Here is an 85,269-nt window from a genome sequence, read left to right on the forward strand (position 1 = left end):
TCCCATCCCCTTGGCCAAGCACCGAACGATTTCCGGAGTAGACACGCCCACTCCATCGGAGACAACGAATTTTTCATTCGCTGCTGATGGGTGTGTAATGCAAAGACTTATGAAATCAATCAAGTTTTCTCGAGCAATCATACTACGCAAGTTATGCACGTTCGCGAATGGAAGCGGCACACCTTTAGAAATGACTGACATTAAGCGATGAAAGTTTCCTGGCGCATCTCCTGCATAAACCAAAGGAGGGCGAATGATAACGAGCTCCATGTCACTCGCTTCGACCAGCTCCAAAAGTTTGATCTCAGCATCCAGCTTAGTCACACCGTAAAGTTGTGAAGGCGCACAAGCACTAGCTTCCGAGATCTTATCCCCCCCCTCACTCTCGGCTGCATGAACACCTATCGAACTTAAAAATATGAACCTCCTAACTTTCTGCCTAATTGCGGCCTGAGCAAGATTAACTGAGACATCAACGTTTGCTCGGCTAAACGCCAACACAGGATTATCGGAGGTTTCTTTTAGGACGTGAGCTCTGCCTGCCAAGTGAATAACCGTATCCACCCCGCTACAGAGTTGATCGAGCTCACCCCCGTGCTCCAAATCACAGCTCACATAATTCGTCAGATCCGGGATATGAACCTGGCTACGCCCGGCTCCTCGCACCTTATAGTTATCACCCGTTAGTCGGGCGCATAGCGCGCGGCCAATAAAACCGGATGCACCTGTCACCAAAATCATGCCACCCCCTCAGCACTTGCAACTATTGTTTTTGCGATAGCAGCATATTCGAAATTGGTTGCTAAGTAGGCACGGCCTCTTTGCCCCATCGCGCGCAGGACATCTTTATCGGATAGTGAGAGAGTAGCAAATGCAACTGCAAGCTCTTTAGGGCAATCTGGCGCGACAGAAACGCCACAGTTACCCTCCACCAACGGGTCATTAAATGCCCTATAAGCCCCCACAACTGGAACACCGAGCGCCATGTAATCATATAGCTTATTAAGGCTGACACCGAATCTGTAGATGGGCAAATCATGCATAACAAAAAAACCAGCATCCACGAATTTCAGAGCCTCAAGAATAACTGCCTTGTCAACCTGCTGATAAAAACTTACGAAATCAAAAGATCGCTCAACGCAACGACGCTGTAGTGCTTCGGCCTGTTCGCCTTTACCAACGATTACAAAGCGCAATTTACGTTCTTGAGATACTGGCAGATACTCAAGCGCATCTACAAATTTATGCATCGCATTTGGTTCACCCAACGCACCGGCATAGAAATATACAAAATCACCATTCTTCTGAAATGACTGGATATCAGAGATAAGTGGATGAGTAATGCATTCCGAAGAAGTGACCTCAAGGGAGAAACCATTTGGCGCGTATATAAATTTATCTACTGACAATCCGCGCGCCGCCATATGTTCCAAGGCACCAGGCAGAAGGGATATAATCTTATCCGAGCACCTATAAGCCAAATATTCTATTTTGCTCAACATCCAGACTATAGGATGCCGCGCACTAATACCTGCAACTTCCACAAGGCTTAAGGGCCACAGATCCCGAACCTCAAAATAGATCTTTGAGCGGAATATCCTGGCAGCAATTAATGCACTTGGGTAAGCAAATGGATGCGCAGATGAGTATACAATGAGATCCGGACGTTCGGAGCGAGGAAGCCTAAGCAAGAACCACAGCAAAGTAATTGCAAAAAACAGCATTGCCAGTAGGCGCTTAATACCATTTCCAGAATATTTGATGGCTGGCAAAAAAATGTAGTCTACACCACTATGTCGTGAGGCCCCGGCTGGCATCGGCTCTCCATCCATAAGATGATGATAAGCCGGCAACACGACCTTAACGTCGTGCCCTTTATTTTTCCATTCACGAGATAAATGGAAAGCACGCCAGTATCGCCCTACCCCTGGACCTCCTGCATAAGGATTAACATACATGATCTTCATAGCTATTTTATCCGACAGCCACTGAATACTTGCTCAAGTGTTGAGCAATTCGATGGGAAGCCTGCCCTCCGCCATAAAGATTATCCGTATCGTTAACCAGACGGCCATAATTGTTTCGGACACCTTCAACAATGCTGTCTGTATCTGCCCCCACAAGTATGTTCGCCCCACAAGAGATCAACTCAACCCACTCAGTCTGATCACGCATCGTGACGCAAGCCTTACCAAAGAAGAACGCCTCCTTCTGGACACCACCACTATCTGTAAGAACAACGGCACAACGCTGAAGTAGCCATATCATTTCTAGGTAACCCACTGGATCAATAGTGTTCACCTTGAGCTCAATACCCAGTTTTGAGATTACTCCCCTAGTGCGGGGGTGCAGTGGCAGCAATACAGGGGCAACGGTTGTGTGAATATCATTCAAAGCATTAACTATTGAAGCTAACCGTGCGGGATCATCTGTATTTTCAGCGCGATGCAATGTCGCGAGAATAAAACCCTCTTTCGACTTCACATCAGCAGGAGGCACAGCAAGCTGAGAGAACAGCAGCGCACTGTCTTGCATGACGTCGCCTACCTGCAGAATCTCTACAGGCTTGCTATCAAAGCCCTCACGCCGAAGATTCTCAGTCGCGGTTTGAGTAGGGCAGTACAAGACGTCACTGACTTGATCCGTGAGGATTCTATTAATCTCCTCAGGCATCAGCATATTGAAACTGCGCAGACCTGCTTCAATGTGCGCAACAGGTACATGTAGTTTCGCAGCCGCTAAAGCACCAGCAAGTGTCGAGTTTGTATCGCCATATACGAGCAGTCGATCCGGGCGTTCTTTTTCAATCACCTTCTCAATCTCAATGAGCATACGTCCGGTCATTGAGCCATGCGAACCACCGCTAATACTGAGCTGATAATTTGGCCGAGGAATTTCCAACTGCTCAAAGAACACGTCGGACATATTTGCGTCAAAGTGCTGCCCAGTGTGCACAATAACTTCATTCAACTGGCTGCATTGGCCGATCGCACGCGAGACAACACTGGCCTTGATAAACTGTGGTCGAGCACCAATAATAGTAAGTATCTTCACTTCAAACTCTCTATTGCGCTAAACGTTCGTATACGCCAAGGAGGACCTGCTCCTCAATGGACCAGTTATATTTTTGCTGAACCGCTAGTTGACCACGACGCCCCATCGCTTCAGCATCCTCTGGGTGCGTAATCAGATAATCGACAGCGTCCGCGATTTGCTTTGGATCCATGGGATCTACGCACAAACCACAACCATTCCCCTCAATAATATCACGCCATAGAGGGAAATTTGATGCAATAACAGGTACGCCAGCGCTCATATATTCGAACATCTTATTAGGCTGGGCATCAATGTGATTAGGCGCAGGCAAGAACGTAACTACCCCCCCTACTGAACGGGCCAAGGCATCACGGACTCCTTCGCGCCCTACAAAGCCGAGCTCATCAACCTTTGACCAACCCAAATGAGACTTCGCTTCATTCTCTACTGTCTTTTCAGAGAAACGCCCACCTAACTGCAGGCGAGCACCACTGCTCGTGTGAGACATTGCAGTGATAACCTGCAAAATGCCACGGATAGAAGCGATTCCACCAATGTAGCTGACTTCATTTTTCTTCTTCGCCCAGTCGATCTCGCCACAGGCGAGCTCCCCTATCAATGGATAGTTATTGACAGTAAAACTGGCAGAATTGATCGATTTAAACTTATCAGTGATAAATGGAGTCGCCGTCACGATAGCATCGAAGCGCCTACAGACGACTCTCTCAACCAAACCAAAAAAGTTCGAAAGCAGAAACTTCGAAACACTATTTAAATAAGGCTTCCCCATAAGCTGCTTCGGCAAATCTTCATGGGCATCAAAAATTACTTTCTTCCCACGCCACTTCAGTCTCAGCCCAATAGGCAGAAGTTCTGGATCATGGAAATGGTATACATCTGCGTCGACGGTTAAAGCTTTATCGTAAACCCTCTGGGTCGTGCGTAACATTCGATTTAGCCTACCTAGCGACGCGCCGACATCATAGATAGTTACCTGGTCGCAAATCTCATCGCCCTTTCCATCGGCAACGATCAAATGAACATCGTGCCCTGCCTGAGCAAGGCTGCGACACTCTTTCAAAAAAATTCGCGTGTCATACCTAGGATGAGCTGAAGTGAGGTGTGCGATCTTCATGGTAAACCTTTCAAAATATTAAATTCTCAAAGCATGGCTGCTTGTACAGGCGAAGGCTTTTTGCGTGAGAGATACATGATCACGATCGCAACAGCGAAACCGTGCGTAAGCATAACTGTAAATAGATCTGATGACATCAAAAGACTTCGCAAGGGAACAATGGAAATAGCAATTGCTACCCAGACGGGCATCCGTTCATTAGAGAGATCATTTACCAGTTTAAGGAGAAGACCTACTAGCGCCGCGTAAAAAAATACGCCGAAAAGGCCAGCATGCGCAAAACCACTTGAAATGAATCCATTATTGGCTCCCATTTCAGGCTTCCCTAAATAATCGCCAATAACGTATGGTATAGCTACGCTTCCGTAGGGGTAAGCCTGCAAGGATGAAAGCACTGAGTTAGACCAATAAACATGTGCATGCGTGGAGAAAAAATCAAAATATACAAAACATAGATCCGCAGGAACATAAAATGCACGACGCGACAAAAGAGAGGTCAGCCAAAGATCATCAAGGAATATATAACTCGCAATCGTCAACACCAAAACCCCCACACATGCCAGAGGCAGAATAATTAGAGAGTCAGAGCGTCTAAGGTAAATCCAGACACTAAAAACTAACAAAGGGAGAAACAAAATAGACTTATGAGAGGCTACAGAGAAAAAATAAACCTGCACCCCAAGCAATAGTATCACGAGCAAAAATCGTCGCGCATAAAGTGCAAAGCAAATGAGATAGACGCTAAAAACCTGAAACGTCCAATTATTTGTGTATGCGAGAATACCTTGCGCCGTGAGCTCTGCATTCAGCTCTCGATATTCATAAACCTCTGAAAAATTCAAATTTGACTTAGCACCGGAAAGCTTAAACCAAATCACCAGACCCACAACAAATGCCAAGGACACCATCAGCGCTATTGGTCTGCCACCCAAAACTACCGGAAGCCCTTTAAAACTCAGTAAGCTCTGTTTTGAGACAAAATAGGATGTAAAAATAGCTCCGAGAGAAACCAGAACAGGGAATAAGGGGCGAGTTGCATCGAGCCCATATAGTGATGTCAACGGTGCTACCAAGCAAAGAATGGCAGTAACAAAAAAATATTGACTGACATTTTTCACTCTATCAGAAACAATAAGCAAAGAAATTAAATACAAAAACCATGAAACCATATAGTTAAAGGGTTCCACATTCAAAATAAACCCTTCAGACGCAAAATCTTTGGCAATAATTGTCGAATATGACGTATCCAGCAGGACGCGAAACAAAATCACAAATGATAAAAATATCAACCTATGCACACTAATGCTCAGCGATAAGGACCGCATGACCCCTCCGGCATCCAATACCTGACTTACAAAGGCTTAACTCAAAGCCGGCCAAAAAAAAGACGTTAATTCATAAACAATTGATGCCAACGATAAAAATTCACCCAACGCCAAACCTGGGATGAATGCTTTTTTCTTCCGGAAATGACCGAGTCAAATTCGGCAAGTACACGCGTAGACGACAGGAAAGGAAGGTTAAGATCTTCTTGAAGCCAAGCTCTGAGCTTACCGGCGTTTTGTATTAGGAAATCACGCTCGGGTGTCTCGAAACCGACCTTATCTCGCCTATTTAAAACGTCGTCGGGCACGATGCCACGCATAGCGGCTCTGAAAATGTGCTTCGTTTCCCCCTTATCAGAAATTAAATAATTTTCTGGCAAAGCGAGAAGAAATTGAGAAAGCTCTGTCGTTAAAAAGGGAACTCTGCTTTCAATCGAGAAACGCATAGAATTCCGATCACCGTGACGAAGCAAATGCTGAAGGCCGCGCCGATGCAACGATGCCGCAAGCTCTGCAGTCAATCGACGTCCACGTAAGTCAATTGGACAATGGCGCCGTGAGTTCTCACAATTAACCTGAGCATCTCGCAAACTCCCTTCATGCATCCAGACTGGCACATTGGCTCGACCATCCATTCTACGAAGAACATCATTGATCGTTCCCGAAGTCAGCTGACCTAGAGTAGTACCCACCCCCCACTTCACACTACGCCCAGGCCATTTAGACCAGTTGTTGAGAAAGCTAATTGCACGAGCATACTGGCCTCTCTCAATAAGGCTACGTATCCGCTGACCTGGATACCCAAGGTAACCTGCCAACATTTCATCCGCACCTTGCCCATCCAGCGTTACAGTAATCCCGCGCTCTTTAGCAAGTTGGTAGACTCGATATTGCGCATAAATACTAGTACTACCAAAAGGCTCACCTTGAACACGGATCATATCATCCAGATCACGCACCAATTCAGATGGAGATACCACTACCTTATTGGCATGTGCTCCAACATACTCATTGACTTGGTCCGCCCAATGTTCTTCAGACAAAGAGCTACCCTTAGCAATATAGCTAAAGGTATGGATCGGCATGTCTGGCTCTACGTACCTCATCGCGCAAACCACTGCAGAGGAGTCAAGCCCCCCCGACAAGGCCGCACCAACAGGCACATCACTCCGAAGGTGTAGGCGAATACTGCTCAGAAAGCGTTCACGTAGTTCCTCCGCGGCATCCGCAAAACTCAGGTCCGTACGTTCTTCCAATCGAGGGGTATACCAGGCCTCTGGTGCAGGCATCTCCGATGCTGCAATGTTGTAGCGGATAATATGGCCTGGGGGAAGATGGAAGACGTCTTCAAAGAATGTCTGCTCATTGGTATCGTAGTCGCCGTGAGCCAGATAATCATACGCACGCTGCCAATTCAGCCCAACCTTACTCTTCTTCAGCGCCTTGATGGCCGGCACCTCAGAGGCAAAAATAAGGTTACCTTGCTCATATGTATAAAAGAACGGCTTGATACCGAAAGCATCTCGAACACAGAAGATATTCCCACGCTCGTGATCAAAGAGCACAAATGCAAACATGCCCACAAACCGCAGTAAGCTTGCCTCTTTCCAATGCTGCCACGCCGTCAGCAGCACCTCGGTATCTGAATCAGATCTAAACTCGTAACCCAGAGCACTAAGTTCAGCACGCAGCTCTCTGTAGTTATAAATTTCACCATTAAACACCACGGAGTATTTTCGATCATGCGAATACATCGGCTGATGCCCTGCACTCGACAAGTCAATGATTGACAGCCTAGTATGACCAAGAACCAAGCAACTGCCGTTTACTGACGTAATTTCGTACCCCGAATCATTCGGGCCACGATGCTGAATGGTCAGCAGTGCGGATTTCACCCTGGCTTCGAGCGAATTATCTGCCTGTTTCCATACACCGCCTAATATTCCGCACATATCGCTTATCCAAACCTGTGTCTTTTCGCGCCAAAGATAATAAAGCCTAGATATAGGCTGTACAGGGCAACTTCATGCAGGGTGAACGCCAGTAAAAACGTTTCCATTCCTGCATTTCTGAAAATATAAAGTGTCGAGGTGATGGTCACGAAGTAGATCATCTGCCACAGCGTACCTATCTTGATGTTGTGGTCCATCGCCAAGACGGTACTCAATGGGCTTACCGCAAACCGTATGGCCACCGCAAAAATAAGCACGGTGGCGTACTCGCCCGCCTGTCGCCAGGTCTCACCAAATACGAGGGCAAAGAGTTCTGGACCAACCACCCATACAAAACCCACCAGAGGCACCATCAAACTCAACAAGCCGAAAAAGAGCTTGAGGACAAAAGGCGCCAGGCGGTCGGGATTCTCTCGCTGCAGCACCACGAAGCGCTGAAACAACACTTGTGAGAACGAGGTCGCGATCAAGCTCATGGGCAAGTTCAGCGCTCTGAATGTGAGGCTGAACACGCCAACGATGTGGGTATCGTAGAACTTGCTGAGCATAAGGACTGGCATCTGGACCGCTGCATTGTCCAGCAAAGCTCCGAAAGTCGAGTACTTAGGGAATTTGCTATAACGACGAGCGTTCACGAGCATCGTCGCAAGGCTGATCCGTGAAAGCACAGCTCGATCTTCGCGCCATGTTCTAGTCAGAAACACCATCAAGCCGCCGACTTGCCCGACCAGGTAGCCAAGCACAAGGCCACCCGTCGATAACCCGGTCAGCAGAAACTGGGCAAGCGTCATGCCTCCACCCTGCGTAACGCGGCTGACAGCCAGGCGCTTGAATTTCTTGGACCGGTTGTTCCAATAGTTCAATGCCTGCCACATGCCCGTCACGAAAACCGTTATCGGCAGTAGGTAAAGCCAGGGACCGATTGCCTTGTTGTTGAGCAGTGCCTGGATGTCCTCATTGAACAGGGAGACTATTACCAGAAGCACAAGACTGATAGCGCTCGCTATACAAATCGACAACGTAACCAAGCTGGCTGCGTCCTCGTCTCGCTCGGGCAACATCACTGCGACTTCATACCTGGCGGTGATGATGACTGAAATCATCCCCGCCAAGGACATATAAAGCGCCAACACGCCGAAATCCTCCGGCGTGTACAGGCGCGTCAACAAAGGCATTGCCGCAATCGGAATCGCCTGCGCAAGTGTGGTGCCGGTCATCAGCGTCAACACATTACGCAGGAAATCATTCTTTCCGTTCTTCACGGCACGCAATGCTTTCAGCACGCTTTTAGCGCCGCGACAATGATTTTTTGGTCCGCCAGCGTCAGATACGGATGCATCGGCAGGCTCATCACTTGGCCAGCGATTTCGTCACCGACTGGCAACTGAGCGGCGTCATCAGCCACTGCGGGCTGCTTGTTCAGCGGGATCGGATAGTGCACGGCTGTAGGTACGCCAGCCTCCTTCAGCCTGGCCTGTACAGCATCCCTGTTCTGGACACGAACGGTGTACTGCGCATAGGCACAGATATTGTGTGGTTCGATATACGGGGTCGTTTCAATGCCTGCTTCGGCGAGAAGACGATCATAGTTATCGGCAACCTGTTGGCGCAGGGCTATCTCTTCTTCGAAGATCTCGAGCTTGGGCAGCAGAATGGCTGCTTGCATGGTATCCAGCCGGCTATTCACACCGACACGAATATGGTGATAACGGCGATCCTGACCATGGCGCGCGATTTGACGAAGCACGGTCGCAAGCTGCTCGTCATTTGTGAAAATGGCACCACCATCGCCGTAGCAGCCCAGCGGCTTACTTGGGAAGAAGCTGGTGCAGGATATCGTCGAGAGATTGCAGGAGCGCTTCCCTTTATAGGATGCGCCAAAGCTCTGTGCTGCATCCTCGATGACCGGAATACCGTACTTGGCAGCAATAGCATTGATTGCATCGAAATCAGCGCATTGTCCATACAGGGAGACTGGAATGATCGCCTTGGTACGGGGAGTGATCGCAGCCTCGAGCAATGCGGGATCAAGGTTGTAGGTACGCGGGTCAACATCCACATACACAGGCTTCGCCCCTAGCAATGCTACTGTTTCAGCAGTTGCGATATAGGTGAAGCCTGGGGTGATGACCTCATCGCCCGGACCGATATTCAGCGCCATCTGAGCAATCTGCAGAGCATCAGTACCATTTGCGCAAGTGATGCAATATTTCGCACCGACAAACTCAGCAAGGCGCTGTTCAAGCTCCGCCACTTCCGGGCCGAGGATGTACTGCCCATGGTCCAGCACGCGCTGGATACCTGCGTCAATCTTGTCTTTGATGCGCGCTTGCTGGCTTTTCAGGTCAATGAATTCGATCATGTTAGACATCCACCTTGTTCAGGATCCCTTCACTCAAAACGTAACGTGCGCCAGTATGCGAGCAAACCGCCTCGCCCTTCTCGCCCAGCTCCAGTTGCTCACCAAACTCGCTCATCCAGCCAATTTGCCGCGCCGGAACGCCAACCATAAGGGCGTACGCTGGCACATCCTTATTGATCACTGCGCCTGCCCCGACGAAAGCGTATTCCCCAATGGTAACCCCGCAGACGATGGTGCAGTTGGCACCCAGCGTTGCGCCTTTCTTGACCAAAGTGTCACGGTACTGGTCCTTACGTTCGATCAACGAACGGGGATTGTAGACATTGGTGAATACCATGCTCGGGCCACAGAACACGCCTTCTTCCAGGGTCACGTTGTCATATACCGACACGTTGTTCTGGACCTTGCAACGGTCGCCTATCACGACCTTGTTGCCTACGAAGACGTTCTGCCCCAAGGAAACGCCCTCCCCAATCCGAGCACCGGCACACACATGAACAAAGTGCCAGACCCGGGAGCCGTTACCGATCTGCGCGCCCTCATCGACGATGGCACTCGGATGCTGAGAGTAATTCATGTTTGAGACTCACACTTGATTGAGGTTGATCGAACGCATGCCGCATCGCTGCTGACGCGTATTGCCAATATCGACGAGCACCGAACCATTGAGAGGGTGCCTATGCGGATAGTTGAGTTAGCGTTCATGATCGGGACGATGGAAAAAACGCTACCGGAGAAAGCCACGAGTTGAGCCCAAGGACTCTCGGTGACCATGCCTTTTAAATTGCGATCCCGCCAAGGCTGGCCACGGGTAACGCTCAGGCGCTACCCGCTTGTTTCCCGTCAGCGCGAAAGCGCCATAACGAACGGGTGCCCCTCGTTATCCGCCGCTGCAACAACAGGAGCGCTACGAATGGTATTCACGGTTTCGACACAGTGACGCGCATCCTCGATACCGTAACCACGGCCAGCAAGAATTTCTTCATAGCTGGTGGTGTGCAGATCGGTGAAGCCTTCGGAGAATTCCATTTCCTCACCATTGACGGTGATCGAACGGTAGGTTGGCTTCTTGCCCTTCACCGACTCAGGTAGGTCGTTGGCGTCTACAGACAGGAACCAGCGTACGCGTGCTTTCTCGTACTCCAGGTAACCGGCGGCCTTGTGCTCGGAAGTGAAGTGCACAACGTTGCGCTGCAGCTTGCCGAAGATGAAGTGCAGCATGTCGTAGAAGTGCACGCCGATGTTGGTGGCCACACCGAACGACTTGCGTGGGTCACCCTTCCAGCTTTGCAGGTACCACTTGCCGCGCGAGGTGATGTAAGTCAGGTCGACTTCATACTTGTGCGGGTTGTTCTCGCGGGCGACCTTCTCCTTCAGAGCGAGGATTGCCTGGTGATGGCGCAACTGCAGGATGTTGTACAGGCGCTTGCCGGTTTCCTGCTCGACCAATGCCAACTCGTCCAATTGCTGCGGGGTCGGCACCAGCGGCTTTTCGCAAATGACGTCACAGCCCAGGCGCAGGCCCGCGGCAATGTGCGGGTGGTGCAGGTAGTTGGGCGAGCAGATCGCAACGTAATCCAGGGCAGTGGCCGGGTTGCGCTTCAAGCCATGGGCGTGGTCGAGGAAGAACTCGAACTCGGTGAAGAACTCGCTCTGCGGCGAGATACTGTCGATGATACCTACCGAGTCATTGATATCGTACGCGGAGACCAGACGGTTGCCGGTGTCCTTGATGGCGCGCATGTGGCGAGGGGCGATGTAGCCTGCAGCACCGATGAGAGCAAAGTTTTTCATGAGGCTTCCTTTGAAGACGAATGAATCCGCCTGCCCTTGAGGGCCAGGCGGATCAATTTGCTAGCGACGCCGATCAGGCCTTGATGATGTGCGCGGTCGGCGTGCGGTACTTGCCGCGGCTGTCGACAATGAGCTTGGCCTTGGCTTCGATCAGGGCATAGTCGAACTTGTCGTGATCGGTGGCCAGAACCACGGCGTCGAAGCTTGCCAGGTTCTCGGCGGTCAGCGGCTCGCTGCTCAGCTCGAAGTGGTGCTCGCGCATCTTCGGGAACACCGGGACGTGTGGGTCGCTGTACGCAACCACGCCACCCTTGGCCTCGATCAGTTCCATGATTTCGACAGATGGCGACTCGCGCATGTCGTCGACGTTCTTCTTGTAGGCGATACCCAGCACCAGTACACGGCTGCCCTTCAGTGCCTTGCCGGCGTCGTTCAGGCCATCCATCAGCTTGCCCAGCACGTACTCAGGCATGGCCTGGTTGACTTCACCGGAAAGCTCGATGAAACGGGTGTGCAGGCCGTATTCGCGCGCCTTCCAGGTCAGGTAGAAGGGGTCGATCGGAATGCAGTGGCCACCCAGGCCCGGGCCCGGGTAGTAAGGGGTGAAGCCGAAAGGCTTGGTCGCTGCAGCATCGACCACTTCGAAAATGTCGATACCCATGCGGTCGGCGACGATTTTCATTTCGTTGACCAGGCCGATGTTCACCGCACGGTGAATGTTCTCCAGCAACTTGGTCATTTCGGCAGCTTTGGTGGAGCTTACCGGTACGACCTGGTCGATGGCCTGCTCGTACAGTGCAATACCCACTTCCAGGCAATTTGGGGTGTGACCGCCAATAACCTTGGGAATGGTACGGGTCTCGAAGTTCGGGTTGCCCGGGTCTTCACGCTCTGGCGAATAGACCAGGTAGATGTTCTCACCTACCACCAGGCCGCCTTCCTGCACACGTGGCAGCAACTCTTCTTCGGTGGTACCTGGGTAGGTGGTGCTTTCCAGCGAAACCACCTGGCCTGCACGCAGGTATGGCTTGATGGCATCGGTGGTGTTGATCACGAAGCTCATGTCGGGCTCGCGATATTTGTTCAGTGGGGTGGGCACGCACAGGATCAGTGCATCACACTCGCTGGCACGCTTGAAGTCGACGGTAGCCTCAAAGCCGGTTTCGCGCGCCTTGCTGATGTTGGCAGCCGGGATGTGCTCGATGTAGCTCTGACCAGCATTGAGTTTATCGACTTTCGATTGATCGATATCAATACCCAGCACATTAAAACCAATGGCGTTATAACGCAGCATCAGCGGCAACCCGACATAACCAAGGCCCACGATACCAATCAAGGCCTGCCGGCTTTTGAACTTTTCTACCACCGCATTCATATCTGTCATGCTTCCCAACTCACCTTGAATATACCTGCCCGTTTCCACGGCTGAACAACGGGTTATTTGAACCTTCTTCGATTCATTCGTCAGTCGAGTGAATCCATTCGGCGCCAGCATGCACTGTGCATGCTGTCGAGCAAAAAACGCCCACTTACATTTGCCCGGGGAGCGGCCCGGTGGCTGCCATCAATGAGATGCGCCACAATCATATGCGGTTAGGCTGCGGCAATCCATCGGAGTTTTCCTGGGACCTAGAACCACCAAATGCCACTAAAACAACATCATAGAATTGGGCGCTCAAGCTTGCGCATCTGCCAGCCTGGCAGGGTTCTGCCCTGCCAATTCATCAGGTATGACGCGATGTGCCGAACCCTCGATTTCAAGTACGCGTTGCAGCCTCGCGTGGTCTTTGAACGCACCTCGCAGCAGAGCAATAACCGTTCCGAGCAACAGACCGCCGATAAATGCGATGAGTACGATGAGTGCTTTACGCGGCTTCAAAGGCTTGCTCGAAGGCACCGCGCGCTGGTCAATATTCACCAGGTGCAGGCCCTCCAGCTGGGTATCGATGGCTTGCAAGCGCGCACGCTCCACGCGAAGCGCTTCAACCCCCTCCAAAAACGCAGCTTCGCTCGCACGGGCCTTGATTGCCTGGACCTTACGGTTGGTCGAAAGCAGGATGAGCTCTTTGCGGATCTGGCCGATTCTCGGCTCGACGAAGTCATCTGACGTACGCTTTCGCAATGCAGCACGCTCAGCCTCAAGCACCTCAGTACCCATAAAGTACAGCGGCACCGGCCTACCGTTTACTTCGGTACGAATGATATTGCCAGTTGCTGCACCATCATCAGCCATCAGCGAGGGTGTCGAAGGCTTCTTCAAACCGAGGCTTCGCGCAACACTGATAGCCTCATCAAGTTCGGCCAGGCGCGCTTCGCGGCGCAATTTCAACTGAACACGCAAAGCCTTGAGCTCATCATTCAGCTGCGCACGCTTGATTGCATCGGCCTCTTCAAGGCGGGCAATACGGCTCTCGTTTCCAGCCTTGTACTCCGACACCGCAGAGTTCAGCTGCTTGTCCACCTCTGCCAAGCGGTTGGCCAAGATAATCTGCATATCCTTGGACAACTGGCTACGCTCACGCTCAACGGCATAATCAACGAAATCGTTGAGGATGGCAGCGCCATTCACGCCTTTTTCATAGCGCATCTTCAACCCGACAAAATCGCTTAGCGAATCGCTCTTTTTCGGGTCTGCCAACACTACGCTGAGGCCGTCGCGGTTGAAGTCTTCAAATGCCTGATCGACACTTTGCCCTTCATCCTTGAAAGCATCGATGAGATCTGGCCTGGACCGAAAGAAGTCCAACCGGGTGGTATAGGAATCCAGCGATGCCCCCACTCTCTTGAGCGCTTCAGCCGGAGGCAATGAGTAGATTTTTGACCGATTCAAAGCATCCAACTGGTTCAAGGCGACCGGCCTTAAACTTGTGGACGCTTCATAGACAGGCGTAATGTTGTAGGCGACTGCGGCGCCGAAAAGTGCACAGACGCCACCCACAGCAGCGATGAGGAACCGCCTACGCCAGATAGTGCGCAGTACGTTGAAAAGATCGATTTCGCCAGAGCCGGCCATGGAGGGGGGACGCACAACGCTATTCACAAAATTTCCCTGTCTGAAACGGGGTTAACCAAGACAGGCAGGGCAGATCAGCGTGTCGTGCTCGCTCTTCCAGCTTTCCATGTCATCGGCGACGAAAGGCTATTGTTACACCTTCCGCAACCGACAACAACGCTTAACGACGCCTTGCAATCAGGTAAGTTCCCCTCCGTTCGTCGCTTTGCGCCTGCACCAGATATCCCGCCCCAAGGCAACCAACACACCAAGCCCTACTCCCACCAGCGCCGATAGCAACATGATCACGGCTTTTCGCGGCTTGATAGGCTTGTCAGGCTGGGATACGGCGCCATCTTGTTGATACATGGCAACAAGGGAAGGGTCGACCTTCAACGCCCGCAAGAAACTGAGTTTCTCCTGCTTTTCACGCAAATTCCGGATGAATGGATCGTCCGATGAGCGCGCCTCCAGGTTGGCGATTTCTGCCTCCAGCGCCTTGGTGCCGCGCATGTAGGTGAGAGCCCCATTCATGCCAGCGGACACTTCACTGGACAGGGTTTCGGAAATGATCGGCGGCTTTTCCAGGCCAATCGACTGCGCTACGCGCAACGCCTCCTTCAGTTTGGCAATCTGGTCCACGCGCTGATTGCTGGCAGCGGCTCGCGCAGCCTTGATTTGCTGGTCAAGGTTATCAGCCATGATCGATATGTCACTGCGGGTACCGCTCAACAACTCGTTCTTCGCTCGCTCAGCAGCCAACTCTGCGTAATTCGACACCCAGGTCGCCGCAAGACGCGGGTCTTCAAGATTCGCGGTCAGCACGTAGCGATCAGGCATGTCTTTGCTAGCGAGTGCCACTTTCAGCATACCGTTGAACTGAGCATACAGGGCATCACGAGAACCGCCCCGCTCCTCTTCGGTCAGCATGGGCAGGAAGGCGCTGCGAAAGAATTTGTCTCGTACTGCTTCAGACTGAAGGGACTTGAGGTAGATGCTGTACACATCCTTGGCACTCAGTGGCGCCAGGCCCGTTCCCTCACCACGACCGTAGTTCAGTTGGGCAATCTCGCTCTGGGAAGGAGGCTGTATATACAGCTTCGCTTCATACACCGGCGAAACCATCATCACATACGCCAAACCCAAAGCAATTACCGGTACTGCAACCAGCCCTACCCAGATTTTTTGGCGCCAAACACCCTGCACAAGCTCAATCAGGTCAATCTCGTCGCTACCACTCAGGCGCTCGCGTTCATTGCGCATTTAGTCTTTTTTTCCTTGGGTCTGTCTTATTGCATCATCTCGGGGGCAGGCTTCCAACCTAAGCAACTCAACACCCTTCGAATCAAGCGTAGCGGCTATTCGCCACTCTTTCTGCCACGCTTCTAACTTTACTTCAAGCAGTAGTAGAAAGACCCGCCCCGCAAAAGTTCCTCACTATCTGACAGACCTCAACCTTCCCGCCAGAAGGTCATGTTGCGACTGTGACGCACACCTCATGCCCAGGCTGCGTAAAACTTACGCGCAGCGCGTTCGCAAGCGTTTGCTTCGCCCTTTTCTCGCCATGCACCAACATTATCCGCCGTGCATTGCAGCCGCGCGCGAACGCCACCAACTGCGCCTGATCCGCATGGCCCGAGTAGCCGCCCAAGGTCATCACCTTCGCTCGCACCTCATACATCTGCCCATCCAGATCAATCTGCACAAACCCTTCCGCCCCTTCGCTGGCCTGAATCACCGCCCCCGGAGTGCCCTTGGCCTGATACCACACAAACATCACCTCATGCCGGGGATCACCGAGCATGGCCTTCAGGTAATTGACGATGCGCCCACCGGAACACATGCCATTGCCTGCAATCACGATCGCGGGGCGCTCGGTACTCTTGAGGTAATTGACTACCTGCTGGTGGCGGGCATGGGTGTCGATACTGATCAGCTGGTCGAACCCGAGCGGATCACGCCCCTCGGCAAGCCGCGCCCTGGCCTCTGCGTTCCAGTACTCGTGCAAGTCGCGGTACACACCGGTGATGCGCTGGGCCAAGGGTGAATCAAGGATGATGGGCAGCTGCGACCAGTCGAGTGAATCGCCTTCAGGGGCCGAGGCGGTCGTGCTGAGCAGCGCCTTGCGGTGGAGGATGGCTTCGAGTTCGTACAACAGCTCCTGGGTGCGACCGAGGCTGAACGCCGGAATGAGGAGAGTGCCCTGGTCAGCCAGGGCGCGATCAATCGCGGCTTCCAGCCGCTGCTGACGGTCGCTGACCGGAGGATGCAGGCGGTCACCGTAAGTGCTTTCCAGCACCAGCACATCTGCACGCTCAGGGGGCTGCACGGGGCGCAGCAACGGGTTGCCACAGGCACCCAGGTCGCCGGAGAACACGTAGCGTGTATTGGCCTCCTCATGCTGCATGTCGCATTCGACATAGGCCGATCCCAGCAGGTGGCCAGCGCGCTGCAAGCGAATGCGACAGGTCAGGCCCGGGCGCTCGACCAGGGTGTGCCACTGCTCGAAAGGCAGCGGCACGATAAGGCCACGGATGAAATCCAGGTACCGCGCCACTTGGACGGGGTCGCTGCTGATGCTGAGCTTGTAGGCGTCTTCCAGCACCAGCGGCAGCAGCCGGGCCGAGGGCTCGCTGCACAGGATGGGGCCGCGGTAGCCGGCTGCCAGCAGCGCCGGGATACGCCCGACATGGTCAAGGTGCACATGGGTGATGACCAGAGCCTGGATGCCCTGCACGTCGAAGCCGAGCGGCGCAGTTTCGGTGCCCGGTGCTGCATCGGCACCCTGCTCCAGGCCGCAGTCCACCAGCAGGCTGACAGAGGGGGCGAGGTGCAGCTGGTGGCAGGAGCCGGTGACGCCGCGGGCGCCACCGTGATGGGAAAGGACGGGATATTCCATGCTGCGCACACTCACCTGGGCCGAAAATGAAGTGCGCTATTACTCCATGAGGGCCGGTGCAGGCATAGGCGAGACTTTCCCAAATGGGCGTAGGAAGATTCCTTAATTGCCGCTCAGTGCCGCCTGGCGGGCTGAAGCCCTGATCTTGCGCTTACTGCGCTGCACGCCGTAGGCACCCAGCAATGGCCCGACGGCGAGGCCGATGACCAAGGCGGCCAGCACCAGCAAAGCTACTGGCACCTCAGGCGCGACCCAGCCAAACAGCACCAGAGACACGGCTTGCTGATTCTCCAGCACGAAGAACAGCACCACAGCCGCCAACAGCAGCACGAACACCGCCGCCAGGGCGCGCTTGAGGTTACGCATCAGATTGCTCCTTGATTGATCAGGCTTCGGCCTCGTCTTCTTCATTGACGCGGTCGCGCAGTTCCTTGCCGGGTTTGAAGTGCGGCACGAACTTGCCTTCGAGGCTGACCGACTGGCCGGTCTTGGGGTTACGGCCTACGCGTGGGGCGCGATAGTGCAGCGAGAAGCTGCCAAAACCGCGAATCTCGATGCGATCGCCGGTAGCCAGGCATTGTGACATCTGTTCAAGCATGGTCTTGATGGCCAGCTCAACGTCCTTGGACGATAGCAGCCCCTGATGGGTGACAATACGTTCGATCAGCTCCGACTTCGTCATATTTTTCCCTTCGTTATCAAGCAGCTAGATCATTGCTTAACCAGTTTGTAGCACGCTGGGAAGGATTTGAACAGGGTGGTTCTTGACTTAATAAAAAAATTCAAGATTGAAGTTTTACGGGAATGGTCTACATGCCGTGCGCTGACAGGCTTGGCATGATGGGTGGCGGGCCGCCAACCACAGGGGTCTGAGGGTACGGCGATAGGGATGCGTCGCCCGTGAGACCGAGCGCCGCCCGCGCGGCGCATCGCGAGCTGCGCTCGCTCCTACGGTTGTTTCGGGCCAATTATTTCTGGGGGATTTGCGCGCGAACGCCTTGGCGCATGTCGCGATATTGCGTCGTACGAACAAGGCGGTCGCGCGCGCCTGTCACAGGCGTGACTGGCCCGAAATAAATGTAGGAGCGAGCGCAGCTCGCGATGCGCCGCGCGGGCGGCGCTCGATTTCTGCCACACCCTAAAACCCACGCCAAACACACCCGGCCATTGCGCAACCTCATGCCATGCGCTGTGGCTTCAAGGGTATGGCGGTAGAAGTACGTCGCCTGTGAGACCGAGCGCCGCCCGCGCGGCGCATCGCGAGCTGCGCTCGCTCCTACGGTTGTTTCGGGCCAGTTATTTCTGGGGGATTTGCGCGCGTACGCCTTGGCGCATCTCGCGATATTGCGTCGTACAAACAAGGCGGTCGCATTGGTGCGCGTTTACATACTGCAAATTTCTATCGAATCGACTCCTGCATGGGCTGGCTACGCTAATCGAGCACATACTCGCCCAAGGATGAACGCAATGCCCAACCCTCATGGCTGCAGGCTTCGCCGCGCAAGATGCTCAGTGCCAGGCAGGCTCTACATGCTGACTACCGTCACTCACCTACGCAGGCCTTTGTTTCAGGACCTTCGCTTTGCACGACTGGTCATTCAGAACCTCCGTTACGCGGAAGAACAACACCATTGCCGATCACTGACCTGGGTCGTAATGCCAGACCATGTGCACTGGCTGATTGAGCTGAAAGAAGTGACGCTTGGCACATTGATGCAACGTTTCAAATGCCAGTCCAGCAATGCGCTGCACAAGGCCGGAGCGAAGGGGAAGCCGGTGTGGCAGGCAGGTTATTACGACCGGACCTTGCGCAAGGACGAGGATGTTTTCAAGGTCGCGAGATATATCGTTGCCAATCCGGTAAGGGCAGGATTGGTGGCCACGGTTGGTGATTATCCACATTGGGATGCGGTGTGGCTTTAAGGGTATGGCGGTAGAGATGCCTGGCCCGGGCGGCGCTCGATCTCACTGGCGACATAACCCTTACGGCAAACACTCCCCCACCACCCCACTACCCCACCAATAAAAACGCAAAAAAAAGGGCGACCCGAGGGTCGCCCTTTTTACCGATCAAACAGAACTCAGTTCTGCTTGGCCATTGCTTCGCGCAGCAGCGCAGCCATGGTGGTGTCGGCAGCAGCTTCCGGAGCGTTTTTCAGGCTCTGGATAGCTTCGCGCTCTTCAGCGTCGTCTTTCGATTTGATCGACAGGCTGATAACGCGGGACTTGCGGTCAACGCTGATGATCTTGGCTTCGATCTCTTCGCCTTCCTTCAGAACGTTACGCGCGTCTTCAACGCGGTCACGGCTGATTTCGGAAGCCTTCAGAGTAGCTTCGATGTCGTCGGCCAGGGTGACGATGGCGCCTTTGGCGTCAACTTCTTTCACGATGCCCTTGACGATAGCGCCCTTGTCATTGACAGCAACGAAGTTGGAGAACGGATCGTCTTCCAGCTGCTTGATGCCCAGGGAGATGCGCTCGCGCTCTGGGTCGACCGACAGGATGACGGTTTCCAGCTCGTCGCCCTTCTTGAAACGACGTACGGCTTCTTCGCCGGTTTCGTTCCAGGAGATGTCGGACAGGTGAACCAGACCGTCGATGCCGCCGTCCAGGCCAATGAAGATACCGAAGTCGGTGATCGACTTGATGGTACCGGTGATCTTGTCACCCTTGTTGAACTGGCCGGAGAAGTCTTCCCATGGGTTGGACTTGCACTGCTTGATGCCCAGGGAGATACGACGACGCTCTTCGTCGATGTCCAGAACCATGACTTCCACTTCGTCGCCAACCTGAACGACTTTCGACGGGTGGATGTTCTTGTTGGTCCAGTCCATTTCGGAAACGTGTACCAGACCTTCAACGCCTTCTTCCAGCTCAGCGAAGCAGCCGTAGTCGGTCAGGTTGGTAACGCGAGCCTGTACGCGAGTACCTTCTGGGTAACGGGCAGTGATAGCGACCCACGGATCTTCGCCCATCTGCTTCAGACCCAGCGAAACGCGGTTGCGCTCGCGGTCGAACTTCAGAACGCGTACGTCGACTTCGTCGCCAACGTTAACGATTTCCGATGGGTGCTTGATGCGCTTCCAGGCCATGTCGGTGATGTGCAGCAGGCCGTCGATACCGCCCAGGTCCACGAATGCGCCGTAGTCGGTGAGGTTCTTGACGATACCTTTGACTTGCTGGCCTTCCTGCAGGGTTTCCAGCAGGGCTTCGCGCTCGGCGGAGTTCTCGGCTTCCAGCACGCTGCGACGGGAAACGACAACGTTGTTGCGCTTCTGGTCCAGCTTGATGACCTTGAATTCCAGCTCTTTGCCTTCCAGGTGGGTGGTGTCGCGCACTGGGCGGACATCAACCAGGGAGCCCGGCAGGAACGCACGGATGCCGTTAACGTCGACAGTGAAGCCGCCCTTAACCTTACCGTTGATAACGCCCTTGACCACTTCTTCGGCGGCGAAAGCTGCTTCCAGAACAATCCAGCACTCGGCGCGCTTGGCTTTTTCACGGGACAGTTTGGTTTCGCCAAAGCCGTCTTCGACCGCGTCCAGCGCAACGTGAACTTCGTCACCGACCTTGATGGTCAGTTCGCCAGCTTCGTTGTAGAACTGCTCGAGCGGGATGACACCCTCGGACTTCAGGCCAGCGTGTACGGTAACCCAGTCGCCGTCGATGTCGACAACGATACCGGTGATGATGGCACCCGGCTGAAGATTGAGGGTTTTCAGGCTTTCTTCAAAGAGTTCTGCAAAGCTTTCGCTCATTTTAATTCCTGTAGATTCGGGCGAAACAAACGCCCCTCGCCACATTCCAGACAATGTGGGTCTGTTTTAAGTAAAGGAGGGCCGGCAAGACGTTGACTGGTGAACCTGCCTGCTCTCCTGGTGATCAGAGAAGGTCGCGCTGGGCGATCTCGCTCCTGATACGTTGCAACACCTGCTCGATGGACAACTCGGTAGAGTCCAACTGAATGGCATCTGCCGCTGGCTTCAGCGGGGCCACTGCACGTTGGGTGTCACGCTCATCACGCGCACGAATCTCATCCAGCAGACTCGACAGACTAACATCTTCACCCTTGCCCTTCAACTGCAGGTAGCGCCGACGTGCGCGCTCCTCCGCACTGGCGGTAAGGAAGACCTTCAACGGCGCGTCCGGAAACACCACGGTACCCATGTCGCGGCCGTCGGCGATCAGCCCAGGCAGCTCACGGAACTCGCGCTGGCGAAACAGCAGCGCATCACGCACGGCCGGCAGCGAAGCCACCATTGACGCACCGGCACCGACGGTCTCGGTACGGATGACGTTGCTGACGTCCTCGCCCTCCAGGATGATCTGTTGCAGCTTACCGGGCTCGGCAGCGATGAACTGCACATCCAGATGGGCGGCAAGCCTGGTCAGCAGTTCTTCGTTGGTCAGGTCGACGCCATGGTTGCTGGCGTTGAACGCCAGCAAACGGTACAGCGCGCCGGAGTCCAGCAGCTTCCAGCCCAGCTCGCGGGCCAGCAGGCCGGCGACCGTGCCTTTGCCCGAGCCGCTCGGCCCGTCAATGGTGATGACCGGTGCCTGCGAATTCACGACTTGCCCTCTTCCGCCACGCGGATGCCGACTTCGGCGCACAGTGCCAGGAAGTTCGGGAACGAGGTGGCGACGTTGGCACAGTCATGAATGCGAATCGGCGCGCTGGCGCGCAGCGAGGCCACGCTGAAGGCCATGGCGATGCGGTGGTCACCGTGACCATGCACTTCGCCGCCACCCAACTGGCCGCCGTCGATGATGATGCCGTCCGGGGTCGGCTCGCACTTGATACCCAGGGTGATCAGGCCATCGGCCATGACCTGGATGCGGTCGGATTCCTTCACCCGCAGCTCTTCGGCGCCACGCAGCACGGTACGCCCTTCGGCGCAGGCAGCGGCCACGAACAGTACCGGGAATTCATCGATGGCCAGCGGCACCAGCTCTTCCGGGATATCGATACCTTTCAGCTTGGCACCGCGCACGCGCAGGTCAGCCACCGGCTCGCCACCGACTTCACGCTGGTTTTCCAGGGTGATGTCGCCGCCCATCAGGCGCAGGATGTCGATCACGCCGGTACGGGTCGGGTTGATGCCCACATGTTCCAGCACCAGCTCGGAGCCTTCGGCGATGGACGCGGCCACCAGGAAAAACGCCGCCGAGGAAATGTCGGCCGGCACTTCGATGCGGGTCGCGGTCAGCTTGCCGCCAGATTGCAGCGACGCTACCGGGCCATTGCTCTCGACCGAGTAACCGAAGCCGCGCAGCATGCGCTCGGTATGGTCACGGGTCGGCGCCGGCTCGGTCACGGTGGTCTTGCCTTCGGCATACAGGCCAGCCAGCAACAGGCAGGACTTGACCTGGGCGCTAGCCATCGGCAGCGTGTAGGTCAGCCCCTTGAGCTTGTGGCCACCGCGAATGGTCAATGGCGGGCGGCCTTCCGGGCCGGTCTCGACCACCGCGCCCATTTCGCGCAGCGGGTTGGCCACGCGGTTCATCGGCCGCTTGGACAGCGAGGCGTCACCGGTCATGGTCACGTCGAACGGCTGGCCGGCCAGCAGGCCCGACAACAGGCGCATCGAGGTGCCGGAGTTGCCGACGTACAGCGGCCCGGGTGGCGGCTTGAGGCCGTGCAGGCCAACGCCATGAATGGTCACGCGGCCGTGGTTGGGGCCTTCGATGACCACACCCATGTCACGGAAGGCCTGCAGGGTCGCCAGCGCGTCCTCACCTTCGAGAAAACCTTCGACCTCGGTAGTGCCTTCGGCCAGCGAGCCGAGCATGATCGAGCGGTGGGAAATCGACTTGTCGCCCGGTACACGGATCCGCCCGTTCAGGCGGCCACCCGGCTGGGCCAGGAAAATCAGATCGTTGGCGTTCATAGCGTCCACATAGGCCCGACGGGCCAGGATTTTACTGAAATGCTCGCGGGCAACCCGTGCGCGGGTGAACACACCCAGCAGCTGGTGCCCGTCCCCTTCAGCGATCGCGTCGCGCAGGGCGTCGAGATCGCTGCGATATGTATCAAGTGTGCGCAGGACAGCGTCGCGGTTGGCGAGGAAGATGTCGTGCCACATGGTCGGGTCGCTGCCGGCGATTCTTGTGAAATCGCGGAAGCCTCCCGCAGCGTACCGGAAGATCTCGAGGTTTTCATTGCGCTTGGCCAACGAATCGACCAAGCCGAAGGCCAGCAAGTGCGGCAGGTGGCTGGTGGCGGCCAGCACTTCGTCGTGGCGCTCGACCGACATGTGCTCCACATCGGCGTCCAGCGCTCGCCACAGGCGGTCGACCAGAGCCAGTGCGGCAGGGTCGGTTTCGGCCAGCGGCGTAAGGATGACCTTGTGCCGACGGAACAAGGCGGCGTTGGAAGCCTCTACTCCGCTCTGCTCGGAGCCGGCGATGGGGTGGCCGGGAACGAAGCGCGGCAGGCGTTCGCCGAAGACCGAACGCGCCTCACGGACGACGTTGCCTTTGGCACTGCCGACGTCGGTGATGATGGCGGCACCCAGGTCGAGCACGGCCAGGCGCGCAAGCACCTTTTCCATGGCCAGGATCGGCACGGCCAGCTGGATGACATCGGCCCCCACGCACGCGGCCGCGAGGTCTTCTTCGCAGCGGTCGACCACGCCCAGGGCCACGGCCTGCTTGCGCGAGGGGGCGTCCAGGTCGACACCGACCACTTCACGGCACAGGCCGCTTTCACGCAGGCCCTTGGCGAACGAGCCACCGATCAGGCCGAGGCCGACCACGACCAGGCGGTTGATGATGGGTGCGGGTTTGGTTTTTGCTGCTTTTACCACTGGTGCGAACCCTGTTCAGAAATCTAGACAGCCTGTGAGGGCCATTGGGGCCGCGGCGCGGCCCTTCGCGGGCTCGCCCGCTCCCACAGAGATCGGCATCACATGCTCACTGAGGGAGCGGGCATGCCCGCGAAGGGCTGCAAGGCAGCCCCAAGGGCCTTGTATCAAAGCACTGCCTTCGGATAAGAGCCCAGCACCTTCAGCGCCACAGCTTCCTGGCTGATCTGCTCGAGTACTGCCTTGATCAGCGGGTCACGGTGGTGACCAACGAAGTCGATGAAGAACACGTAGGTCCACTTGCCGCTGCGCGACGGGCGGGTCTCAATGCGGGTCAGGTCGATGCCGTTCTGGTGGAACGGTACCAGCAGCTCGTGCAGGGCACCGGGCTTGTTGCTCATCGAAACGATGATCGAGGTCTTGTCGTCGCCGGTCGGCGGCACTTCCTGGTTGCCGATCATCAGGAAGCGCGTGGAGTTGTCCGGGCGGTCCTCGATCTTTTCAGCCAGGCGGGTCAACCCGTACAGGTTAGCCGCCATATCGCCGGCGATCGCCGCGGAATTCCACTCGCCTTTGACCCGCTTGGCCGCTTCGGCGTTGCTCGAAACGGCCACGCGCTCAACGTTCGGGTAGTGCGCATCCAGCCACTTGCGGCACTGGGCCAGCGACTGGGCGTGGGAGTAGATGCGGGTGATGCTGTCGGTCTTGGTGCTCTCGCCCACCAGCAGGTGGTGGTGGATACGCAACTCGACTTCGCCGCAGATCACCATGTCGTGCTCGAGGAAGCTGTCCAGGGTGTGGCTTACCGCGCCTTCGGTGGAGTTTTCCACCGGCACCACGCCGAAGTTGACGGCACCGGCCGCCACTTCGCGGAACACTTCGTCGATGGCCGCCATCGGCCGGCTGATCACCGCGTGGCCGAAGTGCTTCATGGCCGCGGCCTGGGTGAAGGTACCCTCAGGGCCGAGGTAGGCGATTTTCAGCGGCTCTTCCAGGGCCAGGCACGACGACATGATCTCGCGGAACAGCCGCGCCATCTCTTCGTTGCCCAAAGGCCCCTTGTTACGCTCCATCACGCGCTTGAGCACCGCAGCTTCACGCTCGGGGCGGTAGAACACCGGCTTCTCGCCTTCTTTCAGCGAGGCGGTCTTGACCCGGGCGACTTCTTCGGCGCAGCGGGCGCGGTCGCTGATCAGCTCGAGAATTTTCTCGTCGAGGCTGTCGATGCGTACGCGCAGCGCCTTGAGTTCCTGTTCGGACATCAGCCGTGCTCCTTCTCGAATTCAGCCATGTAGCCTACCAGCGCTTCAACCGCTTCCAGGCCCAGGGCGTTGTAGATAGAGGCGCGCATGCCGCCCACCGACCGGTGGCCCTTGAGGTTGAGCAGGCCACGGGCGTCGGCGCCGGCGAGGAAGGCCTTGTCCAGGCGCTCGTCAGCCAGGCGGAACGGCACGTTCATCCACGAACGGGCGTTGACGCTGATCGGGTTGGAGTAGAACTCGCTGCTGTCGATAAAGCCGTACAGGCGGTCTTTCTTGGCGCGGTTGCGCTGCTCCATGGCAGCGACGCCACCCTGCTCTTTCAGCCACTCGAAGACCAGGCCCGAGAGGTACCAGGAATAGGTGGCCGGAGTGTTGTACATCGAGCCGTTGTCAGCCGAAACCTTGTAGTCGAGCATGGTCGGGCAGCTGCTGCGGGCATGCCCCAGCAGGTCTTCACGCACAATCACCACCACCAGGCCACTTGGGCCGATGTTCTTCTGCGCGCCGGCGTAGATCAGGCCGAACTGCGACACGTCGATCGGGCGCGAGAGGATGTCAGACGACATGTCGACCACCAGCGGAACGTCACCGGTCTGTGGCACCCAGTCGAACTGCAGACCACCGATGGTCTCGTTGGACGCGTAGTGCACGTAGGCGGCGCCCTTGGTCAGGTTCCAGTCGTTCTGGCCCGGGATGGCCAGGTAGTCGTAGGGCTTGGCGCTGGCAGCGACGTTGACGTTGCCGAAGCGGCGCGCTTCCTCGATGGCCTTTTTCGACCAGATGCCGGTCTCGATGTAGTCGGCGGTGCCGTTTTCCGGCAGCAGGTTCAGCGGGATTTCGGCGAATTGCTGGCTGGCACCGCCCTGCAGGAAGAGCACCTTGTAGTTGGAGGGGACGGACAGCAGGTCACGCAGGTCCTGCTCGGCCTTTTCGGCGATGGCCACGTAATCGTCGCTGCGATGGCTCATTTCCATCACCGACAAGCCCTTGCCGTTCCAGTCCAGCATTTCAGCCTGGGCGCGCTGCAATACAGCATCAGGAAGCGCGGCAGGGCCTGCGCAGAAGTTAAAGGCTCGTTTGCTCACATCCACTCTCGCTCTGCCAAATAGAACTTGTGGGAGCGGGTTCACCCGCGAACAAGGGCAGCCCTTGCCAAGCACCGCGGTGCCTTCTTCGCGGGTGAACCCGCTCCCACAGGGTTTTGCATTGCCCTCTGGGGCTTTGCCATCGCTAGTCAGTCAAACGGGGCGACCTTGGTCGCCCCGTTCGGGTTTTACGCTTGTTTACTCCTGCGGGGCCTCTTCGGCGCCTGCAGCTTCATCATTGTCTGGCGCTTCGGCCTCGACGCCCTCCTCGTCCGCCTCGATGACCTCATCGAGTTCGTCCTCGGACGGTTCCTGGATCCGCTCCAGGCCCACCAGCGTTTCGTCAGCGGCCAGCTTGATCAGGGTCACACCCTGGGTGTTACGGCTCAGGCTGGACACCTCGCCAACCCGGGTACGCACCAGCGTGCCCTGGTCGGAGATCAGCATGATCTCTTCGCCTTCCTGCACCTGGATAGCACCGATCAGCAGGCCATTGCGCCCCTTGGTACCCATGGCGATCACGCCCTGGCCACCGCGCCCACGACGCGGGAACTTGGACAGCGGGGTGCGCTTGCCAAAGCCACGTTCGGAGGCAGTGAGGATCTGCGAACCGGATTCCGGGATCAGCATCGAAATGATCTGCTGGCCTTTGCCCAGCTTCATGCCGCGCACACCACGGGCATTACGGCCCATTTCGCGCACCACGCTCTCGGCGAAGCGGATGACCTTGCCGGCGTCGGAGAACATCATGACTTCCTTGGCGCCGTCGGTGATGGCCGCGGCGATCAGGGTGTCGCCTTCCTTCAGCTTCAAGGCGATCAGGCCATTGGAGCGCGGACGGGCAAACTGCACCAGCGGGGTCTTCTTGACGGTACCCGAAGCGGTTGCCATGAAGATATACGCGCCGGTCGGCTCTGCCACCCACTCTGGGGTATCGCCGTCTTCTTCGTCGACTTCTTCCGCCTCTACCAGCTCACCTTCAAGCACGGTGTCATCGGCGTCTTCCAGCTCTTCTTCAAGGTCGGCGTTCTGCTGCAGCGCCTCGAGGTCGATCTGCAGCATGGCGGTGATACGCTCACCTTCTTCCAGCGGCAGCAGGTTGACCAGCGGGCGACCACGCGCAGCACGGGACGCTTCAGGGATTTCGTAGGTTTTCTTCCAGTACACCTTGCCCTTGCTGGAGAACAGCAGCAGCGTGGCATGGCTGTTGGCGACCAGCAGGTGCTCGATGTAGTCCTCGTCCTTCACGCCAGTCGCCGACTTGCCTTTGCCGCCACGGCGCTGGGCCTGGTAAGCGGACAATGGCTGGGTCTTGGCGTAACCGCCGTGGGAGATGGTCACCACACGCTCTTCTTCCGGGATCATGTCGCCGTAGTTGAGGTCGTGGCTGGCATTGAGGATTTCGGTGCGGCGGGCATCGCCGTACTCGGCACGAATGGCTTCCAGCTCTTCGCGGATCACTTCCATCAGGCGCTCTGCGCTGCTGAGGATGCGGATCAGCTCACCGATCTGCTCGAGGATTTCCTGGTACTCGGCCAGCAGCTTCTCGTGCTCCAGGCCAGTCAGACGGTGCAGGCGCAGGTCAAGGATGGCCTGGGCCTGTTCCGGCGACAGGAAGTACTTGCCTTCGTGCAGGCCGTACTGCTCCGGCAGGTCCTGAGGGCGGCAGGAGTCGGCACCGGCGCGCTCGACCATGACCTGCACCGCGCTGGATTCCCACGGCGTGGAAACCAGGGCTTCCTTGGCTTCGGACGGGGTTGGCGAGGCCTTGATCAGGGCAATGACCGGGTCGATGTTGGACAGCGCGACTGCCTGGCCTTCAAGGATGTGGCCGCGTTCGCGGGCCTTGCGCAGCTCGAATACGGTGCGGCGGGTCACCACTTCACGGCGGTGACGGACGAACGCTTCAAGCAGGTCCTTGAGGTTGAGCAGGCGCGGCCGGCCGTCGACCAGGGCCACCACGTTGATGCCGAACACGCTCTGCAGCTGGGTTTGCTGGTAGAGGTTATTGAGCACCACCTCCGGCACCTCGCCGCGACGCAGCTCGATGACGATGCGCATGCCGTCCTTGTCAGACTCGTCGCGCAGCTCGGTGATGCCTTCGATCTTCTTCTCTTTGACCAGCTCGGCGATCTTCTCGATCAGGCGGGCCTTGTTCAGCTGGTACGGCAGCTCGGTGATGACGATCTGCTGGCGACCGCCGACCTTGTCGATGTCCTCGATCTCGGAGCGTGCGCGCATGTAGATGCGGCCACGGCCGGTACGATAGGCCTCGATGATGCCCTGGCGGCCGTTGATGATGCCGGCAGTGGGGAAGTCCGGCCCAGGGATGAACTGCATCAGCTCATCGATGGTGACTTCCGGGTTGTCGATCAGCGCCAGGCAGCCATCGATGACTTCACCGAGGTTGTGCGGCGGAATGTTGGTTGCCATGCCCACGGCGATACCGCTGGAACCGTTGACCAGCAGGTTGGGGATGCGCGTCGGCATGACCGCCGGGATCTGCTCGGTGCCGTCGTAGTTGGGCACCCAGTCGACAGTTTCCTTGTGCAGATCGGCCAACAGCTCGTGGGCCAGCTTGGTCATGCGCACTTCGGTGTATCGCATGGCCGCGGCGTTGTCGCCGTCCACCGAACCGAAGTTGCCCTGGCCGTCGACCAGCAGGTAACGCAGCGAGAACGGCTGGGCCATACGCACGATGGTGTCGTAGACCGCAGTGTCGCCGTGCGGGTGGTACTTACCGATCACGTCACCGACCACACGGGCGGATTTCTTGTACGGCTTGTTCCAGTCGTTGCCCAGTTCGCTCATCGCATAGAGAACGCGACGATGCACGGGCTTCAAGCCGTCACGCGCATCGGGCAGCGCTCGCCCGACAATCACGCTCATCGCGTAGTCGAGGTAAGACTGTCTCAGTTCGTCTTCGATATTGACCGGGAGGATTTCTTTGGCCAGTTCGCCCATGAGAAGCCTGATTCCTTTTTCTGGTGAAACTTCGCAGCTCCATCAAGGGCCGAACGAAGCTCGCCGCCGCAGCGCATAGGGTGCGACGACTTACGACAAATCAATGAGTTGTGCCATGGATCTGCGCAATGAAGGCCGCCGTGATGGGCGGTCTTGGAAACTGCCGGATGTTATCACAAAGGCGGGGGCGGTGGGGAGATCTGTACGGCAGTGCACGGTCATTGTGGGAGCGGCCTTGTGTCGCGATGGGGCTGCGCAGCAGCCCCGGCAATTTTTGCTTCTTCGCCAGGATCCGGGGGCCGCCTGGCGGCCCTTTCGCGACACAAGGCCGCTCCCACACGGATCGCGCCAGCTTTTAGAAATTGAGCAAGACAGTTGCCCCCACGAGGTGCTTGTTCTATCAGGCTGTCAATGCAACCGCTTGCGGCACATCAACTGGGCCAGCTTGGCGGTATCCGGGCGTTCGACAATGCCGCGCTCGGTCACGATCACGTCGATCAGGTCGGCCGGGGTCACATCGAATACCGGGTTGAACACCTCGACATCGGGCGCCACCCGGGTACCGGCGTAATCCAGCAGCTCATCGGCCTCGCGCACTTCCAGCGGGATATCTTCGCCCGTGGCCAGGTTCAGGTCGATGCTGGTACTCGGCGCCACCACCATGAAGCGCACGCCATGGTGCATGGCGCTGACCGCCAGCTGATAGGTGCCGATCTTGCCGGCCATATCGCCATTGGCGGCAATGCAGTCCGCCCCCACCACCACCCAGGTGATGCCCTTGGTTTTCATCAGGTGAGCCAGCGCCGAATCGGCGCACAGGGTCACCGGAATGCCTTCATTGGCCAGCTCCCAGGCGGTCAGGCGCGAGCCTTGCAGCCAGGGGCGGGTCTCGCCGGCATACACCCGCTCGACCATGCCCTCCAGGTAACCGGCGCGGATCACCCCCAGCGCCGTGCCAAAGCCACCACTGGCCAGCGCACCGGCATTGCCATAGGTGAGCAGCGTCTGGGCGTTGCCCTGGTGGCGGCGAATCAGCTCGATGCCGTGCTGGGCCATGGTCAGGTTGGCTTCACGGTCGCTTTCGTGGATGGCCACCGCTTCGGCTTCCAGCGCTGCCAATACGTCTTCGTCCGGGCGCAGGCGCTGCAGGCGCTCGCGCATGCGGTTCAGCGCCCAGAACAGGTTGGCGGCAGTGGGGCGCGCCTCGGCCAAGCTGAGGAAGTCGTCTTCCAGGTCCATTTCCCAGTCGCCGCCTTCGGCCAGCCGCTCTTCCAGGGCCAGCACCAGGCCATAGGCGGCAGCAATACCGATCGCCGAGGCACCGCGCACGGCCATGTCGCGGATCGCTGCAGCGACCTGCGCGACATTGTCGCAGGCCAGCCAACGCTCCTCCGACGGCAACAGGCGCTGGTCGAGCAGGTGCAAGATGCCGCCCTGCCAGCGGATCCCGGTCACCTTCTCCGCCGCCAAAAGTCGCTCGCGCATCGCCTCTCCCCGTCGTTCGGATATCAAAAGCCGGCGATTATAGCGACCCTGGGGCCCGAGCGCTCGGGTATACTCCGACGCAATTTTGCGAAGTTTCAGAGGACTGTTCAATGAGCAACGTCGACCGCGCCGAAATCGCCAAGTTCGAAGCGCTGGCCCACCGCTGGTGGGACCGCGAAAGCGAGTTCAAGCCGCTGCACGAAATCAACCCGCTGCGCGTCAACTGGATCGACGAACGCGCCAGCCTGGCCGGCAAGAAAGTGCTGGACGTAGGCTGCGGCGGCGGCATCCTCAGCGAAGCCATGGCCCTGCGCGGCGCCACGGTCACCGGTATCGACATGGGTGAGGCGCCACTGGCGGTGGCTCAGCTGCACCAGCTGGAGTCCGGCGTGCAGGTAGAGTACCGGCAGATCACTGCCGAAGCCCTGGCCGAAGAAATGCCCGAACAGTTCGACGTGGTCACCTGCCTGGAAATGCTCGAGCACGTGCCCGACCCGTCTTCGGTGATACGCGCCTGCTACCGCATGGTCAAGCCGGGCGGCCAGGTGTTCTTCTCCACCATCAACCGCAACCCCAAGGCTTACCTGCTGGCCATCGTCGGCGCCGAATACATTCTGAAAATGCTGCCGCGCGGCACCCATGACTTCAAGAAGTTCATCCGCCCGTCCGAGCTGGGTGCCTGGAGCCGCGATGCCGGCCTGCAGGTGAAGGACATCATCGGCCTTACCTACAACCCGCTGACCAAGCACTACAAGCTCAACAGCGACGTCGACGTCAACTACATGATCCAGACACTGCGCGAGGAATGAGCATGCGTTTGCGAGCAGTACTCTTCGACATGGACGGCACCTTGCTCGACACGGCGCCGGACTTCATCGCCATCTGCCAGGCCATGCTCGCCGAGCGCGGCCTGCCGGCCGTCGATGACAAGCTTATCCGCGACGTGATTTCCGGCGGCGCACGCGCCATGGTCGCCGCCACGTTTGCCATGGACCCGGACGCCGAGGGCTTCGAGCCCCTGCGCCTGGAGTTTCTCGAGCGTTACCAGCGCGACTGCGCGGTGCACAGCAAGCTGTTCGACGGCATGGGCGAGCTGCTGGCGGACATCGAGAAAGGCAACCTGCTGTGGGGCGTGGTCACCAACAAGCCGGTGCGCTTCGCCGAGCCGATCATGCAGCAGCTGGGCCTGGCCGAGCGCTCGGCACTGCTGATCTGCCCGGACCACGTGAAGAACAGCAAGCCCGACCCCGAGCCGCTGATCCTGGCCTGCAAGACCCTGGGCCTGGACCCGGCCACGGTGCTGTTCGTCGGCGACGACCTGCGCGACATCGAGTCGGGCCGCGACGCAGGCACCCGTACGGCGGCCGTGCGCTACGGCTATATTCATCCAGAGGACAACCCCAACAATTGGGGTGCCGACGTGGTGGTGGACCACCCGCTGGAATTGCGCAAGGTGATCGACAGCGCGCTGTGCGGCTGCTGATTTGCCATGGCTGGAGCCCGGTTCCACAGGGATCGGCGCCACCCCAATGAACAAGGGAAAATGCTGATGTTCGACTACACCGCCCGCCCCGACCTGCTGCAAGGCCGGGTCATCCTGGTTACCGGTGCCGGCCGCGGCATCGGCGCTGCGGCAGCCAAGGCGTATGCCGCGCTGGGCGCCACCGTGCTGTTGCTGGGCAAGACCGAGGCCAACCTGAACGAGGTCTACGACCAGATCGAAGCTGCCGGGTACCCGCAGCCTGTGGTCATCCCGTTCAACCTGGAAACCGCCCTGCCCCACCAGTACGACGAGCTGGCCGTAATGATCGAGGACCAGTTCGGCCGCCTGGACGGCCTGCTGAACAACGCCTCGATCATCGGCCCGCGCACGCCGCTGGAGCAGCTGTCGGGTGACAACTTCATGCGTGTGATGCACATCAACGTCGACGCCACCTTCATGCTCACCAGCACTCTGCTACCGCTGCTGAAGCTGTCGGAGGATGCCTCGGTGGTGTTCACCAGCAGCAGCGTCGGGCGCAAGGGCCGGGCTTACTGGGGCGCCTATGGCGTGTCGAAGTTCGCCACCGAGGGCTTGATGCAGACCCTGGCCGACGAGCTGGAAGGCGTGGCGCCGGTACGCTCCAACAGCATCAACCCGGGCGCCACGCGCACGGCGATGCGGGCGCAGGCGTACCCGAGCGAGAACCCGCAGAACAACCCGCTGCCGGAGGACATCATGCCGGTGTACCTGTACCTGATGGGGCCGGACAGCAAAGGGGTGAATGGGCAGGCGTTCAACGCCCAATGATGTTTTGCCTGTACCGGCCCTTTCGCGGGTGAACCCGCTCCCACAGGTAGTGCCCTGCCCTCGTGGGCATTGAAGTCCTGTGGGGGGCGGGCAAGCCCGCGAAGGGGCCGGCACAGGAAAGCGATCAACCCGCAGCCAACGCGGGTCGGATACGGCCTTGCTGGCGCCCTTCCAGCTGCATGCACCGCTCCAGGAACAGGTACATGCAGTCGTAACTCTTGCAGATCGCCCTGCGCAACTCGGTGCGCAGCCCCAGGGTCGGATTCTCACCGGCCAGGGTACAGATGATCTCCAGCGCCTCCCACGGGTGCGCATCGTCATACTGGGCGTGCATCTTCAACCACTTCATCGCCCGTTTGCGGCCTTCCTCGGGGAAACCCTGCGCATAGGTATCGGTCGAGCACACCACCGCCGACCATTCGCCGGTCGCGCCTTCGATGGCGTAGTTGGTCGCGGCCATTGAAATGGCCAGGTTCTCGGTGGCACACACCCGCCAGCACCAGTCGTTCAGGCCATTCAGCTCGGGTGGCACTTCCTGCGCCTGCAGTTCGTGCAGGTGCACGCCATGCGCCTGGCACCAGTTTACCCAGTAGTCCGCATGGTTGAGCTCCACCCGGATGTTGCGCATCAGCCAGCGCCGGGCCATGTCTTCGCCCTGATGGCGGCCATAGCGGGTCTTGGTCAGGTTATGCGCCATGTACAGCGAAAACTGCTCGACCACCGGCCAACCACCGATCAGGTACTGACGAATGGTCGATTGCTTCAGCTGGCCATCGCGCAGGCGTGCATAGAACTCATGCTCGACCACCCGGCGCTTGCTCTCGCGGCAGTCCTCAATCAGTTGCTGGGCCCATTGGGGGTAGCTGGCGGGGTCCATCAGTGGCCCGATACGAATGAATGCATCAATCACTTTCAGCTCCTTGATCCATGTGATTTCTAGCTAGCGAAACGTGCCAGGTGCCCGCTGCAACAGAGGCCGGGTGGCGATCCGTTGGCGCTGCAGACTGTCACAGGTGAACACCTGGGGGCGTTCGATCAGGTAGCCCTGGGCGTAGTCCACGCCGATTTCCTGCAGGGCTTGCTCGATCAAGGGTGTTTCGACGAACTCGGCAATGGTGCGCTTACCCATCACATGGCCGATGTGGTTGATGACCTCGACCATGGCCCGGTTGACCGGGTCGTCGAGCATGTCCTTGACGAAACTGCCGTCGATCTTCAGGTAATCCACGGGCAAATGCTTGAGGTAGGCGAACGAGGACATGCCGGCGCAGAAATCATCCAGCGAGAAGCGACAACCCAGCCCTTTCAGCTCGTTGATGAAGCGAATGGCGCTGCCAAGGTTGGCGATGGCGCTGGTTTCGGTGATTTCGAAGCAGATCATCCGCGGCGGAATGGCGTATTCGACGAACAGGCGCTGCAGGTACTCGAGGAACTTGTCATCACCGATGCTTGAACCAGACAGGTTGATCGCGCAGATCGATAACGGCCCTTCGCGCCCTTCGTCCAGGCACTGGCGGATGACCAGGAACACATTGCGCACCACCCAGCGGTCCAGCGCAGTCATCAGGCCATAGCGCTCGGCCGCCGGGATGAAACTGTTGGGCAGAATGGTGCGGCCGCTCTCGTCATGCAGGCGCAGCAGGATTTCGATATGGCCTGGGCCTTCGAAGCTTTTCAGCGGGGCAATTTCCTGGGCGTACAGGCAGAAGCGGTTTTCTTCCAGGGCCACATGCAAGCGCTGGATCCAGGCCATTTCGCCGAAGCGCATGGACAGTTCGCTGTCGTCGGCATGGTACACCTGCACGCGGTTGCGGCCCTTCTCCTTGGCCATGTAGCAGGCCATGTCGGCGGCCCGCAGCGAGGTTTCGAGGGTGCCGGGGGCCTGGGCGATGTGCACCAGGCCGACGCTGACGGTGGTGACGAACGGCCGCCCCTTCCACACGAAATGCAGGCTCTGCACCAGCTGGCGCAACTGCTCGGCGATACGCTCGGCCTGGTCCGGCGGGCAGTTTTCCAGCAACACGCCAAACTCGTCCCCGCCCAGCCGGGCCAGGGTATCGCCTTCGCGCAGGCCGGATTGCAGCACGGCGCAGATATGTCGCAGCAGCTCGTCGCCGGCGGCGTGGCCGCAGGTGTCGTTGACCAGCTTGAACTGGTCGAGGTCGAGGAACATCAGCGAGTGGCGCCCAGCCTGGCGCGCCAGGCCATTGAGCGCCTGCTCCAGGCGGTACTCGAACTCGCGGCGGTTGGCCAGCCCGGTCAGGGCGTCGTGGGTGGCCTGCCAGGACAAGTTGGCGATGTACTGGCGCTCCTGGGTCATGTCGTGCAGCACCAGCACGATACCGTTGACCTGGCCGTCGTTGACGATCGGTGAGCCCACCAGGTTGATCGACACCGTGCTGCCGTCCAGGCGCTGGATCAGCCGGGCATGCTCGGCGCCGCCCTTGAGGCTGCCGCTGAGCACCTGCTCGACCAGGCTGCGGCCGTCTTCCTCGGCCTGCTCGTCAACCAGGCTGAACAGCGCCGACAGCGGCAGGCCCTGGGCCTGGGCGGCCTGCCAGTGGGTCAACTGCTCGGCGGCCGGGTTCATGTAGCCGATGCAGCCCTCTACATCGGCGGTGATCACCGCATCGCCGATGGCCCGCAGGGTAATCTGTGCCCGCTCTTTTTCTTCCTGCAGGGCGCTGGCAAAGGCTTGGCGCTGGGCCAACAGCTTGCTGGAACGGCGCCAGGCAATCGCAATCAGGAACATCGCAGTCAGCAGGTTGGTGACCAGCAGCACCCGCAGCAACATGCGTGAGCCTTCGCCCAAGGCATCGCTGAAGGCCTTGGCGGCCGGCGTGACGCCTTCGTTGATGGTGACGATGCGGGCCTTCCAGCCGTTGATCGTCTGCGCATCGACTGGGCCGGCGTCGTACCGCTGGCGCATCTCGACGGCCAGCACATCCAGCTTGGCCAGGTAGTCGTCACCGATGCTCCAGTAGTCGATGGCCGTCTGCATGTAGCTGATGCTGCGGAAGTTGCGGTAGAACCAGATGATCCCGTCGACATCGTCGGGGTGGTTGCCCCCCTGCAGGACCGCCTGGCGCGCGGCGTCCAGGTCGGGGCCGGGCTGGTCCAGCACTTCACGTACCCGTTGGTCGCCCAAGGGTACGGTTATGGCCTGGCGATAATGCTGGTAGGTACTTGGGTCGTTGGTTTCGGCGTAAAGGGTGAGGTAATAGATGGCATCTTTCTGGGCCTTGGACCAAAGACTTTCGCCCGCCACATAGGCACGCACGGCCGAGAGCGTATAAAGGCTGAGGCTACCCAGCGCCACCTGGAAGACCACAACGGCGATGAAGGGCCATGTGATGCCAAGCAGCTTCGGCGCTTCGAGTGTGCGATGTCCCTTCATGGAGTCCCTGTCACAGAGCAGATAAGGCGAAGATCGACCCAGACAAGCACAGCGTAGGCCATTTGCCATCGTTGTGGAGGGGATTTTTATGACAAGGAATCGGGGAATTTGTACAGCGTTTGCGCTGGCCATAGCGGGAGCGGGCTTGCCCCAAAACTGACACCGCGGGTGATGGCACGGGCTTCGCCCGTGTTCGCGGGGCAAGCCCGCTCCCACAGGGATTGCGCTAGATTTCAGAAATTGTGCAAGACAGTTGTTTCCCCCAGGTACTGCATCAGCCTCAAGCCCACAGGGATCGCGGTAGATTCCAGAAATTGAGCAAGCCAGTTGTTTCCCCAAGTACTGCATCAGCCTCAGCCTGCGGGGTACCTGTGGGAGACAGTTGTTTCCCCGGTACTGCATCAGCCTCAAGCCTGCGGGCTACCTGTGGGAGCGGGCTTGCCCGCGAAGAATCCAGCATGGTGGATGGCACCGGCTCCGCCGGTGTTCGCGGGGCAAGCCCGCTCCCACAGGGGATCGCGCTAGATTCTAGAAATTGAGCAAAGCAGTTGTTTCCCCAGGCACTGCATCAGCCTCAAGCCCACAGGGATTGCGGTAGATTCTAGAAATTGAGCAAGCCAGTTGTTTCCCCAGGTACTGCATCAGCCTCAAGCCCACAGGGGTTGCGCTAGATTCTAGAAACTGAGCAAGCCAGTTATTTCCCCAGGTCCTGCATCAGCCTCAAACCTGCGGGGTAACCTGTGGGAGCGGGCTTGTCCCGCGAAGCATCCAACACGGTGCATGGCACCGGCTCCGCCGGTGTTCGCGGCTAAAGCCGCTCCCACAGGGATCGCGCTGCAGCCCGCTGATCAGCTCTGCTGCAGGTGCCCATACAGCTTGGCGTATAACCCACCCTCGGCGATCAGCTGCTGATGCCCGCCATCTTCGGCCACGTGCCCGCCATCGAACACCAGCACCCGATCGGCCTGTTTCACCGCCGACAGGCGGTGGGCGATGATCAACGTGGTACGGCCACTGAGGAAGCGCGCCAGGGCCTGGTGCAAGTTGTACTCGGTGGCGGCATCCAGGGCCGAGGTCGCCTCATCGAGGATCACCACCTTGGGCTCCGCCAACACCATGCGGGCAATGGCCAGGCGCTGGCGCTGGCCGCCGGACAAGCGTACCCCAGAGCGCCCGACGATGCTGTCCAGGCCCTGCGGCAAGGCCGTAATGGTGGCATCCAGCTGGGCGATACGCAGCGCCTGCCAGCAAGCCTCGTCACTGCAATCGCGGCCCATGGTCAGGTTGGCGCGCACCGTGTCGTTGAACAGCGACGGGTGCTGCAGCACCACTGCAACGTTCTCGCGCAGGGTTTCCAGGCCGATTTCCTGCAAGCTGGCACCGCCAAAGCGGATGGTCCCGGCCTGGGCGCTGTACAAGCCCAGCAACAGTTGCACCAACGTGCTCTTGCCACCGCCGCTGGCACCGACGATCGCCACCTTCTCGCCCGGGGCGATCGACAGGTCGAGGTGTTCGAGCACCGGCTCGTCGGCGTAGGCAAAGCGCAGGTCGCGAACCTCGATGCCGACCGTCTCGCGACCGGCGAACGGGTCGCTGGCCGCCGGGTACTGGGGTTCGTCGGCACGCGCCAGCAGTTCATTGAGGCGGCTCAGCGCGCCGCCGGCGGCATAGTAGGCATATTGCAGGTTGAGCAACTGCTCGACCGGGCCGATCATGAACCACAGGTAGCTGAACACCGCCAGCATCTGGCCGATCGACAGGTCGGAAAACAGCACTGTAAGCATGGCCGCAGCACGGAAGATGTCGATCCCGAACTGGAACAACAGGCCGCTGGCACGGCCACTGGCATCGCTTTTCCATTGCGAGTCCACGGCGTAGTCGCGCACTTCGCGGGCGCGCAGGCCCAGGCGGCCGAGGAAGTAGCCCTGGCGGTTGCCGGCGCGGATTTCCTGGATGGCATCGAGGGTTTCCGTCAGCGCCTGGGTGAAGCGTGAGGTGCTATCGTTCTCGAGCTTTTTCAGGTGTTTGACACGTTTGCCCAGCTGCACGGTGAAGTAGATCACCAGCGGGTTGAACAGCAGGATCAGCAAGGCCAGCTGCCAGTGCATCCAGATCAGGATGGCCGCCGTGCCGGTCAGGGTCAGCATGGCCACCAGGAAACGGCTGAGGGTTTCGCCAACGAACTTGTCGAGCGTGTCCAGGTCGGTGACCAGGTGGGTGGTTACCGTACCACTGCCCAGGCTTTCGTACTCCTTCAGCGAAATACGCTTGAGCCGCTCGATCAGGCGGATGCGCAGGCGGTAGACGATGTCTTTGGCGAGACCAGCGAACAGCTTGGCCTGGACCACGTTGAACGCCAGCGCAGCCAGCCGTAGGCACAGGGTCAATGCCAGCATCAGGCCGATATAGCCGGCGGCCACCTGCCAGCCAGACGGCAGCAAGTGGTTCATCCATTTCAGCGCAGCATCACCATGGCCGAGCAGCACTTCGTCCACCAGCAGCGGCAGCAACAGCGGAATGGGCACGCTGCAGCAGGCCGCCAGCACGGCGATGAGGTTGGCGGACCAGAGGTTCTTCTTGTGATGCAGGGCCAGGCGGCGGATTTCCGCCCAGCTCAATCGATCGGCCGCAGTGCTGGGCTTGCCCGGCACCGGGTCGGGTGACCCAGGCACATCAAGCACAAGCGGCCTGCTGCAGCCAGCGGCCGAGCAAGGGTTGCAGGCGCTCCAGTGGCTGGTAGCCATTGGTCAGCAGGGCCAGTTGGCCATTGCGCTCGGCCAGCAGCGTCGGGAAGCCGGCAATACCGAGGTCCTGGGCCCACCCGAAATCGGCGGCGGTAGCTGCACGGATATCGGCACGGGCGAAGGTGTCGGCGAACAGCACACGGTCGAAGCCTGCCTGTTCAGCCAGGTCGACCAGATGCGGCGCGGTTGTCACATCCACACCCTGCTCGTAGAACGCGCGCTGGATCAATGCCAGCAGCGGCCAGACGCCCTCGACGCCCAGTTCGCGGGCGGTGACCAGGGCGCGGCAGGCCGGTTCTGTGTCGTAGACGAAACCGTCGGGCATGGCCCCCTCGAAGCGGAACGGCTGGCCGGTAGCGTCGGCCACCGCCTGCCAGTGTTCGAGGATGTACTTGCGGGTGGCGCTGTCAAGCGCGCTGCCGCCAGTGCGCAGCCCGCCCGGCACCAGGTGGGTAGGCACGCCTGCGTCACGCGCCTGGGCGATCAGGGCCTCGGCCACCGGCGCGAAACCCCAGCACCAGGAGCACATCGGGTCCATCACATAGATCAGGCGTGCAGACATGCATCAAGCCTCGGCTTTGTAGTTGTAACCGATCGGGTGCGGCAGGTTGCGGGCCTTGGCCAGCTCGATCTGCTTCTGCCGGTCGATGGCGCTGCGCCGGGTCTTCTCGCTCAGGCTGTCCCAGCAATGCGGGCAGCTGACACCTGGCGAATAGTGCTCGGACGCGCGCTCCTCTGCATTGATCGGGTGGCGGCAGGCGTGGCACTGGTCGTACTCGCCTTCGCTAAGGTCATGGCGCACCGTGACGCGGTTGTCGAAGACGAAGCAGTCGCCGTCCCACAGGCTGTCTTCCTGAGGCACTTCCTCGAAGTATTTCAGGATGCCGCCTTTAAGATGATAGACCGCCTCGAAGCCTTCACCGAGCATGTAGCTCGAAGCTTTTTCGCAGCGAATGCCGCCGGTGCAGAACATGGCCACCTTCTTGTGCTTGCTGGGGTCGAAGTTGGCCTTGATGTACTCCGGGAACTCGCGGAAGGTTTCGGTCTTCGGGTCGATGGCGCCCTTGAAGGTGCCGATGGCCACTTCGTAATCGTTGCGGGTGTCGATAAGCAACACTTCCGGGTCGCTGATCAGGGCGTTCCAGTCCTGGGGCTCGACGTAGGTGCCGACTGCCTGGTTGGGGTCTACGCCCGGCACGCCGAGGGTGACGATTTCTTTCTTCAGCTTGACCTTGGTGCGGTAGAACGGCTGTTCGTCGCAATACGACTCTTTATGGTCGACATCGACCAGGCGCGGGTCGTTGCGCAACCAGGCCAGCAGGCCATCGATGCCTTCGCGGGTGGCCGATACGGTGCCGTTGATGCCCTCGTGGGCCAGCAGCAGGGTGCCTTTGACGTTGTTGTCGAGCATGGCCTTGAGCAGTGGCTCACGCAGCTCGACGTAGTCTTCCAGGGTGACGAATTTGTACAGCGCCGCGACGACGATGGCTTGGGACATGAAGCAGGTTCTCCAGGTGGTTGCCCTCGTAAGGGGCGGACCGGGTTACACAATGAACAAAGGGCCGCTGCGCGCCCCATCGCCGGCAAGCCGGCGCCCACGGGTGGAGTACCTGTGGAAGCTGGCTTGCCAGTGATGGGCTGCACAGCAGCCCCCTTTGGGATGAAGCGGATTCTACCAGAACAACAAAAAGGTTTCAGTGCCCGCCGCCGGCGCACACTGGGGAGGCCGGTGCAACGCCGACCTTGGCCCACTCTTCGGCGGTGTAGGTATGAATGGCCAGGGCATGGATCTGGCCCATCAGCTCACCCATGGTGGCGTACACCTTCTGGTGGCGCTTGACGCTGTTCAACCCGGCAAACTGCTCGCAGACGATCACTGCCTTGTAGTGGGTCTCCTGACCACGACTGTGCATGTGGCTTTCGTTGAGCACTTGCAGGTGTTGCGGCGCCAGCGTCGCCAGCTGCTGTTCGATACGCTGTTGCATGGTCATTGCGGCGTACTCACTTCTTCGCCGGTGCGGCGGCCTTGCCGGCGTTAGGGTCCAGCTCCTTGGTCATGTCTTCCAGCAGCTTGTTCACCACCGGTACTGCGGGCTCCAGGCTCTGCTGGGTCAGCTGCGCCGACTGCTGGGTGACCTTGGGCATTTCACGCAGCACTTTCTTGCCCAGCGGCGACTCGTAGAACTTGACCAGGTCCTTCAGCTCCTGCTCGGTGAAGGTCTGGGTGTACAGGTCGACCATCTTCGGCTTCAGCTTGTTCCAGCCGATGGCGTTGTCCAGGGCGGCATTGGCCTTGGCCTGGTAGCTTTCCAGCACCGGCTGCTTGGTGGCCGGGGCCTTGGTCTGGGCGAAGCGTTGGGCGAACATCTGCTGCACTTGCATGTACACCGGGGTGCCCAGCTTGTCGGCGTTGGCCAGGGTCAGGAATTTCTCGGCAGCAGCATTGTGGCTGGCAGTGGCAGCGAGTACCTGGCCGCTGGCGCAAACCAGTGCAACGGCGGCACAAAGGACACGGAGACGGGTCATTGCATTTCCTTCAACAAGAGGGAGGCGGGTACCTCAGAGTAGAGCATTCTGCGCCGTGGTGGCGATGTGCTCAAGTGGCACGACGAGCGATGGAACCGCTCCGTCGAATGAGGGCCTAAACTGCGATTTCGAACTACACAGGAGTGCGTACAGAATGAGCCGTATCGAGACAGACAGCCTGGGCCCGGTCGAAGTTCCTGAGGACGCCTACTGGGGTGCGCAGACCCAGCGTTCGTTGATCAACTTCGCCATTGGCAAGGAACGCATGCCCCTTGCGGTGCTGCACGCCCTGGCGCTGATCAAGAAGGCCGCGGCACGCGTCAACGACCGCAATGGCGACCTGCCGGCCGACATCGCCCGGCTGATCGAACAGGCCGCCGACGAAGTGCTGGCTGGCCGGCACGATGACCAGTTCCCGTTGGTCGTCTGGCAGACCGGCAGCGGCACCCAGAGCAACATGAACGTCAACGAAGTGATCGCCGGGCGCGCCAACGAACTGGCCGGCAAGGGGCGTGGCGGCAAGGCGCCAGTGCACCCGAACGACCACGTCAACCGCTCGCAGAGCTCCAACGACTGTTTCCCCACTGCCATGCACATTGCTGCTGCACAGGCGGTGCATGAAAAATTGCTGCCGGCGATTGCCGAGCTGTCCTCGGGGCTGGCCGAACTGTCGGCACGTCACAACAAACTGGTCAAAACCGGCCGCACGCACATGATGGACGCCACGCCGATCACCTTCGGCCAGGAAGTGTCGGCCTTCGTCGCCCAGCTCGACTACGCCCAGCGCGCCATCCGTGCCACCCTGCCAGCGGTGTGCGAACTGGCCCAGGGTGGCACCGCCGTAGGTACTGGGCTGAACGCCCCGCATGGTTTCGCCGAGGCCATCGCCGCCGAGCTGGCGGCAGAGTCAGGTTTGCCGTTCGTCACCGCGCCCAACAAGTTTGCAGCGCTGGCCGGCCACGAACCGCTCACCAGCCTGGCGGGCGCCCTGAAAACCCTGGCCGTGGCCTTGATGAAAATTGCCAACGACCTGCGCCTGCTGGGTTCCGGCCCGCGCGCCGGCCTGGCCGAGGTGCGCCTGCCGGCCAACGAGCCCGGCAGCTCGATCATGCCGGGCAAGGTCAACCCCACCCAGTGCGAAGCGCTGTCGATGCTGGCCTGCCAGGTGCTGGGCAATGACGCGGCCATTGGCTTTGCCGCCAGCCAAGGGCATTTGCAGCTGAACGTGTTCAAGCCGGTGATCATTCACAACCTGTTGCAGTCGGTCGAGTTGCTGGCTGATGGTTGCCGCAACTTCCAGCAGCATTGTGTGGCGGGCATCGAGCCGGATGCCGAGCAGATGGCCGCGCACCTGGAGCGGGGTTTGATGCTGGTGACGGCGTTGAACCCGCATATCGGCTATGACAAGGCGGCGGAAATTGCCAAGAAGGCGTATAGCGAGGGCAAGACCTTGCGCGAGGCCGCATTGGAGCTGAAGTACCTGACCAATGAACAGTTCGATCAGTGGGTACGGCCGGAGAACATGCTGGCGCCTGGGGGCAAAGGCTAGATTCCCCCATGAGCCGCCCAGGTTGCCTCATCGCCTCGGCACCGCACCACGGGCGGCTCACAGTTTATCGGGTAGAGGTGCCTATCGCTCTGGCACTCAAGAGATCGGGTCATCCCCGGTACGAGGATAAGCATGGGTCAGACTTTCCCACATGTAATGAAAATCGCCTTGCGTCGGCCGATGTCTTTGCACAAATGCGCGAGTTTCCGGCAAAGCGTGCCCCAAACGGACCGCATAGTGGGTATAACCAATTTCAAATGTCCATTGAGCACTCAACTGGATGCCGTGGTATCGCTCACAAATGTCTGGCATCAATGCAATGTTTTCATACCGAGAATGAAACTCCATCGTCTGCATCATTCGCGCCATGGCTTGCGTTTCTTCATCCCTGTACAGATCGATCCCCTGCAATAACGCCGTTTCAGCCACATTGATAGTAGCCGCCAGACCATAAGCGGTGTGGGCGAAGTCCCGACAGCTCTCAACGTTCATCCCCTCGATGTATCGGTATGGACTACCCCACTGTTGATTGACCTCTTCGTCAGTCGGCACCCGGGTCCAATTGGGCAGTAGTCTGGGACGCGCCCCATCGCTTTCCAGATAAATGGACGCCACGATATGGTCTTTCCATAACTGGATACTCCTGGCGAAGATTTCGTGATTGTCGGTAAAAATCGCTATATATAAAAGTGCCTCAATACCTGTGGAGCGCCAATTGCCAGGCACGGTATCCCACTTCCACCCGTCACCATAGAAGAGCTCCTCTATGATCGGTTGAAACTGCGTTTCCAACATCCCTCTGAATCGCGCCTTACCTTCAGTCGTCCAGCCAGACGCAGTATGAGCAAGGATTTCCGCAGCACTGATGAATAAGCACGCTGCCCACGATGCCTGAAGGCGTGCATTTTCGCCGATATGTCCTCCGGTAAATTCTCGAGACCATGCGTCAAGGATTTTGATGGCAGTAGCTGCATATTCCTTGTCATCCTTGATCACCCAGAGCAATGCCTGCGCATAAGCAGCCTGACCATCTCGGGTTTGATCAGTACACCCACAATCCGGCTGGCTATAAGCTCCGCAATCTACTACATCGCGCGGCTTCGGAACCCAGTTTTTATCTGCTCTTTTCAAGTAATCATTCAGTACTTTTTCACTGGCACTCTTCCAAGGCTCACGGTGTAGATTATGACGAACGAATTGCTCAAGGTAATTCACATTGACCTTTATACCGGGATGCACAAAATTATGTACCTTCATATTGTTTACCCTGCTTGACCTTTAGGCACATTGGATTCAAATGGCAAAAGACTCGCAACTGGTAAAAATACTAGGCAATTCCTCGGATGATCAGGCGCGCTGATGTTTCCCGAGGTACTGCATCAGCCTCAAGCCTGCGGGTTACCTGTGGGAGCGGGCTTGTCCCGCGAAGCATCCAACACGGTGTATGGCACGGGCTTCGCCCGTGTTCGCGGGACAAGCCCGCTCCCACAGTGACCGAGCTAGATTCTAGATAATGAGCAAGGCAGTTCTCCCACAGGCTTAGTGAACCTGAGCCAATCGCGCCTTGCGCGTGCGCCAACTGGCCAGCAGCGATGGCCCCAGCGCCACCAGCGCCGAACCGAACACCACTGTGACCGCCCCCACATAGCCAAGGGCATTGATGTCCTCGGCATGCACATACTCAGGCCACACCAGTGACGCCACTGCCACCGCAACGAAGGTCACCAGCGGGGTCAGCGCCAGCGTGGCACTCACCCGCGACGCCTCCCAATGCGCCAGCGCTTCGGCAAACGCGCCATAGGCCACCAGAGTGTTCAGGCAGCAGGCCAGCAGCAACCAGCCCTGCACCGGGGTCAGTTGCAATGCCTCCAGTGGGTGCACCCAAGGCGTGAGCAGCGCAGCGCAACTGAGGTAGATCACCATCATCACCTGCTGTGAGTGCCACACGGTCAGCAGTTGCTTCTGGCTGAGGGCGTAAAACACCCAGATGCTGGTGGCCAGCAGAATGGTTAGCACGCCGGTGGTGTAGGCACTCAGTGAAGTCAGCAGCTCTTCGAGGCGCTGGTTGAAGAACAGGCCAAAACCCGCCAGCAAAATCAGCAGGCCTACGCCCTGCCCCAGGCTGAAGCGCTCGCGGAACACGAACACGCTGGCCACCAGCAACAGCACCGGGCCGACCTGTACCACCAGTTGCGCGGTACCGGGGCTAAGCAGGTTGAGGCCGATCAGGTACAGCACGTAGTTGCCCATCAGGCCAAGTACGGCCACCACGACCAGGCCCTTGCCCTTGGGTGCCAGCTGGGTGAACGACGGCAAGCGTCGCTTGGCTGCCAGCCAGGCGAACAGCAGGCCACCGGAAACCAGCAGGCGGTACCAGGTGACGGTAATGGGGTCGACCACTTGCAGCACCTGCTTGAGCTTGATCGGCAAGATCCCCCACAGCAATGCAGTGAGAAGTGCCAGGAACAGGCCATAGGTCCAGCGGCCGGAAGTGGTGTGCATAGTTTCCTCGATCAAGCCCGTGGTGGGAATGATTGAATTCTACGGGCTTGGGGGACTGTTACGGGGAACCGTACCGAGAAAAGAATTCATCCAATCATTCTTGTAGGGCATGGGCTGAGATTCTTTGCGCCTGTGAGATCGTGCGCCGCGCGGGCGGCGCTGGATCTCACAGGCGCAAAAGATCCCGAGCCAAGCACTCAGCCTATTTCCTGTCCTTGGCAAACGCTGCCTCCAGCGCTTCATTGATGGTGCGCAGCACCTTCACCCGCGCCCAGCGCTTGTCATTGGCCTCCACCAGCGTCCATGGCGCAATCTCGCTGCTGGTGCGGTCGACCATGTCACCCACGGCCTGGGTGTAGTCATCCCACTTGTCGCGGTTGCGCCAGTCATCCTCGGTGATCTTGTAGCGCTTGAACGGGATCTGCTCACGCTCCTGAAAACGCTCGAGCTGGGTCTGCTGGTCGATCGCCAGCCAGAACTTCACCACCACAACACCCGCATTCACCAACTGCTCTTCAAAGTCGTTGATCTCGCTGTAGGCGCGCATCCAGTCGGCCGGGGTGCAGAAGCCTTCCACCCGCTCCACCAGCACCCGGCCATACCAGGAACGGTCGAAGATAGTGAACTTGCCGCGCGCCGGAATGTGCCGCCAGAACCGCCACAGGTATGGCTGCGCGCGTTCTTCTTCAGTCGGTGCGGCAATCGGCACGATGCGGTACTGGCGCGGGTCCAGCGCTGCGGCCACGCGGCGGATGGCACCGCCCTTGCCGGCGGCATCGTTGCCTTCGAACACCGCCACCAGCGCATGCCGGCGCATGCGTTTGTCACGCAGCAGCCCTGCCAGGCGCGCCTGTTCGGTTACCAGTTGCTCCTGGTAATCGGCCTTGTCCAGACGCAGGGTCATGTCCAGGGCCCCGAGCAGGCTGCGGTCGTCGATACTGCGGCCCAGCGGGGCCACGTTACCTTGGTGCTTGCCCTTGGGGTTGTTGGCCAGCGCGGCCTGCAGGCTTTCCAGCAGGATGCGACCCACCGCCAGGCTGCGGTAGTTCGGGTCGACCCCCTCAATGATATGCCATGGCGCATAATCGCGGCTGGTGCGGCGCAGCACACGCTCGCCAAAGCGTACGAAGCGGTCGTAGGTTTCTGACTGCTGCCAGTCTAGCGGGCTGATCTTCCAGCTGTGCAGCGGGTCGTCCTTGAGCGATTTCAGGCGGGCCTTCATCTGCTTCTTGGACAAGTGGAACCAGAACTTGATGATCAGCGCGCCTTCGTCGCACAACATCTGCTCCAGGCGTTCAGCGCCGGTGATGGCCTGGTCGAGTACGGCATCCTTGAACAGCCTGTGCACCCGCCCCTGCAGCATCTGGCTGTACCAGTTGCCGAAGAACACGCCCATCCGCCCCTTCGGTGGCAACGCCCGCCAATAGCGCCAGGCCGGCGGCCGGGCCAGTTCTTCGTCGGTCTGCTGGTCGAAGGTGAGCACGTCGATCATGCGCGGGTCCATCCACTCGTTGAGCAGCTTGACCGTCTCACCCTTGCCGGCGCCTTCGACGCCGTTGATCAGCACGATTACCGGAAAACGCGCCTGCTGTTTAAGTTCGTACTGGGCTTCGAGCAGGGCCTCGCGCAAAGCGGGTACCTCGGCGTCGTAAGCCTCCTTGTCGATGCTGTGGCCGATTTCGGCGGATTCGAACATGCACTGGCTCCTTCAATGGATAAGCAAGACTAGCGGATTTCATTTCTGTCTGTACCGACCTCTTCGTGGGAAAACCCGCTCCCACAGGGGGTGCGGATGGCATAAAATCGCGCCATCCGCTGCAATCGAGCCCACCATGTCCACCCTCCTCCAGCACGCCCAGATCGACTGGGACGACCAGGGCCGCCCCCACTCGCGGCAGTACGACGACGTCTATTTCGCAGTCAATGAAGGCATCGAAGAAACCAAGCATGTGTTTCTTGGCCAGACCCGTCTGGCCGAGCGCTTTGCCGACCTGGCAGCGCACGCCAGCCTGGTGATCGGTGAAACCGGTTTTGGCACCGGGATGAACTTTTTCTGTGCCTGGCAGCTTTTTGAACAGCACGCACACAGCGATGCCCGCCTGCACTTCGTCAGTGTCGAGAAGTACCCCCTTGGCCACGCCGACATGGCCCGTGCCGTGCGCCTGTGGCCTGAGCTTGCCGCCTACAGCGAGCCCCTGCTGGCGCAGTACGTGGCAGTGCATCCGGGCTTCCAGCAATTCACCTTTGCTGAGGGGCGGGTCACACTTACCCTGCTGATTGGCGATGTCCTGGAGCAGTTACCGCAACTGGATGCACAGGTTGACGTGTGGTTCCTCGACGGCTTCGCCCCGGCCAAGAACCCCGACATGTGGACCCCGGAGCTGTTCGCGCAGCTGGCGCGGCTGTCACACCCGGGCACGGTGCTGGGCACCTTCACCACCACCGGCTGGGTCCGTCGCAGTTTGGTAGAAGCCGGTTTTGCCATGAAAAAAGTGCCAGGCATCGGCAAGAAGTGGGAGGTGATGAGTGGTGCCTACATCGGCCCCCAGCCCGACCCTGGCGCCCCTTGGTACGCGCGCCCGCCTGCTGCACAGCACCGGCGAGAGGCACTGGTGATCGGTGCCGGGCTTGCCGGTAGCGCCAGCGCCGCCAGCCTGGCCCGGCGCGGTTGGCAGGTGACCGTGCTCGAGCGTCACGGCGCGCCAGCACAGGAAGCGTCGGGCAACCCGCAAGGGGTGCTGTACCTCAAGCTGTCGGCCCATGGCACCGCGCTGTCGCAGATGATTCTGTCCGGCTTCGGCTACACCCGGCGCCAACTGCAGCACTTGCAGCGCGGCCGCGACTGGGATGCCTGCGGGGTGCTGCAACTGGCCTTCGACAGCAAGGAGGCCGAGCGCCAGGGCAAACTGGCTGCCGCTTTCGACCACGACTTGCTGCATGCGCTGACGCGCGCCGAGGCCGAAGCCATCGCCGGGGTGGCATTACCTGGCGGCGGGCTGTTCTACCCCGAAGGTGGCTGGGTGCACCCGCCGGCGCTGTGCCAGCAACAGTTGCAGCACTCAGGTATCCGCCTGGTGACCCATCAGGAAGTCATCGAGCTGCGCAAGGTCGAGGAACGCTGGCAGGCCTGGGCGGGCGGGCAGCTGTTGGCCAGCGCACCTGTGGTGATCCTCGCCGGGGCTGCCGAGGTGCGGCGCTTCGAGCCCTGTGCAGGGTTGCCGCTCAAGCGCATACGTGGACAGATCACCCGCTTGCCGGCCACCGCCAGCAGCCGGGCGCTGCGCACCGTGGTGTGCGCGGAGGGCTACGTGGCACCGCCGCGGGGTGATGAACATACCTTGGGGGCGAGCTTTGATTTCCACAGCCAAGACCTGGCGCCGACGGTGGCCGAGCACCAGGGCAACCTGGCGTTGCTGGATGAGATTTCCACTGACCTGGCCCAGCGCCTGGGCGTGGCGGAGCTGAGCCCTGAGCAATTGCAAGGGCGCGCGGCGTTCCGTTGTACCAGCCCGGATTATCTGCCGATCGTCGGGCCGGTGGCTGATGCGCAGGCGTTTGCCGAAGCTTATGCCGTTTTGGGCCGGGATGCCCGGCAGGTGCCGGATGTGCCCTGCCCTTGGCTGGATGGGTTGTATGTGAACAGCGGACACGGGTCGCGCGGGTTGATCACGGCGCCTTTGAGCGGGGAGCTGATGGCCGCCTGGGTCTGCGGCGAGCCGCTGCCGGTGCCGCGGGAGGTGGCGCAGGCGTGTCATCCGAACCGGTTTGCCTTGCGCCGGTTGATTCGGGGGAAGTGATTGCTTCGGGCGTATGTCATTGGATTTATTGCGCCCGGAAGATCGAGCGCCGCGCGGGCGGCGCTCGATTTCTGCAACACCACAAAACCCCAGACAATAACCTGCCACCTCACCTCCATATAACAGATTGTTCTAAAACTCTCACAAAGCACACAGGTCAGTTCCTTAAGGTGCCCTAATCCGGGGCATCACCTCCCCAACGGAAAAACCGGTAAGGACTTATGTGCGGATTAGCAGGAGAGTTGCGTTTCACCCCCATCGACCAAGCCCCTCGCCCAGCCGACCTGGCTGCGGTAGAGCGCATCACCCATCACCTGGCCCCGCGTGGCCCGGATGCCTGGGGCTTCCATAGCCAGGGGCCGATTGCCCTTGGCCACCGGCGATTGAAGATCATGGACCTGTCCGACGGCTCGGCGCAGCCGATGGTCGACAACACCCTGGGCCTGTCGCTGGCCTTCAACGGCGCCATCTACAACTTCCCCGAGCTGCGCCAGGAGCTGCAAGACCTGGGCTACCAGTTTTGGTCCGATGGCGACACCGAGGTGCTGCTCAAGGGCTACCACGCCTGGGGCGCGGCGCTGCTGCCCAAACTCAACGGCATGTTTGCCCTGGCCATCTGGGAGCGCGATAACCAGCGCCTGTTCCTGGCACGCGACCGCCTCGGCGTCAAACCCTTGTACCTGTCGCGCAACGGCGAGCGCTTGCGTTTCGCCTCGACCTTGCCAGCGCTGCTGAAGGGCGGGGACATCGACCCGATGCTCGACCCCGTGGCACTCAACCACTACCTGAACTTCCACGCCGTGGTACCGGCACCACGCACCCTGCTGGCCAATGTGCAGAAGCTGGAGCCCGGCACCTGGATGCGCATCGACCGCCATGGCGAAGTGGAACGCCAGACCTGGTGGCAGCTGAAGTACGGCCCCAACCCGGACGAGCGTGAACTTGACCTGGAAGGCTGGACCACCCGCGTACTCGATGCCACCCGCGACGCCGTGGCCATCCGCCAACGGGCAGCCGTCGATGTGGGTGTGTTGCTGTCCGGCGGCGTCGATTCCAGCCTGCTGGTCGGTTTGCTGCGCGAAGTGGGTGTTGACGACCTGTCGACCTTCTCCATCGGCTTCGAAGATGCCGGCGGCGAGCGTGGCGACGAGTTCCAGTATTCGGACCTGATCGCCAAACACTACGGCACCCGTCACCACCAGTTGCGCATTGCCGAACACGAAATCATCGACCAGCTGCCGGCCGCCTTCCGTGCCATGAGCGAACCGATGGTCAGCCACGACTGCATCGCCTTCTACCTGCTGTCGCGGGAAGTGGCCAAGCACTGCAAGGGCGTGCAGAGCGGCCAGGGTGCCGACGAGCTGTTCGCCGGCTACCACTGGTACCCGCAGGTGGACGGCGCCGACGATGCGTTTGCCGCCTACCGCGATGCCTTCTTCGACCGCAGCCACGCCGAGTACCGGGACACCGTACAGGCGCCGTGGCTGCTGGAGTCCGACGCTGCCGGCGATTTCGTCCGTGAGCACTTCGCCCGCCCCGGCGCGCCGGATGCGGTGGACAAGGCCCTGCGCCTGGACAGCACGGTGATGTTGGTCGACGACCCGGTCAAGCGAGTGGACAACATGACCATGGCTTGGGGCCTGGAGGCACGTACGCCCTTCCTCGACTACCGCCTGGTGGAGCTGTCGGCGCGCATCCCGGCGCGCTTCAAGCTGCCGGATGGGGGCAAACAGGTGCTCAAGCAGGCGGCGCGACGGGTGATCCCGCATGAGGTGATCGACCGCAAGAAAGGCTACTTCCCGGTGCCGGGCCTGAAGCACCTGGAGGGCGCTACCCTGGGTTGGGTGCGCGAGCTGCTGACCGACCCCAGCCAGGACCGTGGGCTGTTCAACCCAGCCATGATCGACCGCCTGCTGAGCAACCCGCACGGCCAGCTGACGCCGCTGCGCGGGTCCAAGCTGTGGCAACTGGCCGCGCTCAACCTGTGGCTGAGCGAACAAGGAATCTGACCCATGAAAGCCCACGAAATCGCTTACGGTCAGCGCCTGCTGCGCGGCCAGACGCCGTCCTACGAGCGCCTGCAGGCGCGCCTGGCCGGCGATGGCAGCCAGCCACACGATCAGCCGCGGGCCGTACACTGCGGCTGGGGCCGGTTGCTGATCGGCCACACCTACCCCGACCCGGCCAGCCTGGCGACCGACTTGCTCGACGAATGCCCCGGGGAACGCGACATCGCCCTGTATGTGGCAGCTCCGCAGCAGGTGCTGGCCCAGGCCCCGCAGCAACTGTTCCTCGACCCCTCCGACACCCTGCGCCTGTGGTTCACCGACTACCGCCCGGCGCAGCGGGTATTTCGCGGCTTTCGCGTGCGGCGGGCGCAGAACCCCGCCGACTGGCAGGCGATCAACACCCTGTACCAGGCGCGCGGCATGCTGCCGGTCGATGCCGAGCTGCTCACCCCGCGCCACCAGGGCGGCCCGGTGTATTGGCTGGCGGAAGACGAAGACAGCGGCGCGGTTATCGGCAGCGTCATGGGCCTGAACCATGCCAAGGCATTCGACGACCCGGAACATGGCAGTAGCCTGTGGTGCCTGGCAGTGGACCCGCACTGCACCCGCCCCGGTGTGGGTGAAGTGCTGGTGCGCCACCTGATCGAGCACTTCATGAGCCGCGGCCTGGCCTACCTCGACCTGTCGGTGCTGCACGACAACCGCCAGGCCAAGCGCCTGTACCAGAAGCTGGGCTTTCGCAACCTGCCCACCTTTGCGGTCAAGCGCAAGAACGGCATCAATGAGCAGTTGTTTCTTGGCCCCGGGCCGCAAGCTGATCTCAACCCTTACGCACGCATCATCGTCGACGAGGCGCTGCGCCGCGGCATCGAGGTTCACGTGGATGATGCCGCTGGCGGCCTGTTTACGCTAAGCCTGGGTGGTCGGCGCATTCGCTGCCGCGAATCGCTCAGCGACCTGACCAGTGCCGTGACCATGACCCTGTGCCAGGACAAGCGCCTCACCCAGCATGCCCTGCACAACGCTGGGCTGCAGGTGCCGGCACAGCAGCTGGCGGGCAATGCCGACGACAACCTGGCGTTTCTCGACGAGCATGGCGCAGTGGTGGTGAAGCCGGTCGATGGCGAGCAAGGCCAGGGGGTGGCGGTGAACCTGACCTGCATCGACGAAATTACCCAGGCGGTTGCCCACGCCCGTCAGTTCGACAGCCGTGTGCTGCTGGAAAGCTTCCATGCCGGGTTCGACCTGCGCGTTGTGGTGATCGGTTATGAAGTGGTAGCCGCCGCCATCCGCCACCCGGCGCAGGTAGTGGGTGACGGCAAGCACAGCGTGCGCCAGTTGATCGAAGCACAGAGCCGCCGACGCCAGGCTGCCACAGGCGGCGAAAGCCGTATTCCGCTGGATGATGAAACCGAGCGCACCCTGCGTGCGGCGGGCTTTGGCTATGACGACGTGTTGCCGACCGGGCAACGCCTGGCGGTAAGGCGCACAGCCAACCTGCACACCGGTGGCACCTTGGAAGACGTGACCGAACGCCTGCACCCGGTGCTGGCCGACGCGGCCGTGCGGGCTGCGCGGGCGCTGGAAATTCCGGTGGTGGGGCTGGACTTCATGGTGCGCGATGCCCAGCAGCCGGAGTACGTGATCATCGAAGCGAACGAGCGTGCCGGGTTGGCCAACCACGAACCGCAGCCCACGGCCGAGCGTTTTATCGACCTGCTGTTTCCCCATAGCCGGCCGTTGGCCTGACAACTGCTCGGCTTTTTGTGGGAGCGGCCTTGTGTCGCGAATGGGGTGCGAAGCGCCCCTAGGATCTCAGCTTCGCTGCCGATATTGCCGGGGCCGCTTTGCGGCCCTTTCGCGACACAAGGCCGCTCCCACAAGGACTGCGAAATTTTAACCCGACCGGAGGCCTGGACATGTCCGAACGACTCCCCGAACCCGATCTCGACTACCTCAAACGCGTGCTGCTGGAAATGCTCGCCATCCCCAGCCCCACCGGCTTCACCGACACCATCGTGCGCTACGTGGCCGAACGCCTGGATGAGTTGGGCATCCCCTTCGAGCTGACCCGCCGCGGCACCATCCGCGCCACGCTGAAGGGCCGGCAGACCTCGCCCGACCGCGCCGTGTCGGCCCACCTCGACACCATCGGCGCCAGCGTGCGCCAGTTGCAGGACAACGGCCGCCTGGCGCTGGCACCGGTGGGTTGCTGGTCCAGCCGCTTTGCCGAAGGTAGCCGGGTCAGCGTATTCACCGATACCGGCGTGTTCCGAGGCAGCGTGCTGCCGCTGATGGCCAGCGGGCATGCCTTCAATACCGCCATCGATCAGATGCCGGTGAGCTGGGAGCATGTGGAAGTGCGCCTGGATGCCTACTGCGCCACCCGCGCCGACTGTGAGGCACTGGGTATCAGCATTGGTGACTTTGTCGCCTTCGACCCGTTGCCAGAGTTTACCGAAAGCGGCCATATCAGCGCCCGCCACCTGGACGACAAGGCCGGGGTTGCGGCATTGCTGGCGGCGCTGAAGGCTGTAGTGGAAAGCGGCCGCCAGCCGCTGATCGACTGCCACCCGCTGTTCACCATCACCGAGGAAACCGGCTCGGGCGCAGCCGGCGCGCTGCCTTGGGATGTCAGCGAGTTCGTCGGCATCGACATTGCCCCGGTGGCACCCGGCCAGGCGTCCAGCGAGCATGCGGTGAGCGTGGCCATGCAGGACTCGTCCGGGCCTTACGACTACCACCTGTCCCGGCATTTGCTGAAGCTGGCCGGCGACCACGATTTACCGGTGCGCCGTGACCTGTTTCGCTATTACTTCAGCGATGCCCATTCGGCAGTGACTGCGGGGCATGATATTCGGACTGCGCTGGTCGCGTTCGGGTGCGATGCCACGCACGGTTACGAACGCACGCATATCGACAGCCTGGCGGCGCTGAGCCGGTTGTTGTCGGCGTACCTGCTAAGCCCGCCTGTGTTTGCCAGTGATTCGCAGCCGGCCAATGCATCGTTGGAACGCTTCAGCCACCAGCTGGAGCACGATGCGCAGATGGAGAGCGACACGCGGGTGCCAGCAGTGGACAGCCTGGTGGGTAACAAGGGCTGAGGGCTTCGGGGCCGCCCATGCGGCCCCAAATTCCCCAAGGTTTCGCGTAGCATGCCTGCACCCATACCCAAGACGCCGCCCACCATGCTGATCCCCTACGACCAACTGCAAGCAGAAACCCTGACCCGCCTGATCGAGGACTTCGTTACCCGCGACGGCACCGACAATGGGGACGACACCCCGCTGGAAACCCGCGTGCTGCGGGTACGCCAGGCATTGGCCAAGGGGCAGGCGTTCATTTTGTTCGACCCAGAGAGCCAGCAGTGCCAGTTGCTGGCCAAGCACGATGTGCCCCGCGAACTGCTCGACTAGCCGGCCCGGCCCCATCGCGGACAAGACTGCGTAGGGAGGCTGCAGGCAACATCAGGCCTCGCCTCGCTTGGCCTCCTTGATACGCTTGTACACCTCCGCCCGGTGCACCGGCACCGTGCGCGGGGCGTCTACGCCAAAACGCACCACACCGTCCCGGACATCCGCCACCATGATGCGGATGTTATCGCCAATCACGATGATTTCCCCCACTTCGCGCCCGATTACCAACATGTTCCGATCCTCCTGCCAAAGGGAAAACCGGAGACTGCCTGCCAGGCATTCGGCTACTCAATAGCTCCCCTGCAATTCAGAAGGGCCCTACATTTCAGGGTAACTTGCCCTACAGACTATTCCTCGTGAATGGGGCTGAGCGCGCATTTTCCCCAGCACATCGGCCTTGCGCTGCGAAGAGGCCGGTACCCGCGATACACCAATGGAATCTTTCGCAAGCGGCGCCGGTCCGATTTATCAAGAGGCCTGCAATTCGAGGCCCTTGCCCCTCAACCACGCAAGGACTCCACCATGACCACGATCCTTATCATCATCCTGATTCTGCTGCTGATCGGTGGCTTACCGGTCTTCCCCCACTCGCGTAGCTGGGGCTATGGCCCATCCGGCATTATTGGCGTGGTATTGGTGATTCTGCTGGTCTTGCTGTTGCTCGGGATGATATGACCCGATGCGGACAGCCACTTCAGGCAACTGCTGAAGGTGCATGGCAAGCGGGTAGCAACACCCGCTTGTCATGCTAAAGGTCCGCATCGAACACGATCGTCACCACGGCCTGATACTCGGTACCGGGCAACATATCCTGATCCGGGGTGTGGCCGCGAGGGTACACATGAAAATGCAACTGCCCTTGGCTACCGGTCACACCTTCAGGCGGGACTTCCAGGCTCATGGCGTTCCCAGCCCCGCCAAAGGCCATTGCCTGCCGGTTGAGCGAGCGACCATGGTAGGTAACACCCGGCAAGGTCATTGCCATCGACAGCGGTAGGTCATGGCCTTTGGCCGACCGTAGATTGCACGTGCTTCCCAACCCGGTGCTGCACAGGGCCCAAACCCGGAATGGCCCGCTGGCAGTCAGGCTGAACGCCACGTCCTTTTCCAGTTTGTCTGCCCTGCCCTGCCCTCGGCTAACTTGCCCACGAGCCTGAGGCGGCGCCAGCGCCACCTGCTCGGAACCCGGCTCAAAACGCACCTCAAGGTCATGCACCACTTCAAGTGTAACGTTGATCGCGACTGAATCTGCGGTGAGCGCGGCGACCGTTCGGCTCGAGCCAAGGCCTATCTCCCTGTCAGGGCCTACCGAATAGACCACCCGCCCACGGTATACGCCCGACTTCAAGCTCGCCGGCAAAGGCGTCTTCAGCCGGTAACCCAGCGTAAGGTGGCTGACATGGTGAATGCGTGCACTCGCAGCGTTGAGGTTGGCCCAACAGCCACTGCTGGCCACCGACCACAGGAACAACCGATGCGCCGCGCTCGCCAACGCAACCTGGCAACCACTCGAGTCCAGGCCCGTGCGCGCCGCAAGCGTGGGCGCCCCATCTTCCGAACTCACTGTGCCGCCCAGGTGGGTAATGGCAAAGTCCATGCTGACCTGCTCACCGGTCTGATCACGGACCATCAGCAGCGGCGTCGGCTGAACAGGTGCCGAGAGGTAGAAACCATCGGCGCCTTCGCCATCGACTGTTTTGGAATATTCAACATTCACATCCAGCAGGCTCTGCAGTGGATCAGCACAAAGCTGCGGCAGCTGGGTGCAAACAGGGGACGACCGGGGTGTCAGGTTTTCGAACTGCCGGGTGTCGCCGCGGTAACGCAGGTCAAGGGTGATCTCACCAGCCTGCGCCCACGATGCACCAAAGCCGCCGACCAGCAGCGCCAGCATTGCACATTTACCAACCATGCCTGGACCTCTCACCCTGCCTTCAAATCGATGGCTTTGCGCGCATCGCCTTCCACCAGCTCGAAGCGGTATTCGACACCGGTTTTTTCGATGAACTCGCGCGTGCGCCCAGGGCGAAGATGGTGCTTGGCCGGGTGATCACATTCGTCGTCGCCCCGCACACAGGTCTGGACATTGTCGAGCAGCACCGTGGCATTGCCCGCGTTGCGCACGGTCCACTTTCCACCCGCTCGCTCGATCGAGGTCTGATACTGCGTGGCAGCAGGCTTGGCGATCAGGATGGTGCCGTAGCCGGCCAGAAACTGCACACCGGCATTGAGTTCATTGCGGTAAGCCTCAAGTTCCGCATCGTCCAGTGCAAAGCTGTCATCCTGCTCCGGTAGCACTGGCACGAAACGCAGCCGGTAGTAACGCTCTTGAGCCCGCTCACCGCGATACAGCAACCGGACTGCCTGCATGCCACGTGCCGGGATGATCATCCGCGCAGGGCTGGCAACAACGCTGCGCTGGTCGAACGGCAACTCATCGACGTCTACTTCACGCGGCTCGCCTTCGCCGTCGTACACCAGCTCCAGCACGCTGACCTTGACGAACGCGGTACTGTCCCCACGGTTGTAGATGCGTTTGGCATAGGTGCCCTTGCCCGGCTCGAGGTAGTCATACAAGGCCCCGACATCCAGCTGTGGCCCGGCCTTGGCAAACCCTGGCAGCAGCAGCACAACGAACAACAAACGTGATAAGTAAAATGTGAACCTATGCATCTTCAACCTCTGTTTGCACAACATCCAATCCTGGCCCGGGATCAGGCCCTCTAAAGCGACAGGCTGAAAGCCGGTTCAGCCCATACGCGGTACACAGCGCTGATCACCGACGATCAGCAAGTCATCGTCGCGGTCAAAGTTGTCCGGCGGTAATGTCAGAAGGCAGCTGCCTGCCGTGCCATGGCGAATTTCCAGGGTGGGCCGTGCCTCACTCATTTCGACGCTGAAATAGCCGTCCACTTCGACCACCGTGCGGCCGGCGTCATTGATCACATGTGCGCCTTGCAGCGGCTGGCCTTGGCCGTCGAGCAGCCGGCCAAACACTGTGACCGTTCGCATGACTTTCACCGCGTGATAGCCCACCCCACCGCGATTGAGGTGATAGTCGACAGCAAGGGGCTGGATCTGCGCTGGCGGCATGTCCTTCGCGTCGAAGTCGAAGCGCACATGACCAGACTTGAATGCCGTCACCGGCACGATATTGCGCCCGGGGCGGAGCAATGCACTCATGCCCTGGCCATCGTTGGCGCGTAGCTTCACACCTTGTAGGTCGGTTTCGACATCGATGATCAGGCCGGCATCGAGCGGCAGGTTTTGGCCCCCCATGGCCAGCTTCCCGGCGCCCAGCGCCAAGGTGCTTTCCAGGTTGAGGCCACCGCTGAGGTTATCGTTGAACGATGAAGTCTGGGCATAGGCATCGCCCTGCAATGCCTGGCTGCGAAAGCGCCCATTGGCGGCCAGGCTGGTGCCATAGCCGTCGAGCGTTGCGCTGCCCCCCAGGCTATGCACTGGGCCCAGGTCGACGTCCTGCCTGTACCACAGCGAAGCGTACGGGTCGTTACCCCCCTCACGCGAGGCGCGGCTACCGACATCGACCCCAAGCTGCTTGCCGTCGCGCTCGAGCTTCATGCTGACAGCGAGGTTAATGCCGCGGCTGCGGACACCGGCACTGCTGCGCGTGCCGGGCCTGTCGAACAGTGACAGGCGAACACTGCTCTGATGCCCCCGCAGTTTTCCGTAGAACGCCCAGCTGAGGTCGGCTCCCAGCCCGCTGGCCGAGCCCGCACTGTGTTCCAGGCGCAGTGTCGCTGAACTGCGCGAGGTTACCCGCTGGTTGATCGAAAACGCGGTGCGGCTGCGCACCTGCCGCTGTGAACGATCGTCGCGTTCCTGACCGCTGGGCTCAAGCCAGGTCTGGTTATGACTCAGCAACAACGAGCCCGTGGGGTGGGTATAGGTCAACTGCAGATCACCGCCATTGCCCAGACCTTGGGTTTGATTGAGGCTGGCGTACAGCTTGAAGCGCTCATGGACATCCCAGTCCAGCGAGGTACCCAATTGCAGGTCAGCGCCGACCTGTTGCATCGACAACCCCAGCACCGCAGCCGGGTGCAGCAGATAATTGGTAAGGGCCCCGAGCGCCAGGCCCTGTTCGCGATGGCTATCCCAGTTACTCAGCAACTCGAGCTGCTGGCCCAGGTACAGGTTGTAGCGCCAGCGGCTATCGAGGTTCTGCCAGCGGCTGGGCTTGTAGATGGACACTTCGCTACGCGAGGTCTCCAGGCCGTCTTCGAGCAAGCGCAGCTCCACATCGTAGATGCCGCCGGGCAACACCCGCGTGTCGAGTGCCTGTAAACCGGGCTGTACCGGCTGACTGTTGATCAGCGAGCCATTGCGATAGATTTCGACGATACCCGGGCGGTTCGGCGTGACGTAGACTGGGATGGCGCTGGCTTGGCCATTGTCGACCAGCAGGCTGTCACTGCTGCCCAGCATCAAGCCAAGCGTGCTGTCAGGGCGACGCCCCAGGAGCGTTGGCTGGCGCACCAGGCCTTCTGCGCCAGTAGAGAAGTAGCCCAGCCGAAAGAAGTGCTCTTCGTGCATGCGCTCTGCGTAAAGCTGGTTCATGCGGTAACGCACATCGCCTTGCTCAGCTGGACTGCGATCAACGCGTGCCTCGGCCAGCGTGGTCCAGTCATGCAGATTGCCCTGGCCGAGCAGGCCGATTCTGCCCGAGGTCTGTTCAACATCATTCACCAGATTCAGTTGATTACGCAGCAGCAACCCGGTGCTGCCCTGCTCTGGGAGACGGTGATAGCGCGCGTCCTGCTCCAGTTTCTCGGCATTGGAGGTGAGCAGCGACAGCTGCGAATTGGCCAGGCTGTAATGGATAGCCTGCAACCCGTCCGGGCAGTTTTGCAGGCAGTCGCCCAGCATGCGCCCGCCCTCCAGCCGTTGAAGCCATAACTGGCGCACTGTGGCGGGCTCTGTGCTCTGCTCGGTGTCGGTAAATGCCAGTAATTGCACACGGTTATCACGGCTCAGCACGACCATGGCATCACCCAGGTAGCGCTGATCCAGCTCGACTCGCACTGCAAGTGGCACCTCGAAAAAGTGCGCCTCGAAGTCGTCGGGCAAACGCCCGAACGTGTTCAGGCCGTTAGCATCAGGCTCGCGTTCAGCCAACACTTCGAAAGGGAAGAGGCAAGCAGCACCCAGCAACCAAGCAGCGAGTGCACGGCCGGGTGCAGCAAACTGGAACATGATTCAATCCACATCAACACCTGCCCCACCGCGGGACAACATCCGACGGGGTGGAGGCAGGCGGCACTGCATCGATCAAAGGCTGGTGGAGGACGTCTCAAACAACACTTTCACGACCCCGTTATAATCACCCTTCACAAAACCGCCCTCAGGCTTTACAGCTTCAAAGGCAATAGGCAGTTCTTTCCCGCCTTTGGCATCTTCGGCGTCCATGACCTCCTGAGGCGCGAGCGACAACGGCTTATCCCCTACCGTAATGACCAGCGCAATCTTCTGGTCAACGTTACTCTGCTCTTGCAACTCTGCGGTTTGCAGCAACTTCGCCTGAATGGCGCCGACATCACTCTGGGCCATGAAATTTTCAGTCACTTTCGTGAATTGCTCGGCCTGCGGCTGATACTCAAGCGTCACGCCGTCTCGAACCCAATCACCGACAGGTTCCACGGAAAAGTCATTGCCGGGAATGACGGCCGTTACAGAAATGTCATGGCTGATCGGTTCAGGGGCGGAGGCGACAGCGGCACCGGCAAACATCGCAAAGAATGGAATAGCCAATACAGAGGATTTCATATCAAATTTCCTTCAACGGTTGCACATTATCAATAACAGGCGCGCGGGAGCGCCCGCACAAAACGACTATCAGGGCGCACCCGTTTCGAACATCAGAGTGGCGTGGGTTGTGTAAGTACCTGGCAGGCGAACCGTGGATGCCTCTGCCATGGGATAAAACCTGAATTCAATGGTTTTTCCTTCAGCGGCTTCAGCAGCACTGACGATTTCAACCGGCGTGGTACCCATGACAAGGCGATTCAGCGAGATATAGTAACGGCGCTGAAATTCAGCACCGCCGACCCGTTTAAACCGGTAGAAGGGACTGTCCGTTTTCGCGTAAATAGGCCCGTAGGTACTTTTTACAAACACATCTTTCTTGATTTGTTTGAAGACGAGCCGGCTCGGGTCATATTCCGCCCGAAGTTCGTCGTGCCACCAATTATCCACCGAGGTCACTTGAAATTCAGGTGTCGAAACGACAGCCTGAACACTGACGTCCTGAGGTATTTCCTTGGCCCCTGCGGCCCCCGCCGTCAGCAGCAGGGCGCAGGCGGTAAAACAACGTAACTTCATTGAGCAGTCCCCAAATGTGCCGGCATTTATCGATGCCCGTATGACAGGCGGGAACTTTACGAGTAGGGCATCAATGCGTATGTAGGTGTTTTCTGAGTGACTGCGGAAATGAAAACGCCCCGACGATCGGGGCGTTCTTGGATGCTGCGGCTTGATGCATCAGCTGGCTTGGTCTTGTCGGGAGCAGGCCTTCCCCCCCTGCCCCGGGTCAGTGCTTCTGCAGAACATTCATCGCGAAGGGGCCTTCGCGCGCATTTTTACCGCCATCTCGGCCATCTCGTCGTACAGCCGCTCAGGCGCCTGACGTTTCAGCTGCCAAGCCTGGCGCCCGGCCTCATGGGGCAGAATCAGGAACTCGCCCGCGGCGACCTGCTGGTGGATGTACCCGGCAATGTCGGCGGCGCTGATCGGCGAACCTTCCAGCAGCTTGCCTACCTGCGCCTTCATCGCCGGGTTCGGTCCGCGGAACGAGTCCAGCAGGTTGGTCTGGAAGAATGACGGGCACACCACGTGCACCGACACCTCCTGCTGGCGTAACTCCACCAGCAGGCTTTCCGAAAGCGCCAGCACGCCAGCCTTGGCGACGTTGTAGTTGCTCATGCCAGGGCCCTGCATCAGAGCGGCCATCGATGCGACGTTGATGATCCGGCCCTTGCTGCGCTCCAGCAGCGGCAAAAAGGCCTTGCAGCCCTTGACCACGCCCATCAGGTTGACCGCGATCTGCCAGTCCCAGTCTTCCAGGGACAGTTCGGCGAAAAAACCGCCAGACGCAACGCCAGCGTTGTTGACGATCACGTCGATGCCACCGAACTGCTCGGTGCATGCCTGGGCCAGGGCGGTGAGCTGGCTGTAATCGCGCACATCGCAGCGCTGGATGAAGCCATCGCCGCCGGCGGCACGGGCCAGTTCCAGGGTTTCGCGCAGGGCGTTTTCGTTGACATCGGCCAGCGCCAGGCGCCAGCCCTCGCGCGCCCAGCGCAGGGCGATCTCGCGACCGAGGCCGGACCCGGCGCCGGTGATCATGATGCGGTTATGCATGGTGGCTGGCCTTGTTCTGGCAGGTAGTGCAGCGAGTCTAATCAAGGCCAGGGGGGCGGGGAGGATTCATCAAGGTAGTGAATGGGCAGACATGACTGTGTGGTCAGTACCGCCCGGGCGGCGGGGAGCATGCTCCGCGAGGTAGCGGGCAAGCCAGCGGTCCAGGCGCCGCATGGTCTCCTCCAGCGCTCTGGCTGCCTGGCGCACCTGTGACGCATCCGCTGGCCGTTGCGTACATTGCGCTTCAAGCCGTTCACATGACGCCACCAACGCTTGTGCCCGCACAATGCGTGCGCCGCCTTTCACCCTGTGCGCCACTTCAACGAGCGCCGAGGGGTTGTCGCTCGAGTATCTGAGCTGTGCCAGATCCGCCAGGTTACTGCTGGCCAGATCGGCCAGCAGGGCCACCAACACAGCCTGGTCATCGCAAACCAGCTTACGCAAATGGGCCAGATCAACGGCAGGCAGTTGCTCGCCTGGCTCGCGGCTGACGTACTGGAAAGCTTGCAACGTTTGCATGAGGGTATCCAGGTTCAGCGGCTTGAACAGGCAGTGGTCCATACCCGCAAGCCTCGCGCGACGGCGCTCCTCTTGCAGGGCACTGGCGGTGAGCCCCACCACCCGACAGCGCGGCCTGGCCCGGCGCCGTTCGTGTTCGCGGATCGCCCGGGCCAAGGCAAAACCGCCAAGCCTGGGCATGTTGCAATCGCTGATGACGACGTCGAACGTTTGCTGCAACCACAGGCGCAAGGCCTGGTCGCCGTCTTCGGCAACCTGCACCTGGTGACCGAGAAACGCCAATTGGTGCGCGAGTAGCAAGCGGTTGGCCGGGTAGTCATCGACCACCAGCACGCGCAGGGCAGCCAGCCTGGCAGGGTCGCCCGGCGGTGTTGGCGGCTTGGCCAGCACCGGCCGGGCTGCCAGCGCCAGGTCCAGGCGGATTTCAATCCGCGTACCTTGGCCCAGCACGCTGTGCAAACGTAATTGCCCGCCAAGCATTTCACACAAGCTGCGGCTGATGCCCAGCCCCAGCCCGGCACTGCTGCGTGGTGACTGGCGCTGATTGCTGGCCTGGCGAAAAGGCTGCCCGAGGCTTTCCAGCTCGGCCTGGGCAATGCCTATGCCGGTGTCTGCGACTTCGAGCAATACACTTGCCCGCCCGGCTGCAGCCTGCATATTCAGGCTGACCAGGACCTTGCCCTGCGCGGTGAACTTGACTGCATTGCTGACCAGGTTGGCCAGCACCTGCTTGAAACGCACCGGGTCAAGCATCACCCAGTTTTCCACCGCCCCCTTGCACACCATGTCCAGGGCCAGCCCCTTGCCGCGTGCCTGTTGCTCGAACAGCTGAACCACCCGGGCGACTTGCTCGCGCAGGCTCACCGGCACCAGTGCCAGCTGCAAATGGCCGGTTTCGATGCGTGTGATGTCGAGCACATCGCCGATCAACTCCTGCAGCCCGATAGCAGCATCCGCCGCCACTTCGATGGCCAGATGGTCCAGTTCGCCCTGCCCTGCCTTGCGTCGGGCAAGCTCCAACATGCCCAGCACGGCATGCAGCGGCGTGCGGATTTCATGGCTCATGGCCGCGAGAAACTGCGTCTTGGCCTGGTTGGCCGCCTCGGCCTCGCGCTTAGCACGATGCAGTTGCACCTGCATCCGCCGCAGGTAGCGAACCCACAGCAGGGCCAGCAACAGCAGGCTGCATGCCAAGGCGATGCCCGCCAGCATGCGCCCGCCATAACGGCGCCATAACCCGTCGCCAACGATCATCGGGTTACGCCAGCGTCGCAGCATGGTCTCCATTTCTGCCGGGGGCAGCGCAAGCAAGGCTTTGTCGAGAATACCCAGCAGCTCTTCGTCGGCATGGCTACTGGCAAAGGCGAAGTGCATCGGGGGCAGCGCCAGGCTGGCAGCGATACGCAGCCTGCCGGGAAAGTGACGTGCAACCAGCGAGCACGCCTGGTCCAGTGGCAGCACTGCGGCGCCCGCCTTGCCTTGCTCCAGCGCCTGCAGGGCAGCCAATGGATGAGGCACGAGCCGCTGACGGATCCCCGGGTAAGACTTGGCCAGCGTCTGCGCCTGGGCGCTGCCACGCACCAGCGCCAGCGGCCGCCTGCCCAGCTGCGCCAAGCTGCTGGGGGCCACCGTCTCGTTGCGCGTTACCAGGACCAGCGGCAAGCTCAGAAAACTGCGGCTGAAACGCAGTTGCCTGGCGTGTGCCGGGCTGTACACCAGCCCGGCAATCAGATCGGCCTGGCCCTGGCGCACTTGCTCGATCATGTGCTGTATGTCTGTGCCCCCCTGCACTTCGAAGTGCAAGCCGGTGAGGCGGCTGATGCGTTGCAGCAAGTCCATGCTCAAGCCGCGCACCTGGCCATGCTCATCGCGGTAGCTCAACGGGAGCTGGTGCTCACCGAGCAACACCTTGACCACGGGGTTTTCCGCTATCCAGCGCTGCTGGGCTTCGCTGAGTTCAACCAGGCCGGGTTTGACGGGGCTGGCAGGCTGTGGGCTCCAGTGCCCGCGAATGCGGGCATGTTGCTGTTCGGTCAGGCCTTGCAACACGGCATCGACCAACCTGGGTAATGGGCCGCCGCCCCCGAGCATGGCAAAGCCCAGGGGCTGGGCTGCAAAATCGGGCTGGTCGACCCATTCCAGGCCTGGCAGTTGCCCTCGGGCCAACAGATAGCGGCTGCTCAGGGCATTGCCTAGAAACAACTCGGCTTCGCCAAGCTGTAACGCCGCCAAGGCGCTGTAGGGGGTGGGGTGCAGCTGGATCCGTGCGTTGGGATAGTTGTGCTGAAGCAGGGCCAACGGCCGATACCCCTCGACCGCCAGCAGCCGAGGGCTTGCGCTGTTGCCACTGACGAACCGCTCACTGGCCAGCAGCAGTGGCTGGTCAACGATGTACGGGCTGGACAGGCGCAGCTTGGCGTCCTGCGCCTGCTGTGCTGTTACCGAGCTGACCAGGTCGATAGTCCCCTTGCGCAAGGCCGCGAAAGCAGCGTCGTAGCCCTCGAACAGCCGCAGGCGTACTTCCAGGCCCAGCTTCTCGGCCAGCACACTGGCGTACTCGGCGCTGATGCCTTCATAGGCCTGGCCGGTGCCGAGCATGTCGAAGGGCGGGTTGTCGCGGCCGATTACCCCCAGGTTCAAATGGCGCTTCTCCCACAGCCAGCGCAGGTCGGCGGGGGCCAGCGCCAGCGCAGGCCCCGTTTCCACCCCCCGGGTGTAGAGCTGCGGTGCGGCCAAAACGGGTAGCGGGTTCAGGCAATACAGCAGCCACAGCAGCAGGACGCGGATTGGCACGGGTAGCGACTAGATAAGCGCATTGCGACGGGCGAAGTCCGCCAGGTCGATCAACGAGTTGACCCGCAGTTTTTCCATGAGCCGGGTTTTGTAGGTGCTGATGGTCTTGTTGCTTAGCAGCATGGCCTCGCCGATCGCCTTGTTGCTCAGCCCGCGGGCGAGCTGCTGCAGGATCATCAGCTCACGGTCGGTCAGTGAGGCGATGCATTGCGCGTCGGTGAACTTCAGGTCCTGCTTGTGCACCGAACTCAGCGCCACTTCAGGGAAGTACGTATAACCCGACAACGTTGCGCGCACCGCCTTGCCAAGCTCGTCCAGCTCATCGGTCTTGGCCACGAAGCCCATTGCACCGGCCTGCATGCAGCGTAGCGAATACGCCTCAGGCAATTGCGACGTCAGCACCAGAACCTTGGGCGGCTGCGTCATGGCCTTGATGCGGGCGATGACCTCAAGCCCATCGAGCCCGGGCATGGCGATATCGAGGATGACCAGGTCCGGGCCCAACTCACGCGCCAGCCGCACCGCGTCAATACCATTATCTGCCTGGCCGACGACATCGAGCCGTTCCTTGCGCAGCAGCATGCACACGGTGGCTCGGATGAACGGATGGTCGTCAACCACCACGACTTTGTACATAAGTTAACCTCGCGCATCATGGCGGTGGGCTAAAGCTCAGCGTCGAAAACGACGGTGACCTGGCCGGCATAGGTGGCGCCAGGGTGTCGAAGCATGGCCTGCACGTCGTTGCGCTCCACCTGGAAACGCAACTGGCCAGGGCGGTTGAGCGTGGGCATCGCCGATTCGAATGCCAACGCAGCCGCCTGCCCGCTAGGCAACGCCAGTTGCTGAACCGGCCGGCCCTGGTACTCGATACCTCCGGGCAAGGTAATGGCCACGTTCACAGGCACTTCATGACTGGCGTCGTTACGGATACCGCACGTACCTGCCGTGTAGTGCTGGCACAACTTGTAGGCTTTGAATGGGCCGGTTGACCATAGCCGGAACGGCAGGTCACGGTAGATGAGCCCGGGGGGCTGGCCACCGCCCAGCCAGGCCTGCCAGCCACCCTTGGGCTCAAGCACGGCGCGCTCCGAGCCAGGCGGGAACTCGAAGATGAAAGCGTGCTGCACATCCAGTTCGAAGTTGATCACCAACGTATCGCCGCTCAGGCCGGTGACGTTGTTGCCGAAATCAAAGTCGCCCCCAGGGCCTAGGGTGTAAGTGAGGCTGCCGCGGTACATACCGGCGCGCAGGCGATACGGCGGGGGGATGTCCAGCTCGAAGGAAATGCCCGTGTCCAGTACCGTGGTGGTAGCCACATGGTCGTCAGCCCCAAATGAATAACTGATCGTGCAAGGGGTCGGGCTCTGCGGGTCGACCACCCTGGTGTGGTATCTGTACCGGCTTTGGTTGCCGCCGCCACTCTTGCCACGACAACCGCCTACCCAGGTGCCGTTGAGGGGGTTGTAAGGGCTACCCAGCAAAGCTTCCTGGCTGATGGAGCGCACCTCGAAGGTCATCTGCCTGGGCTCACCCGTCTGTTGGTGGCGTACCTCCACTTCACGACGCCCCGGCAGTTTCACGAAATATCGATCGCGCAGGTCGGGGGCACGGTTGATGCTTGTCTTCTGGTAGGTAATTGGCAGGCTTACGGTGCCGGTACTGGCGCACATGGTAGGCCAGACACTGCAAAATTCAGCAGGCGGCGTGGTGTTTTCGAAGCGCCCCGACCCACCGCCACGGTATTGCGCCGAAAGCGTCACCTCCAGCGCGCTGGCCAAGGGAGCGAATGCCAGCAAACCTGCGACCAGCCCGACGCGTAAGTGACGGATGCGGGCCAAGCGCCCTGTGCTGCTACTCATCCTTCCACCACCATGCGCTTGCGCGCTTCGCCTTCATGCAATTCAAACTGATGGACCTTTGCCGCCTGCCCTTCGAATTGCCGTGTCCGCCCCGGCAACACATGATGTTTGGTGGCAGTCTCGCAGGCTACGCCAGCCGCCTGGCACTGCCGGAACTGATCCAGCACGACAGTGGCATTGCCCTGGTTGCTGACCGTAAGGCTACCGTCCTTGCGCTGCACAGGCGTCTGAAACCGGGTTTCGCCAGGCCGAACGAACAGCAACGTGCCGTAGCCGGCCAGCAAGTTGACCCCAACCTTCAGGCTATCGCGGTACCGCTCGGCCTCTCCCTCGTCCACGGCAAACCCATCACCCAGCTCGGGCAGGACCGGGACGAAGCGCAAGCGGAAATAGCGTTCTGTATCGCGCTGCCCGCGGTACACCAGGCGCACCGCCTGCATGCCCTGGGCCGGCACGATCAGCCGCGCCGGGCTGGCCACCAGGCCGCGCTGCTCTAACGGCAGGCCCTCGGTGTCGACCTCGCGGGCATTGCCATCGGTGTCGTACACCAGCTCAGCGACACTGACCTTGACGAACGCCGTGGTATCACCGCCGTTGCGCACCCGCTTGAGCAAGGTGCTTTTGCCGGAATCCAGGTAATCGTACAACGCGCCGACATTAAGCTCGGGCGCCCCAATGGCTGCCAGCGGGGTAACCAGAAAGGCCAGAGCAAGCAGACGATGGATATTCACGTTTGAAGGTTCCTTGGATAAGTACAGCGATTGGCATACCGTAAAGCGGGAACAATCGCAGGATGTGTAGGAGCCGTCTGAAACGACGGTAGGGCCACTCTGTTACTGACCCTGAGCTAGCTCTCAACACGCTCACCCCCGTTATCAGCGGCATTGGCCAGGCTTGCCGGCGTGCAACGCTGGTCGCCGGCCAACAGCACATCGTCTTCACGTACCAGCTGTGTAAGATTCAGCGTTAACAGGCATACGACCTGCCCTTGCTGACGCACCTCCAGGCTGGGTGTGGACTCGCTCATTTCCACGGCGAAGAACCCATCAGCCTCACTGACACTGCGACTGGCGTGGTTGATCACCTGCGCGCCCCGCAGCGGGCGACCCTGGCTGTCGAGCAGGCGGCCGATGACGGTCAGCGTGCGCAATACCCGCAGCTGGCGGTAGCCAATGCCGCCACGGTTCAGGTGGTAGTCCACACTGGAAGGCTGAATCACCGCTGCGGTGGCTTGCGCGCCTTCAAGGTCGAATTGCACATGGCCGGCCTTGTAGGCGGCCACCGGGACCAGGTTGCGCCCAGGCCGCAGATTGGCAGTACCGCCATGGCGGTCGTCAGCGCGTAGTTTCAAGCCTTCGATATCGGTTTCGACATCGACGATCAGCCCAGCCTGGTGCGGCAGGTACTGGCCGCTCACGGCCGCCTTGCCAGCCCCGACAGCCAGCATGCTTTCCAGGTTGAGGCCGCCGCTGAACTCACCGTTGTAGGAAGACCGCTGGAAATACGCATCACCGTGCAGCTGCTGGCTCTCGAACTGCGTGTCGCCACCCAGGCCGGCGCCATAGCGGTCGGCGCTGGCGGTCAGGCCAACGCTGCGCAGCGGGCCCAGGTCGACGTCCTGCTGATAGGCCACTGCGGCATTGAGGTCGCGCCCGCCATCGCGCGCTGTGCGGCTGCCGACGCTGGCCGACAGGCGCCGGCCACTCGTGCCGCCCAAGCTCATGCTCAGGCTCAGGTTGACGCCGCGGCTGCGGGCCTCACCGGTACCCGCGTTGCCCGGTCGGTCGAACAGCGACAGGCGCCAGTTGGCCTGCGACCCCAGTAGCTGGCCGAAGTACGACCAGCCCAAATCCACCCCCGTACCGGCGCTGGCCCCACTGCTGTGTGATACACGCACGCTGGCGGTATTGCGCGGGTCGAGGCGATGGTTGTAAGACACCGACGTCTGGGTTTGCCGCGCCTGCCAGTGGCTCGGCTGACGGTCATCACGCAGTGAGTCGGGTCGGGTCAGCCAGGTGCTGCTCTGACTGGCCACCAATGAGCTGTTTTCACCGGCGTGGATCAATTGCAGGTCGTAGCCATTGCCGTAGCCCTGGGCCCGGAACAGGTTGCCGTACAATTTGAAGCGGTCGAGCACATCCCAGTCCAGCGACGTGCCGTATTGCAGGGTTTGGTCGATGCGCTGCGCCGAGACGCCGACGATAGCCCGTGGGTGCACCAGGTAATTGGCCAGCACGCCTGCCGCCAGGCTGTCATCTGCGTCGCGCTGCCAGTTGCTCAACAGGCTGCTCTGCCGCCCCAGGTACAGGTTGTAGCGCCAGGGGGCATCGGTGCTGCGCCAGTTGCTGGGTTTGTAAATGAATGCCTGGCTGCGCGAGGTCACCTGGCCGTCCTCGACCAGACGGATTTCCACTTCATAGATGCCCCCGGGTAACACTTTGCTGTCCAGCGTTTGCAGGCCTGGCTGCACTGGCTGGCTATTGATCAGTACGCCGTTGCGGTAGATTTCCGCCACGGCGGGGCGGTTGGGCGTGACATAGATGGGCGTCGCGCTGGGCGCACCATTGTCGATGGCCAGGCTGTCGCTGCTGCCGAACATCAGGCCCAGGGTGGTATCGGGGCTGGCCCCCATCAGCCGTGGCTGGCGGGTCAGGCCTTGGGCACTGGGGGTGAAATAGCCCAGGCGATAAAAGTGGTCCTGCGCCAGTCGCTCACCGTACAACTGGTCAACCCGGTAGCGCGTGCCCTGTTGACTGTCGCTGCCACGGTCGAGCTGGCCATCGGCCAGGGTCGTCCAGTTACCCAAGCTGCCCTGCCCTTGCAATGCATAGCGGCCGCTGGTGACTCGGCCATCATTGACCAGGTTGAGCTGGTTACGCACCAGCAGGCCGTAGCTGCCCTGTTCGGGAAGCCGGTGATAACGCTCGCCTGCCGTTGACGCTTCGGCCTGGTCGGTAAGCAGTGACAACTGCGAATTGGCCAAGCTGTAGTGCACTGCGCGCAGGCCATCTGGGCAGTTTGCCTGGCAATCACCCAGCGGGCGCCCTTCGACCAGGCGTTCGCGCCAGCGCCGCCTCAGGCTTTCTGGCTCACGGCTGTCGACGGTTTCGGTGAATTCCAGCAGTTGCACGCGCTGATCCCGGCTGAGCACGACCATGGCATCCCCCAGATAGCGGCCGTCCAGGTCTACCCTCACGGCCAACGGCACTTCATAAAAGTGCGCTTCAAACTCACTGGGCAGACCTTCGATGCTACCCAGCGCCGCGGTCGCAGCATGACCCGTCAGGGGTACTGCGGCCAGGCAGGCTGCCAACGGCAAGCTCAGGTACAGCGCGGAAAGGGGAAATTGTAGGGTCATGGGCGTCGCTTGCGGGCAATACCTGCCCGCCCTGCGGCAAGCGCCGAGGGCAGGAACAGGCAACAACGGATGAACGATGGGGGGGTGAATCAAGGCGTGCCAGTTTCGAAGATCATGCTCACCAGGCCTTGGTAGTTGCCTGGCTCATAACCCGCGGCGGGGGCTGGCTGGGCTGCAATTTCGAAGCCGACGATCGCCCCCGGTGCGGCCTGGGTGGCGCTGACCACTTCGACTGGAGTGGTCTGCAACACGGTGTCGCCAACCTTCACATCCAGGCCAATGTTGTGGGAACCGCTGGCAATGACGGCGGGCGAGACCAGGTAGGCATTGATAGCGCCAACGGTGCTCTTGACCTGCAGCTCCTTGCGGACCGGGTCGAGCTTGGCCTGATTGGGGTTCCAACCCAGCTCTTGCGGGTCGTTCATCCAGTTGCCGCCCACCGGCTCGACGAAGAACGCATCGGTCGGCACCTGGGCAGTGACCTGCACTTGCTTTTCGATCGGGTCCAAGGCGTGGGCGGCACCGGCAAACAGCATGGCCAGAGGGAGGGCAAGCAGCATACGTTTCACGATCAAATCTCCTTGAGGGAATCACTGGCTGAGGGGCGACTGCCCGATCAGTAGTGGCGATTATTCGTGAACGCTGGCGATTGGAAGTTAGGACCGTTCCGAGCGGATTTAGGAAATTTCCCAAGGGATGCAGTTTGCCAGTATTGCCGGGCCGGCCCCGGAAAGCACAACGCCCCGGCTGGCGGGGCGTTGTGCGTTTCAGCGCATCAAGGCTACTGGATCAGTGGGAAACCGCCCCGCTGGCACCCAGGCCAGTTTGCGAACGCACGAACTGCGGGAAGAACTTCGCACGCTCGTCATCCGCTGCGGTGGACTTGTCGGTAATCGAGAAGAACCAGATGCTGACGAAGGCAATCGCCATCGAGAACAGTGCCGGGTACTCGTACGGGTAGATCGGTTTCTCGTGGCCGAGAATCTGCACCCAGATGGTCGGGCCGAGGATCATCAGCGTTACCGCACTCACCAGGCCCAGCCAGCCGCCGATCATGGCGCCGCGGGTGGTCAGTTTCTTCCAGTACATCGAAAGCAGCAGGACCGGGAAGTTGCAGCTGGCGGCAATGGAGAACGCCAGGCCGACCATGAAGGCGATGTTCTGCTTCTCGAACAGGATACCCAGGCCGATCGCCAGCACGCCAAGGGCGACGGTGGTGATCTTCGACACGCGGATCTCGTCCTTGTCGTTGGCCTTGCCTTTACGCCAGACACTGGCGTAAAGGTCGTGGGACACCGCCGAAGCACCGGCCAGGGTCAGGCCGGCAACCACCGCCAGGATGGTGGCGAAGGCCACAGCCGAGATGAAGCCGAGGAACACGCTGCCACCCACCGCATTGGCCAGGTGCACCGCCGCCATGTTGTTGCCACCCAGCAGGGCACCGGCGGCGTCCTTGAAGGCCGGGTTGGTGCTGACCAGCAAGATGGCGCCAAAGCCGATGATGAAGGTGAGGATGTAGAAGTAGCCGATGAAGCCGGTGGCGTACAGCACGCTCTTGCGCGCTTCCTTGGCGTCACTGACGGTGAAGAAGCGCATCAGGATGTGCGGCAGGCCGGCTGTGCCGAACATCAGCGCCAGGCCCAGCGAGAAGGCCGAGATCGGGTCCTTGACCAGGCCGCCCGGGCTCATGATCGCTTCGCCCTTGGCGTGTACCTTGATCGCTTCGGAGAACAGGGTGTTGAAGTCGAAGCCGACGTGCTTCATCACCATCAGCGCCATGAAGCTGGCACCCGACAGCAGCAGTACCGCCTTGATGATCTGTACCCAAGTGGTGGCCAGCATGCCGCCGAACAGCACGTACAGGCACATCAGGATACCCACCAGGATCACCGCCACGTGGTAATCCAGGCCGAACAGCAGCTCGATCAGCTTGCCGGCACCGACCATCTGCGCGATCAGGTAGAACGCCACCACCACCAACGAACCGGAGGCCGACAGGGTGCGGATTTGCTTTTGCCCGAGGCGGTACGAGGCAACGTCGGCAAAGGTGTACTTGCCCAGGTTGCGCAGGCGTTCGGCGATCAGGAACAGAATGATCGGCCAGCCCACCAGGAAGCCGATCGAGTAGATCAGGCCGTCGTAGCCAGAGGTGAACACCAGTGCGGAAATGCCCAGGAACGAGGCGGCCGACATGTAGTCGCCGGCAATTGCCAGGCCGTTCTGGAAGCCGGTGATCTTGCCACCGGCAGCGTAGTAGTCCGATGCCGACTTGTTGCGCTTGGAGGCCCAGTAGGTGATGCCGAGGGTAAAGGCGACGAAGGCCACGAACATGGCGATGGCGGAAACGTTCAGCGGTTGTTTCTGCACCTCGCCGGTCAGGGCATCGGCGGCCCACACGGCGGGTGCAAAGGCTCCGCAGGCCAGGACGGCCAGGGCTTTGGCGTGGCGGATCATTGTTGCGCCTCCTTCAGGATGGCCTTGTTCAGCTCATCGAATTCGCCGTTGGCGCGGCGCACGTAGATGGCGGTCAGGACGAATGCCGAAACGATCAGACCGACGCCCAGGGGGATACCCCAGGTGATCGATGACTCAGGGCTGAGCTTGGCGCCGAGCACTTGAGGACCGTAGGCGATAAGGAGGATGAAAGCGCAGTACAGGCCGAGCATGATCGCCGAGAGGATCCAGGCGAAGCGTTCGCGTTTGCTGACCAGCTCCTTGAAGCGGGGGCTGTTTTGTATCGAGAGGTAAATGCTGTCGTTCATTGTTTTTGTCCTAGCAGCACAGGTAGGGGATGGAACCCACACCCTTACTTTATGCTGCCGATGAACGCCAACCAGACGACCTTAGTCTTAGATGCAACGGTGTTTTACCGATTGCGTAACAAAAAAAAATTGGGCCAGGACGGGAAAGGGACCGGCTTCGGTTTAGCGGTCGGGCATAAAACGAGCGCCGCCCGCGCGGCGCTCGATCTAACTGGCGCTAAAAAACCAACGGCAAACGCCCTCAGTTACTTGCCAGTCCACTCCTTCACGCGATCAGGGTGCTTGGCCACCCAGTCCTTGGCTGCCGCTTCAGGCTTGGCGCCTTCCTGGATCGCCAGCATCACTTCGCCGATCTCGTCCTTCGACTGCCAGCTGAACTTCTTCAGGAACTCGGCCACTTCCGGCGCCTTGGTCGCCAGTTCCTTGCTGCCGATGCTGTTTACGGTTTCCGCCGCGCCATACACCCCTTTCGGGTCTTCGAGGAACTTCAGCTTCCACTTGGCGAACATCCAGTGCGGCACCCAGCCGGTCACCGCAATCGACTGCTGCTTGGCATAGGCACGGCCCAGTTCTGCGGTCATTGCCGCACCCGAACTTGCCTGCAACTTGTAACCGGTCAGGTCGTAGTCCTTGATCGCCTGGTCAGTCTTGAGCATTACGCCCGAGCCTGCGTCGATGCCGACGATCTTCTGCTTGAAGCTGGTGTCGGTCTTGAGGTCGGCGATGCTCGCCGCCTTGACGTACTCGGGGACGATCAGGCCGATCTTGGCATCCTTGAAGTTGGCGCCGTAGTCGACCACGTTGTCCTTGTTCTTGGCCCAGTACTCGCCATGGGTCACCGGCAACCAGGCCGACAACATGGCATCGAGCTTGCCAGTGGCCACGCCCTGCCACATGATCCCGGTGGCCACGGCCTGCAGCTTCACGTCGTAGCCGAGTTTCTGCTTGATCACTTCCGCGGCCACGTTGGTGGTCGCCACGCTATCGGCCCAACCATCCACGTAACCGATGCTGACTTCCTTGGCCATTGCCTGTGCTGCGCTCATTGCCAGTACCAGGGCGGTACCTACACCCAGGAAACGTCGCATTTTTTTCAAAGTTGCCATCAAAGCATCCCCTCGTCAGGTCTTGGAGATTGCATCATCTTCCTGCAACACCGGGCGACCTGATCCAGCTGCGACCTGTACCCGCCCCATATGCGACAGCACTGTGCCATTAGCGCCATCGGCCTACAGCGGTCTGCGTGATCCTTGCATGCCAAAGCTTTGGCGCCGGGCTACTATCTACCCTTTTGCGCCTGACGATGGACCGCCCGATGCCCAGTTCTGCCCGCCTGCTGCTGCCGTTGTACCTGCTTGCCTGCCTGTTGGCCCTGCTCGGCCTGGGGGCGCTCTGGTACGGGCTTGGCAAGCCGGTACACCTGCCCGACGCGGCCAGCCCCACGCACAAGTTGCAATGCGCCTCGTACACCCCGTTCGACAAGGACCAGTCACCCTACGACCAGCCGTTTCGGCTGCGCCCGCAACGCATGGACGCCGACCTGGCGCTTCTCGCCGAGCGATTCCAGTGCATACGTACCTATTCCATGAGCGGTCTTGAGGCAATTCCGGCGCTGGCGCGCAAGCATGGCCTGAAGGTGATGCTTGGGGCCTGGGTGAACAGCCACCCGGCCGATACCGACAGAGAGATCGACCTGCTGATCGCTGCTGCCAACGCCAACCCCGATGTTGTCAGCGCGGTGATCGTCGGCAACGAGACCCTGCTGCGCAAGGAAGTCACCGGTGCACATCTGGCCAAACTGATCGCCCGGGTGAAAAGCCAGGTAAAGGTGCCGGTGACCTACGCGGATGTCTGGGAGTTCTGGCTGCAACACCCGCAGATAGCCCCGGCGGTGGACTTCCTGACCATCCACCTGCTGCCCTACTGGGAAGACGACCCACGCGGCATCGACGATGCCCTGGCGCATGTCGCCGATGTACGCCAGGTGTTCGGCACGCGCTTTGCGCCCAAGGACATCCTGATCGGCGAGACCGGCTGGCCCAGCGAAGGCCGCCAGCGCGAGACAGCGGTGCCCAGCCGGGTCAATGAGGCACGCTTCATTCGGGGCTTCGTGGCCATGGCCGAGCGCAACGGCTGGCACTACAACCTGATCGAGGCGTTCGACCAGCCATGGAAACGTGCCAATGAGGGCGCGGTGGGGGGCTACTGGGGGCTGTATGACGCCGACCGGCAGGACAAGGGCGTGCTCGAAGGGCCGGTGAGCAACCTGCACTACTGGCCGCAGTGGTTGCTGGCCAGTGCCCTGCTGATGCTCGTCATGCTGGTGCTGGCCGGGCGCCCTGCCACACCGCTGGCGGCTGTGCTGCTGCCGTTGCTGGCAGCGTTTGGCGCAGGTTGCCTGGGCTTGTGGGGCGAATTGATGCGTACCCATGCGCGTTTTGCCGGGGAATGGCTGTGGGCGCTGGCGCTGGCCGGGTTGAACCTGCTGGTGCTGGCGCATGCCCTGTTGGCGCTGGCGCGCCGGGCGGGCTGGCGTGAGCGGCTGTTCGCCTGGCTACAGGCACGGGCTGGCTGGCTGCTGCTGGCGGCGGGCTTCGCCGCAGCGGTAAGCATGCTGGCCATGGTGTTCGACCCGCGTTACCGCAGTTTCCCCAGCGCAGCGCTGGCATTGCCGGCGCTGGTCTATGTGCTGTGGCCGGTGCGCGCACGGCGAGCGGAGGTGGCGTTGCTGGCGTTTATCGTCGGGGCCGGGGTGGCGCCGCAATTGTTTGTCGAAGGGCTGGAGAACCGGCAGGCCTGGGGCTGGGCGGTGGTGAGTGTGCTGATGACGGCTGCGTTGTGGCGGAGTTTGCGGATGCGCAAGGTTTGAGATCCGGGGGCCGCTATGCGCCCCATCGCAGGTGTGTGCAGCGCTTTCTGTGGGGGATTCTATGGTTCCTGGCAATGGGATCAGGGTTGCCAGGTGCTCGCCATGGCATCTTCAGCGCCTATGAGATCGAGCGCCGCGCGGGCGGCGCTCGATCTCATAGGCGCTGCATACTTTGTGGCCAACACCTATCAGCCTTGATGCGATTGAGGGATCTTGAGTGGAGATCGTGTGAACTTTCAAGGCCCCTATCAGATTCGCCATGGGTCACCTGACCAACCGCAACCCCGCCAGCACCAGCGCAAACACTGCAATGCTGGCGGTGTACAGCACCAGCGCCGGCACCGCGAACACCAGGGCCAGCACCGCCAGCCACCAGCCAGCGCGGCCGGGAGCCACCTGCGCCAGCAGCGCCAGGCCCAGCCCACCCCAGGCCAGCACCTGGTGGTGAATGCCCAGCCCCAACAGCGAGCGCACCTCGCACTGCCAATAGGCCGCCGGCGACGTGCACAACCCTACCCACTGCCCGTCTTCCATCAGCCCATAACGCACGCCATAACTGGCCGCGAGCCACAGCCCGACAAACAGCACCAGCAGTGCAACCGGCAGCGAACGAGACATCCTGTTCTCCAATAGCGGTAATCGAAAGCATCCATGATCGCTTATGGGCTGTTGTAAGGCAAAATCACAACCCTGCAGCTATGTTGCAGATAACAAGCACACCAAAGGCCACCGCGACTGGCAACTTTGCCCGGTCGGCTGTGGTCCTAGCCTGCACACTGCTCGACCTTGCGTTCTTTTGGGGGATTACATGCTTCGATCTTTGCGCCTCGCTGCCCTGCTCGGCAGCCTGCTCATGGCTGTGGCCGCTTCTGCGCGGGATATCGACGCGGCAAGCTACGGCTACCCCTTGACCAACCCGTTCGAGGCGACCATCGCCACCACGCCGCCCGAGCAACGCCCGACCCTGCCCGGCGACGACGAAATCAACCAGTCCGACTACAGCCTGAACCTGCGCCCGGAGCGCGAGTTCACCCTGCCCGACAACTTCTGGGCAGTGAAGAAGCTCAAGTACCGCCTGGCCCGCCAGGACCGTGAGGCGCCGCTGATCTTCATCATCGCCGGCACCGGTGCCCCCTACACCAGCACCATCAACGAATACCTGAAGAAGCTGTTCTACCAGGCCGGCTTCCACGTGGTGCAACTGTCGTCGCCCACCAGCTACGACTTCATGAGCGCCGCCTCGCGCTTCGCCACCCCCGGCATCAGCCAGGAAGACGCCGAAGACATGTACCGGGTAATGCAGGCCGTGCGTGCCCAGCACCCCCGCCTGCCGGTCAGTGATTTCTACCTCACCGGCTACAGCCTGGGTGCGCTTGACGCCGCCTTCGTCAGCCACCTGGACGAAACCCGCCGCAGCTTCAACTTCAAGCGCGTGCTGCTGCTGAACCCGCCGGTCAACCTTTACACCTCGATCAACAACCTCGACAAATTGGTACAAACCCAGGTCAAGGGCATCGACCGCAGCACCACCTTCTACGAGCTGATGCTGGAAAAACTCACCCGCTACTTCCAGGACAAGGGCTACATCGACCTCAATGACGCCTTGCTGTACGACTTCCAGCAGTCCAGGCAGCACCTGTCCAATGAACAGATGGCCATGCTCATCGGCACCTCGTTCCGCTTTTCGGCGGCCGACATCGCCTTTACATCCGACCTGATCAACCGCCGCGGCCTGATCATTCCGCCAAAGTTCCCGATCACCGAGGGCAGCAGCCTCACACCGTTCTTCAAGCGCGCCCTGCAGTGCGACTTCGACTGCTACATGACCGAGCAGGTGATCCCGATGTGGCGCGCCCGCACTGACGGCAACAGCATCCTGCAACTGGTCAACCAGGTGAGCCTGTATGCCTTGGAGGACTACCTGCGCAGCAGCGACAAGATCGCCGTGATGCACAACGCCGACGACGTCATCCTCGGCCCTGGCGATATCGGTTTCCTGCGCAAGGTGTTCGGTGACCGCCTGACGCTTTACCCCCATGGCGGCCATTGCGGCAACCTCAACTACCGCGTCAACAGTGACGCCATGCTGGAGTTCTTCCGTGGTTAACAAACTCCTCTTCGCCACTGCCCTGCTTGCCGCCGGCCACGCCCTGGCCGCCGAAACCGCCCCCCGGGCAAGCGTTGTCGAAGCCGACCCGCAGGTGGTCGGCACCGCCCCGCTGGTGCCTGAAGCCGATGGGTTCATCGACCCGCTGCGCGAGCTCAAATTCAACCCGGGGCTGGACCAGCGCGAGTTCGAGCGCTCCACCCTGGAGGCGCTGAACGTGTACGACCCGCTGGAGTCGATCAACCGGCGCATCTACCACTTCAACTACCGCCTGGACCAGTGGGTGCTGCTGCCGCTGGTAAGCGGCTACCAGTACGTAACACCGCGCTTCGTGCGCACCGGGGTGAGCAACTTCTTCAACAACCTTGGCGATGTGCCGAACCTGTTCAACAGTGTGTTGCAGTTGAAGGCCAAGCGCTCGGCAGAGATCACCGCACGGCTGATGTTCAACACCATCATCGGGGTGGGTGGGCTGTGGGATCCGGCGACCAGCATGGGCCTGCCACGGCAGAGCGAAGACTTTGGCCAGACCCTGGGCTTTTACGGCGTGCCGAACGGCCCGTACCTGATGCTGCCGGTGCTGGGGCCATCGAACCTGCGTGATACCACCGGGTTGGTGGTGGACTATGCGGGTGAGCAGGCGGTCAACTACCTGAACGTGGCCGAAGCCAGCACCGACCACCCGGAGATCTTCGCCCTGCGCGTGGTGGACAAGCGCTACACCACCAACTTCCGCTACGGCCAGCTGAACTCGCCGTTCGAGTACGAGAAGGTGCGGTACGTGTACACCCAGGCGCGCAAGTTGCAGATAGCCGAGTAAACCTCCTTCGGCCTGGGGCTTTGGCTTGCTCGAGATGAGGCGGAACCGGGGGTATCAAACCCCCAGGAATTGGCACAACTCGCGCTTCTTCGCCAAAGCGTCCCGCCGCCCCAGGTCGATCAGTTCGCTGCAATAACTTGCCTCGAAAAGCAAATAGCTCAACACCCCCGCCCCACTGGTACGCGTTGCCCCCGGCCCACGCAGGAACAGGCGCAGCGCTGCCGGCAACTCGCGCCGGTGCCGCGCGGCAATCTCGTCCAGCGGCTGGCTGGGCGCCACTACCAGCACCTCGATCGGCGCCAGGCCCAGGCGCCGTGCGTCCAAGTGCGCCGGCAACAGCCGGCTCAGGTGATTGAGCCGCTGCAACAGCTCGATATCATCCTCCAGGCTATCGATGAAGGTGCTGTTGAGCATGTGCCCACCAATCTGCGCCAGGCTCGGTTGCTGCCCGCTGAACACGCGCTGGGTGGGCAACGGTGGCGCCGGCCGCTGCGGGTTGCCGCTGACGCCGACCACCAGCACCCGGCTGGCGCCCAGGTGCAGGGCCGGGCTGATCGGTGCCGGCTGACGTACCGCACCGTCACCGTAATATTCGTCGCCCAATCGTACCGGGGCGAACAACAGCGGGATCGCCGCGCTGGCCAGCAGGTGGTCGATGGTCAACGCGGTGGGCACGCCGATGCGACGGTGGCGCAACCAGGCTTCGATGGTGCCGCGGCCTTGGTAGAAAGTTACCGCCTGGCCAGACTCGTAACCGAAAGCGGTCACCGCTACGGCGCGCAACTGATCGGCAGCCAGGGAACGGGCGATGCCATCCAGGTTCAGGTGCGCCTCCAGCAAACCGCGCAACGGGCTGCTGTCGAGCAAGGCCACCGGTGCCTGGCCGCCCAGGCCGAGCAGGCTGTGGCTGACGAAGCGGCTGGCCTGGCGCACCACCCCTGGCCAGTCGCTACGGATCACAAGGTGGCTGCTAAAGTTCTGCCAGAAGGCCGTAAGCCGTTGCACGGTCTGGTTGAACTGGCTGGCGCCGCTGGCCAGGGTTACGGCGTTGATGGCCCCGGCGGAGGTGCCGACGATGACCGGAAACGGGTTGCGGGCGCCCGCGGGCAGCAGCTCGGCGATGCCGGCCAGCACGCCGACCTGATAGGCGGCGCGGGCACCACCGCCAGAAAGGATAAGACCGGTTACCGGGGGTGGTGCCATGGCGTCCTTCCTGGGGTTGAGGTGCCTACATGCCCGACCGCTTCGCGGGCCCATCCGCTACCACGGGCCCCGCAACATTCAGAACCCGTGGTAATCCTGTGACAGCGGGTTTACCCGCGAAGCAGCCAGACCGGCTGACACAGGGTTCAGCGCTTTTTCTTGTCATACAGCCGCGGCGCCCCTTCGGGCCGCGACTTGAACCGGCGGTGCGCCCACAGGTACTGCTCGGGGCACTCGCGCAACACACGTTCGACCCACTGGTTGATGCGCAGGCAGTCAGCTTCTTCGCTCTCGCCGGGGAAATCCGCCAGCGGCGGGTGGATGACCAGACGATAGCCGCTGCCATCCTCCAGGCGCTTCTGGGTGAACGGAATCACCTGCGCCTTGCCCAGCCGGGCAAACTTGGTGGTAGCGGTGACCGTCGCCGCCGGGATGCCGAACAACGGTACGAAGATGCTCTGCTTGGCGCCGTAGTCCTGGTCCGGTGCGTACCAGATCGCCCGACCAGAGCGCAGCAGCTTGAGCATGCCACGCACGTCCTCGCGCTCCACCGCCAGCGAATCAAGGTTATGGCGTTCGCGGCCGCTGCGCTGGATGAAGTCGAACAGCGCGTTACCGTGCTCGCGGTACATGCCGTCGATGGTGTGCTGCTGGCCAAGCAGCGCGGCGCCGATTTCCAGGGTGGTGAAATGCACCGCCATGAGGATCGCGCCCTGCCCCGCCTGCTGGGCGGCCTGCAGGTGCTCCAGCCCTTCGATGTGGGCCAGGCGCGCCAGCCTGGCCTTGGGCCACCACCAGCTCATGGCCATTTCGAAGAAGGCGATGCCGGTGGAGGCAAAGTTGGCCTTGAGCAAACGCTGCCGTTCGTCGATCGACAGCTCCGGGAAGCACAGCTCGAGATTGCGCGCGGCGATGCGCCGCCGCTCGCCGGCGAAGTGATACATCAGCGCGCCCAGCGCGGCACCAATTTTCAACAGCACCCGGTACGGCAGCTGGACCACCAGCCACAGCAGGCCCAGGCCCAGCCACAGGCCCCAGAACCTGGGATGAAGGTAATAGCGACGAAAACGCGGGCGTTCCATTGAAGCATCCGGAAAGACAAAGGCCGCGCATTCTACAACGGATCAGTGCATGTTGCGGGCAACCGGTGTTCTCGTTATAAGTCAGGGCACTTTTTTCGCAACAAGCCGTCTATGCAGACCATGAGCCCAAACCACACACCCGACACCGCCTCCGTGTTCCAGCTCAAGGGCAGCATGCTCGCCATCACGGTACTGGAACTGGCGCGCAATGACCTTGAAGCCCTCGACCGCCAGCTGGCGGCCAAAGTCGCCCAGGCACCTAACTTTTTCAGCAACACGCCGCTGGTGCTGGCGCTGGACAAGTTGCCGGCCGAAGAAGGGGCAATCGACCTGCCCGGCTTGATGCGGATCTGCCGCCACCACGGCCTGCGTACCCTGGCCATCCGCGCCAACCGCATCGAGGACATCGCCGCCGCCATTGCCATCGACCTGCCGGTGCTGCCACCGTCCGGCGCCCGTGAGCGACCGCTGGAGCCTGAACCCGAAGTGGTGCGCAAACCGCAACCGGCACCGGCGCCAGCCCCGGCCGCCGAACCCGAAGTTCGCCCGACCCGCATCATTACCGCGCCGGTACGGGGTGGCCAGCAAATCTACGCCCAGGGTGGCGACCTGATCGTTACCGCCTCGGTCAGCCCGGGTGCGGAACTTCTCGCCGATGGCAACATCCATGTGTACGGCCCCATGCGCGGCCGCGCCCTGGCCGGCATCAAGGGCAATACCAAGGCGCGTATCTTCTGCCAGCAGATGACCGCCGAAATGGTTTCCATCGCCGGCCAGTACAAGGTCTGCGAAGACCTGCGCCGCGACCCGCTGTGGGGGACCGGCGTGCAAGTCAGCCTGTCCGGTGACGTGTTGAACATCACCCGTCTTTAACGGATACTTGCCAGCATTTTTAGAGCAACTTTTTCACTGTTGCCGTTATTTAAGCTATTTCAGTTATTTGCAGGGACCTGTGTCCCGACTATTTTAGGGGTGAAACACCTTGGCCAAGATTCTCGTGGTTACTTCCGGCAAGGGGGGTGTGGGCAAGACCACCACCAGCGCCGCCATTGGTACCGGCCTCGCACTGCGCGGCCACAAGACCGTCATCGTCGACTTCGACGTGGGCTTGCGTAACCTCGACCTGATCATGGGCTGCGAGCGCCGCGTGGTGTATGACTTCGTCAACGTGGTCAACGGCGAAGCCAACCTGCAGCAGGCCCTGATCAAGGACAAGCGCCTCGAGAACCTGTACGTGCTGGCCGCCAGCCAGACCCGTGACAAGGACGCGCTGACCCAGGAAGGCGTGGAAAAAGTACTGATGGACCTGAAAAAGGACTTCGAGTACGTCATCTGCGACTCCCCGGCCGGTATCGAAAAAGGCGCGCACCTGGCGATGTACTTCGCCGATGAAGCGATTGTCGTGACCAACCCGGAGGTATCTTCGGTACGTGACTCCGACCGCATGCTGGGTATCCTGTCGAGCAAATCGCGCCGCTCCGAGAACGGCGAAGAGCCGATCAAGGAACACCTGCTGATCACCCGCTACCATCCCGAGCGCGTGGTGAAGGGCGAGATGCTCAGCGTCGCCGACGTCGAAGAAATCCTGTCGATCAAGCTCAAAGGCGTCATTCCGGAGTCCCAGGCTGTGCTCAAGGCGTCCAACCAGGGTATCCCGGTCATCCTAGATGACCAGAGCGACGCCGGGCAGGCCTACAGCGACGCCGTCGATCGCCTGCTGGGCAAAGAGAAGCCAATGCGCTTCATCGATGTACAGAAGAAAGGATTCTTCGAGCGCATTTTCGGGAGCAAATAAACCATGAACCTTTTTGACTTCTTTCGTGGCAGGCAGAAACAGACCAGCGCGTCGGTAGCGAAAGAGCGTCTACAGATCATCGTGGCGCACGAGCGCGGCCAGCGCAGCGAGCCGGACTACCTGCCGGCACTGCAGAAAGAGCTGCTGGAAGTGATCCGCAAGTATGTGAACATCGGCAATGACGACGTGCATATCGAGCTGGAAAACCAGGGCAGCTGCTCGATTCTGGAGCTGAACATCACCCTGCCGGATCGCTGATCCGCGCCAAAAGCCGGGGCTGCCTTGCCGCCCTTTCGCCACAGAAGGCCGCTCCCACAAGGGTTACTCATGACCCTGTGAGAGCGGCCTTGTGTTGCGAAAGGGGGGCAAAGCGGCCCCAGCGTTTTCTGCTATTTTCGTGAGAACTGCAATGCCGCTGTCGAATGTCCAGATCCTCTTCGAAGACGCCGCCATCCTGGTGATCAACAAACCGACCCTGCTGCTGTCGGTGCCTGGCCGCGCCGAGGACAACAAGGACTGCCTGATCACCCGCCTGCAGGAAAACGGCTACCCGGATGCACTGATCGTGCACCGCCTGGACTGGGAAACCTCCGGCATCATCCTGCTGGCGCGCGATGCCGACAGCCACCGCGAACTGTCACGCCAGTTCCATGACCGCGAGACCGAAAAGGCCTACACCGCATTGTGCTGGGGCCAGCCGACACTGGACAGCGGCAGCATCGATTTGCCGCTGCGTTACGACCCGCCCACCAAACCGCGACACGTCGTGGACCATGAGCAGGGCAAGCATGCCCTGACCTTCTGGCGGATCGTCGAGCGTTGTGGGGATCACTGCCGGGTCGAGCTGACGCCGATCACCGGCCGCTCGCACCAGTTGCGCGTGCACATGCTGTCGATCGGCCACCCGCTGCTGGGTGACCGGCTGTATGCCAACCCCGAAGCGCTGGCTGCCCATGAGCGGCTGTGCCTGCATGCCTCCATGTTGAGCTTTACCCACCCAGTGTCCGGGGAGCGGTTGAAGTTCGAGTGCCCGGCACCGTTCTGATCTTGCAGGGTCGGTACCGGCCTCTTCGCGGCTAAAGCCCCACAGTGATTGCGCTTGATTATAGAAACTGAGCAAGCCAGTTGTTTCCCCCACGTACTGCATCAGCCTCAAGCCAGCGGGGGTACCTGTGGGAGCGGGCTTGCCCCGCGAAGAATTCAACACGGTGCATGGCACGGGCTTCGCCCGTGTTCGCGGGACAAGCCCGCTCCCACAGTCCAATTGCGCTAGATTCTAGAAATTGAGCACGCCAGTTGTTTCTCCAGGTACTGCATCAGCCTCAAGCCTGCGGGGTACCTGTGGGAGCGGGCTTGCCCCGCGAAGAATCCAACACGGTGGATGGCACGGGCTTC

At 60.5% G+C, this 85,269-nt stretch carries 70 protein-coding genes (1 of these 70 only partly in view); 18 read left to right on the forward strand and 52 right to left on the reverse strand.

Features of this window, described 5'->3' with window-relative positions; genetic code table 11:
• The 16 genes from E8E68_RS24300 to ihfB form a co-directional block, all read right to left on the reverse strand.
• Positions 1–741 carry the 5' portion of an NAD-dependent epimerase/dehydratase family protein gene (locus E8E68_RS24300; protein WP_280345640.1) on the reverse strand. It extends 228 nt beyond the left edge of the window, so only the first 741 of its 969 coding nucleotides appear in the window; the start codon lies at positions 739–741; the stop codon falls past the left edge of the window.
• Positions 738–1,967, reverse strand: coding sequence for a glycosyltransferase family 4 protein (locus tag E8E68_RS24305; RefSeq protein WP_280345644.1), 1,230 nt, complete (start codon positions 1,965–1,967; stop codon positions 738–740). Before E8E68_RS24305 ends, E8E68_RS24300 begins: the two co-directional genes overlap by 4 nt.
• Before the next feature lie 7 nt (positions 1,968–1,974).
• On the reverse strand, positions 1,975–3,054 hold the full coding sequence (gene wecB, locus E8E68_RS24310; RefSeq protein WP_280345647.1) for a UDP-N-acetylglucosamine 2-epimerase (non-hydrolyzing): 1,080 nt from the start codon (positions 3,052–3,054) through the stop codon (positions 1,975–1,977).
• A 10-nt stretch (positions 3,055–3,064) separates the two neighbouring features.
• Positions 3,065–4,171 (reverse strand): glycosyltransferase family 4 protein, encoded by a 1,107-nt coding sequence (locus E8E68_RS24315; RefSeq protein WP_280345650.1) that lies wholly within the window; start codon positions 4,169–4,171, stop codon positions 3,065–3,067.
• 26 nt (positions 4,172–4,197) lie between these two features.
• A complete protein-coding gene (locus E8E68_RS24320) occupies positions 4,198–5,496 on the reverse strand; it encodes a hypothetical protein (RefSeq protein ID WP_280345653.1) in 1,299 nt (432 codons plus the stop codon).
• A gap of 65 nt (positions 5,497–5,561) precedes the next feature.
• Positions 5,562–7,448 (reverse strand): asparagine synthase (glutamine-hydrolyzing), encoded by a 1,887-nt coding sequence (gene asnB, locus E8E68_RS24325; RefSeq protein WP_280345656.1) that lies wholly within the window; start codon positions 7,446–7,448, stop codon positions 5,562–5,564.
• 5 nt (positions 7,449–7,453) lie between these two features.
• Positions 7,454–8,731 (reverse strand): oligosaccharide flippase family protein, encoded by a 1,278-nt coding sequence (locus E8E68_RS24330; protein ID WP_280345659.1) that lies wholly within the window; start codon positions 8,729–8,731, stop codon positions 7,454–7,456.
• Positions 8,725–9,810, reverse strand: a complete 1,086-nt coding sequence (locus E8E68_RS24335) for a DegT/DnrJ/EryC1/StrS family aminotransferase (protein WP_280345662.1) — start codon at positions 9,808–9,810, stop codon at positions 8,725–8,727. Before E8E68_RS24335 ends, E8E68_RS24330 begins: the two co-directional genes overlap by 7 nt.
• 1 nt (position 9,811) lies before the next feature.
• Complete coding sequence (gene wbpD / locus E8E68_RS24340; RefSeq protein WP_084852107.1) at positions 9,812–10,387, reverse strand: UDP-2-acetamido-3-amino-2,3-dideoxy-D-glucuronate N-acetyltransferase; 576 nt, start codon at positions 10,385–10,387, stop codon at positions 9,812–9,814.
• A gap of 266 nt (positions 10,388–10,653) precedes the next feature.
• Positions 10,654–11,604, reverse strand: a complete 951-nt coding sequence (gene wbpB, locus E8E68_RS24345) for a UDP-N-acetyl-2-amino-2-deoxy-D-glucuronate oxidase (protein ID WP_266031495.1) — start codon at positions 11,602–11,604, stop codon at positions 10,654–10,656.
• A gap of 73 nt (positions 11,605–11,677) precedes the next feature.
• Positions 11,678–12,988 carry a UDP-N-acetyl-D-glucosamine 6-dehydrogenase gene (gene wbpA / locus E8E68_RS24350; RefSeq protein WP_133970664.1) on the reverse strand — a complete coding sequence of 437 codons (1,311 nt, stop codon included), beginning with the start codon at positions 12,986–12,988 and terminating at the stop codon, positions 11,678–11,680.
• A gap of 291 nt (positions 12,989–13,279) precedes the next feature.
• Positions 13,280–14,644 (reverse strand): Wzz/FepE/Etk N-terminal domain-containing protein, encoded by a 1,365-nt coding sequence (locus E8E68_RS24355; RefSeq protein WP_280345677.1) that lies wholly within the window; start codon positions 14,642–14,644, stop codon positions 13,280–13,282.
• 150 nt (positions 14,645–14,794) lie between these two features.
• Positions 14,795–15,859: a Wzz/FepE/Etk N-terminal domain-containing protein gene (locus tag E8E68_RS24360; RefSeq protein ID WP_266031489.1), complete on the reverse strand. Its 1,065-nt coding sequence runs from the start codon at positions 15,857–15,859 to the stop codon at positions 14,795–14,797.
• Between the two features lie 208 nt (positions 15,860–16,067).
• Positions 16,068–17,495 (reverse strand): MBL fold metallo-hydrolase, encoded by a 1,428-nt coding sequence (locus E8E68_RS24365; protein WP_280345681.1) that lies wholly within the window; start codon positions 17,493–17,495, stop codon positions 16,068–16,070.
• A 102-nt stretch (positions 17,496–17,597) separates the two neighbouring features.
• Positions 17,598–17,861: a lipopolysaccharide assembly protein LapA domain-containing protein gene (locus E8E68_RS24370; protein ID WP_280345684.1), complete on the reverse strand. Its 264-nt coding sequence runs from the start codon at positions 17,859–17,861 to the stop codon at positions 17,598–17,600.
• Between the two features lie 19 nt (positions 17,862–17,880).
• On the reverse strand, positions 17,881–18,177 hold the full coding sequence (gene ihfB / locus E8E68_RS24375; RefSeq protein ID WP_003252675.1) for an integration host factor subunit beta: 297 nt from the start codon (positions 18,175–18,177) through the stop codon (positions 17,881–17,883).
• A gap of 785 nt (positions 18,178–18,962) precedes the next feature.
• On the opposite strand from ihfB, the gene E8E68_RS24380 reads away from it, so the two are divergent.
• Positions 18,963–19,418: a transposase gene (locus E8E68_RS24380; protein ID WP_110745547.1), complete on the forward strand. Its 456-nt coding sequence runs from the start codon at positions 18,963–18,965 to the stop codon at positions 19,416–19,418.
• Between the two features lie 158 nt (positions 19,419–19,576).
• Here E8E68_RS24380 and rpsA read toward each other — a convergent pair whose 3' ends face one another.
• From rpsA to mtnA, 7 genes are all read right to left on the reverse strand, one after another.
• Positions 19,577–21,253, reverse strand: a complete 1,677-nt coding sequence (rpsA, locus tag E8E68_RS24385; protein ID WP_003252673.1) for a 30S ribosomal protein S1 — start codon at positions 21,251–21,253, stop codon at positions 19,577–19,579.
• Between the two features lie 124 nt (positions 21,254–21,377).
• Positions 21,378–22,064 carry a (d)CMP kinase gene (cmk, locus tag E8E68_RS24390; RefSeq protein ID WP_266031484.1) on the reverse strand — a complete coding sequence of 229 codons (687 nt, stop codon included), beginning with the start codon at positions 22,062–22,064 and terminating at the stop codon, positions 21,378–21,380.
• Complete coding sequence (locus tag E8E68_RS24395) at positions 22,061–24,268, reverse strand: bifunctional prephenate dehydrogenase/3-phosphoshikimate 1-carboxyvinyltransferase (RefSeq protein ID WP_280345831.1); 2,208 nt, start codon at positions 24,266–24,268, stop codon at positions 22,061–22,063. The genes cmk and E8E68_RS24395 overlap by 4 nt, the downstream gene beginning before the upstream one ends.
• Before the next feature lie 197 nt (positions 24,269–24,465).
• A complete protein-coding gene (gene pheA / locus E8E68_RS24400) occupies positions 24,466–25,560 on the reverse strand; it encodes a prephenate dehydratase (protein ID WP_110745550.1) in 1,095 nt (364 codons plus the stop codon).
• Positions 25,560–26,645, reverse strand: a complete 1,086-nt coding sequence (serC, locus tag E8E68_RS24405; protein ID WP_266031482.1) for a 3-phosphoserine/phosphohydroxythreonine transaminase — start codon at positions 26,643–26,645, stop codon at positions 25,560–25,562. The genes pheA and serC overlap by 1 nt, the downstream gene beginning before the upstream one ends.
• Positions 26,646–26,843: 198 nt before the next feature.
• Positions 26,844–29,609 carry a DNA gyrase subunit A gene (gene gyrA, locus E8E68_RS24410; RefSeq protein ID WP_280345691.1) on the reverse strand — a complete coding sequence of 922 codons (2,766 nt, stop codon included), beginning with the start codon at positions 29,607–29,609 and terminating at the stop codon, positions 26,844–26,846.
• A 408-nt stretch (positions 29,610–30,017) separates the two neighbouring features.
• A complete protein-coding gene (mtnA, locus tag E8E68_RS24415; protein WP_110745552.1) occupies positions 30,018–31,094 on the reverse strand; it encodes an S-methyl-5-thioribose-1-phosphate isomerase in 1,077 nt (358 codons plus the stop codon).
• Positions 31,095–31,204: 110 nt separating this feature from the next.
• On the opposite strand from mtnA, the gene ubiG reads away from it, so the two are divergent.
• From ubiG to E8E68_RS24430, 3 genes are all read left to right on the forward strand, one after another.
• The gene (gene ubiG / locus E8E68_RS24420) at positions 31,205–31,903 is read left to right on the forward strand and encodes a bifunctional 2-polyprenyl-6-hydroxyphenol methylase/3-demethylubiquinol 3-O-methyltransferase UbiG (protein ID WP_012271034.1); all 699 of its coding nucleotides are present in this window, start codon (positions 31,205–31,207) and stop codon (positions 31,901–31,903) included.
• Positions 31,904–31,905: 2 nt separating this feature from the next.
• A complete protein-coding gene (gene mupP / locus E8E68_RS24425) occupies positions 31,906–32,577 on the forward strand; it encodes an N-acetylmuramic acid 6-phosphate phosphatase MupP (RefSeq protein WP_280345695.1) in 672 nt (223 codons plus the stop codon).
• Positions 32,578–32,643: 66 nt separating this feature from the next.
• Positions 32,644–33,384, forward strand: coding sequence for a YciK family oxidoreductase (locus E8E68_RS24430; RefSeq protein WP_280345698.1), 741 nt, complete (start codon positions 32,644–32,646; stop codon positions 33,382–33,384).
• A 124-nt stretch (positions 33,385–33,508) separates the two neighbouring features.
• On the opposite strand, the gene E8E68_RS24435 is transcribed toward E8E68_RS24430, so the two are convergent.
• From E8E68_RS24435 to E8E68_RS24465, 7 genes are all read right to left on the reverse strand, one after another.
• Positions 33,509–34,294: an iron-containing redox enzyme family protein gene (locus E8E68_RS24435; protein ID WP_280345701.1), complete on the reverse strand. Its 786-nt coding sequence runs from the start codon at positions 34,292–34,294 to the stop codon at positions 33,509–33,511.
• Positions 34,295–34,324: 30 nt separating this feature from the next.
• Entirely contained in the window at positions 34,325–36,781 is a 2,457-nt protein-coding gene (locus E8E68_RS24440; protein ID WP_110745555.1) for an EAL domain-containing protein, read from the reverse strand.
• Positions 36,782–37,629: 848 nt separating this feature from the next.
• On the reverse strand, positions 37,630–39,462 hold the full coding sequence (locus E8E68_RS24445; protein ID WP_280345706.1) for an ABC transporter ATP-binding protein: 1,833 nt from the start codon (positions 39,460–39,462) through the stop codon (positions 37,630–37,632).
• Entirely contained in the window at positions 39,455–40,087 is a 633-nt protein-coding gene (locus E8E68_RS24450; RefSeq protein WP_280345710.1) for a DsbA family protein, read from the reverse strand. The genes E8E68_RS24445 and E8E68_RS24450 overlap by 8 nt, the downstream gene beginning before the upstream one ends.
• Before the next feature lie 3 nt (positions 40,088–40,090).
• Positions 40,091–41,023 carry a rhodanese-related sulfurtransferase gene (locus tag E8E68_RS24455; protein WP_266031472.1) on the reverse strand — a complete coding sequence of 311 codons (933 nt, stop codon included), beginning with the start codon at positions 41,021–41,023 and terminating at the stop codon, positions 40,091–40,093.
• Positions 41,024–41,219: 196 nt separating this feature from the next.
• Entirely contained in the window at positions 41,220–41,516 is a 297-nt protein-coding gene (locus E8E68_RS24460) for a BolA family protein (RefSeq protein ID WP_266031470.1), read from the reverse strand.
• Positions 41,517–41,526: 10 nt separating this feature from the next.
• Positions 41,527–42,051 (reverse strand): DUF2059 domain-containing protein, encoded by a 525-nt coding sequence (locus E8E68_RS24465; RefSeq protein ID WP_266031468.1) that lies wholly within the window; start codon positions 42,049–42,051, stop codon positions 41,527–41,529.
• A gap of 154 nt (positions 42,052–42,205) precedes the next feature.
• Here E8E68_RS24465 and E8E68_RS24470 point away from each other — a divergent pair, with 154 nt between their 5' ends.
• Positions 42,206–43,600: a class II fumarate hydratase gene (locus tag E8E68_RS24470; RefSeq protein ID WP_266031466.1), complete on the forward strand. Its 1,395-nt coding sequence runs from the start codon at positions 42,206–42,208 to the stop codon at positions 43,598–43,600.
• Between the two features lie 96 nt (positions 43,601–43,696).
• Here the strand turns inward: E8E68_RS24470 and E8E68_RS24475 are convergent, their stop codons facing one another.
• The 3 genes from E8E68_RS24475 to pap all read right to left on the reverse strand — a co-directional run bounded on the left by E8E68_RS24475 (position 43,697) and on the right by pap (position 47,798).
• Complete coding sequence (locus E8E68_RS24475; RefSeq protein ID WP_266031464.1) at positions 43,697–44,857, reverse strand: alginate lyase family protein; 1,161 nt, start codon at positions 44,855–44,857, stop codon at positions 43,697–43,699.
• A 282-nt stretch (positions 44,858–45,139) separates the two neighbouring features.
• A complete protein-coding gene (locus E8E68_RS24480; RefSeq protein WP_266031461.1) occupies positions 45,140–46,102 on the reverse strand; it encodes a DMT family transporter in 963 nt (320 codons plus the stop codon).
• A 202-nt stretch (positions 46,103–46,304) separates the two neighbouring features.
• Positions 46,305–47,798, reverse strand: coding sequence for a polyphosphate:AMP phosphotransferase (pap, locus tag E8E68_RS24485; RefSeq protein ID WP_266031459.1), 1,494 nt, complete (start codon positions 47,796–47,798; stop codon positions 46,305–46,307).
• Positions 47,799–47,934: 136 nt separating this feature from the next.
• Between pap and mnmC the strand changes: the two genes are divergently transcribed.
• From mnmC to E8E68_RS24510, 5 genes are all read left to right on the forward strand, one after another.
• A complete protein-coding gene (gene mnmC, locus E8E68_RS24490; RefSeq protein ID WP_266031456.1) occupies positions 47,935–49,899 on the forward strand; it encodes a bifunctional tRNA (5-methylaminomethyl-2-thiouridine)(34)-methyltransferase MnmD/FAD-dependent 5-carboxymethylaminomethyl-2-thiouridine(34) oxidoreductase MnmC in 1,965 nt (654 codons plus the stop codon).
• Between the two features lie 221 nt (positions 49,900–50,120).
• The gene (locus E8E68_RS24495; protein ID WP_266031454.1) at positions 50,121–51,908 is read left to right on the forward strand and encodes an N-acetylglutaminylglutamine amidotransferase; all 1,788 of its coding nucleotides are present in this window, start codon (positions 50,121–50,123) and stop codon (positions 51,906–51,908) included.
• Positions 51,909–51,911: 3 nt separating this feature from the next.
• Positions 51,912–53,657 (forward strand): N-acetylglutaminylglutamine synthetase, encoded by a 1,746-nt coding sequence (gene ngg / locus E8E68_RS24500; protein WP_110745566.1) that lies wholly within the window; start codon positions 51,912–51,914, stop codon positions 53,655–53,657.
• 170 nt (positions 53,658–53,827) lie between these two features.
• Positions 53,828–55,012: an osmoprotectant NAGGN system M42 family peptidase gene (locus tag E8E68_RS24505; protein WP_003252630.1), complete on the forward strand. Its 1,185-nt coding sequence runs from the start codon at positions 53,828–53,830 to the stop codon at positions 55,010–55,012.
• Positions 55,013–55,096: 84 nt separating this feature from the next.
• Positions 55,097–55,324 carry a YheU family protein gene (locus E8E68_RS24510; protein ID WP_013971435.1) on the forward strand — a complete coding sequence of 76 codons (228 nt, stop codon included), beginning with the start codon at positions 55,097–55,099 and terminating at the stop codon, positions 55,322–55,324.
• Positions 55,325–55,375: 51 nt separating this feature from the next.
• On the opposite strand, the gene csrA is transcribed toward E8E68_RS24510, so the two are convergent.
• On the reverse strand, positions 55,376–55,555 hold the full coding sequence (gene csrA / locus E8E68_RS24515) for a carbon storage regulator CsrA (protein ID WP_266031450.1): 180 nt from the start codon (positions 55,553–55,555) through the stop codon (positions 55,376–55,378).
• Positions 55,556–55,846: 291 nt separating this feature from the next.
• Between csrA and E8E68_RS24520 the strand changes: the two genes are divergently transcribed.
• Complete coding sequence (locus tag E8E68_RS24520; RefSeq protein WP_003252624.1) at positions 55,847–55,999, forward strand: DUF3309 family protein; 153 nt, start codon at positions 55,847–55,849, stop codon at positions 55,997–55,999.
• A gap of 73 nt (positions 56,000–56,072) precedes the next feature.
• Here the strand turns inward: E8E68_RS24520 and E8E68_RS24525 are convergent, their stop codons facing one another.
• The 15 genes from E8E68_RS24525 to E8E68_RS24595 all read right to left on the reverse strand — a co-directional run bounded on the left by E8E68_RS24525 (position 56,073) and on the right by E8E68_RS24595 (position 75,104).
• Positions 56,073–57,236 carry a hypothetical protein gene (locus tag E8E68_RS24525; RefSeq protein WP_266031449.1) on the reverse strand — a complete coding sequence of 388 codons (1,164 nt, stop codon included), beginning with the start codon at positions 57,234–57,236 and terminating at the stop codon, positions 56,073–56,075.
• 11 nt (positions 57,237–57,247) lie between these two features.
• Positions 57,248–58,021 (reverse strand): molecular chaperone, encoded by a 774-nt coding sequence (locus E8E68_RS24530; RefSeq protein ID WP_280345726.1) that lies wholly within the window; start codon positions 58,019–58,021, stop codon positions 57,248–57,250.
• A gap of 51 nt (positions 58,022–58,072) precedes the next feature.
• Positions 58,073–60,541: a CS1-pili formation C-terminal domain-containing protein gene (locus tag E8E68_RS24535; RefSeq protein ID WP_280345729.1), complete on the reverse strand. Its 2,469-nt coding sequence runs from the start codon at positions 60,539–60,541 to the stop codon at positions 58,073–58,075.
• A gap of 75 nt (positions 60,542–60,616) precedes the next feature.
• Positions 60,617–61,111 carry a CS1 type fimbrial major subunit gene (locus E8E68_RS24540; protein ID WP_266031444.1) on the reverse strand — a complete coding sequence of 165 codons (495 nt, stop codon included), beginning with the start codon at positions 61,109–61,111 and terminating at the stop codon, positions 60,617–60,619.
• Positions 61,112–61,180: 69 nt separating this feature from the next.
• Positions 61,181–61,666 carry a hypothetical protein gene (locus E8E68_RS24545; protein WP_266031442.1) on the reverse strand — a complete coding sequence of 162 codons (486 nt, stop codon included), beginning with the start codon at positions 61,664–61,666 and terminating at the stop codon, positions 61,181–61,183.
• 228 nt (positions 61,667–61,894) lie between these two features.
• The gene (locus E8E68_RS24550) at positions 61,895–62,704 is read right to left on the reverse strand and encodes an SDR family oxidoreductase (RefSeq protein ID WP_266031440.1); all 810 of its coding nucleotides are present in this window, start codon (positions 62,702–62,704) and stop codon (positions 61,895–61,897) included.
• A 69-nt stretch (positions 62,705–62,773) separates the two neighbouring features.
• The gene (locus E8E68_RS24555) at positions 62,774–66,016 is read right to left on the reverse strand and encodes a transporter substrate-binding domain-containing protein (RefSeq protein WP_266031438.1); all 3,243 of its coding nucleotides are present in this window, start codon (positions 66,014–66,016) and stop codon (positions 62,774–62,776) included.
• Between the two features lie 9 nt (positions 66,017–66,025).
• Positions 66,026–66,652 carry a response regulator transcription factor gene (locus tag E8E68_RS24560; RefSeq protein WP_003252604.1) on the reverse strand — a complete coding sequence of 209 codons (627 nt, stop codon included), beginning with the start codon at positions 66,650–66,652 and terminating at the stop codon, positions 66,026–66,028.
• 29 nt (positions 66,653–66,681) lie between these two features.
• Positions 66,682–67,878, reverse strand: coding sequence for a hypothetical protein (locus tag E8E68_RS24565; RefSeq protein ID WP_266031437.1), 1,197 nt, complete (start codon positions 67,876–67,878; stop codon positions 66,682–66,684).
• Positions 67,875–68,609 (reverse strand): molecular chaperone, encoded by a 735-nt coding sequence (locus tag E8E68_RS24570; RefSeq protein ID WP_266031435.1) that lies wholly within the window; start codon positions 68,607–68,609, stop codon positions 67,875–67,877. Before E8E68_RS24570 ends, E8E68_RS24565 begins: the two co-directional genes overlap by 4 nt.
• A 116-nt stretch (positions 68,610–68,725) precedes the next feature.
• Positions 68,726–71,236 (reverse strand): CS1-pili formation C-terminal domain-containing protein, encoded by a 2,511-nt coding sequence (locus E8E68_RS24575; protein WP_280345738.1) that lies wholly within the window; start codon positions 71,234–71,236, stop codon positions 68,726–68,728.
• Positions 71,237–71,325: 89 nt separating this feature from the next.
• Positions 71,326–71,805 (reverse strand): CS1 type fimbrial major subunit, encoded by a 480-nt coding sequence (locus E8E68_RS24580; RefSeq protein ID WP_033725791.1) that lies wholly within the window; start codon positions 71,803–71,805, stop codon positions 71,326–71,328.
• A gap of 220 nt (positions 71,806–72,025) precedes the next feature.
• A complete protein-coding gene (locus E8E68_RS24585) occupies positions 72,026–73,690 on the reverse strand; it encodes a cation acetate symporter (protein WP_110745574.1) in 1,665 nt (554 codons plus the stop codon).
• Positions 73,687–73,998, reverse strand: coding sequence for a DUF485 domain-containing protein (locus tag E8E68_RS24590; protein WP_110745575.1), 312 nt, complete (start codon positions 73,996–73,998; stop codon positions 73,687–73,689). Before E8E68_RS24590 ends, E8E68_RS24585 begins: the two co-directional genes overlap by 4 nt.
• 245 nt (positions 73,999–74,243) lie before the next feature.
• Positions 74,244–75,104 (reverse strand): glycine betaine ABC transporter substrate-binding protein, encoded by an 861-nt coding sequence (locus E8E68_RS24595; protein WP_280345747.1) that lies wholly within the window; start codon positions 75,102–75,104, stop codon positions 74,244–74,246.
• 197 nt (positions 75,105–75,301) lie between these two features.
• Here E8E68_RS24595 and E8E68_RS24600 point away from each other — a divergent pair, with 197 nt between their 5' ends.
• Positions 75,302–76,867, forward strand: coding sequence for a beta (1-6) glucans synthase (locus E8E68_RS24600; protein WP_266031429.1), 1,566 nt, complete (start codon positions 75,302–75,304; stop codon positions 76,865–76,867).
• Between the two features lie 264 nt (positions 76,868–77,131).
• Here the strand turns inward: E8E68_RS24600 and E8E68_RS24605 are convergent, their stop codons facing one another.
• Positions 77,132–77,485, reverse strand: a complete 354-nt coding sequence (locus E8E68_RS24605) for a hypothetical protein (RefSeq protein ID WP_110745578.1) — start codon at positions 77,483–77,485, stop codon at positions 77,132–77,134.
• Between the two features lie 190 nt (positions 77,486–77,675).
• On the opposite strand from E8E68_RS24605, the gene E8E68_RS24610 reads away from it, so the two are divergent.
• Entirely contained in the window at positions 77,676–78,974 is a 1,299-nt protein-coding gene (locus E8E68_RS24610) for a serine/threonine protein kinase (RefSeq protein WP_266031425.1), read from the forward strand.
• Positions 78,967–79,794: a VacJ family lipoprotein gene (locus E8E68_RS24615; protein ID WP_266031424.1), complete on the forward strand. Its 828-nt coding sequence runs from the start codon at positions 78,967–78,969 to the stop codon at positions 79,792–79,794. Before E8E68_RS24610 ends, E8E68_RS24615 begins: the two co-directional genes overlap by 8 nt.
• A 54-nt stretch (positions 79,795–79,848) precedes the next feature.
• On the opposite strand, the gene E8E68_RS24620 is transcribed toward E8E68_RS24615, so the two are convergent.
• Positions 79,849–80,997 carry a patatin-like phospholipase family protein gene (locus E8E68_RS24620; protein ID WP_280345752.1) on the reverse strand — a complete coding sequence of 383 codons (1,149 nt, stop codon included), beginning with the start codon at positions 80,995–80,997 and terminating at the stop codon, positions 79,849–79,851.
• 146 nt (positions 80,998–81,143) lie between these two features.
• Entirely contained in the window at positions 81,144–82,079 is a 936-nt protein-coding gene (locus E8E68_RS24625; RefSeq protein WP_266031420.1) for a lipid A biosynthesis lauroyl acyltransferase, read from the reverse strand.
• Positions 82,080–82,190: 111 nt separating this feature from the next.
• On the opposite strand from E8E68_RS24625, the gene minC reads away from it, so the two are divergent.
• The 4 genes from minC to E8E68_RS24645 all read left to right on the forward strand — a co-directional run bounded on the left by minC (position 82,191) and on the right by E8E68_RS24645 (position 84,919).
• Positions 82,191–82,952: a septum site-determining protein MinC gene (gene minC, locus E8E68_RS24630; protein WP_280345756.1), complete on the forward strand. Its 762-nt coding sequence runs from the start codon at positions 82,191–82,193 to the stop codon at positions 82,950–82,952.
• A 109-nt stretch (positions 82,953–83,061) separates the two neighbouring features.
• Positions 83,062–83,874: a septum site-determining protein MinD gene (gene minD, locus E8E68_RS24635; RefSeq protein WP_003252574.1), complete on the forward strand. Its 813-nt coding sequence runs from the start codon at positions 83,062–83,064 to the stop codon at positions 83,872–83,874.
• Between the two features lie 3 nt (positions 83,875–83,877).
• Positions 83,878–84,132: a cell division topological specificity factor MinE gene (minE, locus tag E8E68_RS24640; RefSeq protein WP_003252572.1), complete on the forward strand. Its 255-nt coding sequence runs from the start codon at positions 83,878–83,880 to the stop codon at positions 84,130–84,132.
• 151 nt (positions 84,133–84,283) lie between these two features.
• A complete protein-coding gene (locus E8E68_RS24645) occupies positions 84,284–84,919 on the forward strand; it encodes an RluA family pseudouridine synthase (RefSeq protein ID WP_266031418.1) in 636 nt (211 codons plus the stop codon).
• The last annotated feature ends 350 nt before the right edge of the window (positions 84,920–85,269 follow it).

Source organism: Pseudomonas sp. BN607, from assembly GCF_029871175.1.
Classification (GTDB): Bacteria; Pseudomonadota; Gammaproteobacteria; order Pseudomonadales; family Pseudomonadaceae; genus Aquipseudomonas.

Bases quoted from the DNA above. Each gene is read 5' to 3' on its own strand.
- E8E68_RS24575 (WP_280345738.1), bottom strand. From the start codon at position 71,236: ATGACCCTACAATTTCCCCTTTCCGCGCTGTACCTGAGCTTGCCGTTG.
- pap (WP_266031459.1), bottom strand. From the start codon at position 47,798: ATGTTCGAATCCGCCGAAATCGGCCACAGCATCGACAAGGAGGCTTAC.
- E8E68_RS24320 (WP_280345653.1), bottom strand. From the start codon at position 5,496: ATGCGGTCCTTATCGCTGAGCATTAGTGTGCATAGGTTGATATTTTTA.
- E8E68_RS24430 (WP_280345698.1), top strand. From the start codon at position 32,644: ATGTTCGACTACACCGCCCGCCCCGACCTGCTGCAAGGCCGGGTCATC.
- minE (WP_003252572.1), top strand. From the start codon at position 83,878: ATGAACCTTTTTGACTTCTTTCGTGGCAGGCAGAAACAGACCAGCGCG.
- E8E68_RS24505 (WP_003252630.1), top strand. From the start codon at position 53,828: ATGTCCGAACGACTCCCCGAACCCGATCTCGACTACCTCAAACGCGTG.
- E8E68_RS24590 (WP_110745575.1), bottom strand. From the start codon at position 73,998: ATGAACGACAGCATTTACCTCTCGATACAAAACAGCCCCCGCTTCAAG.
- E8E68_RS24465 (WP_266031468.1), bottom strand. From the start codon at position 42,051: ATGACCCGTCTCCGTGTCCTTTGTGCCGCCGTTGCACTGGTTTGCGCC.
- E8E68_RS24530 (WP_280345726.1), bottom strand. From the start codon at position 58,021: ATGTTGTGCAAACAGAGGTTGAAGATGCATAGGTTCACATTTTACTTA.
- wbpA (WP_133970664.1), bottom strand. From the start codon at position 12,988: ATGACAGATATGAATGCGGTGGTAGAAAAGTTCAAAAGCCGGCAGGCC.
- E8E68_RS24335 (WP_280345662.1), bottom strand. From the start codon at position 9,810: ATGATCGAATTCATTGACCTGAAAAGCCAGCAAGCGCGCATCAAAGAC.
- E8E68_RS24610 (WP_266031425.1), top strand. From the start codon at position 77,676: ATGCTTCGATCTTTGCGCCTCGCTGCCCTGCTCGGCAGCCTGCTCATG.
- ihfB (WP_003252675.1), bottom strand. From the start codon at position 18,177: ATGACGAAGTCGGAGCTGATCGAACGTATTGTCACCCATCAGGGGCTG.
- E8E68_RS24560 (WP_003252604.1), bottom strand. From the start codon at position 66,652: ATGTACAAAGTCGTGGTGGTTGACGACCATCCGTTCATCCGAGCCACC.
- wbpB (WP_266031495.1), bottom strand. From the start codon at position 11,604: ATGAAAAACTTTGCTCTCATCGGTGCTGCAGGCTACATCGCCCCTCGC.
- E8E68_RS24545 (WP_266031442.1), bottom strand. From the start codon at position 61,666: ATGAAGTTACGTTGTTTTACCGCCTGCGCCCTGCTGCTGACGGCGGGG.
- E8E68_RS24495 (WP_266031454.1), top strand. From the start codon at position 50,121: ATGTGCGGATTAGCAGGAGAGTTGCGTTTCACCCCCATCGACCAAGCC.
- E8E68_RS24365 (WP_280345681.1), bottom strand. From the start codon at position 17,495: ATGGAATATCCCGTCCTTTCCCATCACGGTGGCGCCCGCGGCGTCACC.
- wbpD (WP_084852107.1), bottom strand. From the start codon at position 10,387: ATGAATTACTCTCAGCATCCGAGTGCCATCGTCGATGAGGGCGCGCAG.
- csrA (WP_266031450.1), bottom strand. From the start codon at position 55,555: ATGTTGGTAATCGGGCGCGAAGTGGGGGAAATCATCGTGATTGGCGAT.
- E8E68_RS24380 (WP_110745547.1), top strand. From the start codon at position 18,963: ATGCCCAACCCTCATGGCTGCAGGCTTCGCCGCGCAAGATGCTCAGTG.
- E8E68_RS24535 (WP_280345729.1), bottom strand. From the start codon at position 60,541: ATGTTCCAGTTTGCTGCACCCGGCCGTGCACTCGCTGCTTGGTTGCTG.
- E8E68_RS24360 (WP_266031489.1), bottom strand. From the start codon at position 15,859: ATGCGCAATGAACGCGAGCGCCTGAGTGGTAGCGACGAGATTGACCTG.
- E8E68_RS24305 (WP_280345644.1), bottom strand. From the start codon at position 1,967: ATGAAGATCATGTATGTTAATCCTTATGCAGGAGGTCCAGGGGTAGGG.
- mnmC (WP_266031456.1), top strand. From the start codon at position 47,935: ATGTCCACCCTCCTCCAGCACGCCCAGATCGACTGGGACGACCAGGGC.
- E8E68_RS24595 (WP_280345747.1), bottom strand. From the start codon at position 75,104: ATGGCAACTTTGAAAAAAATGCGACGTTTCCTGGGTGTAGGTACCGCC.
- E8E68_RS24600 (WP_266031429.1), top strand. From the start codon at position 75,302: ATGGACCGCCCGATGCCCAGTTCTGCCCGCCTGCTGCTGCCGTTGTAC.
- ngg (WP_110745566.1), top strand. From the start codon at position 51,912: ATGAAAGCCCACGAAATCGCTTACGGTCAGCGCCTGCTGCGCGGCCAG.
- E8E68_RS24565 (WP_266031437.1), bottom strand. From the start codon at position 67,878: ATGAGTAGCAGCACAGGGCGCTTGGCCCGCATCCGTCACTTACGCGTC.
- ubiG (WP_012271034.1), top strand. From the start codon at position 31,205: ATGAGCAACGTCGACCGCGCCGAAATCGCCAAGTTCGAAGCGCTGGCC.
- E8E68_RS24450 (WP_280345710.1), bottom strand. From the start codon at position 40,087: ATGTCTGCACGCCTGATCTATGTGATGGACCCGATGTGCTCCTGGTGC.
- minC (WP_280345756.1), top strand. From the start codon at position 82,191: ATGCAGACCATGAGCCCAAACCACACACCCGACACCGCCTCCGTGTTC.
- E8E68_RS24510 (WP_013971435.1), top strand. From the start codon at position 55,097: ATGCTGATCCCCTACGACCAACTGCAAGCAGAAACCCTGACCCGCCTG.
- E8E68_RS24480 (WP_266031461.1), bottom strand. From the start codon at position 46,102: ATGCACACCACTTCCGGCCGCTGGACCTATGGCCTGTTCCTGGCACTT.
- E8E68_RS24440 (WP_110745555.1), bottom strand. From the start codon at position 36,781: ATGAAGGGACATCGCACACTCGAAGCGCCGAAGCTGCTTGGCATCACA.
- E8E68_RS24370 (WP_280345684.1), bottom strand. From the start codon at position 17,861: ATGCGTAACCTCAAGCGCGCCCTGGCGGCGGTGTTCGTGCTGCTGTTG.
- E8E68_RS24460 (WP_266031470.1), bottom strand. From the start codon at position 41,516: ATGACCATGCAACAGCGTATCGAACAGCAGCTGGCGACGCTGGCGCCG.
- E8E68_RS24540 (WP_266031444.1), bottom strand. From the start codon at position 61,111: ATGAAATCCTCTGTATTGGCTATTCCATTCTTTGCGATGTTTGCCGGT.
- E8E68_RS24315 (WP_280345650.1), bottom strand. From the start codon at position 4,171: ATGAAGATCGCACACCTCACTTCAGCTCATCCTAGGTATGACACGCGA.
- mupP (WP_280345695.1), top strand. From the start codon at position 31,906: ATGCGTTTGCGAGCAGTACTCTTCGACATGGACGGCACCTTGCTCGAC.
- pheA (WP_110745550.1), bottom strand. From the start codon at position 25,560: ATGTCCGAACAGGAACTCAAGGCGCTGCGCGTACGCATCGACAGCCTC.
- gyrA (WP_280345691.1), bottom strand. From the start codon at position 29,609: ATGGGCGAACTGGCCAAAGAAATCCTCCCGGTCAATATCGAAGACGAA.
- mtnA (WP_110745552.1), bottom strand. From the start codon at position 31,094: ATGCGCGAGCGACTTTTGGCGGCGGAGAAGGTGACCGGGATCCGCTGG.
- E8E68_RS24620 (WP_280345752.1), bottom strand. From the start codon at position 80,997: ATGGCACCACCCCCGGTAACCGGTCTTATCCTTTCTGGCGGTGGTGCC.
- E8E68_RS24585 (WP_110745574.1), bottom strand. From the start codon at position 73,690: ATGATCCGCCACGCCAAAGCCCTGGCCGTCCTGGCCTGCGGAGCCTTT.
- E8E68_RS24550 (WP_266031440.1), bottom strand. From the start codon at position 62,704: ATGCATAACCGCATCATGATCACCGGCGCCGGGTCCGGCCTCGGTCGC.
- E8E68_RS24645 (WP_266031418.1), top strand. From the start codon at position 84,284: ATGCCGCTGTCGAATGTCCAGATCCTCTTCGAAGACGCCGCCATCCTG.
- E8E68_RS24470 (WP_266031466.1), top strand. From the start codon at position 42,206: ATGAGCCGTATCGAGACAGACAGCCTGGGCCCGGTCGAAGTTCCTGAG.
- E8E68_RS24605 (WP_110745578.1), bottom strand. From the start codon at position 77,485: ATGTCTCGTTCGCTGCCGGTTGCACTGCTGGTGCTGTTTGTCGGGCTG.
- E8E68_RS24455 (WP_266031472.1), bottom strand. From the start codon at position 41,023: ATGTCCCAAGCCATCGTCGTCGCGGCGCTGTACAAATTCGTCACCCTG.
- E8E68_RS24475 (WP_266031464.1), bottom strand. From the start codon at position 44,857: ATGAAGGTACATAATTTTGTGCATCCCGGTATAAAGGTCAATGTGAAT.
- asnB (WP_280345656.1), bottom strand. From the start codon at position 7,448: ATGTGCGGAATATTAGGCGGTGTATGGAAACAGGCAGATAATTCGCTC.
- E8E68_RS24525 (WP_266031449.1), bottom strand. From the start codon at position 57,236: ATGGTTGGTAAATGTGCAATGCTGGCGCTGCTGGTCGGCGGCTTTGGT.
- E8E68_RS24520 (WP_003252624.1), top strand. From the start codon at position 55,847: ATGACCACGATCCTTATCATCATCCTGATTCTGCTGCTGATCGGTGGC.
- E8E68_RS24625 (WP_266031420.1), bottom strand. From the start codon at position 82,079: ATGGAACGCCCGCGTTTTCGTCGCTATTACCTTCATCCCAGGTTCTGG.
- rpsA (WP_003252673.1), bottom strand. From the start codon at position 21,253: ATGAGCGAAAGCTTTGCAGAACTCTTTGAAGAAAGCCTGAAAACCCTC.